Here is a 115,343-nt window from a genome sequence, read left to right as displayed (position 1 = left end):
GGGCGGTAGGCAAAACATAAGGATCGCTACATTCGTCCTTACATAAATCGCCGCCAGTAATTCGGTATTGGAGGGTAATGCGCCAAGTGACCGTACTTCCACTACCACAGGGGTCGCCGCTAGCGGTTGCCGTATAGGTATTGATTGTGGCAAAAGTAGTTTGGTTGAGGTTCAGGCTAGCAACGGGGATACTAATCGTTCTATAGCCGGTATTGGCATCAGAGCCAACGCCATCATCCTCAAAGCCTCGCCAAACAAAGGTAAAAGAGGGAATTTCGCAATCATAGACCTGGGAGAAAAAGGTATTATTGATTGTTCTCCAGCCTGGGCAGTTGGTTCCGCTAAACTCTCGGTTATCATTATCGCTAGTTCCGAAAGCGTCAGTAATTTCAAAATCCCATTGTGGGTCAGAGTCGCCAGAACCCCAGCCATCCATATCATCTACATTGGAGTAGACCTGCGAGATGCGAAACTGCACGGTTTTCTGGGCCATCAGCGGCGAAAAAAAGAGGCAAAAGGCCCCTAATAAAGACAATGTATTTGTCCAGTTCATAAGCTTGTTTATTTTTAAGTTAGGCGATACATTATATAGAGGAGGAAAGCCTAACTTTGGTAAATTATGGTTGATCTTGATAGCTCATTTTAGCTAAAAAACTATTCAAATCATTTAAACTAGTAGAACAAATTTAGTCTTTTCTTGAATAGTTCGTCTATTTTTTAACAAAAACTTAGACATAGCGCCCCCTATATACAACTGACATCCAGTATTATAGGCAAAAAAACAGTCAAATTCTAACAGCCATAAACAGCCTTCTTCTTTACAACAATTTTGCAAATGCAGCTAATTCTCCCGATCCATGAAAAACGTTCTCTCAATATTATTTTTATTTGTGACTATCTTTTTTGCAAAAGGACAGTTTTCTGCAGCAGATAGTCTGCGCGGTGGGCTCAGTCCGCTACGTTCTTGTTATGATGTAGAATTTTATGATCTCTATTTGCAGATAGATTTTAATCAAAAGTCGATTCGGGGCCTCAATAGCATTCGTTATAAGGTTTTGCAAGGCTTCAATATGATTCAGCTAGACCTTTTTGAGAACATGAAGATTGATAGCATTCTGCATGGGAGTCAAAAACTTGATTTTCACCGGAAGGGCAATGCCTTTTTTGTTGATTTTGGCAGCATGCAACCCGCAGGCATCACCGATGTCATCACGGTCTATTATCATGGTCACCCTATTGAGGCCCAAAATCCACCTTGGGATGGGGGGTTTATTTGGCGAAAAGACGAGACGGGCAATCCTTGGCTGGCCGTTTCTTGCGAGGGCATCGGAGCTAGCCTTTGGTGGCCCAATAAGGACCATTTATCCGATGAGCCCGATAGTATGCGAATTCGGACGATTGTGCCTCCCAACCTGATGTCGGTCTCTAATGGCCAACTCCGCTCGGTTTTCAAAAATCAATATGTGGCCAATTATACTTGGGTGGTCACTTACCCTATCAATAATTATAATGTGACACTCAATGTGGGCAATTATACCCATTTCGAGGACCGCTATACCTCCCCTACCGACAGCAGCCAGCTCGCCATGGATTATTATGTCTTGCCCGAACATCTGGAGCAGGCCAAAACCCAATTTAAGCAGGCCCATGAGGTCCTGACTACTTTTGAGAAGTACCTCGGCAAATATCCCTTCTGGAATGATGGCTATGCTTTGGTCGAAACCCCCTATTTGGGCATGGAACATCAGTCGGCTATTGCCTATGGCAACCAGTTTAAAGCGGGCTATCTTGGCCGCCACCCCGAGGGCATGCCCGAGGATTTTATTATCCTTCATGAAACAGGGCACGAATGGTGGGGCAATAGCGTCAGCTGCCGAGATCATGGCGAGATGTGGCTGCACGAAAGCTTTTGTACTTATATGGAAGCCGTTTTTATGGAGGAAAAATATGGTCCCCAAGCCGCCGAACGCTACCTAAAATTCCAATACAATTATATTGAGAACAAACAACCTCTGCTCGGCCCTCTAAATGTCAATTTCCTCGGCAATGATTCCGATATTTATTATAAGGGCGCCCAAATGCTCCACAGCCTCCGCCAATGTTTCCAAAATGATAGCCTTTGGTGGGCCAGCCTCAAGGGGTTTTACCAGAAATACAAAATCAATTCGGTCAATACCCAAGATTATATTCAGTTTGTGCAGGAGTTTACGGGCCAAGATTATGGCTATTTTTTTAAACAGTATTTGGAGGAAACCCAAATCCCTCAACTCGAATATGAGGTCTATAAAAAAGGCCGAAAACGCTTTATCCGCTACCGCTGGACCAACTGCCGCCCAGATTTTAAAATGCCTGTTTTCTTAATCGATCAACAAAAGGAACGCCTAGCCCTTTATCCAAAAACAGAGGAATGGCAGAGCCAAGCCATCAGCAAAAAGATGGCTAAAAATATCCAGTTTGTCTATGCCCTTTTCTTGGTCCAAGAACTTAGTGATCAAGATAACTAAGGTATTTTGGGGCCTCCGCCTCCCTTCGGTCGTCGGCGCTACGTTTCGCAGCTCGCTATTCGCTCGGCCCTGCGGCCTGACGGCCTTGGTCTGCGGCTGCGCCGCACTGCTGCACATCGCTAGGCCAAATGCAAGTCTTGCGCTTCGGCCATTTTGGACCAACTTCTTTGCGCTTATGCGCTGCCCCATAAAAAAGCGCCCTGTTTCCATAGAAACAGGGCGCTCACTTTATCGGCTAACTAATCACTATCGGCGATTATTTCGGCCACCGCGGTCTCCACCGCGACCGCCACGATCACCTCCACGGCCTCCGCCACGACGATCATCATTGCGATCACGCTTTTCGCGAGGAGGACGCTCTACATAGCCTTCGGGCTTTTCGAGCAATACCTTGCGAGACAAGCGGAATTTTCCAGTACGAGGATCAATTTCAAGTAGTTTTACTTGGATCTCCTCTCCTTCTGTCAATACTTCTTCTACATTTTCAATGCGCTCCCAAGCCAATTCAGAAACGTGAAGGAGTCCCTCACGACCAGGCAAAAACTCGATAAAGGCACCATAAGGCATCAATTTAACGATTTTTGCATCATAGATTTCTCCTACTTCGGGCTCGGTCGTAATTCCGTTAATGAAGGCAGCAGCTTTCTCTACATTGGGCTTATCGCCAGAAATGTGTACATAGCCTTTACCGTCTTCTTCGTTCACGGTCACTACAGTGTTGGTCTCTTTCTGTAGGCCTTGGATGACCTTACCACCAGAACCAATCACGGCACCAATATAATCGGCATCGATGATGATCAACTCCATACGAGGCGTTTGAGGCTTGAGGTCTTCACGAGCTTCAGACATAGTCTCATTCATTACGCCCAAGATGTGTAGTCGTCCCTCACGAGCTTGTAGCAAGGCCGTGCGAAGCAACTCATAATCCAGGCCGTCAATTTTGATATCCATCTGTACAGCACAGATACCATCTTCAGTACCCGTTACTTTAAAGTCCATATCCCCTAAGTGGTCCTCATCGCCAAGGATGTCGGTAAGAACAACAGAGCGGCCTTTACCGTCGGTAATCAAGCCCATAGCAATACCAGAAACAGGTTTGCGGATAGGTACACCAGCATCCATAAGGCCCAAAGAACCTGCGCAAACGGTCGCCATAGAAGAAGAACCGTTAGACTCTAGAATGTCTGATACAATACGTACAGTATAAGGATAATCTTTGGGCATTACACGGGCCAAAGAGCGGCGAGCCAAGTGACCGTGGCCTACTTCGCGGCGGCTAGTTCCTCTTGGACGTCCCACCTCATTTACAGAGAAAGGAGGAAAGTTGTAGTGCAACAAGAAGTTGTCATTATGCAAAGAAAGTGCAGTATCAATCAAGGCCTCATCCATTTTAGACCCCAAAGTTACGGTGGTCAATGATTGAGTTTCTCCACGAGTGAAAAGGGCAGAACCGTGAGGAGCGGGTAGATAATCTACTTCACACCAGATGTTACGCACCTCTGTGGGAGTACGGCCATCCAAGCGTTGTTGCTTGCTCAAGACCACCTCACGAGCGCATTCTTTCTTAAGGGCATCAAAGTAGCCACTGAAGAGATGAGACATTTCGCCCCAAGCCTCTTCGCCAAACTGTTCTGTTAGGGCGGCTTTGGTCTCGTCTTTTAGTGCTTTGAACGCATTTTTGCGGGCCTTCTTATCAGAAGGATTGCCAGCAATATCCATGAGTTTTTCACGGCAAGCGCTATCTACAGCAGCTTTAAGCTCTTCATTTTCTTCTTTTTCCGCTACTGGGCGGTTTTCGGTTACGCCTTTTAGCTGGCGAAGCTCGAGCTGCATTTTACATTGCTCTTTGATGGCTTCATGGGCCACTTTGATCGCCTCGATGAGGTCCTCTTCTTGGCATTCATCGGCTTCCCCTTCTACCATAACAATATTATCCATGCTACCCGCAATGATAAACTCCATATCGGCAGTTTCTAGCTCTGAGCGAGAAGGGTTCACGATAAACTCGCCATTGATGCGAGCAATGCGCACCTCTGAGATAGGTCCAGCAAAGGGAATATCAGAAACCATAAGGGCAGCAGAAGCAGCAAAGGCCGCAAAAGCGTCGGGTAGGGTTTCTCCATCGGCAGAGATGAGGAAGATAAAGATTTGCGTCTCGTTGAGGAAGTGGTCGGGGAAGAGCGGGCGAATAGCGCGGTCTACCAAACGAGAAGTAAGAATTTCATATTCTGAAGGGCGGGCCTCTCTACGGAAGAAGTTGCCAGGAATACGACCAGCAGAAGCGAATTTTTCGCGATAATCTACTGAAAGAGGAAAAAAGCTCTGATCAGGTCGGGCTTCTTCAGCAGCTACGGCTGTAGCCAAAAGCATAGTGTCACCATAGCGCAGTACAACTGAACCATCGGTAAGGGCGGCAAGTTTGCCAGTTTCTAGTGTGAACTCCTTGCCTGCAATAACTGCAGAGGTGCTCAAAGGGATTTGTTTACCCATTTCTAATAATTGTTTAAGATAACGTCTGACAGCAGACCTCCTTAGCCTGCTGCTAAAAATGCAATTTGTTGTATTGCGGACAAGAAGTGTGGCTAAAAACAGAAAGGCTTGCGGGTTTTCTGTTTTATTTATTTGCGTCTAGAAGGCGCGAAACGCCTGGCCTAGCGATGTGAAGCAGTGCGGCGAAGCCGCAGACCAAGGCCGTTAGGCCGAAGGGCCGAGCGAATAGCGAGCTGCGAAACGTAGCGCCTGCCGAAGGCAGGAGGCCCCTAAAAAACAAAAGGGCCTCTACTAAAAATAGCAGAAGCCCCAATGGTTTCTTATTGATTGCGGCCCAAAGTATCGCGGATACCTAGTTTAGCGATCAACTCACGATATTTGAGAATATCTTTCTTTGCCAAATACTTGAGCAAAGACTTACGGTGACCAACCATTTTGAGCAAAGAACGACGAGTTGCGTGATCTTTGTGGTTAGCTTTTAGGTGCTCAGACAAGTTTTTGATGCGGAAAGATAGCAATGCTACCTGGCCTTCTACAGAACCTGTGTTGCTGGCGCTGCCTGCGTAAGTTTCAAAAATTTCGTTTTTGGTCTCTTTAGAGAGGTAAGTTGCCATTGTTTAAAATTTTAAATGGTTTACTAATCAAGATTGCTGAGAATCATATCTTAGCTGGGGCAAAAATACGATAAATAGGGGGATAAGGAATTTTTTTTTAGGCCTTTTTCAATTTTTCAGGCATTTTCGACTATCTTCCTTTGTCTTTGGGCCAATATTGGCCGCTAAAGACCCTATCCCTGCACCAAAAAACGAAAATTAAAGCCAGTCATGGGCAAAAAAAAGTATCAAAACTCCGTAGATAAGACCTTGCTCGAGTGCGAAGCGATGATTGACCACGCTTTGGCCGAAGGTAAGAAGCTCCCCCCTGGTCTCTTGGCCAGCCTCAAAAAATTTAAGCTCTATCAAGATTATCTAGAAAATGGGCCTGTTTCGGATGGCAGCAGAAATGCCAATGGCAGCCACCCTTTTCTGGAGTATAGCCGCCGCCAAACTTTGGGCGGCATGGCCCATCGCTCGGCCCAAGCCGAGGAGCTGCATGTTCCCTCTCAGGAAGATATGATTAACCAGTTGAGCATGGTGCATGAGGATTTAACCGCTGCGGTTTATCCCGCTCAGCCGAGCTCTATTGTGTTATTGGAAGAACAAAAGAAGAGTGCTTTTCGCTTTTTAGGGCCTATTCCCCTCATTCAACGAATGACCTTTGTGGCCATTATTGCCTTACTGACTTTCTTGGGGCTCTTTATGTTTGAGGAGGTAGATGCTCGCTCTGTCAATGGGAATATCCTGGATTATGAGACCCCCATGAAGTTTCTGCTCAACCAGCTATTTATTTTGGCTATTGCAGCAGCTGGCGCCTCTTTTTATGCCCTCTTTGAGGCCTATAAGTATATTTCTAATGCCTCTTTTGATGCCAAATACGAATCTATGTATTGGATTCGCTTTATTCTCGGTATCGTTTCTGGAGTCATTTTGGCCCAGTTTATCTTTATTGATCCTACCGTTTATGGTGGCGATGCCTCTGAGGTGGCCAATCCCGCCCAAAGCCTAGGCGGCTTTATTACCTATAAGCCTATTTTGGCCTTTTTGGGTGGTTTTTCGGCTAGAGTGGTGCACAAAATCCTTACTTCTTTGATTGAAAGTTTGGAGACCTTTATTAGCGGCTCTGCCCGCGATATGGTCCGCGCCCGCGAAGAAGCCGCCAAGTTGCAAATGGAAGAGCGCCTAGCCAATGTCAAAAGAGAAAATTCGATCAATCAGGCTAGCCAACGCTTTGAGGCGGCCCTCAAGCTGCTAGAACTACAACGCAAACTAGAAAAAACTGGAGATGCCCAACAGGTCAATAGCCAACTGCAAGCCATGATTAACGATGAGCTGGCCAATGTGCAATCAGCTACTGGCGCCAATATTCCCAATAGCTTTGTGGCTCCTACAGAAAATGAATTTGCAAACACGCCCACAACCAATGAAGAGTATAGCTTCAATCCAGAAGATATGCCCGCCGATTTAGATGTAATGCCTGGCGATATTCCCGTTCCTGTGGAGATGGAGGAAAGTAGAGATGAGTTTCCGCCCATGCCCGAAGAATTGCCCGAGATTCCCGAATATCCCGAAGAACTGCCCGAGATTCCCGAATATCCCGAGAACTTTGGCGAGGAACTTCCTCCCCTAGATCTAGATCAAGATGAGGAATTTAAGGACCTAGATGATCCCGAGGGCCTCAATGAGATCGATCAGGATATTCCCCTCGATCCGCCTCCTTTTAAAGACTAATTTTATAGTACCTATACCCAAAGGCTGTTAGACAATTGAACTAACAGCCTTTTTCTTTTCTTGCACTATGAGCCGCAAAAATATACTCATTCTCATTCTGGCGATTCTGTTTTTTGCTATCTGGCTGTCTATGGCCCAGAAGTATTACTATTGTGTCATCTTAGAGCAATGTGGGCCCCCTCCACCCCCTGTCGATAGTAGCCAATTGGCCCATATTCCCAACGATCTTACGGTCTCGGCAGAAGGCTTTCCGCTCTGGGAAAATTATCCAGAATTTGAGTTTGATTATGGCAGTACCGCCCCACTCTACCTACCCAAACAACTGGCCCTGCTCGAAGAGATGGCCCTGCTGCTCAAAAGCCAGCCCCAAGCCAAACTGAAGATTATTGGCCGCTATAAGAAGGAGGAAACCCTGCCCGAACAAGCCAAACGCTACGGCAATTTGGGCCGAGCCCGCGCCCTGAGCATCGCCGATAAATTGATGGCCGAATACCAGTTGCCCAGCCAACAAATCTATATTCTAGGCGATACCATGCCCCTAGATAAAAAGGCTTTTTATATCGATTTAGAGATTATTGGCTATCTGCCTAGCGGCCCCGAACAAGAAAAAAAGGAGGCCGAACGCTTCCGCCAAGCTTATCTGCAAGATATTAAGCGCCTGACTTATGATGGCCGCATGGCTTTTTTCCGATCGCCCGATCAACGCTTTAAGTTAGCGCCCCCCGTTTTTGGCGACTATCTCGATAGCTTGCAAAATTATTTGGCCCAAAATCCCAATGCCCAGCTCATTATCATCGGCCATACGGATTCTAAGCTGCAGGGCCAAGCCGCCCAGGAGGAGGCCCTTAGCTTTGCCCTACAAACCAAGGCCTATCTGGAACATAAGGGGATCAACTGCCCTATCCAGACCCAAAGCCGCTCCAATCAAGAGCTCTTGCAAATAGATACCTTAGCCGATGGCAGCCGTGCTTTGTATAAGGCGGCCCAAAACCGCCGTGTAGAAATTTTAGTGGAAGAGGTTCCTTAGGAGGATGTTTTGGGGCCTCCGCCTCGCTGCGCTCGTCGGCGCTACGCTACAGGGCTCGCTATTCGCTCGGCCCTTCGCCGCTTTCAGCGGCTCGGTCTGGCCTTCGGCCCCCCTTTCGCATCGCTAGGCCAGCGATTGCGCTGATGAATAATAGAATAATAGCGCCTAGATCCAGTTTGGACCATTTACTTTCTAAACTCCATTCCTTTGCGCTCATACATCTGTTGCCAGAGCTTAATCCCATAGCGGTCGGTCTCTAGCCAATACTGAAACCAATTGAGCAAGGAGGGGCTATGCCACCAGCAGGCCGCCTCCCAATCTTCATCTGGCCCTAATAATTCAGGATCAAAGGCCCAGACAGGGGCCTCGGGCTTTCGGCTATCAAAGAGGGAGTAGACCCCAGTGCCCCAATGCAAAAAAGGAATAAGATGGGGGTAATGTCGCCAAAAGCCCCCTTGTTGGGGGTCCGTTTCTAGTTGTTGGCGAGCAGCCAACAAAGCGGGGCGGCCCAAATTGGGCAATAAGGCCAAGAGCCCACTATCTGGCCCCCAGCCCCCAGCCAAGCCATTATATAAATAGAGCTGTTGGAGCAAAGGGGGCAAGGCAAAGGGCAAGGCCTCTTCTGCCGCTTGAATATCCTGCCAATGCTGCTGCAACTCCCAAACCCCAAAATTGGGCCGTTGCGGAAGCAATTGGGCCAATTTGCGCCAATCGCTCCAGAGCTCGGTTTGGGGGCGCCAGCCCCCTGCTTGCCAAGCCAAGCGAAACTGCGGATAGAGCTGTCGCCAGCCCGATTTGAGGGCCAACTCCAAGGCGGCAGATAGGGCTTTGGGATCGAGTTTATCGCTGCCTTTGGCCTGTTCTACCCGCAACTGCTGTTCGGGCAGGAGAATGGGCCAGATGCGCCACTCGAAGCGCTGCGGCCGAAAAGCTTCTTGAAGTTCGTAAGCGTAGTTTTCGCCAAAGGCCCAAAGCATAATATAAAGGGATTAAAGTGGTCAAAGTCTTGGGTTGAAGATACAAAATTCCTATTTTGCCAATGCTTCTTCCATCTAAAAAAAGCCTTAATTTATGCCTGCTCCTATTCATAACTTGTCCTTAGAGAACTCTATTGCCAATCAATATGTAGCCGAATTGCGCTCTATTGATATTCAGCAAGATCCCATGCGCTTTCGCCAAAACCTACAACGTTTGGGCGAGGTGATGGCCTATGAGATTAGCAAGACCATGGCCTATCAGGCGAAAACCGTAGAAACGCCCTTGGGCGAAGCCGAAGTGGCCCTGCCTATTGAGCAGCCCGTTTTGGCCACCATTCTGCGGGCGGGTTTGCCCATGCACCAAGGCTTGTTACATATCTTTGATCGGGCAGATAATGCCTTTGTTTCGGCCTATCGTCGTCATCATAAGGATGGCAGTTTTGAGATTAACCTAGAGTACGTTTCTTGTCCAGAACTAGAAGACCGCACCCTTATTATTGCCGACCCCATGTTGGCCACCGGCGCCTCTATGGCCATGACCATAGAAGCCCTTTCGGTTTATGGGCAAGCTAGAGATATTCATGTGGTGGTGGCTATTGCTGCAGCGGATGGCATTGAGCATATCCAGCGGATGCACCCCAGAGTTCATATTTGGACCGGCGCCATTGATGATGAACTAACGGCCAAATCCTATATTGTTCCTGGTTTGGGCGATGCGGGAGACCTAGCCTACGGCTCTAAGATTCAAGATTAGGAGAAAGATTTTTTGCGTCTAGAAGCTGGCGAAGCCAGCTGGCCTAGCGATGTGCAGGGGTGGCTGTAGGCCAGACCGAGGCGGCAAAGCCGCCGAAGGGCCGAGCGAATAGCGAGCCCCGAAACGTAGCGCCGACGAGCGCAGCGAGGCGGAGGCCCCAAAAACAACAGCAGAACAACAAAAAACCATTTTATGGAAATTTCTAAGTTTCAGAAAACCAAGATTTTGGCCACTATTGGCCCTGCATCCAATGATTATCAGAGCCTATTGGCTTTGGTGAAAGCGGGTGTGGATGCCATTCGGCTAAATTTTTCGCATGGGCAGCATGAGGACCATAAAAAGGTCTTTGACTATGTGCAATATATTAACAAAAAATACGGAACCAACATTAGCATTTTGGCCGATTTGCAGGGGCCAAAACTGCGTGTGGGCCAGATGGAAAACGGTAAAATTCCCTTGACCAAGGGGCAGATTTTGACCTTTACGGCCGAGGAGTGCCTAGGCACTGCCGAAAAGGTGTATATGAGCTATACCGACTTTGCCAAGGATGTGAAAGTGGGCGAAAAAGTGCTGGTGGATGATGGAAAAGTGGAGCTGTTGGTGAAGAGCAGCAATGGCAAGGATGAGGTCCAATTGGAGGTTTTATATGGCGACTTTCTCTCTTCTCGCAAGGGGGTAAATTTGCCCGATACCAATATCTCGCAGCCCTCTTTGACCGAAAAAGACCTGCGTGATTTGGACTTTATTCTAGGCCTGCCCTTTAACTGGATTGCCCTTTCCTTTGTGCGTAAGGCCAAAGATATTGAGGACCTGCGCAAGCGGCTCAAAAAGGCCAATCATCCTGGGCGGATCATTGCCAAAATTGAAAAGCCCGAGGCGATTACCAATATTGACGAAATCATTGCGGCCTCGGATGGGGTCATGGTGGCTCGGGGCGATCTAGGCGTAGAAGTGCCCATGGAGCGCCTGCCCATGCTGCAAAAAATGATCATTCGCAAATGTATTGAGCAGGCTTGTCCCGTTATTGTGGCCACCCAGATGATGGACAGCATGATCAAGAGCCCCACTCCTACTCGGGCCGAAATCATTGATGTGGCCAATGCCGTTTTGGATGGGGCCGACACCGTGATGTTGAGTAATGAAACCGCCATGGGCCTGCATCCCGTCAAAGTAGTAGAGTCCATGAACAGCATTATTGCGGAGGCCGAACAAATGCCCACCGTTTATAACAGAGAACTCACCCCTTCTGATGATTCGGAGTCTTTTTTATCTGATGCAATTTGCTATAATGCTTGTAGAATTGCCAAGCAGGTCAAGGCCAAAATGATTATCGGGATGACCAAATCGGGTTATACGGGCTTTATGGTCTCTAGCTATCGGCCAGAAGCCGATGTAGTGGTTTTCTCTTCGGATGAGCATTTGATTAAGACCCTGAATTTGGTTTGGGGCACCCGCTGCTACTATTATGATAAGTTTACTAGCACCGATGATACCATTCGAGATGTGGTCAATATTCTCAAAGAAAAAGGCCTGCTCGAGGCGGGAGATGTGATTATCAATACGGGCTCTATGCCGCTGCATGAGCGGAAAAAGACCAATATGTTGAAAGTGACTTTGGTGCAGTAATTTCCCCGCCCAAGCGCTAACCAACACCAACGGCCAGCACGCAATTTGCGTGCTGGCCGTTTTCTCTTCCTGCTCTAAGCTTTCTTACAACACCTCAATCACTTCCACATCAAAAATGAGGACGCTATTGGCGGGAATGCTACTTGTGCCCGTAGCCCCATAGCCCAAAGCCGAGGGAATCAGCAATTTGCCGCTGCCCCCTTCCTTAAATTTGGGAATCCCCAACTGCCAGCCCTTAATTACATTGGCTAGGGGAAAAGTAGCGGGAGTACCCCGATCAATAGAAGAGTCAAATTTGTCTCCATTGAGCAAAAAGCCCTCATAATGCACCTTAACATCATCGGCAATGCTGGCGGTATCTCCAGTCCCCTCTACCTCAATGACATAAAAGAGGCCATCCTCCCCTTCTTGGGCATTCAGATTATTATCTTCAATGTAGTTGAGGATCTTCTCCCGGTCTTTTTCCGACTGCTTTTCACAGGAGGTCAAAAAAGGGAGGGCCAAAAGGCAGAGGATAAAAAATTTGTAGTTCATAAGTCATTCTATTTTTTAAAAAGATGCAAATTACTGCCAAGTGGTGGGCAAAACATAGCGGATGGTCAGGGCGCCACGCAATAAAGAGCTGCGGGGGCTCCCCAAAACGGGTTTCCAATCCAAGCCAATATTAACGGGCGTAAAATTAAAGGTATACTCGGCCCCCAAGGCAATGGCCAAACCCGCCCCAAAGCGTCGTTTTTCGCCCACGGGGGTATAGACCCCCATATGCAGGCCCGCGGCCCCATAAGCCGAGAAGTTGGTGTTAAAACCAATATCTCGATGGTAGTACCACATCCCTTCTACCACATAACCATTGGTAAAAGAGCGGCGACGCTCATCGATATGCACGCCCACTAAAACCTCCCAAGCCATTTGAGGGGAGGGATAATAAGAGAAGAATTCTTTATAAGAAAGCTGAAAAGAGGTCCCTCCACGCAAACCAATAGCCTGATCGTAATGCTGGGCCGACAAGCTAGAGAAGCCCATGAATAAACAAAAACAGATAGATAAAAATCGAGCAACTGACATAAGTAGAGTTTGATGGTGTTTCCCAAAAAAAGCAATAGTCGCAAAACGACAAAACGCTTGCGACTATTTTATACGGACTGCTTTTCTGCTAATCCTCACAAAGTTGCTTTCTATAAAAGCCCTTTTCATTATAGGGGCGGGCAAAATCCGATTCTTTACATTGGACCGAACAGGCTCCCGCCATTTCTTGGCTACAACTCTCGCACTGTACAAAGTGGTCATTGCAATGTGAGTTGCAGCAATTGACCATTCTCGTGGTCTTTTTGCCACAGTTGTAGCAGCGGCTAATGACCGAAGGATTTACCGTATTAACAGGCACATGCACTCGGCCATCAAAAACATAGCAATCGCCCTCAAAGTCTTCTCCGCCAACCTCTTTGCCATAGTTAATGATGCCCCCATGTAGCTGGTAAACATCCTGAAAGCCCTGTTGGATCAAATAAGCCGAGGCTTTTTCGCATTTGATGCCGCCCGTGCAATAGGTCAATACTTTTTTATCTTTCAGATGGTCCATTTCCTTGATTTTCTCTGGAAACTCCCGAAAGTTGTCAATGTCCATCGTAATAGCTCCCTTAAAGCGGCCCAGCTTATGCTCATAATTAGATCGCATATCAATCACCACCACATCTTCTTGGTCCTTTAAGGCCTTAAACTCTGCAGGCTGCAAGTGCTTGCCGGTCTCTTTTGTCGGGTCTACGCTATCATAAAGGCCAGAGTTTACAATTTCTGGCTTGTAGCGAACGTGCATCTTAACAAAAGAGAGCTCCTCCACCTCGTCAATTTTCCAATGAATGCCCTTTAGGCGAGGATCAGATTCTACATAATCCATATAAGCCTGGCATTGCTCGGGCGTTCCCGAGATCGTTCCATTCAATCCCTCATTGGCAATAATAATGCGGCCCAAAATGCCCAAATCCTTACAAAATTCCAGATGTTTAGGCGCCATTTCTTCCGCATCTTCTAGATGGGCGTACTTGTAGTACAACAAAGTTTGATACATGATAGTCAGTGTTATATTATGCAAAAATATAAGGCTGCAAAGATAAAGGATTTTTTTGTCTTTTTTTATTGCTGCTGTTTTTCTTCTGCTGTTTTTGGGGCTGCCCCTCCCTTTGGTCGGGTCGGGCTGTGTCAGGGCTCGCAGGTCTGCTCGGCCCTGCAGTTTTTTTCGCTTCGCTTCAAAAAACTTGGGTCTGGCCCTGCGGGCCACCCTTATCCATCCCTCAGCCGAGGCTATGGCCTGGCTGTAGTGCCAAGCCTTTTGCGCTTCTCAAGATGCAGACTGAGCAGCCAGAAAGACGTATAAATGCAGCAAAAGCAGGCTTGAAAATGGCCCATAAAGCAAGCGCAAAAAAAATTAAAAATAATTTACAACTCCCTGATAAACAAGCGAATAAAATGCAAGTAATTTAAGCAAAAAAGTAACAAAATGCAATTCTGTACGTATAATAATTATACATTGTTCACAACAAAACAGGCTAATCTTATGAAATCGAACAGCGCATTGCATCTCAATCTACACCATGCTATTTCTCAGCAACTTCTAGTGGCTTTTCGTTACAACGATCAGGACGATTGGCGGGTGGTCGAACCTTTTTGTTTGGGCCTTAGCTCGGCCAATAATTGGAGCCTAAGAGCTTTTCAGCGCTCGGGCCCCTCTGGCTCCAAAACCGACTGGAAACTTTTCAACTTGGATAAGGCTCATGATCTTCGGGTACTTAGCCAACAGTTCTCTGCCGATTTGCGCAAAAAATACCGCATTGGCGATAAGCATATGCAAACCATTTTCCGACAGCTTTACTAAGATTTTTTATAGATTATCCCAACTTGGCTAGGGCGCAAGAGCGCCCTGGCCTTTTTTGCAGCTTTCTCTCTGCAAGAATGGGCCAAATACTGCTGCGCCCTACTATTGGGCCCCAAAAGAAAGGAGCTAAAGCAACCTTTTTTAAGCATTTCTTTAGCACTATAGGTCCTTAAGAGTAGATAAGCAGCAGTCTGTTTTAAAAAACTGGGCCCTGCTACCGACAAGAAGCAGTCTGTTTTCAAGAACTGGGCTCTGCTACCGACAAGAAGCTATCCGTTTTAAAAAACTGGGCCCTGCTACCGACAAGAAGCAGTCTGTTTTCAAGAACTGGGCTCTGCTCATGACAAAGCCCTATTCTTCTAAAAATAGAGCTCCTTGACGGCAGCTTGGCCAGGGCGCTCTTGCGCCCTGGCCTTTTTTTGCGGCCTTGGGCCGCCTTTCTTGGCTGAGGGATGGATAGCAGTGGCCGAAGGCCAGACCCAGCTTTTGAGCGAAGCGAAAAAGCGCAGGGCCGAGCAGACCTGCGAGCTGCGGCACAGCCCGACCCGCCCGTAGGGCGGGGCAGCCCCAAAAAAGAAAAGCCCTTAAAGAAAGTATCCAGTAGATAGGAGCATTCAAGGCTTTTTTTGCTAGTTTGCCTATTCAATTCAGAAACTAGGCTATGATATATTATAAGAAAGATAGTGAGGGGATTGTTAGCCTCACCTTAGATAAAAGCGGCGAGCGAGTCAATACGATTAACCCACAGATTGCTAAGGCTTTTTTGCCTGTATTGGAGCATCTGGAAGCAGACAAAAGCTTGAAGGGGGTAATTATCTTATCGGCCAAACGCTCTTTTTTGGCGGGTGGCGACCTTGATTTTTTGCACCGAGCCGAGGAGCCCGCTAAGATTTTTGAACATACAGCCCTTTTAGGGGAGATTTACAGACGTTTTGAACGCTTGAAAGTGCCCGTAGTGGCCGCCATTAACGGCGCGGCTTTGGGCAGTGGTTTTGAATTGGTGCTGGCCTGTCATTATCGCATTGCGCTAGACCACCCCAGGACCTTATTGGGCTTACCAGAACTATCGCTGGGGATGATTCCGGGCGGCGGGGGCATTATTCGCCTAATGTGGATGCTGGGCCTAGAAGAAGCCTATAAATTTATTAGTAGCAGCCGCCAAATACACGTTAAAGAGGCCTTGCAAAAAGGCATTATTGATGAGGCCGTAGAGCGGCCCGAGGAGCTTATCCGCAACGCTAAGCGCTGGATCCTCTCTTCGCCTTGCATAGAAAAACCCTGGGATGCCGAAGACCGCATTGCCAAGGAAAGTAACCCCAAACATCCAAAAACGGCCCAGCGCATTGCTAAATTGAGCACAGAGCTAATTGCCAAAACCCGAAACAACTACCCTGCCCTGCTGTCTCTACTCAACTGCATGGCCGAAGGGGCCTCTGTTGACTTTGATGCGGCCACCCGAATCAATGCCCGCTACTTTACGGCCATGATTATGAGTAAAAATTGCCGTAACCAGACCAAAGCCTTTTGGTATGATTTGAATAAAATCAAGCAAGGGATGAGTCGCCCTAAGGGCTTTGGCCGCTTTAGAGCCCGAAAGATCGGCGTGATTGGGGCTGGGCAGATGGGATCGGGCATTGCCTATGTGGCCGCTATGCAAGGCATAGAAGTATTGCTTCGAGATGTGAGCAAACGCCTAGCCGAGCAAGGAAAAAACAACGCCAGAGAGAAGCTCAGCCACCTAGAGAAAAGTGGGAAAATGACGACAGAGCAGGCCCAGGAGATTCTGAACCGCATACAAACCACTAGTGATTTGCGGGAGATGGAAGATTGCGATTTGGTCATTGAAGCCGTCTTTGAAAATATGGCCTTAAAGCAGCGCATCATTAAAGAAGTGGAGCTAGAGATGCAGCAACACAGCTTTTTGGCCACCAATACGGCTTCCCTGCAGGTATCTGATTTGGCCCAAGCCAGCATACAGCCTGAAAACTATATTGGGATGCACTTTTTTTCGCCCCTCAATCGCATTCCCTTAGTAGAAATTATTGTGGGCAAGAAAACGGCAGATGAAACCGTAGCTCGGGCCTTCGACTTTGTATTGCAATTGCGTAAAACGCCTATTATTGTGCAGGACCGTCCCGCCTTTTTTGTCTCTAGAGTGGCCAGCACCTACTTTATGGAGGGCATTTTACTGCTCAAAGAGGGGCAGGGGCCTGCGGCCATAGAAAATGCGGGTTTGCAGGCGGGTATGCCCATGGGGCCTCTAGCCTTTGCCGATAATTTGGGCTTTAAGTACATTATTTCGGCCGAAGAGCAGGCGGCCCAGCAGCTAGATGGCCGCTATCAGGCCTCGCCCGCTATTGCTGTATTGCAAGAAATGTTGGCCCAAGAGCGCTATGGCAAAGCTCGGAATGGGGGCTTTTATAACTATAAGGAAGAGCCTGTCCGTTTGTGGGGGCAGCTCAAAGAGAACTTTCCCTTGGCCCAAGAGCAATTGTTGCCCAAAGATTTGCAAGACCGTCTGCTTTTTATTCAGTGCCTAGAGGCGGTTCGCTGTCTAGAGGAAGGAGTCATTCAAAATAGCTATGATGCCAACTTAGGGAGTATTTACGGCTGGGGCTTTGCTCCTTTTAAGGGGGGCGTGATTCAGTTTATCAATGATTATGGTTTGCGGGAATTTGTGGCTCGGGCAGAGGTGTTGGCCCAGCGTTTTGGTCCTCGCTTCAAGCCTTCTGCCAGCTTATTAGAGATGGCCGAACAGGATACTAATTTTCTCTAAGCTCTAGTTTTTAACAGCATGTTCTTATACACGATTAAGCGGCTCTTGCTGTTTATTCCCAGCTTTTTCTTGGTCTCTTTATTGGTCTTTGGCCTGAGTCGATTAGTGGAGGGAGACCCCGTAGATATGGTCCTCAATAAGGGCGGAGAAGAAAGTCCCTTTGCCTCGGCCCAAGCCTATCGGCAGAAAGCCCGGGAGCTGGGCTTAGATCGGCCCGCCTTTTATTTCAGATTGAGCTCGCAGGCTTATCCTAAAGATTTGTATCAGTTGCAACCGCAGCAGCACAGAACCTTATTGTCTCGCTTGATGGACCAATATGGGGCGGCAGAGCATTGTATGGCCTACTACCAACAATTAAAAAATTGGGAGCGCTTATATTATGAACAAAAGGCGGCCTTTAGTTATGAAGAAAAGGGCCAATTGGATCAGCTCAAGGAGGAGCTCTGGCAGCGTTATGAGGAAGAGCCTCTAGATATTTTGCTCGACAGCCTAGCGGCCAAAACGGCTAAAGTGGCGCCCTTGGCCTTGGGCCTAGATAGTATTCGCTATGCTTTGCAGCAGTTGCGCAAGGAGGCTCGGCCCTATGAAACCCTGATTCCCCAGCTCTATTTTTATGGACTCAACAATCAGTATCATGTCTGGATGTTTGGGGATTATCCTTACTTCTCGGCCCCCGATAGTAGCGTACACCATCGTTTGGATAGCTGTTATGCGCAGTTGGGGCAGCTCAATTTGGTCCAGGATAGTTTGGCGCGTTTAGGGCGAAGGCTAGCCTTTCAGTTGGAGCAGCTCGATAGTCAGGCGCAGGCGCCTTTATTGGCCCAAATGGGGCAGTTGGAGCAGCAGCAAGAGCAGTTTAACGAAAGTTACCGACAATTGGCGGCGGAGCGAGACCGTTTGTTGCCTTTGCGGGAGGTCTATGCGAGTCGGGGTTTGATTCGAGGAGATTTGGGCATTTCTTATCAGGACCAGCAGCCCGTTTTGCAGAAGATTTGGGCGGCCTTGCGCTGGACCCTGCTCATGAACTTATTGGCCATCTTGATCTCTTATGGGGTTTCGGTCCCTTTGGGGGTAGAAATGGCCAGTTGGCGCTATCGGCCCACGGCTTATTACTCCTTTTTATCGCCTTTGCAGCTCATTTTTGGGGCGCTTTTGGCCCTTTGCTTCTTCTTGCAATTGATGGAGCTGGTTTCGGGGGCAGTTTGGGCGGTAATTCCCTTGCAAATCATCTTTATTGGCTTCAATTATCGGGCATTTTTAAAGCAATGGGGCCGTTCTTTTGGTCCAGAAATTCGGCGTTTTGCCAAGGCCCTTCTTTCTGGGCGGATGTTAGATATTAGTGAATACAGTCTGCTCTTTCTGCAGATCGTCTACCTTTGGTTTTGGGTCCTTTTATTTTTGAGTTGGGGTCTACAGCCGCTTTGGCTAAAGCTTGGTTTTTTGGTTTTGCCCCTCTTCTTTTTCTTGGGGCCTTGGCGGGGACAATGGCGTTTGTCTAAACAAAAAGGGCTAGAGCTGGTTGGCGACCAGAGAGACAAACTGAGTAGTAATTTTCTCTTTTTGCTTTATTCTTTGCCTTCTTTTTGGCTGGCCAGCTTGCTGGTGGTCTTTCTGACCACCGCCACCTATGGCGCGCATTACGATTGGTTTCCCACCCAGGGCTTGCCCGATAGTCAGGCCTTTTCTTGGGGGCTAGTGGGCGACTACCTCTATCATTTATTCTTGCCCATTTTTGCCATCACCTACGGCTCCTTTGCCTACCTTTCTCGGCAGATGCGTTCGGCCATGTTGCAGGTATTGGCGCAGGATTACATTCGGACGGCCAGGGCCAAGGGCTTGCGTCGGCAGCAGGTCTATTGGGGGCATGCCTTCCGCAACGCTTTATTTCCCTTGATCACCTTATTCAGTGCGGTCTTTCCTAGGGCTTTGGCGGGGGCCATTGCCATAGAGTTAATTTTCGACATCAATGGGATGGGGCTGTTGGTCATTGAGGCCATTCGGGCCTATGATTGGCCTTTGGTATTTGGGGTCACCTTAATGGCGGCCTTGCTCACTATTTTGGGCAATTTGGTGGCCGACCTACTTTATGCTTGGGTAGATCCTCGGGTGAAGTATTAGTTTTTTTGGGGCTGCCCCTTCCGCTAGGTTGAAACCCAGCGCAAAGCGGTGTCGCTTTGCGAAGCTACACAAAATGAGGGTTGAAACCCTCATGAATTATCGGTCGGGTCGGGCTGTTTCGTGGCTCGCAGGTCTGCTCGGCCCTGCGCAGGCTTTGCCTGCTGGGTCTGCGGCTGCGCCGCACCACTGTCCATCCCTCAGCCGATGCGCTGGGCGGCGCCCAGCGCAAAGCGGTCTCGCTTCGCGAGCGTTGTTTTATTATTTTGGACCAAGAAGCGAGCGCAGCGAGCTGGCTGAGGGATAGTAGGGGGTGGCCGAAGGCCAGACCAAGCTTTTGAGCGCAGCGAAAAAGCGCAGGGCCGAGCGAACAGCGAGCCCCCGCATAGCCCGACCCGGCCAAAGGCCGGGGCAGCCCCAAAAAAGCAATCAGAAAGGAAAAGAGAACAACCTAAATCACGCTTTATTCTATTTGGAAAGCTTAATTTTGCCCCTCATCAAAATAGATTGCCATGAATATTAAATTATCAGAGCTCATTATCATTCCCATTGTAATTGCCCTCGTTTGGGTAGGCTTTCGTTGGTATCGTCAGCCGGGAGTGACCTCCGGAACGCCAGCCCCAGAGTTTGCGGGCCAATTGGCCAGCGGCGACAGCCTGCGTTTATCGGATTTGCGGGGACAATGGGTCTTATTAGACTTTTGGGGCAGCTGGTGCGCTCCTTGCCGCCAATCTAATCCGCAATTGCGCCGTCTTTATGACAGATACCATGGGGCCAAATTTACCAAAGGCGAAGACTTTACGATTTTGAGCGTGGGGATTGAGACCAGCAAAGAAGCTTGGTTGGCCGCCATAGAAAAAGATGGCTTAATTTGGCCCCATCATGTGTCGGACCTCAGTCGATTTAATGACCATGTGGCCGCCCTTTATGGCATTAAGGAAGTGCCCACCACCATTTTGGTCAATCCCGATGGCAACATCTTGGGGATCAATATGGACTACGACAATGTGAATGCCCAGCTCTCTCGTTTTTTGGTCAAAGAAGAGGCACAGTAGTGACCAAAATTACAAAATGGACTCTATAGGAAGAATAACGCTTTTAGTAGACCAATAAAAACAAGCATGAAAACTAAATTTTTGCTCCTCCTTGGGCTATTCGCCTTTGGGCCTCAGCTTTTTGCCCAAGATGACAAAAAACCGGAAGAAAAAAAAGAAGGCTGGACCTATGATGCGGGTATCGGTTTGGACTTTGCCCAACTGCTCTTGATTAACCCAAAGGTGGGGGCAGGAGAAAACAAAATAGCTTTTGGTGGAAGTACCACTATGGGCGCCGACTATAAAAAGGGCCGCCTAAAATGGGAAAACAACTTTAGTTTAAACTTTGGGGTACAGCGGCTAGGGGCCAGCTCCAACCCCTTTCAGAAAGCCATTGATGAGCTACGGCTTAGCTCTTTTGCCGATTATAAAATTGTGAAAGACAAACCCTGGGGCTATGCCCTAGACCTTACCTTTTTGAGCCAGCTCACCCCCAACTATGAGGGCAACACCTTGTCTTATCAGGAAGGCATGGCTAGTCGCAGCCCTCGTTCTAAGTTTTTCTCTCCGGCCACAGTAACCATCTCGCCGAGTATCTCTTATAAGCCCGACGACCATTTATCGGTTTTGATTTCTCCCGCCTCCTTAAAAAGCATTATCGTTGCCGATGACTCTATTGCGGCCATAGCCAATGCCGATGCTAGTGCGGGGGTGCATGGTACGCCTTATGGGGGAACCGATCGGGCGGCTTTTATTAGTCGCTGGGGTGTTCGGCCCACAGGCATGACCGCCGATAGTGTACTTTACGCCAACCACAGCATGCAATTGGGGGCCACCATGAAGATCTTGTATAAAAATAAGTTCTTCCTCAATGCCGAGAAAAAGCCTCGTTTGGGAGTGAAGACCTCCTTGACCTTATTCTCGGACTATCTGCACAATCCACAAAATATAGATGTAGAATGGTTGACCACCACCGACCTCTACATCTTCAAAGGACTATCCATTAGCCTGAATACAATTGTCTTTTATGACCATGACGTTCAAGTACAGCTAGATCGGGACAATGACCCCGATACAGGAGTAAACGGTTATGAAAGCACGGGCCGTCGTGTTTCTATTACAGAAAGTTTACTAATCAAGTATAACTTTTTATTCTAAATGTTTGCATCTTCTTAAAAAGCTGTATATATTTGGGCTTTAATTGGGGTGACTTTAAGGTCGCATTGCTATGGCAATGTGGCCTTTTTTTATGTCTAAGCCCATCTAAATCAGCTAGTTAAAAAGAAAGGTTGAGCCAAAGTAGAAGTTTACTAAAAATTACTATCTTAACTTAAAAGATGAAGCCCTACAGTCCCTGGCCTGCTCCCCTGCCCCTACCGCAATGGCCTTTTTCCTTAAAATACAGTCATCGTTTAATGGCTTTGGGCTCTTGTTTTGCCCAAGAAATGGGTTTGCGTTTGGCTCGTCTAGCCTACAACATTGACTTACAGCCCTTTGGTCAGATTTACAATCCATTGTCCCTAGCTCATAATTTGGAGCGTTTACTAAGCGGAGCTTGGCCCAAGGCCGAAGAACTATTTTTGCATCAGGGGCTCTATCGTCATTTTGCCTATCATACAGACTTTGCGCATCCTCAGAAAGAGGTAGCTTTGGGCTTGATGCGGCGGCGTTTTGAGGCAGCTAGGGCGCAGCTTTGGGGGGCGGACTATCTGTTTTTGACCTTAGGGACAGCCTACTACTATAAGCATGAGGGGCAGATTGTCAATAACTGCCATAAATTGCCCCAAAAGCAATTTGAGCGGCAGCAGATGAGTATAGCGGAGGGTTTGGCGGCTTTAAGGCGAGTTTTGGGGGTTTTATGGGAAATCAATCCTAGTTGCCGGATCATCCTCACGGTCAGTCCGATTCGGCATTTGAAAGATGGGGCCCAGGGCAACCAAAGGAGCAAAGCTCGTTTATTACTATTGGCTGAAGTTTTGGAGGAAGAATTTGCGCAGCTGCATTATTTTCCGGCCTATGAGATTTTATTGGATGAACTTCGGGACTATCGTTTTTATGCTAATGATGGGGCGCATCCTAATCAAGGGGCTGTAGATTACATCTATCAGGGCTTTGGGCAAAGTCTTTTGGCCCAAGAAGAGCGGGGGCTAAGAGAAAAAATTACTAAATTGTATGCTGCTTTTCGGCATCGGCCCAACTGGCCCGACAGTCAGGCACATCAAGATTTTTTGCAGCGGCAAGAAGCAAAGCTCGCTGCTTTGAAACAGGCTCATCCGGCAATTTCATGGTCCCAATGGGAGCAGCTATTGGGCCGTTAATCCCTCCAACAGTATGGCAAAAATACGCTCCTATATTGGTTTTGGTCTTGGCATTTTGGCTGTGGCCGCCATCTTCTATTACTTTAGTGATATCATCAGTTGGTTGGTGATTGCTTGGATTGTCTCCTTGCTGGGCTCGCCCGTTATGGATCTTTTGGGTCGTTTGCGGATAGGCAAGTTTCGTTTGCCGGCTTCGGCTAGGGCCTTAATTACGCTTTCCTTATTTCTGACTGTTTTGGGTTTATTTGTGGCCTTATTTGTTCCGGTGATTGTGCAGCAGGGCCGCAACTTGGCTAGTGTGGACTATAAGCAGTTATTAGAAAGCTTAGAAGACCCTATTAACCATAGTTTTGAGCAGTTGGAAGAATGGGGTTTAGTGGCTGAAAACGATTTTTTTGTTGAAGACAGCACCCAATTGCAGCAAGAGCAGGGGCCTTTCCCCCCTATTGTTTCTGTAGATTCTATGGTGCAGCAGCTTAGTGATAGTTTGAACGGCCCCAATATTGAGCTGCATATTACGGTACAGGGCGAGGGGCTAAAAGTGCCAGTTATTGGGGCCGACAGCCTAGTTACGGCGGCGCCTAGCAGTCGGTTGGTCCAATTGGAGCAGCAGGCCTTGCAGTACATCAATCCCGCCTCCTTGCTCAAAACCACCTTTTCGACCATGTTGGCTTGGCTGGGGAACATCTTTGTATTGATTACCTCGGTTAGTTTTATTGCCTTTTTCTTTTTGCAGGAAGAGGGATTATTTGCCAACTTGATCAAGGGGCCATTTCCAGAAAAGTATGATGCTCAGCTAGATAAGACCTTACAGCTCACTAAGAAAATGCTAATTCGCTATTTCGAGGGAATTTTGGGGCAGGTCACTGCGGTTTCGGTCTATGTTTGGCTTTTGCTTTGGCTAGTGGGGGCGCCCAATGCCTTTCTGATTGCCTTTTTTGCGGCCATTATCAATGTGGTGCCTTATTTGGGTCCTTTTCTGGGTTTAATTTTTGGCCTATTGGTTTGCATTTGCTCTAGCCTGAATGTTGATTTTTATGCAGAGACAGTGCCTTTGCTCATCAAGGTGGCCTTAGTGTTTGCCTCTATGCAGGCCCTAGACAATATGTTATTGCAGCCGCTTATTTTCTCTAAGAGTGTGAAAGCGCATCCGCTAGAGATCTTTTTGGTCATTATTGTGGGCTCTAAGCTGGGGGGAATACTGGGCATGGTCATCGCGATTCCGGCCTATACCGTGATTCGGGTGATTGCCTCGATTTTCTTATCGGAGTTTCGTTTGGTGCAGGGCCTTACGCAGCAGCTGGGCATTCGCAATACCTGGGGTGGCGAGCAAGAGGTAGCCCGGCCGGAGCAGGACGATCGGGAAAAGCATGATGACAGCATGGATGCCAATTGGGATTAGGATTTGGGGCCTGTAGGAGGAACCCTACAGCCATACAACAATGCTATTGCTTCGCAATCATATATGAATGAGGGTTAAAACCCTCATAAAAATTAACGGCCTGCGATTTGGGCCAGAGGGTCTAGAAGGAGCGAAGCGACTGGCCTAGCGATGGTAGGCAGTGCGGCAAAGCCGCAGAGCCAGCAAAAACTTGTTTTTTGCGCAGGGCCGAGCGAGTAGCGAGCTGCCGAACGTAGCGCCCGCAGCTTGCTGCGGGAGGCCCCAAAATATTCAATCAAAATAATAATAAACAAATAAAATGAAAGGACTTCGGATTCAGTACAATGCCCCGGTGGTGGTTACTTTTGCCATTTTGTGCACGGCTATTTATATGATCAACTACATTACGGGAGGGGATGCTGTGAGTCGATCGGGGGGGATAATTAACAACTACTTTGTGCTTAGAGGCTTTGATTTTGCGAACCCTCTAGATTATTTCCGTTTGTTTAGCTATACCATTGGGCATGCCAATCGGGGTCATTTGGTGGGGAATATGTCGATCTTTTTATTGATTGCTCCTATTATGGAAGAGAAATACGGCAGTCGGAACATTTTGATCATGATGTTGCTCACGGCCCTGATTACCGCTATATTTCAGGTCTTTTTGATTGGTGGAGGTTTATTGGGAGCCAGTGGGATTGTCTTTATGTTTATCATTCTAGTATCCTTTGCCAATACGGGGGGAAAGGGGATTCCCTTGACCTTTATTTTGGTGCTTATTTTCTTTTTGGGCAAAGAGGTGCTCAATAGTTTAGATAACAATAATATTTCGGAGTATGCTCATATTGCGGGGGGAATTATGGGGGCCTTTTTTGGCTTCAATCTGAATGGAAGCAAAGACCCGAGTCGGGAGCAAATTCTATAAAAACGGGGCCTAAAGCTTGTTTTGATTCAGTGGTTGTACAAACAAAAAAGCCAATTAAAAACTTTGTGAATCTGGATTAAATGAACATCTTTGCAGCGATCAAAGCCCTTTGTGCTATAAGGGACCCTTTTATTCAAATGCAAAATTGACCATTATGGCCACTGAAATCAAAGAGCGTGTAGTCGCCATCATCGCTGACAAGCTAGTTGTTGAACTAAATGACGTTACTGAAGATGCCAACTTCCAGAAAGATCTGGGTGCTGACTCAATTGACCTTGTAGAGTTGATTATGGAACTAGAGCGTGAATTTGACCTCTCTATTCCTGATGAGAAAGCAGAAGAAATCAAAACCGTAGGTGATGCGATCTCTTTCTTGAGTGAGAACCTAGGTTAGACTTATTTGTTTCGATCTATATTCGGAGCAGCCAAAAGGGCGTCGAGCTAATTTATTGGGCTTCGGCGCCATCTTTTTAATACGAACCATGGAAAGTGCTTAGGGGGCTTAGGCTAACTTGGGCATCTTTCTCTAAATAAATATTAGTTATGAGTCAAAGACGTGTTGTTGTTACTGGTCTTGGAACCTTAAACCCCTTAGGGCATAACACGGAAGAGAGCTGGGCCAACCTCCTTGCCGGAAAAAGTGGGGCCGCTACTATCCAACAATTTGATGCCAGCTTGTTTAAGACCCAATTTGCCTGCGAGATTAAAGACTTTAATGGCGCAGATGTATTTGGCCGAAAAGATGTTCGTCGCCTAGATCCCGTTATGCAGTATGCGCTAGTGGCTAGCGACGAGGCCATTGCTGATGCCAAACTGGAAGAGGTAGAAAACAAAAAGCGCATTGGCGTATTTTGGGCCTCTGGTATTGGGGGAATTACCACCCTACAGCAGGAGGTACAAAACTATGAGAGAGGCAGCGGGACGCCTCGCTTTAATCCTTTTTTGGTGCCCAAAATGATTGTAGACGCCTCTGCGGGTAATATTTCTATCCGCCATGGCTTCCGTGGCCCAACTGGAGCCTTTGTTACGGCCTGTGCTTCTTCTACGCACTGTATTGGCCTAGCCTACGACCAAATTCGCCTCAGCAGAGCCGATGTGATGGTTGTTGGTGGCGCCGAAGCAGCCATTAACGCCGTTGGGGTGGGTGCATTTAATGCTCTCAAGGCCCTTTCTACTCGCAATGAAGATCCTAGCGTTGCCTCTCGCCCATTTGATAAGGACCGGGATGGTTTTGTGATTGGAGAAGGCGCCGCCTCTCTTATTCTAGAAGATTATGAGCATGCAAAAGCTCGTGGCGCAAAAATCTATGCCGAGATTATTGGCGTGGCCCAAAATGCCGATGCCTACCATATTACGGCTCCAGATCCCGATGGCCATGGCGTTATCGATGTGATCCAGCTGGCCCTAGAAGATGCCAATATCAAAGCAGAAGATCTCGATTACCTCAACCCACATAGCACCTCTACCGACCTAGGTGATATTGCAGAATCTAATGCCATTATTAAGGCTTTAGGCGATGCGGCCTTTAAGGTGAAAATGAGCGCCACAAAATCCATGACCGGCCATATGATTTCTGCCGCCGGCGCTATGGAGTCGCTCATCTGTATCAAGACCCTCCAAACCGGAGAGATTGCCCCCACCATCAACTTTGAGGCGTTTGATCCCCAAATTGATAGCCGCCTACAAATTACCCCCAATGTCAAACAATCTGCTGATGTGCAAATTGCCATGAACATGAACTACGGCTTTGGTGGACATAATTCTGCCGTGATTTTCAAGAAAATAACAGAATAGTTAGTATATTTGAGCAGCAAAGGGCCTTCATTGGCCCTTTTTTTTTAGCTCATTTTTAATCTTCCTCAGGCCCTTATACCTCTTTACTGTGCTGAAGTCCTATTATAATCTCTATTTCTCTAAGCAAAAAGCATTTGCTCGCGAACTGAAAACTATCCTTGGTTTTCTGCCCAAGCATCTCCCTTTCTATGATAGAGCCTTTACACATAAATCTACGGCCAATAAAGACGAAAGCAAACACAGCTTTGATAACGAGCGCCTAGAATATCTGGGCGATGCCATCCTAGATGCGGTCATTGCCGAGTACCTCTTCCGAAAATACCCCACAGAAGATGAAGGCTTTCTAACCCAAATGCGCTCTAAAATTGTTAGCCGAAAAACACTCAATAGAGTCGGTGCCGAAATGGGCCTAGATGATTTTCTCAAGGCCCGAGGACTACAACGCATTAGCCCCACCGTGATGGGCAATTGCTTCGAGGCTTTTGTCGGTGCCATCTACCTAGATAAAGGCTATAAGGCCGCCCGAAAGTTTATTATCTACAAAATGCTGCAAAATCATGTGGATGTCCACCTGCTCGAACGCATCGATAATAACTTCAAAAGTATCTTGCTAGAGTTCTGCCAAAAGGACCAAAAAAGCCTCAGCTACGAACTCATCGAACAGCAAAAAAATGATGGCAAAAACAAGCATCACCGCCAACACCGCTTCAAAGTAGCCGTCCTGATTGATGAAAAAGCCCTAGCAGAAGCTACAGGCCCCAATAAAAAAACAGCCGAGCAAAATGCCTCCAAACAAGCCCTGATTAAATTAGGGGTGGTCGATAAAAATGGCCATAAAAAAGAATAGGATTTGGGGCTGCCCCGCCCTGCGGGCGGGTCGGGCTGTGCCGCAGCTCGCAGGTCTGCTCGGCCCTTCAGCGCTAAAGCGCTTTGGTCTGGCCCTTCGGGCCACTGCTATCCATCCTTCAGCCTGCGGGGGCTTCGCCCCCTGCAAAACGCAAAAGGAAAAAGTCCATATAGCTTATATATGGACTTTTTTATTTATTTTTGCCCGCTTAAGTTAAGCGTTTAAACCTCTCATTTTGATTAAATACATTCTTTCTGACATTGAAGGGACCACTACCTCTATTTCCTTTGTGGTCGATACGCTCTTTCCCTATTTTCTAGAGCAGCTCCCTCTTTGGCGCCAAAAAATGGACCTGCCAGAGGTCAAAGCACAAATTGAAGCCACTCAAGCCCTTGTCTTAGCCGAAGAAGGAAAGACAATCGATGCCGAACAGGCCTTTGATTATTTAGAAGCTTGGTGCAAAGCCGACCGTAAAGCAGGGCCCCTTAAGGCCCTACAGGGTATTGTCTGGAAAGCCGCCTACCTCAATGGCCAAATCAAAGGGCATCTCTACCCAGAAGTAGCCGATTGTCTAAAAAACTGGAAAGAAAAAGGCCTGGAGCTCGGCATCTATTCTTCTGGCTCTGTAGCCGCCCAAAAACTCCTTTTTGGCTATTCAGAAGCAGGCGATTTAACGCCTCTCTTCAGCCACTACTTCGATACCAAAGTGGGCCACAAAAGAGAAAGTCAGTCTTACCAGAATATCCAGCAAGCCATTGGCCTGCCCGCCCACGAAATTCTCTTCCTCTCTGATGTGCCCGAAGAGCTAGCCGCCGCTAGGGCCGCAGGCTTGCAAACAGGGCATTTGCTCCGGCCCGGAACTGCTTCTAGCCAATTTAAGGGCTATGCTAATTTTAACCAGATTCAAATCGACTAAACTATGTCTGTTTTACCTCAGCCCTTGCGCACGCTCTGGCTTAATGCTCAGGAGGAACTGCAAGTCATTAACCAAATCGTTCTGCCTCATAAAGTGCAGGTAGAAACCCTAAGCACTACCCAAGAAGTTTATTGGGCCATTAGAAATATGCTGGTCCGTGGGGCTCCCCTTATCGGGGCTACTGCGGCCTATGGCATTTGGCTAGCCGCCAAAGCCGCCCCCGAAAATGATTGGAAAAATAGCCTCGCACTCGCCCATGCTTACTTAAGAGATGCTAGACCTACAGCTGTCAATCTCTCTACTTGCCTAGATCGTATGAGAGCAGCCTGGCAAGCATGCTATAGCCGAGTCGAAGCCATACAAGCCTGCCGCTACCAAGCCGACGCCATTGTAGAGGAAGATATTGAGATCTGCTTTCAGATTGGCCAGCATGGGCTCAAGATTATCGAGGAAATTGCTGCTCGAAAAAATGGCCAGCCGGTCCAAATCCTAACGCATTGCAATGCGGGCATGATGGGCTGCATTCGCTGGGGCACCATTAGTTCGCCCATTTATCAGGCCCTAGCCAAAGGCATCAAATTGCATGTTTGGGTAGATGAAACCCGCCCCAGAAACCAAGGCTCTAAACTCACTGCCTGGGAATTTGAGCAACATGGGGTTCCGCATAGCCTCATTGTAGATAATGCTGGGGGGCACCTCATGCAACATCAGCTGGTCGATATGGTCCTTGTAGGCACCGACCGAACCACAAGAGAAGGCGATGTGGCCAATAAGATCGGGACCTACCTCAAGGCCCTAGCCGCCAAGGATAATAATATTCCCTTTTATGTGGCTCTGCCCTCTACCACTATAGACTGGAGCATCAATGATGGGCTGAAAGAAATTCCGATTGAAGAAAGAGATAGCGAAGAGGTCCGTTTTGTAGACGGCCTAACAGAAAATGGACAGTATGAAAAAGTACGCATCTGCCCAGAAAACACCCCCGCTCGCAACTATGGCTTTGATGTAACCCCCGCCCGCCTAGTGACTGGACTAATTACCGAAAGAGGATTTTGTGCAGCTAGCCGAGAAGGACTAGAAGGCCTTTTTCCCGAAAAGAAATAACCAACCCTCCCCTCCCCCAGAATAGCAAAATTATACCACCGGGCCTTGGCCCTACAAAGCATTGACATTATGATTTTTGAATTGAGCCATAAGGGCCCTTTTGAATTTAATCCGGAGACGGTAAAAAATGAGGTAGAGGCTGGGCAAATGGGCAATTTTGCCCTTGGAAAACTGGATGCTGCAGACCGCTTTCATCCGCTCAAAGTTGGCCGCTCCGATACAGATTTGCAAGCAGAGTTATTGCGCTGGGCGCACTTTCCGCAATACACTCACTTTTCTTATCAGTATGCCTACAGCTTACAACAGGCCTACGAGCTAGAATGTAAAAACTTTCATACGGCCGTTAGCCAACTCAATAAACGGGCAGTACATCCAGAGCCCCCAGCGGGCCATGATTTCCGCTGCCCCAACCCCTGGTGCAACCGCTAAACAAAAAGCCTTCTCTAAGCATAGAGAAGGCTTTTTTTGCTAATAAAAATAAGTAGATGTTCCATAACTATAGCGCTGCTCATCTTCATAATAATGTAGCTTCGTCTGAAAGATAATCCGGCTAATTCCATGCTTCTCCAGTAACTTGAGCTCCGAAAAAGTTAAGAAATAAAGTGTTGAGGTCACTTGTACCCCATCCCTATTTTGATTACTTCTAATCTTTCTGTCCCGGCAGTTAATTCGCTGCCCAGCATTAGTCATAATCATAATATCACCCGTAATTACTTCTTCAGAGCCCGCATTTTGAATTGTCAGTAAAAAATAGCCCCGACTGCTGTTTTTTCCCAAACGAGCTACAATTGTTTTATCTCCAAAAGGGCTCTTTAAAGTGCCAATATCTTGGGCCTCCGTAATATCATATTCATGGGTTCCAAAATAACCGCTATAACTATAGCTCTGCGCCTGCCCTTGCAATACAAAAAAGAACATGGCCAAAAAGGTAGGTAGAATAAGCTGCATCTTCATAACTAATTTGCTTTAAAATTATTGAATAAAACAAAGGAAGCTAGCAACTGTCTACTCTAGCTGGATAACTATTTTTTATTTTTTGGGGCTGCCTTACTCTTTGGGTGGGTTGGGTGCTTAAAAGGAGCGAAGCGACTGTGGCCTAGCGATGTGCAGCAGTGGCCTGAAGGGCCAGACCAAGGCGGCTTTGCCGCCGCAGGGCCGAGCGAATAGCGAGCTGCGGAACGTAGCGCCGACGACCGAAGGGAGGCGGAGGCCCCAAAAACAACAAAAAAAGCCACTCCTCTCCGAAGAGAGAAGCAGCTCGATCATCAAAAGCGTCAGTTAGGTAGTTACTTTTTTATTTTTTCACAAAAGGAAGACGTTGGCCGCCTTCTAGCTGCAAAAAGTAAGTGCCTGCGGGCAAATTGGTCAATTCAATGCGCTCAATACGGTCATTGAGTTGAGCGCTCTTGAGTAGGCGTCCATCTAGGCTATAGAGTTGGTATTGGCTATTGCCAGCCACTTTGCGTTCTAGCTGAATATAATCGGCGGCGGGATTGGGATAAGCCTTAATTTGGCTCATTGCCTCTACAAGCTGATTGCTCAAAACCTCAGAAGATTCAAAGGCACCAATATCTCGGCGGCCAATAATCATCATTCCTCTTTGGTCGAGCATATTGCTCATGGGGTCGCCTGCATCTACAGCGGGAGAGCTTGTTCCGGCCAAAATAGCGTGCGTCATTGTGGGACCGCCATTGTTGGCTAGGGGCTGCAAGAAAGGATCTTGGCCAAGCAGGTCGCCCATGCCAGCCATCCAGCTCATGCCGGTAGTATCTTGGACCAGATTATAGCCCATAGAATTTAGCATGCCTGTTTGTAGATAAACATCTTGGCCCATCATGGTTGCTGTATTATTGGCGACAATGCTTGATTTTAGGCTCAAGGGGCGCATACTATTTTGTGCAATTCCACCTGCATTTCCGCTAGCCATATTAAAGGCAACGGTTAGGGCTTCGGCATGAAGCGAGTCGGCATTATAGATACCGGCACCGTCCATAGCGGCCATATTGCCAGAAACTGTAGAGCGGCTGATTTTAGTCATTCCCGTCTGGTTCTGAATGGCTCCTCCATTGGCATTAGCGGCATTATTTCCAGAGAAGGTAGATCCTTCAATCCAAGTATCGCCACCATTATTGTAGAATCCTCCTCCACCATCATCGGCGGCAGTACCAAAGGCGCTATTGTTGGCAATAGTAGAGTTGTAGATATACATCTGGCTATTGCTTTGGTTCCAAAGGGCTCCACCTTCTCTAGCGGCTTCATTATCATAGAACTCCGACTCTTCAATATACATCATCGTTGATCCTGTGATATGAATGGCTCCACCATTACCGGGGGCGGCTGTACCTGCGGTACCGTTTACATCATTGGCATCAAAGGCGCTGTTCATGATCCAGCAGTTGCCATCAATTAGCTCGATAGCTCCACCTGCTCGATTAGCGGCATTGTTGTCAAAGTCGGTATCCATAATTTCAATATCGCCTGCTACAGAAAGTAGTCCACCACCACTAGCTGATGCACCTGTAGCCATATTTCCGTTAATAGAACAATCTTCAATGCGCATATCGCCTCCATTATTAAAGAGACCTGCACCTCCATTATCGGCGGCGGCACCTAGAGCAGTATTATTGCTGATGTTGAGGTCTTGAAGCTGCATATAGCCGCCTCCGTTCCAAAGTCCACCACCTTCGCTGCCTGCTTGGTTGTTGGCTACGGTACCATTTTCCAAAACAGCATTACCGGGTCCTGTAATATGTAGACCACCACCATTTCCGGGGGCTGTACCTACGGTATTATTAGAAAGGATAAAGTTGGTCATCATTAGATTTCCAACCATACCGGCAGTAGAATTATCTTCAATTCCACCACCTGCACGCATAGCCGCATTATTTTCAATACGGACATTTTCGATACGGAGAGTTCCACCCATATCATTGAGGATTCCTCCACCGCTACCGGCAGTACCATCCGCAAGGTTGTTAATGATTTCGGCCATATTGATGATTTCTAGGGTTCCGCCTTGGTTGTAGATTCCTCCACCACCATTATCGGCAGCGTCACCGCTAGCGGTATTGCCATCAATAGAAGTTCCATTGACGAGCATATAGCCTGTTCCGTTCCAAAGTCCACCGCCTTCGGCTGCAGCAGTATTACCCGCAACCATACCGCCAGTAATTTGGGCCATACCTGGGCCAGTGATATGCAAACCACCACCATTTCCGGGGGCTGTACCAGTGCTATTGTTCATCAATTGCACCATATTGAGGCTAATCATGCCGGGATTCGTTGTAGAATTATCTTCAATTCCACCACCTGCACGCATGGCCATATTCCCCATAATAGTCGAGTTGCTGACATTTAGGGTTCCGCCTAAGTCGTTGAGGATTCCTCCACCACTACCAGCGGTTCCATCGGCGCTATTGTTTGTAATTTGCGTATTGTTCGTGATATCTACAGTTCCGCCGAGGTTGTAGATTCCTCCACCCCCATTATCTAGGGCATCTCCAGAAGCGACATTATTGTCAATGACCGTTCCGCTGATGTTCATTTGGCCCGTTCCGTTCCAAAGTCCACCGCCTTCGGCTGCAGCAGTATTGTTGCTTACGGTACCGCCAGTAATGCTCGCCATACCAAAGCCCGTAATATGTAGTCCACCACCATTACCAGGGGCAGAACCTGTGCTGTTGTTATTCAACATACTATTGATAAGGACCACTCCACTAGAGTCGGTACACTCAATACCACCACCAGCGCGCATAGCGCTATTGCCCATAATCATGGCGTTGCTGATATTGATCATTCCTCCCATGTCATTGAGGATTCCCCCACCGCTACCTGCAGTTCCTGCAGCTTGGTTGTTATTGATCTGCGTGCCGTTGATGATGTCAATCTGACCGCCAAGGTTATAGAGTCCACCACCACCATTATCGGCCAAAGGACCGTTGGCTGTATTGTTATTGATATTAACATTAGAGAGGGTCATCTGGGCCGTTCCGTTCCAAAGTCCACCGCCTTCAGCTGCGGCTGTATTGCCAGAAACGGTTCCTCCATCAAAAAGAAGGTTTCCTGCTCCTGTAATATGCAAACCGCCACCATTACCTGGCGCCGAGCCAGTCGTATTATTAGAAAGGGTCACATTTTGTAGCAACATATTAGAAGAAGATGAGCTAGAATTATCTTCAATTCCTCCTCCAGCACGCATAGCGCTGTTGCCTGTGATTGTGGTGTTCTGAACATGTAGCATCCCCCCCAAATCATTGAGGATCGCTCCACCAGAACCAGCCGTACCATTGGCCGAGTTATTCGAAAGGATAGAGTTCATGACGGTCAAGTCGCCCCCTAAGTTATAGATAGCTCCTCCACCACTGTCGCCTGCGGCTCCACTAGCGGTATTTCCATCAATAAAAAGGTTGTTGGCGGTCATGCTGCCGCTACCGTTCCAAAGGGCGCCCCCTTCATTGCCTGCGCTGTTGTTCGTAAAGTCGCTATCGCTAATCATCATTTGGCCGGCGCCAGTAATATGAATAGCGCCCCCATTACCGGGACTAGTAGCGGTACTGTTGCTGGCAAAGTCGGCATCACTAATCTGCACCATACTATTGGCGCCAGAGTTATCTTCAAGGGCTCCACCTGCACGGTTCGAGCTGTTGCCCGTAAATGTACAGCCCATAGAAATCATTAGGATACTGCTGCCATCATTGAGAATCGCTCCCCCAGAGCCAGCCGCCCCAGATGCTTGGTTGTTGCTAAAGACCGTATTCATGATATGTAGCTCCGAGCTTGCGGTATTCCAAATGGCTCCGCCACCCATTACGGCCATGCCGCCCTGAGCTTCATTGTTGGCAAAAGTACAGGCATCAATCCAAAGTTCTGCCCCTTGCACCATAATGGCTCCACCGCTCATGCTAGACAAGCCGTTCATAATGGATAGGCCTTCTAGTTTGACCATAGCGCCAGAGCTCACTGATAGGATCTGGCTGCTACTGCCGCCGCTCAACATACTGTTGCTGGCCCCATTTCCCATAATGACCAAGTCCTTGTTCAGGGCCACGGCAGAGTTAAGTACAATCGCTTGCCCATTTGTCCCTGTGGCAAAACTGATGGTGTCACCCGCCGAGGCATTTAGGACCTGTTGGCGGAAGCTTCCAGCTCCACTATCGGAGTTGTTGGAGACCAAAAAGTTGGCTCCCCAAGCACTATTGAAGCTAAACATGGCGGCAAATACCGCCGCTGAAATAGATAAGGGTTTTTTCATAAATCGTTTTTTATGATTTGTTATTCCCCTTATTTACGGCCTCACGATTCAGTCGGATTTTTTAAAAGTTGTATAAACATCTTTTTTTTCAAAATATTTTATTTTGACTTATGTAGGGTGAGGATTTGGGGCTGCCCCGCCCTTCCTGGCGGGTCGGGCTGTGTCGCAGCTCGCAGGTCTGCTCGGCCCTGCGCCGCCAAAGGCGGCTGGGTCTGGCCCTTCGGGCCACTGCTTTCCATCCCTCAGCCGACGGCCCTTCGGGCCTTTTTGGACCAATTTATAGCCCTTACTGTTTTATCAACTTTTGGCTTTCTAGGAGTTTGCTCCCCTGCCAAAACTGCAAAATATAGTGGCCAGCGGGCAATCCTTCTAGCGATAGTTGGGGGCTAAACTCCTTTTGCCAAACCAACTGGCCCAAGGCATTATATAGCTGCAGCCGATCCACCGAAAGGCTGGCCTCCTTCTCAATTTGCAATTGTTCTTTTACAGGGTTGGGATAAAGCGCAAACTGCTGTTGGGCCAAATTGGCCAGCCCATGCGGCCCACCACTATAGACATTACAGTAGCCATGAGTTTTATTTAGGTAGCTTTGCTGACCATCCTGATAGGCACAGAGCAGATACTGAAACATCATTACCCCTGATTGCTTATAGAGAATGCCCAAATTTGGCCCAACACCTTCTATAAATGTAAAGTTTTCGACACCTGTCGCATCGGCCTTAAAGCGAATATGCTTGCGGCCCAATTCGGTATAAATGCTATCTACAATCTGTAGGCTATCGGGAATGGCACCCCAGGCCGGAGAAATATCAAAGGTATCACCAACTTGCAGGCTGAGGTCCATAATGAGGCGGCTGGCGGTATCATTAGGGTATTGGGGGCTGGCTATAGGGCGATACCAAAGCTGGCCCGTACTACTATCTTCGGATAGCCAGCCGCCATTGTAATTCAAGTTATTGGGGATCTCAATTTTGGTCCATTGACGGCCCGCAAAGCTACTATCGTAGCGACTGTAGAGCGTGTCTTGCTGCGTACCGGGCAAATTGCTCCATTCAAAAATCCATTGGGTAGAATCTTGGCCAAAAACAGAGGCATACTGTGCCTGCAGGGCCGAAAAAGAGAGAAATAGGCCAAAAAAAAGGAGGGAAAATCGATTCATTTGCATCATGCTTTTATTTAAAATAATGAGGAATTTGGGCGCTAAGGCCCTATTTATAGGCATTGAAAGCTAATTATAGCTAGAGGAAAAAAGATTTTTGTATTTCAACCACTAGCTATCAATTTGCATCTTTGTAATGTGCTCAGAGCGAGTACAGAGAAAGTTCTTAAGTTAAGTGAAGAAAATCTTCAAGGTTCGGTTCGGAAAAGTTGATCAGGCAAAGCGCAGGGTCAACCTTTCCGTATTTGTAGTTGGGCCAAGCGCTATTTGGCCCAGCGCTGCGCAGCCGTGGCCCGCAGGGCCAGACCAAAGCCCGCAGGGCTGCAGGGCCGAGCAGACCTGCGAGCGGCGCAGCATAGCGGCGGCCGACCTAGGCGAAGCCGAGCCGGCCGCGGGCCCCAAAATAAAAACAAGCCCTTCCTTGATCTAAAACCACCCCCAATATGAAATATATCCAGCCCTTAATTATTGCCTTTTTAAGTTTTCCGCTTCTTTTATGGGCGCAAGATCCGCCTTCTGCGCAAGTTTGGATGCAGGCCAACCGCCTTTCTGCCCTTATAAAAAACGGAGGCGATTTATTTAACGACGGTCAAAATGCCGCTTTTTTAACCCCCAAAAAGGCGGATAGCAGTGAACATCTTGCCGCTATTGGGCTTTTGGGCCTGAGTTTGGGCGGCCAAAATGCGGCTGGCGATTTATATCTGGCTGCCCAAACCTATGGGCAGGGCGCTCCTGACTTTTGGCCAGGCCCAATCGATAGCCTCAGCCAGCAGGCCGATTCCCTGCTCGCTAGGCGCTTCAATTATATTTGGACCGTTGAGCTCTTGGATATTTGGACGGCCCTGGAGGATTATCGGGATAATGGGCAGATAGATGGGCCCTTGCCCAGTAGTTTATTGATTTGGCCCGCTAGGGGAAATGCTTATTATCCGCAAAATTTGGGTTTTGCCCTGCCCGAGCAATCGCTTGCGCCCTTTTTTGATCGGGATGGAGATGGGCGTTATGAGCCCTATGAGGGGGATTTCCCGACCTATCGCATGGGAGATTCTACCGCCTTGGCCGATCAGATATTTTGGACCGTATTGAATGATCTTTCTGGCGGACATCAGTTTACGCAGGGCGATGCTATGGGCCTAGAAGTGCAGCTAACGGCCTATGCTTTTGGTTGCTTGGCCTTGGAGCAAAGTCTGCGAGAAAGCCTCTTTTTGAATTATAAAATCATCAACCGCTCGAACCAGGATTATCAGCAATTTTGGGCGGGTTTTTATACGGATTTTGACTTGGGCTGTCCGGCCGATGACTATATAGGGACCGACAGTAGTTTGCAGACCGTCTATACCTATAATGCAGATTATCTGGACCAGACCCAGCTTTGTCAGAGCGACAACTACGGGAGTCAGCCGCCAGTGGTGGCCCTTAGCTTTCTGAATTGCTCTTTGGACCGCAGCATTTATAATCTGAATAGCAATTTGCCGCCTTTTGGGCATCCTTCGGGGCCCAATATGGACCAAGAATTTTATCATTTATTAGCAGGACGTTGGAGCAATGGGCAGCCTATTCGGCCCTATGCCAGTGGTTATGACAGTCTGGGGCAGGGGCAATCTGCCTATGTTTTTCCCCATTATCCCTTTGATAGTTCGGCTGGGGCTTGGTGGGCTGGAGATGGCTATAGTTGGGCGCAGGGACAAGACTTTAGGGTCATGGCCTCGCATTTTAAGGGAGATTTATTGGTTGGAGAAAGTTTGGAGATCGACTTAATGCTCAGTTATCATTATGCCGATAGCTTGACGGGCCTCTATCAGATGTTGCGGCTATTGCCTCAGAATATCCCCAGTTTGCAGCAAGCTTGGGCGCAGGGAATTGGGCGTGGCGCTTGTTATCAGCCGCAAGACTTTAGCGCTTCGATTTCCGGTTATTTGTATGAGGACCAAAATGCAAATTGCCAAAAAGACAGCCATGAACGTCTTTTTGTTCAGCAATTTATTTGTGCCGAAAGGCAAGGCCAGCGCTACTATGCCACAACAGATAGCCTTGGTTTTTATCAGTTCAATGCGCTACCCTTTGGAGAATACCAGCTTTGGGCGGTACGGCCTAGCCACTATTGGCAGGACGCCTGTCAGTTGCAGGGCCAATATACGGTCCAATTGCAGCATCCACAGGGGCAGCAGCAAAATATAGCCTTGCAGGCCCTAGATCATTGTCCCTTTCTGCAAATCCAATTGGATGGGGCCAATCTGGATGCTTGCAGTGAGCAGCAGCAATGGCTAAACTATGAAAACAGAGGAAGCGATACGGCTTATCAGGCCTATGTAGAATTATTTTGGCCCAGTCGGCTGCATTTAGATTCGGCCAGCTTGCCATTTATCCAAATCGATAGCCAGAGCTATCGGATAGATTTGGGCGATTTAGCCCCTCAGGCGTCGGGACAGCTAGATATTTGGAGCTCCTTGACTTGCGATTCGGTCTTGGCGGGGCAGGCGTTCTGCCTAGAGGCCCATGTTTATCCCGATAGTCTTTGCCGTCCTATTTATCAGGAGACTGTTTTGGCGGTATCTGCTGAATGCGAGGGGGATTCCATTGTTTTTTATCTGCAAAATATAGGCTTGGCCAGTTTGGTCCCTGTACGGACGCAATTAATTGTTATTGAAGATGATTTGATGCAGCCCCCTTTTCCTGTCACCATTTATGGAGCAGGAGTAACGGAGGTCCGTATTCCGGTACAGCCGGGTTTAAGTTATCGGGCGCTATTAGAGCAGGCCAGTGGAAATTGGTCCGCTCCGGTCATTTCTGATGCCATAGAAGGCTGTGGTTTGGATAGTTTGGGGCAGATGCACTTGGGTTATATTCAGCAACTGGCCAATTTGCCGGCTACAGTTTTTGGGGCCGAGCATTGTATTGTTTTGCAAGACTCCTTTAAATCGCTGGGGCATCCACAGGCGCAGGTTTTGCCTTTGGGCTATGCTGCCCCGGCCTATATATTCCCTTCTGACCCCTTGCATGTTCAGTTTTTATTGCGGGGGCCATTTAAGGGGCAACTCAGGCTAAGAGATAGTCTATCTCCTTATCTATTGCCTAGTAGTTTACGGCAGCAAGCCAGCAGTCACTCGGCCAATTGGGCCTTGGAGGAGCAGGGTATACTGAAGGTTGATTTTGGTTTTATTGATTTGGCCGCAGAAGAGGAGCTCCTCTTTAGTTATGCCATTGAGCAGCAGAAGAACAATCGGCCCAGCAGCCTAATTCGTCAGCAATGGAGCTATCAGAAAGATAGTTTGCCCTGGGCCTTTACGGCTCTAAATTCTAGGGTAGTGGGACATAATTTCTTTAGCGTATTGAGCAGTGCTCCAGCTTCAACTGCTAGGCCTTTGGCCTATCGTTTTTGGCCTTTGCCCGCCCAAGAGCGCTTAAACTACTCGGCCCTGCAAGGCTGGGAGCAGGGGCAAGAGATCCGCATATATAATATGTTAGGCCAAGAGTTGGGCCGTTATCCTTTATTAGGTCCTCAGGGGCAAATTCAGTTAGGCGATTGGCCCAATGGGGTCTATTTATTACAGCTTTTTTCTGCCGATCGGCAATTGTTAGGGCAGCAGCAATTTAGTATCAGTCCATAATTTGGTGGCTGTAAAAAAGGGCGAAACCAAGTATTGGTCTCGCCCTTTTTCATTTAGGACTGAATATCGTGCAATTTGATTTTGCGGTAAAGTGTCCGCTCAGAAATGCCCAATTCTTGGGCCGCATCCTTGCGTTTTCCTCGGTGTTTTTTGAGTGCTCTTTCGATGAGCTCCCTTTCCATTTGTTCCATAGAGAGCGATTCTTCTAGTTCCTCCACCTCATTATAGCGTTCTCTATCTTGCTCTTGATTATGATAATCTTTATTTAGAATAATGGGCCCTTCCTCGGAGCTGGGCTCCTCATTAAAGGTATTTTCAGAATAAGACGAGCTATAATTATCGCTATTTGGGCTAGGCAAAGGCAGGTAGCCCTGCATACTATGGCCCTTAGGCATGGGGCGGGGCATTTGGAGGTTATTGGTTTGGACCAATTCGGCAATGAGTTGCTTTACATCATTGAGGTCCTGCTTCATTTCATAGAGAAACTTAAACAATATCTCCCTTTCGTAAAATCCTTGGCTGCTGTCATTGGCCTCCTTATGGGGCAAAGGCAAATGCCTTTGTTTTTGGCCCAACTGCGGGAGAAACTCTAGTAATTGCTCTGCCGTAATCGTTTTATCCTCTGAAAAAAGGGCCGCTCTTTTGGCCACATTGCGCAGCTCTCGGATATTGCCGGGCCAGGGGTAGCGCAACAAAATATCCTCGGCCTCTTCCGTAAGGCGGACCATAGGCGTATGGTATTGATCGGCAAAATCAGAAACGAACTTGCGGAAAAGCAAAAGCACATCATCGCCTCTTTTGTGGAGCTCAGGCACCTGAATAACCACCGTGCTCAGGCGATAATAGAGGTCCTCTCTAAATTTCCCCTGCTCTATGCGCTCCAATAAATTGACATTAGTAGCCGCCACAATGCGCACATCGGTCTTTTCTACCTGAGAAGAACCCACTTTAACAAATTCGCCCTGCTCGAGTACCCTTAACAGGTAGGTTTGAGTATCCAAAGGCATTTCCCCAATTTCATCGAGGAAAATGGTGCCGCCATTTACGGTTTCAAAATAGCCTTTTCGCTCATTGACCGCTCCCGTAAAGGCCCCTTTAGTATGGCCAAAGAGCTCCGAGTTAATAGTACTTTCGGGCAGGGCGCCACAGTTAATCGCAATAAAGTTATTATGCTTGCGGTTAGACAGTTGATGGATAATTTTGGAAAAAGACTCCTTGCCCACCCCACTTTGGCCCAAAACCAAAACAGAGAGGTCCGTTGCGGCCACCTGAATAGCTGTCTTTAGGGCATGTTGCAATTGAGGGGAATGGCCAATGATTCCGAAACGTTGCTTAATCGCTTGAATATTATCCATACTGTTCTTTAACATTTAATAATGGCTGAGGTAGACCTTATAGGTGTAGGTAATCTTCTTTTGTTCGCCTTTTTTGATTTTCATCTCCCAGCAAACATCAGTATAAGGGTTGTAAGTAGTATAGCTACTACGAGGCTGTAGGCGGGGCGACTTTAGCCATTTTTCAGAGCTTTCCATCAACTCGCCATAAATGGCTCTTTTTATATCTAGGCGAATATCCTTTCCTTTAAAATTCTGAATTTCAATTTCTGCTTCTACAGTCACTAAGTCGTAGTAGCGAATGCGGTTGGTGTTGGTTTCACGGATTTGCTTGGTATTGTTAGTCCGCTTGATTTCTTTTTCAGAAAACTTGAGGGCCACATCTGGGGCCTCGGTCAATTTTACGCTTACCTCATCTTGCTTAGAGGTATAGTAAAGCACATCTTGACTGATGGGCAAAATCTTATTGTCCTTGTTTTGGACCACCATCACGGGGGCGGCTGTCCAGACATAATCCGTTTTGTTTTCTAGCTTAATGGTATGCAAAACCGGAATCGTCTGCTTTTCAAAGCTATAGGCTGTACTATAAGAGTAAGAATTGGCGCCAATGATCGACTCGTAAATATGTTCTACGGGAACCTTATCCGAGAATACATCTAGCAATGCCCGTTCTCCCTTCTTAATTTCTACATCCTTAAGCGTATAATAAAAGAGGTCCTCCACGCTTTCGCCTACTGCAGGAGCGGGGCCAGGCATGCCATTTCCGCCATTGGTTGGTGCCGAAGCAATCGTGGGCATCATATCATAGCTGGCCACATTTTCTACCATGGCATTGCTCAAGGTATGCACATAACGCTGAGGCTGAACAGGCTGCACATAGCCAAAGCTCAAAAGGTCCGAAATGCGATTGGCATACTTAAAGTTAGGGACGCCAGCCACCAAATTGAGCGACTTTGTCTTTACATCTTCCGCTTCATTGACCACCGTAGTGCGCAATGAGATGCGAGCTTCCTTATCATTGAGCAGCTCCACCAAATAGTCAGGTTTCCAGCTCAGGTTTTGACGCAAATACATCATCTGTAGCTTTTGGCTACTATTGGCCGTACCGCCAAAGTCGGCCTGAAGCACAGGCAATCTTTGGATGCTGCTATTGGTAAAATTGGGCGAATCTAAGATCTCAAATTTGCGCAATGATTCGATTTGCGCTTGCTTGAGAATCAGGCTGCGGCCCGTTTTCATCTGAATAGCGAAAAGCGCCCCCGTTTTGATATTGGGTTTGCTGGGGTCGGGGTTGGGCACTTGTAGGACCTTGATTTTTCCTTCGGTCCAAGTCGTATCTCCAGACAATAAGAGACGTACGTTTTTGCCATCATTGGCCAAAAACATACTACTATAATTACTCACTAGGCCCTCGACCTCCTTCTCTTGCTGAAAAGAACGAACAATTTGCAAACTAGGAGCAGAAAACCAAAGGGTCCCATTTAAGGCCTGCGGAATCGTGTCTCCCACTAGCTCCCATTTGCCTTTTTTGGTCTTTACCTGACCTTCTTTTACAAAGAATGCCGTTTGGTTCTTAAAAATAGAAACCGCCTCGGTTTCTAGGCCTTTTTGGGCCCAACTACTAGCCGAAAAGCAGAGCAAAAGGGCTAAAGCAAAATAGCGATAAGTAAACATAAATAAGTGATGTTAAGTGAGGAAGTTGTTATCGCTCTATTAGATGAGAACGGCCGCCAAATTGGTGGGCTTTTCGGCAGGCCAAGGCCTGCCGAAAAGCTGCGCCTAAGCTTCTTCTGGAGCAGGCACCAAATGCCCACGAAGCGTAGCCTGCGTACAATCAGTCACTTTTACATAGACATATTGTCCAATTTCTGTATTTTCTCTAGGGAAAACAATCATCTTGTTCTGTGAATTTCGGCCCGCAAAATCATCTTCGCTGCGCTTAGAAACCTTCTCAATCAAGACCTTAAAGGTTTTGCCAATGTCTTTTTTATTATGCGCAAAAGAGATTTGGTTTTGCAAACGGATGATTTCTTGTAAACGGCGTTTTTTCACTTCCAAAGGCACATCATCCTCATATTTTCGGGCGGCTAGGGTACCTGGACGCTCCGAATAGAAGAACATATAAGACATGCTGTATTGGCTATGCTCAATAATAGAAAGAGTGTCCTGATGGTCCTCTTCCGTTTCCGTACAAAAACCAGCAATCACATCTGAGGAAACAGCGCAATTGGGCAAAAGCTCATAAATGCGGTCAATCTTATTCATGTACCACTCTCGGTCATAAGTGCGGTTCATTTTCTTAAGAATCCGGCTGCTCCCCGATTGTACAGGAAAGTGAATATACTCGCAGATGTTTTCATATTTGCCCATATTGATCAGGACCTTATCGGTAATGTCTTTAGGGTGAGAGGTAGAAAAACGAATGCGCAAATCGGGATGAATCAAGGCCGTTTTTTCCAATAAGTCGGCAAAATCGACTTGCTCGAGGCCTTCCGGATGCTCCCAATGATAACTATCTACATTCTGGCCCAAAAGGGTCACTTCTCTAAAACCACGGTCAAATAGGTCTTGGCATTCGGCCAAAATACTATAGGGATCACGGCTGCGCTCTCGACCACGGGTAAAGGGCACCACGCAAAAAGAACACATATTATCGCAACCTCGCATGATGGTCACAAAAGCCGTCACGCCGCTATCACTCAGGCGAACGGGGCTAATATCGGCATAGGTTTCTTCTCTAGACAAAAAGACGTTGATCCCCTTATCGCCATCTTCTGCCGTGGCAATGAGGTTGGGCAAATCGCGGTAGGCATCGGGGCCCAAAACCAAATCAACCAGTTTTTCCTCATCCAAAAGTTTGGCCTTGAGGCGCTCGGCCATACAGCCCAAAACCCCAACCAATAGGCCCGGACGCTCCTTTTTGAGCTTATCAAAAATACGCAAACGCTTGCGGACAGTATCCTCGGCCTTTTCGCGAATAGAACAAGTATTGACCAAAATCAAATCGGCCGCATCCATATATTTGGTAGAGGCATATCCCGCCTCTTGCAAAATAGACGCAACAATTTCGCTATCGCTAAAATTCATCTGGCAACCATAGCTCTCAATATAAAAGCGCTTTTGGCCATCTTGCTGTTGAGCTTGCAATTGCTCCTTGAAAAAGACATCGCCCTGCTTATCTTCGGGCAACATTTTTTTGTCCAGGGTTGGATTATCGTTGTACAGTTTCATATCAGTATAGGTGCTATTCTTTTTTTTGGGGGCCTCCCCTCCCTGCGGTCGGGGCGCTATGCTGCGGGGCTCGCAGGTCTGCTCGGCCCTGCACAAAACATCGCCAAGGCTCGTTTTGTTGGGTCTGCCCCTTCGGGGCACCCGCTCCGCAGCGCTAGGCCAAAAAGGCCTGGCTTTACGGCTTTAGCGCTTGGCTAGGGCACAAAGATAATTCATATTTTGGACAAAGGTGACAAAATGTCAGTCTTCTTTTTTATCCTGGGCGCCCCAAAGGGGCGCTTTTCTTGGCCTAGCGATGGTAGGCAGTGCGGCAAAGCCGCAGACCAAGGCCGTCAGGCCGCAGGGCCGAGCGAGCAGCGAGCTGCCGGACGTAGCGCCCGCAGCTTGCTGCGGGAGGCCCCAAAACCTCCTCCAATTTACTAATCTTGCAGTTCTGCTTTGCGACCAACTGCGGGGCGCTCCGCTCTTGGAGAAAGGGGCTTTTTTTGGCTCTCTTTAGCCTGAAAATACTGATGAAAAAAGTGAAAACTTTGGAGCAGCAAGATCACCAAAAAGTGCAGGGCGATGCTCCGATAGCGGACAATTGTGCCCAAATTGACCACCAAAAGGCCAATCAGCAAGAGGTTGCTCAGGGCATAAAAGAACATAAAATAGAAGAGTGGCGAGCGCTTTTGAGGGTTTCTGCCTTTGTTGAGGCCCAGAAAAAAAAGCAGCCAAAAAGAAAGGATTTCTAGGGCAGCCGCCAGCTGCAAACTGTCTTTGACATTCCATATTAAGGGGCGAAAACAGACATTAAAAAGTGCTTTGGGCAGATAGGCAAAAAAGCTAAAAAAATTGGGCTCCCAAGCTGTTGCATTAGCGATAACAGAGCCTCCTTTTTCGGCCAAAAAAGCCCCTTGGCGGTTGGCCAGCAATTGGAGCGGAGAAAAATAGCCCGTCATTTCGAGGGCAAAAAGACCCAGGCCCAAAAAGGCATAAACGGAAAGGTAGGCCTGAATTGGGCGATTTTTGAAGAAAAAAGGCAGCAAACTAGCGGCTGTCAGCGCCGGAAAAACCAGGCCCAATAGATAGGTCCGAAAAACGGCCAAGCCCAAAAGCCCTAGGCCCAAAAAGCAAAACGCCCTCTTCCAAGCCTGCCGATAATAGGCATCTAGGCCCAAAAACAGCCCACTAATTGATAAATATACCCATACATCCTTATGAAACCCCGAGGTCCAGAACAAAACAGAAGGCATAAAAAAGCAAGCAAACTGAAGCAGTTTGCGGGGCAATTGCAGATGCCGCTCTAAGACCCAATAAAAATTGAGACTGGCAAAAAGGCCCAGAAAAGCCACAAAAAAGCCATGCAAAAAATAAGAACCCGCCGAAAAAAACTGCGGAATAGCATGAATATGCACCAAGGCATAAGTGCCAAAATCTCGCTGTATAAATGACCAATCGGGATACAAATAGAGCTCGGCATCGGCTGGGGGAATAGGCGCTTGGCCCGTCCAGCTCCCCCAATAATAATCCCAATAAGGCCAAATCGTCTGCGCAATAAGCTGGCTTTCCTCAAAGTATAAAAAGGTGTCTCCAGCATCAAAATACTCTAAATGCAACTGCCCATAAATAGCCCCCAGCCCTAAGCGCAAAAAAAAGAGCATAAGGATTATTTTGGGAGAAATTCCCCACTGCTTAAAACTACGCCCCTTCATAATCCAAAGGGTCGCCAAGCAAGAATAAACAATAAATAAGAGGGCTAAAAGCATAGCCATTTTGTTTAGGGATGATAAACTTGAGCAAAGCAAGCTTAATACAAATAGGATTTTGGGAAGAGGTCGTTTTGCTTTTACGTAAAAAAAACGGAACTAGATGTCGGCACTAATTTCTTTGCACAGGCAGGGCTCCCGGCAAAAAAGGAACAAAACGGCAGGGACCACAATCCTCATACTCAAAGGTTTTTTCTCCCTTTCGCTCTACAACAAACATCCGCTGCTGCTCCTGATAAAGCAAGGGCAAGACCATCCGTCCCCCAATTTTCAAGCGGGCCAATAGCTGCTTGGGAATCTGTTCGGCCGCACAGCTCATCAAAATGCCGTCATAGGGTGGCTCTGCCAAAGGCAGCTCGCTTGCATCGCCAAAATAAGAACGCAAATTTTCTAGCTTTAGCGCATCAAAGCGCTTTTTTGCCGCCAACTGCAAGGCCTCTTGCCGCTCATAGGTATCTAGCTCGGCTCCCATTCTTTGCAATATGGCCGCCTGATAACCCGAACCCGTTCCAATTTCTAAAATACGCTGCCCAGCGCTTAGCTCCAACAAGCTACATTGCCAAGCCACCGTAGAGGGCTGCGAAAGCGTTTGCCCCCCACCAATAGGTAGCGCCTGATCCTTATAGGCCAATTCCTCAAAAGCAGAGTCCACAAAAAAATGCCTCGGCACAGTCCCTATTGCTGCCAAAACCTCTGGACGAAAAGCCGCGTTTTTTTGCAATTGCTGCAAAAGCTTCCGCCTCATCCCCTTATGTCTGTAGGTATCTTGCATAGAGGGCCATGCTTTTAAATAAAAATTAGATATATTAAATACTGACAATCTGCTTTTTAACTAGTTTCATTTGCTTGCTACAAGTTCAAATTTAGACCTTTTTTTAAGCTTGGCCAAGCAATGCCAAACAAAAAAGCCGAAGCTCCTTACTGCCTCGGCTTTCACCCTTGTTCATACACTAAATAAATCTAACTCTTTTTTGCGTCTAAAGCGCTGATTTATCTATTGTTTGTAGCTTCATCCCCTTGGGGAGCTGTACTTTTATCTTGAGCTGCTCGTCCAGAATTTGTCCGCGCAAAATTACCTGATGTTCCATCTTAGGCATGTACAATACCAAGCCTTTAGGAGTCTCTTTTTGTACAATATTATAACGGCCAATCATCACTAGCTTTTTCAAAATGGCCTCGCTCACATTCTCCGCAATCACTTCGGTGGTAATCCGAACTTGCTCCTCTTCCCAATACTCAATTTCTACCTCTGCCGCAATTTCTAAACTAGCCGTGGCCGCAGCCAAAGGCAAGGTTTGTACGAGGGTCTTTGTAGATTGCGCCCAAGAAACTTGTAGGGCAAAAAAACAACAGCAAATTAAGGTAATTATATGTTTCATCTTATATATCGTCTTGAAGTAACTTTAAATTTTAATGCAGGGGGCTTCCCCTTTGCTGATGCAAATCTAAGGTCATTTTTTTAGTTAGACAAACTTTAAACAAAATAAAATTTTATCGACCCCCCAAATTTTAGCTTTTTTAGCTTTTTATATTTTACACTTTTAAATTTTAGTAGAATTTTATTTCAAGCGTTATATTTTTAATAGAATTTAGCTATCCCCCTTTTTCGGCCCTCAAAAAGAAATATTTTCTTTAAAAAAACACTGCCTAAACATTGGGTTTACAATCAGTTGCTTTTTTCTGCTGTTTTTTTGGGGCTGCCCACTCGCTGCGCTCGGGTCGGGCCGTTTCGCAGCTCGCTCTCTGCTCGGCCCTGCAGCGGCTGCGCCGCTTTGGTCTGCCGCCTGCGGCGGCCCTGCTACAGCCCCTCAGCCGAGGCGCTGCGCGCCTTTGCGGCGGCTTCGCCGCCTGCTAGACCAAAAAAGGCGATATATAGCCTAACTTCTGTATCTTGTGGCCCTTAGGCGCCCATTTTGCGCCCCTTTACTGAAGTCCTTTTCTTATGAGTAGTTTGCATTTTCCCGATTTACAGCAGTTTATCGATTGTCCCAGAGAGTTTTGGCTGGCCCAACAGGCCGAAACGCCCCGCCCCCGCCTGCCCTACCCCCTCGCCCCCGAGCTCCGCCAACTGGCCGCTCAACGCATTGAGCTGCAAGACCAAGATCCTATCTGGGCGAGCTTTGGCCCCTGGCGAGCTGCCGTAGATTTTATTAAGGCCAGTCCCAATCATCCCGATCAAGTTCGCCTCTATTTTGTGCGGGCCTCGGGCTCAGTCTATTCGCCCAAACATGGCTTTAAGGAAAAATACCTGAAGGAATGGGCCTTTAGTTATCATCTCTTTTGTCTGGCGGGCTATGAAGTGGAACAATGCTATGCCATCTGGATCGATAAGGATTATCGCTACCCCGGCGGAGAAATTCCCCCCAAACGCCTGCTTAAAATCCACCCCCTAGGCCAAGAACTTGCCGAGCTCAGAGCAGAAACCGCTCTGCTCATGCAAAAGGCCGAGGCGCTCCGCCTCCAAAAAACAACCCCAAAATGGGATGGCCAAAGTTTTTGCAAAAAGAAGCTGGCCTGCCCCTTTATTCAAAAATATCACGGCCAAGAGATTCCAGCCTTTAGCATTTTTCAATTGCCCCGCCACCGCCTAGATCGGCCACCTTTGGACCAAGCCCTGGCCCAAAAAAAATGGGACCTCACAGAATTGGATCCCAAACTTCTGCCCGAACGCTGGCTGCTCCAACAACAATCGGCCAAAACGGGCCAAGCTCAGGTAGATGTTCCCGCCCTAAAAGAATGGTTGGCCCAACTCCAGTTTCCCTTGCAGGCCCTAGATTATGAGGCGGTCAATCCAGCCGTTCCCTTTATTCCCCATAGCCGCCCCTTCCAACATATTCCCTTTCAGTTTAGCTGGCAAGTTTGGCCCAATAAAGAAACAGAGGATATTGTTTCTACCAACTTTTTGGCCCAAGACAAAAAAGAACCCACCGCTGGCCTGATGCAAGCCCTCTTAGATGCGGCCCAGCCCCAAGGCAGCATTTTGGTCTGGCACAAAACCTTTGAAAGAGAACGCAACAGAGAACTCGCCAAACGCTATCCCGAACATCGAGATTTTTTATACCGCCTCAATGAGCGCTTAGTGGACCTAGAAGAAATTGTGACCAAAGGACTCTATATAGACGCTAAATTTGAGGGCCGCAGCTCCCTCAAAAAGGTATTGCCCGTTTTACTTCCCCAAATGAGCTATGATGAGCTCCCCATTGCCGAGGGCCTAGCCGCTGCCGATGCTTGGTGGCAGTTGGACCAACAGCCGCCTCAAGAGCAAGCCCAAACCCGCCAAGCCCTAATCGATTATTGCCAACTCGATACCTTCTCTTTGATTAAGATGGTCCAGCTCCTTATGCGGAAATTTGGGGAGTAGTTGTGTTTTTTGAGACTATTTAAAATTTTGTGTTTCTCCTTTTTGCTGCCTAGGGACAAGCCCCTAGGCGATGATTGACATTTTATAGTACCTGTGGGTTGAAACCCACAGCAACAAAAGAGGCCATGCTAGGCGCAATAAAATGAGCCGATGGTTAAAACCATCGGCCCATAACGAGTACTAATTTTATTCTAATACACAAAATTCTGAACAGTCCCGAATAGTCCCCCTACCCAGCTAGCAACCAGACCTACTCTGCTAGCAACCAGACCTACCCAGCTAGCAACCAGACCGAACTTTTGCCCTTTTTCATTTTGTTACATTATTTCCACATTTAACAAATCCCTAACAATTGGGGGCCAAAATCCTGTTCCTGCAGTCTAAAGGCCACAGCCAATCTTGTTGGGCCATCATTTTGTTCGCCGCAGCGGCTTAAAAGCCCCTGCTTCATTGGAGATAGGCGAAAGCATTCAGTTTTCAGGTCTTGCGACTTTTAAGCTGCAAGCCATGGGACCGCTAAAAGCTTGCTAATTGGGACCTAATCTGGCTGCGGGTTTCAACCCGCAGGTCTATACATCCATCCTACAGGCCCGAAGGGCCGCAGGCCTAGCGATGTGCAGCAGTGGCCGTCAGGCCAGACCAAGGCGGCAAAGCCGCCGCAGGGCCGAGCGAACAGCGAGCTGCGAAACGTAGCGCCGACGACCGAAGGGAGGCGGAGGCCCCAAAAAATCAGCGAGCTGCGACAACAAGAACTTTAGTTCGCAGTTCGACGACCATAGGGAGTAAACGTAGCGCCGCAAGGCGAAGCCGCAGCGGAGGCCCCAAACCCTTCATCTTATCGCCATGAACGGCCTTTCCATTGGTAATTTTGTGGAAAAAGCGAGGCCGTGCCGACCAGCACAATATAGAGTAGGTGAGCCAGCAGGGCGGGCCAGAAAATGCGGAGGAGTTGGCGGCGCTGAAAAAAGCGGCTAGCGCTCGACAGCAGGCAGTAATCGGCTAGGGCTTTGAGGGCCCATTGGCCGAGGACCCAATAGGGCGAAAAGCCGAAAAACAGGGCAATACTGCTGATAAAAAGGGAGCAAGAGAAGGCCCAAACGAGGCCCAATTGTAGTTCGGTTCGGCGGTCTTTGTAGGCCCCAGATTTGGAGGACCAGCGGAGGCGTTGTCGCCAAAAGGCGGCATAAGTTTGCACGGCGGGAGTTTGCACGGCGGCCTCTAGGCTTTTGACAAAAGCGATTTGTTGGGGGTATTTTTCGGCTACTTTTTGCAAAAAGAGCATATCGTCGCCAGAGGCGAGCTGATCCATGCCAGCAAAGCCGTTGAGTTCGATATATCGGGCTTTGGGGTAAGCCATATTGGCCCCATTGCACATCCGCATATATTGGCCATTAATGCCAGCGCCCGTGATGGCCATCATGCCCATAAAATCGAGGGCTTGGGCTTTTTCCAAAAAGCGATTTCGATAAGAAAAGAGGACGGGAGCAGCCACAAACTGCATATTTTCTTGCTCCATCGGGAAGCAAAGTTGTTTGGCCCAAAAGGAGGGCAATTGGCAATCGGCATCGGTAAAAAGCAGGTATTCGCCTTGGGCGGCGGCAATAGCTTGGGCCAGAGCGGCCTTTTTGCCCAGGCCCTTTTGCAGGGCGATAATCTGCAGGCGGTCGTCTTGGAAACCTTGGGCAATGCTGCGGGTCGCATCTTCAGAATGGTCATCCACCAAAACAATCTCCATCAATTCGGGGGGATAATTTTGGGCCAAGAGAGAGCGGAGGCAGCTTTCGATATGTTCCTCCTCATTTCGGGCGGCCAAGACAATGCTAATCTTCTTTTTCGGCTGATAATTGGGGGCTAAAAAAGAAGGGGCCAGCCTTGCCCAAAAAAAGCAATAGCTGGCCATTAATGCGCCGTAGCCGAGGCTAAGGAAAAGGATTAAGCCGTAGATATAGAGCATATTATTGCAATTTAGAAAACTGCAACCAACGGTCTAGCTGCCCATTTTGGTCCAGACTAAAAATGAGTCCAGCCAAAGGATAATAAAGCAACTTCCCCTTGCCCGTACTTAGGCTATTGGCGGCAAAGCCGTATAATTTTTCGATTTCGCTTTGGCGGCTACCGATTTTAACTCCGCGGGCGGTTTCTCCCTGATAATCGGCATTAAACTGCAAAAAGCCCCAGATTTCCTCTTCATTGGCTTGGCCGTAGCTCGCCAAAAGCAGGGCCTCTTTTTGCTCCAATCGACTAGCAATTAATAGCAACTCGGGACTATCCTCTTGTTGGCGTTCCATCATTTGGATGATGTCGGGTTGATTATTTTCAAAATAGCTAGGGAGTTCGGCCAGGGGAAGTTCATCATAGCTCTCGGCTTCTCCGCTAATTTCTTGGCGTTTAGCGGCTTGTCGAGCTTGCCAGCGTTTAGATTTGAGGGCAGAGAGGTTGGCCTCGGCCAAATCGGGCAGCGACTTTCGCAATTGTTTAAACTGTTTTTTGGCGGCTTTTTCCTCTCCATTTTGGGCCAAAATGATTCCGATCAGGAGATGGGCTTTATCTTGAATATGAGCGGGCATCTCTTCATTTTTGGCCAGGCGTTTGGCCTTAAAGAAGGCTAAATCTAGATCTTCTTTGAGCAGGGCCCAGATAATTTCATTGAGCAAAGCGGGTCCATAATTGGGCGAAACCTGTAGGGATTTATCTAGCATTTGGCGGGCTTGGGCCAGAAAGCGTTCTTTTTTGGGTTGGCGGTTGCCCTTACTATTTTGCTCCAATCGGCTTTGGAGTTCTAGCTGCAAAGGCAACTGAAAGGGTAAATCTTCGGCCTTATATTCTTTGAGGGCGGCCAGCAGAAAATTCACGGCTGCATTATTATAAATCGCTCGACCTGGAAACTGTTGGGCCAATTGGGCGTAGGCTCTGGCGGCCCGTTCTTCTTGTCCCATTAATGCCAGATAATTGGCCATTTGAAAAAGGGGCAAAAGGTCTTGCAGCATCTTTTGAGAATTATCGCAAATGGCGATGCGGTCTTTTCGGCTGGGGTAGCCCTTGGTCGAATCGGGCAGGCCGATCGTCTCATACAAGCGGCTATAAAACTCCCCTCCTACCTCTAGAGTATTATAGCCCGCCAGATAGCCAAAAAGGCCCCCAAAATAATCGGCTTCGGCTTCCATGCGGGCGCGTTGGGTTTCGTCCAGCTCCATTTCATAAATCTTATCGGCGATTTCGCTGTCTTCATTGGCCGTGCCAAAAGACATTCCCCAACCGTGGTCCTTATAATAATGGGCCAGTTCATGGCCCAGCACCATGGCTAGGGCATTTAGGGAGTCGGCGCCAAACTCTAGGGCCAGGTCATAAATCCCTTCTCCGAAATTAATGGAGTTATTTTGCGGATTATAGTAAGCATTATAATAGGGCTTGCTGCCTTTTTGGTAAATAAAATTAAAGGCGGGCAGGGGTCTAGGGTCATTAATGGCCTGTGCAATTTCCTGATAGACCTTTTCGCAAGTTTCGGCTTTTGCTTCTTGCGCCTTGCTTTGCGCATAGCTATTGGAGTAGCCCAAAAGGAAGAGGGCCAAAAGTAGATAATACTGCATAAGTTGTTGGAATGATGAGTGGGCAAAATTGCAGAATTTAAGCCAAAGCTGCAACTGATTTATTTTTTTGGGGCCTCCGCCTCCCTTCGGTCGTCGGCGCTACGCTTTGGGGCTCGCAGGTCTGCTCGGCCCTTCGCCAGCAAGCTGGCTCGGTCTGGCCTAACGGCCACCCCGCCGCATCGCTAGGCCAGTCGCTTCGCTCCTTTGCGGCGGCTTTGCCGCCTGCTGTTCATCGCCTAGGGACAAGCCCCTAGGCTAATCCAATGGAGCCAGCCCTAAAGGGCCTCCACTGTTCATATAGCTGGCCTTGCGCTCTAAAGTATGGAATTAACTTCATGAGGGTTTCCACCCTCATTTATAAGCATTGCGAAGCAATACCACTGTTGCTGTAGGTTTCAACCTACAGGTATATATATCCATCCTACAGGCGGCAAGCCCCAGAAAAATAAAAAATGAATAAACGTTAAGACATAACTTGCATTTGCGAAAAAAAGCCACTACTTTAGTCGTATCTAATAACCGTAAAAACTTTAGCGTATGGCTTTTAAATCTAAAATTAAGTTAGATGAGCTAAAAGACTTGACCGAAGTGCAGTACATCAAGTTGATTGAGCGAGAGGTGAAACGGGCTGCTGCCTTTGGGCAAACTGGCGTAGTCGTTTTATCTGATTATACTTTTAGTTGTGGTTCGCTAGGGACGTTAATTTTGCTGGGCAAATTATCTGGTTCCCTAATGAAATATTATAAGAGGCTAAAAACTGACCGAAAGGCAGAAAAAGACTTTGCCAAGGGAGTCTGTTATTTTCAGGAAGTAGAGGGGCAGCCGCCCATTATGCGTATTGCCTTAAATGACGGCAAGGGCAAGCCTGCAAAGATGAAGAAAAACGGCAAAAAGCTATTTAAGAAATTGGGCTTTGCGGTAGACATCTTTAAGGGAGATTTGGGGCTAGAAGAAGTAGGTCTAGAAGCAAAAGAAATTGACCAAATAGAGGCCGAAGTAGACCAAGAAAATGATGATCAAAAGATGATTAGCATTATCCGGGCCTACAAGAAAACCTTTGCCTTGGTCGCCAAAAATGTCATTCCCATACTTAAGGCCAAAACGCCAGAAAAAATTGAAGAGCGACATTATCAACTATCACTTCGATTACTAAAACTCTCTAAATCCCTGCAAGACAAATTGGAGGAAATCAGTGAAAAAAAACAGAGGAAATACAGCGCTTTTGTAGCAGCGGTAAAGGCCAAAGAGCCTCGACTCATTAAGATTGTGGCTAAGCTAAAACAGCATTTAAAAAACCGAACGGTAGAGGGGAATTTGGATGAAGTTCGGGGGAGCTCCACACTTTATTAAATGACTTAAACCAAAGTTCGAATAAATTACAATCACTTAAAAATGAACTTAAAACTAAATTCAAAGACTATGGAATATCTATCTAAAATGAGCTTGCTTCTACTAAGCATGAGTGGCTTTTTATTTTTCAGTAGCTGTGGAGAGGAACCCCCTCAAAAAACTATAGAGAAGGATAGTCTAGCCGAACCTATTGTTATACGCGACACAACTTGGACCGATGGGAAGATTACAAGGCTATCTAGCAGCAAAAGGGAAAATGATGTAATAGAAATGGAGCTAATACAATATACCCCAAATAAAGACTCTAGCAGTGCGACTATCAAATTAAGACGAAGCAGTTCTACTACTAATAGTAAGGAAAAATCCTACAACTCTACTCATATCACAGCATTTTACCCTATTTCAATAGACTCCTTTCAAGGACTTCATCTTTTTGACAAAAAGAATAGTCTTTTGCAAAGATATCAAATAATGTATCATTCCATTGATACTAAACACCAAGAAACAATAAAAACAATAGCTCTCTATGGAAATAGAAAAAACTTCAAAGATTTCATCAATTTTAGTTCTAAAGTCATATCCAAAATATTAGAGCATGAATTAGCTCACCCTCTAGTGACGAGTTCCCCAAATATACAAAGAAGATCTTTTTTTGACATGAATGGAAATTTTCTTTTGTCATTTAAGCATGATATGACAATAAACCTTGGATTAGATATGGCGGACAGCCTAAATGCTAAAAAATCATTCTTACCAGATTTTTTTATCCAATCAATCTACAATGAGTAACATATAAAAACTAGTTCTATGGATAAAATACTAATAGAAATCAACAGACTTTTAGTTGCCTTAAAAGAAGAACAAGAAAATTATAAAAAACTTGTATATAAGCTTCGTAAACAACAAATTAACAACCCTTTAGATCAAGAATTATCTGACCAATTAAGTTTTTACGTACAACAAAAAGAAGAACTCACAACTTTTATTTCAACTACAACCAAGGCTAAACATATTCTTGAGAAATTAGATCTCAACGAGATAACTGATTTATCACTAACCCAACTACTTATAAACGTTCAAAATCAAGTCACATCATATACTAATAGACTGAATATTATACTAATTAACATTTTCCAGATAAGTCAAGCCTCTCTTGAGTACGCTAAAGTCATTGTAGAAAGTCTAGACTTATCTAAAAAAATTTCTTCTTATAATGAAGGCATTAAAGGTTATATCTGTGAAAAAATTACTACTAAAGTAATAGAGTTAACTCAAACCCACTTACCCTTCTTGGATGACTTTATAGACATCTTAAGCCTATTGAGTCCAACTCAACCAATAATTAACAAAGCCAAATTAAGTGTTGCCTTAGAATTAGATATTCGAAAAAAAATTATGGTTGGTGTTATTACTCAATGTGAATCAGTAGCTATACTAGCCGAAAAGCTTGATCTATGGGCTGAATACATAAATGACAATAATAATCTAAGCTTAGAAAAAAAATACATTCAGCTTTTTACTTTTTCAAGGCTTTTAAGATCTGCATCCAATGAAGCTAATAAATCAAATATAGATTTGAGCAAAAATGTCGATCGTTTAATGAAAGCCTCATTACAAGAACTTTTTGAAAAATCCAATACCTCAGTTGTTCAAATTTGTGAATATACCGCTTTTCCGCTGGATGGAAATATGGTTGATCCATCAAAAGTTATTAAGACAAAGTTTACAAATGATGAAGATATCAATAAAGAGATTTTTAGAATAGCATTCCCTGAGAAAACGACTCAAGTTGCATCTCTTCTTGAGTTAAAAAAAGTATTTCCCAATACAACTATTAGCTACAAAGGTCAAGGCGCAGCAAGTACGGGGATGGACCAATATGATGTATCCCAGAATTATGAATCATTGATGACAAAACCTAAAGAAGAAAGTAGAGGTAAAGACAAAAAAGCTAATTTTAATCAAACTAAAGATGGTTACCCCTCTACAGCTTCTCAATATGCCAACTCCTTAGCCAAAAGACGGAGACAAGAGGCCCAAGATCGAGAAGAGCAAAAAGAAAGAATAGCTCTTCAAGCCAAAGCCAGAACTTTTGGAATTGACCCAACAACAGTAAAATATGGCTCTCTTAAGGAGTTAAAAGAAATTATTGCGGAGCATGAGCTATTAGGTAAAATAAAGGGCTTTGCCAATAATGCAAGACGGTATGGAGTGGATGAAGAGATAGTTCTTACGCTCATTGCAGCTAGAGCGGATGCTGCTGATTTTCATGAGGAAATTGCCAAGACTGATAAGTCCAAGAAAGAAATTCAGACAAAAAAAGAGTTGAGTGATAAAAATGTTGCTTTTGGTCAGGACCTTCAACTGAATAAGACCTATCTACTCAGTAATACCTTTGGTATTTACAGTAAAGAGGAGAGCAGATATGAAAAGGAGTTTGGTGGAATTTTTCTCGATAGCTTTCAGGCTAAAATCAAGGAGATGGCAAGACGAATAGCAACTACCAAGGCTACACAATTGATTTTCAGAGCTACTTTTAGACATTCATACAATGAAGGTACAGTTAAGGAGGTCTGCCAAAAATTGACAGAACGCTTAAATAACCACCTCAAAGAACTGAAAGGCAAAGATTTTCATCCTCTCCGCTATAAGCTGAACGAAGTTAAACGCACAGCATCAAAAGATATGGCAGGTTACTTTGTTTTGCTTAAAGAGTAAAATCAACTCTCATTCTGGTAGCATTGCGGAGCAATGCCGCTGTTGCATAGCTGCTGGTTTCAAGCAGCAGCCACAGCTAGCAGGCGGCGAAGCCGCCGCAGGCTTAGGGATGGAAAAGGGGGCGGCGTAGCCGCAGACCCAGCAAAATGAGCGTAGCGAATTTTGCGCAGGGCCGAGCAGACTTGCGAGCCCTGACACAGCCCGGCCGCCGAAGGCGGCAAGCCCAAAAACAGCCTCAATTAGAAAGAAAAAGACCTACTCCAGAGCAGGAGCAGGTCTTTCAACATTTAAGTATTCCTTAATCTAGAGTAGCTCGTAGATACCCGCAATACCTTGTCCACCACCAACACAGGCCGTCACCATACCGTATTTTTGGTTACGGCGACGCATTTCGTTGAGGAGTTGGATAGACAACTTCGCGCCGGTACATCCCAAGGGGTGGCCAAGAGCGATAGCGCCTCCATTAACGTTCACGATATTGGGATCTAGGCCCGCCTCGCGGATAACGGCCAAAGATTGAGCGGCAAAAGCCTCATTCAATTCAATTTGGTCGATATCGCCCAACTGCAAACCAGCTTGCTTGAGCGCTTTGGGGATGGCCACGCAGGGACCAATCCCCATATACAAGGGCTCTACACCACCTACGGCGCAAGCGGCTAGGCGAGCGATAGGTTGTAGATTGAGTTGCTTGACCATTTCTTCAGAAACCACCAAAACGAAGGCAGCGCCATCAGAAGTTTGAGAAGAATTACCTGCGGTAACGCTACCTCCTTGGGCAAAAACGGGACGCAATTTAGCCAAAGCCTCGGGAGTAGTGCTACGGCGCACCCCTTCATCCTGGGCAACGGTCCAGTTGCGCTCTTTGCGCTGGCCATTTTCTACATAAACCTCCTGAACATCTACAGGGACAATCTGATCATTGAAATAGCCTTCATCCAAAGCTTTGGCGGCCTTCACATGAGAAAGATAAGCGAACTCATCTTGGTCCTCTCTAGAAATGTTGTATTTATTGCTCACCGCCTCGGCAGTAAGTCCCATACCCACCAAATAATCGGGAGTAGTAGAAGCTACATTATAGTTGGGGGCCAACTTATAGCCCGTCATGGGAATCATACTCATGCTCTCGGCACCACCGGCCACAAAGATATGGCCCATACCGGCCTTAATCTTAGCTGTAGCCATAGCAATTGTTTCGAGGCCAGAAGCACAATAGCGGTTTACGGTTACCCCAGCTACTGATTTGCTCAGGGCGCGCATAGAGATTTGGCGACCGATTTGGAGGCCCTGCTCCCCTTCGGGGTTGGCACAACCTACCAAAACATCATCTACCATATCGGCTTCTACGCCTTCTACTTTTTTGAGGAGGTGTTGGATTACCTCTACGGCCAAATCATCAGAGCGCATAAAGCGAAAACCTCCTTTCTTGGCACGTCCTACAGCGGTACGATAGCCCGCTACGATATATGCATCCATATTTATATTAGCATCTTTAAAGTCTGAAATAATAATGAGTCGCTCGGCTTAGTTACGCAAAGGTCTGCCGGTGGTGAGCATGGCTTGGATACGCTCGAGGGTCTTTTGCTCGCCACAAAGCTGCAAGAAGGCCTCTCTTTCGATATCGAGTAGATATTGCTCCGATACTTTTTGCTGGGCAGAAAGATCTCCACCGCAAAGCACATAAGCTACTTTTTTAGCAATCTTGATATCGTGATCGCTAGCATAGCGACCTAGGCGGAGGCTTTCGGCAGCTACATAAAGTGCGCCTAGACCACCACGGCCCAATACTTCGATATCATGGCGGCTAGCTGGCTGTACATAACCCGCATTGGCCAAAGCAATCACCTTTTGCTTCGCTTTTTGAAGCGTGAGGCTCGTATTTACAGATACTTGATCGATTCCATGACGGAGGTATCCTTCATTGAAGGCTTTGGGGGCCGAGGTAGCCACAGAAGCCATAGCGATCGTTTTGAAACGGTCGATCAATTTGGGAACATATACATCCTCTTTGTGGAAGCTATCTGAGGCACGGAGAGCAAACTCTTTGGTTCCAGCACCACCGGGGATCAAACCAACACCTACCTCAACCAAACCAATATAAGATTCGGCAGAAGCAATGACAGCATCGGCATGCATGGCCATTTCGCAACCTCCACCAAAGGTGAATCCTTGAGTAGCAACTACAACGGGAATGCTAGAGTAGCGTACGCGCATATTCATTTGCTGGAAAGCGTGGATAGCCATATTGAGCTCATCAAAATCTTGCTCATAAGCCATCTGGGCAATCAACATCAAGTTGGCCCCAACAGAGAAGTTCGTGGCATTGTTACCAATCACCAAACCTCTCCAGTCTCCTTGCTCAGCAATTTCAATAGCTTGCATGACACCACGAACGACCCCCTCTCCCAAAGTGTTTTGGTAAGAACGGAACTCCAAGCAAAGCACTTGGTCTCCAATATCGTGTAGCTGAACATCGCTGTTTTCCCAAACTACAGACTTATCCCGGATATTGTCCAAGATAATAGACTGCTCGGCACCGGGTACGGGCTGATAAGATTTGCTGTCTACATTATAGTAGTTGGTTACGCCATTGATCACCTTATAGAAGCTAGTATGACCTGCAGCAATCATTTCTTTTACCCAAGCGGCAACTGTTTGTCCATCGGCCTCAGCCAATTCAACAGCTTTTTCTAGGCCAATCATGTCCCAGTATTGGAAAGGACCAACTTTCCATGCAAAACCAGCACGCAAAGCATCATCAATGCTAAACAACTGATCAGAGATTTCGGGAATGCGATTAGACACATAAGCAAAAAGGCCCAACAATGAGCGGCGAACCAACTCGGCCCCTTTGTCCTCTTGATATTTATCTTTGAAGAAGGTTTTCACCTTGCCCGCTAGACCAGAAACATTTTTGAGATCGCCCAAAAGTGCAGTCTTCACACGCTGAGCAGGAGCATACTCCTGACTGGCTAGATTGAGGGCCAACTTAATTTTGCGGCCATTCTCATCTTTTTGTTTAGTGCGCTCATAGAACCCTTTTTTGGTTTTGTTCCCCAAAAATTTGTTCTCTAGCAAAAACTGTAGATAAGCAGGTACTTCAAAAGCGGCAGCTTGCTCATCAGTTGGGCAGTTATCCTTAATGCCCTTGATTACTTTTTCGGCAGTATCTAGACCCACCAAATCAGCCAAGGCAAAAGTTCCCGTTTTAGGGCGGCCAAGCGCTGGGCCAGTCAACTGATCTACCTCTTCAATAGAAAGACCAAGCTCTTCCGTCAATTGGAAAATCTTGGCCATAGCATATACCCCTACGCGGTTAGCGATAAAGGCGGGAGTATCTTTACAAAGTACCGTTTGCTTCCCAAGGAAACGGCTACCATAATCCATAAAAAAGTCGATCAATGCAGGATCGGTCTTTTTTGTGGGAATAATTTCGAGAAGTTGGAGGTAACGAGGGGGGTTGAAAAAGTGCGTCCCACAGAAGTTCTTCTGAAAATCTTCGCTACGTCCTTCTAGCATCATAGAAATGGGAATACCCGAGGTGTTTGAGCTCACAATAGCCCCAGCCTTACGATATTTTTCTACCTGTGCAAATACCTTTTGCTTAATATCGAGGCGCTCTACAACAACCTCAATAATCCAATCGCAATCAGCAATTTTATGGAAATCATCCTCAAAGTTGCCCGTGCTTACACGGCTAGCAAAAGCAGGATCATAAAAGGGCTCAATTTTCTTGGCCTTAACAGCGGCTTTAAGGGCCTGATCGGCCAATCGATTGCGCGCTGCAGGGTTTTGCTTTTCCTCTTCAGAAAGGTCAAAAGGAACAATGTCCAATAGCAATACCTCTAGTCCAATGTTTGCACAATGGGCAGCAATACCCATTCCCATAACACCAGATCCGAGTACAGCGACTTTACTAATCCGTCTGCTCATCTTGTGATTCTAATTAATTTAATGAAGGAATTATTTTTTTTCGGCTTTTGGCCAACGCTTGAGCCGCTCTAGGGCCCAATTGCAGGCCGAGCCTAACAATTTAATATCTTGAAAAACACGCATCATCATTAATGCGCCTTCTATCTGCATAACCGTCTGCCGAGCCGCCTTGACCGCCTCCTCTTCAGAGGCTCCGGCCCGCAGAAATAAATGGGCAAAAGCGGCTATCCAATCTTCAAAAAAAGCTTGCAATACCCGCCTAAATTCAGGCTCTACAGAAATGGTTTCTAAGGTAATATTACCAAACAGACAACCCGCCAAATCTTGCGTAAATATGGGCGCTTGTTGGTCAAAAAAAGCTTGTAAACGCGCCAAGGGACTCCTCTCCTCCTCATAGGCAATGGCAAAAATCTTTTTGCGATAATACTCCAATAAGGTAGTCAAGACCTCCAACATTAAGGCCTCTTTAGAAGAAAAATAATGATAAAAACTCCCCTTTTGCAAGCCGCAAGCCTGGGCCAAATCACGCATAGAGGTTTTGTTGTATCCTTGCTTTCGAAAAACAATAATCGCTTTTCGCACAATTTCCTCTTTCGTAATCTTTTGTACGGGCATTTTTATTTGGTTTGTTGCTTTGGCAAATTTACCAAACGTTTGTTCGATTCCAAATTTTTTTTGCCTTTTTCTTTGGGGCCTTACTCCTTTTAGTCGTCGAACTGCGGCCTAAAGGCCTTGTTGTCGTTTACTTCGTCGAACTGGCGCCTCTTTGAGGCTGGTTGTCGCAGCTCGCTGTTGTTTTGGGGCCTCCCGCCTGCGGCGGGCGCTACGTTCCACAGCTCGCTGTTCGCTCGGCCCTTCGCCGCTTTCAGCGGCTCGGTCTGGCCCTGCGGGCCACTGCTGCACATCGCTAGGCCGTTTGGCCTTCGGCCATGGCGGCTTTGCCGCCTGCTGTTCATCGCCTAGGGACAAGCCCCTAGGCTAATCCAATGGAGTCAGCCCTAAAGGGCCTCCACTGTTCATATAGCTGGCCTTGCGCTCTAAAGGATGGCGTTAACTTCATGAGGGTTTCAACCCTCATTTATAAGCATTGCGAAGCAATACCATTGTTGCTGTAGGTTTCAACCTACAGTAAAAAGGCCCGCAGGGCCGCAGGCTTAGGGGCCTGAAAGGGTGCCGCGCAGCGGCAGACCCAGCCGCTGAAAGCGGCGCAGGGCCGAGCAAACATGCGAGCCCTGAAAGGGCCCGGCCGCCGAAGGCGGCAAGCCCCAGAAAATGACCTAATTCCATAAAAAAGACCATCTCAACTACTACTTGTAAATAAAAAACAACTATCTTAAAGTATTTTATAATTTCACAAGAAAACACAATAAAACACTTACTTTTATCCCTCTGCCTATTCTGCAGTTCTTTTCTTTTTGCCCAACATTATGAGATAGGTAAAACCTATAACTTTGATGGCAAAAAAGTACAGCTTTCGGTCCGTTACGATGACAAAGGACAAGCCCATATTAGCCAGAAAGCACAAACCAAAGACGTAGAGGACCAAGCCTACTTTTTTATGGACCAAAACTACTGGACCAATATTTCTGCCGATGAAAATGTTGTAGAGATGGGCCTAGTAGAAGATGCTCCAGTTCATCACTTCTGGGTGATCGACCTCAATGGCGAGCCCACAAAAGCCCCCCCTATAGCGAATATAAAGGCGGGGAAGGATCTCAGCTCGTCTTAGAAGCCAATAGCGTCATTTTTGAATAAGTACAAGCTATTCTTAGAAAGAAAGCCCTCGCCCAATTTCAGGCGAGGGCTTTTGCTTTTCCCTATGGCTTAAAGTTGTTCAGCAAATCAACGAGATGTTGCACCGATGCCAAATCCATGGCATTGTACATAGAGGCCCGAAAGCCCCCCACCGATCGGTGACCCTTCAAACCACTAATGCCATTGGCCTCGCAATAGGCCAAAAAGGCCGCCTCATGCGCTGCCGTATCCGCCACAAAACAGGCGTTCATGATAGAACGATCCGCCTTGGCTACGGTGGGCCGGAAATGAGGATGCGCCTCTACCGCCTGATACAATAAATCGGCCTTTTCTTTATTCCGACGCTGCATGGCCTTTAAGCCCCCCTGCCCCTGAATCCAACGCAAGGTCAACATAGATACATAAATGGGATATACCGGCGGCGTGTTAAACATCGAGCCCTTTTTGACATGCGTCTGATAATCGAGCATGGTCGGAATCTGACGCTGGATGTTACCCAAAATAGATTTGCGCACAATCACTAAGGTCACTCCCGCTGGCCCCAAGTTCTTCTGCGCCCCAGCATAAATTAAGTCGTATTGGTTGGCGTCAATCGGACAGCTAAAAATGTCTGATGACATATCCGCAACCAATAAACAACCCTCGGGACGCTCTGGCAAATGATGAAACTGACTCCCCCGAACGGTGTTGTTGGTCGTTATATGCAGGTATTTGCAATGGGCCGGAATCTGACAAGCTTTGGGAATATACGTATAGTCTTTATCCGCAGAACTACCCACAACGACTACCTCTCCAAAGTTTTTGGCCTCCTTGATGGCTTTGGTCGACCATGTCCCCGTATCAATATAGGCCGCCGTTTCGCCTTCTCCCAATAAGTTCATCGGGACCATAAAAAACTGCGAGGAAGCCCCCCCCGTTAGGAAAAGTACCTCAAAGTCATCTTCTAGCTCCAAGAGCTCCCGCACCAAATCCCTAGCCTCATCCACTACAGCCGTAATCGGCTTAGAACGATGCGACATCTCTAAAATAGATAGCCCTTCTTGTCCAAATTCTTTTACCGCCTCGGCCGCTTCGGCCAAAACTGTGGCAGGTAAAATGGCTGGTCCAGCCGAAAAATTATGCTTCTTCATAAGGTTCTTTTTGTCAGCCAACTAGGGCCTATGATTTCAATTTGGGGTTGTTGGCATGCCGCTCGGCATCCCGAATTTTGCGCTTTTCCATAATATCCTCCAAGGCTTGGCCCAAATCTACCCCGGTCTGATTGGCCAAACAGAGCAATACAAATAAAATATCGCCCATCTCACTGCCCAAGTTCTCCTGAGCATTCGCCTCATCTTCTGCCCGTTTGAAGGATTGCTCCCCATAAATTCGAGCCATCAAACGAGCCAACTCCCCCACCTCTTCCATCAAGATGGCCGTATTGGTCAACTCATTATAATAACGAACGCCTACCGTCTTGATCCAATGGTCTACGGCGGCCTGTGCTTCTTTTATTTCCATATTCTAATTTGCATTCTTTATCTTCGTCCAGAACTTGTTCAAAATAAGCTTTTATGCAAGAAAATAAAAATTCTAAGGCGATTCCAGCTACCCAAGCTTGGCTAAAATCAGTGGTGCTCGACCTCCAACTTTGCCCTTTTGCCTATGCCCCACACCGCCAAAATCGCATTGCCTACCACAGCTCTAAGGCCCAAACCGTAGAAGCGGCCCTGCTGGACCTTGAACAGGCTTTGCAAGAACTACAAGCTCATCCAGAAATTAGTACGAGCTTGCTCATTTTTGAAAGCGGCTTTGCCAACTTTTTTGATTATCTAGACCTGCTCGATCTGGCCGATCTGCTCATTGACCAACTCAATTTGCGCGGCCATTATCAACTCGCCAGTTTTCATCCCGAATACCTTTTTGCTGGCGAAGATGAACAGGCCAGCAGCCATTATAGCAACCGCTCGCCCTTTCCCATGCTCCACCTCATCAGAGAGGCAGAAATGGAACTGGCCCTAGCCCATTATCCCCAGCCCGAAAATATTCCTATCCGAAATCAAGCCCTACTCAATGAACAGCCCCCTAGCTATTGGGCCCAAAAACTACAGGCTTGCTATCTCACTGAGGATTAATTTTTTTTGGGGCTGCCCCGCCCTGCGGGCGGGTCGGGCTGTGTCAGGGCTCGCAGGTCTGCTCGGCCCTGCGCAAAAATGCTTCGCATTTTTGCTGGGTCTGGCCCTTCGGGCCACCCTTTTCCATCCCTCAGCCAGTCGCTTCGCTCCTCTACATCCAAAAAATACGCTTATGTCTACTCCTGCCCTACTGAGTATTTTGGCCAAAGATTTCCCCGCTTTACAGGCCCAAGAAGAGGCCCAATTAGAAGAAGCTTTGGCCCAAGCGCTGCTCTCCTATCTAGATCCCTTACAAGAGGCTTTTTTTCAGCTTTGTTACCGCTGGGACATTGCTGAGCATAAGGTCCGACAGATTTTGGAGCAGCCCCAAAATGAAGCCATCAATGTTTTACTGGCCCAATTGTTTATTGCTCGGGCCAAAGAAAAATGGACCTACCGCCAAGCTTATCCCCAAAAAGAAGCCGATGAAGAGGATGGGGTCTCTCCTTGGTAGAAAGGAAGGCCCAACCCAAGCCCCGCGCTTCGGCCTAGGGGCCTGAAAGGGGGCCGCGAAGCGGCAGACCAAGCTTTTTGAGCGTAGCGAAAAAAGCGAAGGGCCGAGCAGACCTGCGAGCCCTGAAAGGGCCCGGCCGCCGAAGGCGGCAGGCCCCAAAACAAAAAAAAAGGCCCGCCAAAGCAGACCTTCTTTTCCAAAGCATGACTGAGATTAACCCTAATCTCTAGGGGGCGGAGGAGGACCATCGCCACGCTCTCCGCGATGATGCTTGCCCCCTCTACGGTGCTTGCCGCCATGATGTTTTCCACCTCTACGATGGCCTTTCATGGCCTTGAGCACCTCTCTTTTAAAGCCTCTTTCAGCCTTTTGAAGCATGAGTACTTTTCTTAGGGGAAGTACCTTCTTAAACTCTTTATGGTATTTGCGCTCTAGGGCAATATGCTTTTCTTTGAGCTTCATCTGCTCCTCAAAAATGCCCTCTACCTCTTTGTCTGACATCAGGGCCAAGTCTTTTTGATGTAGGGCTTTGCCTGCTTTGCGCAAAGCTTTTTTCTCTTCTTTAAAGGCCTCATATACAGGCCAAAACTTTTTAGCCTCATCGCTAGATAGATCTAGCTCTTTGGTCAAGTACGCAATGCGAAGGGCTTCCATACGCTCCTTGCGGGGACCGTCTTCTCTGGGGCCATCTACCGGGGGTTGTGCATTGAGGCCCAAGCCACCCAAAAAGAGCAGCATCATGAATGATAGATACTTCATAGTCATCAGAATTTAGATTGTTGTTTAGGAACTGCCTGTTGAAGCAGTTTAATTGAGCAAATCATCTTCAAGTTCATCTAGCTCGTCCAGCTCTAGATATTCTTGAAGCTCATCGTTGTTTGTTTCTTCTAGTAGTTCGTTTTCTAGACTAATGCCATTGGCTGGGGGAAGCAAATTGGCTTCTAGTTGGTCCAAGGTCTGATCATCGACATAAGCCATGAGGTCATCCATAGGCAAATCATCGAGTTCAGCCAAGAGGTAAGTTTCGGCCATTTCGCTATTGATGGCCATGCTGTTGTTGTTGAGCCGAGGATTGGAGAATAGCCAAAAGCTAAGGGCTCCCGCCAATAGGGCCACAGAGGCAGCTAGGCCTAATTTTGGCCAAAGGCGGTTCTTCTTTTTCCGAGCTCTATTCTTCTTGAGGTCCAAGAGGTTTTGCTCAAAGTAGCCAATTGGGGGGGCGCTGCGCTCTTCCGCTAAGGGCTTTTTATGTTGGGCCAAAAAGGGACTGATTTCAGTCAGTTCGTCTTCGGCCTGCAGGCGCTCTTCTAGGCGCTGGGGCAATTTTCGAAAATAATCCTTGGGGGGAGCAGTTCGACTTTGGGGCAAGGGCTGCCGATGCTTGGCCAAGAGCGGACTCATATCCGCTAGTTCGGCCCAAACTTCTGCTCCTTTTTTGGGGTCCTTCATCTTATTGCTGTTTAATGTAGTTTTCAATTTTTTTCACGGCATGATGATAACTAGCCTTCAGGCTACCGACCGAAAGTTCTAGGACCTCGGCCATATCTTGATAGGGCATTTCATCATAGTAGCGAAGCAAAAATACTTGTCGCTGTCTATCGGGCAAAAGAGCGATGGCCTCTTGCAATAGGTTTTCAATATCTTCTGCGGGCAAATAGCTATCGGCCTGGGCGGGCGCCTGATGGTCCAAAAGCTCCAGACTTTCGGTCCGATGCCGCTTGCGCTTGCGCAAGTGGCTCAGGGCCTCATTGGTGGCAATTCGGTAGAGCCAGGTATAGAGTTTAGACTGTCCTCTAAACTTATCTATCCCCTTATAGACCTTAATAAAGGTATTTTGCAAGACCTCATCGGCTTCTTCATGAGGGCCTAGCATTCCTCTCAAATGCCAGTATAGGCGCTCTTGATATTGTTGCACCAACTGACTAAAAGCACGCTCGAAGCTTAGCGGCATTTGGAGTTGCTGTAGCAACTCTTGCTCTTCTGGCTGTAGATAACTACTTTCTTCTAGGGCCATTTTCATTTTGTTCATAGACCATCTTCCTTGTTTTGCTTCTAGGATACCCAAAAAGGGCCGAGGTTTAATAGCAGTTTATTTTTCCTGACTTATTATACAAAAAAAGGGCTGCGAAAGATCTTCCGCAGCCCCTTAGTAATTAGCTATTTAGCTTAGAAATCAAATTTGATTCCCTGCGCCAAAGGTACATCTGCACCATAGTTAATCGTATTGGTTTGGCGACGCATATAGGCCTTCCAAGCGTCAGAGCCCGACTCACGTCCTCCACCAGTTTCTTTTTCTCCACCAAAAGCACCTCCAATTTCAGCTCCAGAAGTACCAATATTTACGTTGGCAATTCCGCAATCAGAACCCTGAGAAGAAAGGAAGAGCTCGGCCTCGCGGATAGAGTCGGTCATAATGGCCGAAGACAATCCCTGAGGAACATCATTTTGCATGGCGATAGCCTCTTCCAAATCGCTGTACTTGAGCAAGTAAAGAATAGGGGCAAAAGTTTCTGTTTTTACGATATCAAATTGCTCGCTTACCTCAATCAAACAAGGCTTCACATAGCAACCGCTTTCGTAACCTTCACCTTCCAATACACCCCCTTCAACCAAGACGTTTCCGCCAGCGGCTTTAGCGGCTTCAATAGCGGCTAGATAAGTGTTTACAGAATCTTGGTCGATCAATGGACCAACATGGTTATTCTGGTCCAAAGGATTACCAATGCGAAGTTGGGGGTAAGCATTCACCAACAACTCTTTTACTTTATCATAAACAGAATCGTGAACGATGAGGCGACGAGTAGACGTACAACGCTGTCCGCAAGTACCTACGGCACCAAAGATGGTAGCGGTTAGGGTCACTTTTAGGTCAGCCTGAGGCGTAACGATAATGGCGTTGTTTCCGCCCAATTCCAAAAGGGTTTTACCAAAGCGGCCAGCTACTGTTTGGCCCACAATGCGGCCCATACGGCTAGAACCTGTAGCAGAAATCAATGGAATGCGCTCGTCATTGGTCATCCATTCCCCTACATGATAATCGCCAGTAACGATTGCCGAAAGTCCTTCGGGCAATTTATTCTCTTGCAAAACCTCTTTCAAGATATTCTGGCAAGCGATGGCGCAAAGAGGCGCTTTCTCAGAGCCTTTCCAGATACAAACATCGCCACAAACAAGGGCAATCATGGCATTCCAAGACCAAACGGCCACGGGGAAATTAAAGGCAGAGATAATCCCTACGATCCCTAGCGGATGCCATTGTTCATACATTCTGTGGTTGGGGCGCTCCGATTTCATGCTGAGGCCATAAAGTTGGCGCGAAAGTCCAACAGCAAAGTCACAGATATCAATCATTTCCTGTACTTCACCCCAGCCTTCTTGCAGGCTTTTTCCCATTTCATAAGACACTAGGCGGCCCAAAGCGTCTTTGTGGCGGCGCAATGCTTCTCCATATTGGCGAACGATTTCGCCACGTTGAGGGGCAGGCGTAGTTCTCCAGCTCTTAAAAGCGGCCTGTCCAGCCGATACGATACGCTCATATTCGGCCTGGCTAGTGGCATATACCTTAGCGATCAAGGCGCCATCTACTGGAGAGTAGGAAGAAATCAGGGGCGCATTGGCCTCATGAAAATCCTCTAAGCCTGTGCTGCTACCGGCATTGACCTCGGCCAATCCTAGTTCTTTGAGCACTTGGCTCATGTCAATTTGCTCTGCTGTTTGCATGTTGCTGTAATTTTGTGTTCAAAAATCTTTTCAAAGATAACAGAAACCGAAAGTTCTGCCAAATAGGGAGGAACTAAAGGCTTGTTTTTATTCTATTCTTATTGTTTTGGGGCTGCCCCTCCCTGCGGTCAGGTCGGGCTGTGTCGTGGCTCGCAGGTCTGCTCGGCCCTGCGCAAAATTCGCTACGCTCATTTTGCTTGGTCTGCGGCTGCGCCGCACCACTTTCCATCCCTCAGCCGCGGGCCTTCGGCCCTTTTTAAGCCGCCTTTGGGCCTACTATAATATCGCTTTTTATGGGCTGTTCTTTAGTGCTTAGGTATACAGAAGGAGAATTTATTTTGTCTCGGCCAGCTAGAAAACTAGGGGCAAAAAGGCTAAAAACCTATAATATACGTCCCCATACTCCATTGGATACGTCCCTAAACCCCATTGACGACGTCCTAAACCCCATAAGGTATGTCCCTAAACTCCATTGGATAGGTCCCTAAACCCCATTGACGACGTCCTGAACTCCATAAGGTACGTCCCCATACTCCATTGGATACGTCCCTGGACTGCATAAGATAGGTCCCTAAACCCTATTGACGACGTCCTGAACCCCATGAGGTAGGTCCCTATACTCCATTAGATACGTCCCTATACTCCATTGGATAGGTCCCTAAACCCTATTGACGACGTCCTGAACCCCATGAGGTAGGTTCCTAAACCCCTAATTATACGTCTAGGGACCTCAAAATAGACGTCCTGGGACGTCTATTTGGGGTCCTACAACCTATATCATGGACTTCCACAACCTATATCGTACACTTCCATAACGTATATTAGACACTTTCGCAACCTATACCATGAAGTTCAGGACGTCTATTAAGCAGTAAAGGGACCTATAACGAACAGTTTAGTAAGTGTATTCAATGACTTTGACAACATATAACCTAGAGTTTAGGACGACTAAGAAGGAGTTTTCCCCTTTATCGCCTAGGGACAAGCCCCTAGGCGCAGGAAAGGGCAAACACAAAATTTTAAATAGAGCCCAAAAGGAATAAATAAACTGTATATTGGGGGGGTAGTGACCTATAAACAAAAAATCAAAATAACATGAAAGCATTCGCCACTATCCTTATCTTCTTTATTAGTTTACTTAATCCCAGTAAAATGCAAAGCAAAAAGGAAATTATTGCGGCAAAAAACAGTTACCAACAAGAGCAAGCTCTTTTGAACGAAAGCTATTTGCAGTATAAAAGCCTGAGCGAACTGCTCGCTCAACTCAGCCCTGAAGACCCCGAATATCAATCCTTTAAAGCGGCCCAAATAAAGGCCAAAAAAGTTTTGGGACTGTATAAAAAACAGCTGGCCAAGGAAAAAACAGCCTTAGAGACTATTATTGCCAGTTTTCTAGGCGCTCAGCAAGAGGATATTCCGAAAACTGATTTTTGGGTAAAATTTGCCCAAAACGCTCGAAAAGTTGCTTTAAAAGCACGAAAGCTACAAGCCAATATTCAAAAAGACGAATGGGAGGAAACCTTATACCTCAATGATCTTTACATCAGCTTTTCTGAAGGTAAAAAGCTCAAAGTTTGCCGTCTAATTGCGGCAGATATTAAGGCTTTAGTAGAGCAGGCAGACAACAAGCCGCCCAGTATATTTTTAGAAGAGTTGGCCCAAATTTTTGAGCGTTATGATGCAGTAGAAAAGATTAAGAAGTATAGAGCTAAATCGCGTTTTATTGAGTCTAGCATTGCGCCTTATGTCCTTTCCCCAAACCAACTAGAAAGCATTTTGGACCAAGCCCTAGCCAAGGATGACTTTTTGACGGAGGAGGAGAAGGCCAAAGAGATAGAGGATACCCAAAAAGAAGTAAGGGCCCTTAAGGAAAAATTATTGTTGAAGATTCAAGAGGAAAAAAATAGCATCAATAGATGGAAGAATGAGGAATATTTAACATGGGATGACAGCATTAACCTTGCAGATTGTTTAGCCCCCAGCTATTTTCCTCAAGTAGTGGCCAATGATTATTATACAGACAAATATGTGAAAGTAGCGACCATCAAAAATTCTTTACTTCAGTCTTTGGAACGCTTAGAGCAGGAAGGAAGCCTAGAGGAACATAAGGCATTTATGAATTGTGGCTTTCGCTTCTCCAACTACAGAGTACAGTCCCTTAGAGAAATTTTTGAAGCAGTAGAAACTGAGCGACTAGTTCAGTTAAGGTCACAACTTGCCTATCTTGAAAAAAATCCCAATGTAAAAGTGGACTCCCAACAATTGAAGTCTCTTTTAAATAGAATGAGCGCAGATCCCAATGACTTTATTGGACAAATTATGCTGCTAGATATCTCTAAATTAAAGGCTGTTACCTTAAGCCAAATATACACTGCATTAGGCGATGCCATGACTAATTACAGTGCATTAGAAGGCTTAATAGCTAACGAATTTCCTAAAAGAAGTATCCAAGGTTGGACTTCTTTTGATGGTAAATTTGTCTCCGTTATAGTTTTAGCAACAGTTAAGCCTAGTCCTCTTCAAAAAATCATACAAGCATGGAGCGAGGAGTATAGAGATCTTTTTTCTAATAAGTTAGCCAAATACAAGTATCGCTATTTTTCTAGAAAAACCTTGGAGCGAAACGCCCAAAACAACCTGAAGATATCGGACTTTCCAGAATTGGAGACGCTCTTTCAGCAAACCTTTAAGGAGACTTTAGTAGAAGGGGAAAAACTAAGTTATTCAGAGGTTGCTAGCAGTTGGCAGGCCTTCTTATTAGAACTAGTGATACACAAAGGCATTAACAACTTAGAGCAGCATCAAGCTGCAGTTCAGGCCTTAGAAAAAGCGGGTATTCATGCTTTGGCAGACAGTACTAAGCTAGAGGCTATTTTTCAGCCTATTCCTCTGCCGAAGAAAGAAAAGGATCCCATCCTTCTTCTTGCTGAAAATCAATTTGATGTTAGCTGGCTTATTACTTATCCTAAAGTTGACAGCCAAGTTGCAGAATTGGTCAGTACGATAGAAAAAATGATGACTCAGCCTGAAGAGAAAATTGAAGAGGAGATAAAAAAGGCCGCTAAAGAAAGTTCACTTTGGGAAGATTATGTAAAAAAGTTTATAAAAAAGGGTATAAAAAAGGGTAAAGACTTCGCCGACAATGTAAACCCTTTTTCTCATAAGAAAACATTAAAGCTCATAAAGAAAAATCTTGAAACTTTCTACCAGCAAAAAGCTGGTACTGATACCTTAAGCTTAAAATTCCGCTTTCAGCATGACAGCTTAGATCAAAAACGACTCTTCCCTGTTTTTGTAGGGGATAAAGGGATTGATCAAATTACTAGTTTGAGTAACACGACTAGTCCTTACCATGAGGCAGCTATCACAGGATCAACTTATGAAGGAAAAACTGATGGCTCTTTCATTTTAACAGTTAAATTGAACGTAACTGAAAAACCTACCGATATCACCATTGATGTGGGCGCAAGTCTTGCAACATTTGTGAGTGTTAACCTCAGTTCCAGCCGAGCAACTTCGGGTGATTCGAAGACCTTTGACTTCATTATAAAAGGAAAAATCACTGCTAACAGCTCTGAGCAAAAGACGGAAAGCTACAACATAAAAATAACAGAGCATTTAATCTCACCAAGTATTAAAAATGATCCATTTATTAAGGAGGTAAAAACGAGCTTTAATAAAAAAGAGCTTACACTAAGTCTCCTTCCGAAGGAATAAAAACCAGCTATTCAGAGCCCCAAACTTCCATTTGGGGCTTTGGTCTTTTTGGCCAATCCCTGCAGCTTTTGTTTAATTTTAGTAGCTGTTCAATCCATGAGGGTTTTAACCCTCATTCATATATCATTGCGAAGCAATACCAGCTGTCTGTAGGTTTTAACCTACAGACAAAAGGGCCGAAGGCCCGCAGGCCCAGCGCTGCGCAGCCGTGGCCGCAGGCCAGACCAAGGAGCGAAGCGACGCAGGGCCGAGCAGACCTGCGAGCGGCGCAGCATAGCGGCGGCCGCCTTGGCAAAGCCAAGGCGGCCGCGGGCCCCAAAATAAAAAGAGAAAGAGATTATTCAGCTTCTTTGAGCGGGACAATCTTTCGGCCCAAGAAAATGGCCAAGAACGTCAAGCCCACCGCTAAATAGCCCAAATAATTATAATTGCCGATAGCGACGACATCGGTATTTTTCTGGGCAATTTCGACCACAATATTGCCGCTAATGAGGGCGGCCATGCCGGCGGCCAATTGTTGCATAGCCGTATTTAGGCTCATAAATCCGGCCCGGTACTTTCGTTCTACGCTAGAGACCACCATCGTAGTAGAGGGAATAATTCGGCCACTAATGAGGATAAAAAAGAGGGAGCTCGCCAAAAGGGCGAAAGGGATCCCATAATCGGGTAAATGCGTGATCAGCAGCAGGGGGAGAATGGATAAAATGGCAAAAGTGACAAAGATATTCTTATGTCCTTTTTTATCGGCTAGGCGGCCAATAGCGGGGCCAGTAAAGAGCGTGAGCAGGCCCCCACAGAGATAAATATAGACCAATTGAATCTCGCTAAAGCCGATATTGCCCACCATAAAAGGGCTGATATAGGGAATAATCATAAACTGTCCGAGGACCAGCAAGAGCGTCATGCCCAAAGCACGGAGTTGATTGGGATTGCTAAAGGTACGCTGAATAATGCTGAGCGCAGGCGCCTTGGGTCCCTCCTCCTTACTTTCTAAATTGGGGATAAAATACCAAAGGCCGATCAAAACGGGCAAAGAAGCCAGGGCCAAAATCAGGAAAGGCCAGCGCCAATTGCCCATACTGGCCATATAAATACCAAAAGGCACCCCAAAGGCAGCGGCAGCAGAAAAGGCAGCCATAACCACGCCCATAGCAGAGGCGCGTTTTTCTAGGCTAAAGACATCGCCAATCAGTGAAAGCACCAGGGCATTGAGCAAGCCACCAAAAAGGCCCGTTAGGATACGGGCAAGGACCAGAGTTTCGTAGCTATTGACCAAGCCACAGGCAAGAGTTCCCAGCCAAAAGCCCGCATAGGTCCATAAAAGCGCCTTTTTTCGATCCAATCGATCAATAAAAAAAGCACTAGCCAAAACGGTAGCGCCTGCACTGAAGGTATAAGAAGAAACGAGGACCCCAAACTCCTTAGCCGAGATATCGAGTACTCGCATAAGTTGTGGGCCAAGTGGCATGAGGACCATAAAGTCCATAATGTGCGTAAACTTTGCCCCGGCCAAACTAAAAAGTAAGAGTTTTTCGCTGGAGCTAAATTTTATTTTCATAATGTTGAGATTTGAATGCAGTAGGCAAAACAAAATAAGGCCCTAAAGGTTGCTTACTTTTTTTTGCTTTTGTTTTCGGAATGTCGCAAATATGGCTATTTTTAGGCGCAAACAAAGGCCCTTAACAGACTTTAGTAGGGCTTTAAAAGAAGCCTAAAGTCTGTGGGGCTAGCTCAAAAAAGCTAGCTTTTTTTGGGATAAATATTGAATTATCTATATATTGACTTTTGTGCAAAAGTCAGAGAACAAAGCCATAAAATCATGAAAGGAATTATTCTAGCCGGTGGGCAAGGAACGCGTTTGTATCCATTGACATTAGCGGTAAGTAAGCAGCTCATGCCGGTTTATGATAAGCCTATGATTTACTATCCTTTATCGACCTTAATGTCGGCGGGGATTAGAGAAATTTTGATTATTTCTACGCCTCACGACCTGCCCAACTTCCAGAAACTATTGGGTGATGGCAGTCAGATTGGTTGCCAGTTTAGTTATATCGAGCAGCCTGAGCCGGAGGGCATTGCCCAGGCCTTTATTTTGGCGGAGGACTTTATTGGGGGAGATTCGGTAGCCCTTATTTTGGGCGACAATATTTTTTACGGGGATCGTTTAGACGAGCAGCTTCAGGCGGCCACAAAAGTGGAGGGCGGTTTAGTATTTGCCTATCCAGTTTCTGATCCGGAGCGTTATGGAGTAGTTGAATTTGATAAAGATCGTCAGGCGATTTCTATTGAGGAGAAGCCCCAAACGCCCAAATCTAATTATGCGGTACCGGGCATTTACTTTTATGACAATGACGTAATAGAAATTGCTCGCAACTTGGAGCCTTCTGCTAGAGGGGAGTTAGAGATTACCGATGTCAACTTGCACTATCTCAAGGCGGGTCGTTTGAAGGTCAGCCCGATGGGTAGAGGAATTGCTTGGTTAGATACGGGCACGCATGCCTCCTTGATGCAGGCGGGTCAGTTTATTGAGGTCATTGAGCAACGTCAGGGCCTTAAGATTGGCTGTATTGAAGAAGTAGCCTATCAGATGGGCTTTATTGATGCGGAACAACTAGCCCAATTGGGCGAGAAATATAAAAAGAGTGGGTATGGCGAGTACTTGTTGCACCTACTCAAAATGGGACTGTAAACTTTGGGAGTAAGCCATTGGCCGAACAAACAACCTTTTTAACTTATAGTTGTTGCTACATTGGTTTTATTCCCCATCCATATTATCACCAAAATTATCAAGCTCATTGCTGATAATGACATATTAAATATAAAATTCAAATGGACGCCTTAAAACAAAAATTTGCGGAGAAAGCCGCTGCGCTCTTTCAGGAAAACCGAGCAATGCTCAAAGAACATGGAGATAAGATTATCGACCAAGTTGCTATTCGCCAGTTATATGGTGGTATGCGCGGCATGAAAAGTATGATTTGGGAGACTTCTGAGCTAGATGCCTATGAAGGGATCCGTTTCCGGGGCTACTCGATCCGTGAGCTACGCAAGTTGTTGCCCAAGGCGCCCAACTGCAAGGAGCCTCTACCCGAGGGATTGTTCTGGCTCATGCTAGTCGGTGAAATTCCTAGCCAAGAGGAGGTAAACTGGCTAACAGCAGAATGGAAGAAGAGAGGAGAACTTCCTGCTCGCACCACTGCTATGCTAGACGCTATGCCTGCAGATACTCACCCCATGACTCAATTGAGTATGGGAATTCTATCGCTACAAAACGATAGCGTTTTTGCCAAGCGCTATGAGGAAGGCATGCCTAAGAATGAATATTGGGATGCTTACTATGAAGATAGCATGAACCTCATTGCTAAGCTTCCTCGCTTGGCGGCTTATATCTACCGCCGTACTTTCCACAATAATGAGCATATTGCTGCTGATCCTAGCCTAGACTGGGGAGCTAACTTTGCTCATATGCTTGGTATTTCTGAGCATGACGACTTTAAGTCATTGATGCGTTTGTACCTCACTATTCATGCAGATCATGAAGGTGGAAATGCCTCTGCACACAGCACGCATTTGGTGGGTTCTACGCTTAGCGACCCTTACTACTCACTCTCTGGCGGTATGAACGCCTTGGCTGGTCCCCTTCACGGTTTGGCCAACCAAGAGGTGATCAAATGGATCTTGGAAATGGTAGAAGAACTAGGTACCGATACGCCTACCAACGAGCAAATTACAGAATATATCAACCAAACTTTGGAAGCGGGTAAGGTGATTCCTGGCTACGGTCATGCGGTTCTTCGCCAGCCCGATCCTCGTTATATTGCTCAACGCCACTTTGCCGAGGAGTATATCAAGGATGACGCTATTGTCAGCATCGTTTGGAAGCTCTTCACTATTGTTCCTCCCATCCTTCAGGATTTGGGCAAAGTGAAAAACCCTTGGCCCAATGTAGATGCTCACTCTGGTGCGCTACTCATGCACTACGGCCTCAAAGAGTTTAGCTTCTACACCGTACTTTTTGGTGTGTCTCGCGCCATGGGTGTTTTGGCCGCCGGCGTTTGGTCTCGTGCCCTCGGTATGCCACTAGAGCGTCCTAAGTCAATGACTTCTAAAGCCATCAAAGAGTTTTTGAAGAAAAGCACTGTAGAAGGATAATTTCCTGCCTAACAGCATAAACTAAAGCCCATAGCAACGCAAGTTGTTATGGGCTTTTTTATAATTCGGTCGTCAAAGACAAACTAAGGTTCTTCTTATCTATTTTGGGGCCTCCGCTGCGGCTACGCCTTGCGGCGCTACCTTTACTCCCTTTGGTCGTCGAACGGCGAACTAAAGTTCTTGTTGTCGCAGCTCGATGTTTTTTTGGGGCCTCCCGCCTGCGGCGGGCGCTACGTTTCGCAGCTCGCTATTCGCTCGGCCCTTCGCCGCCTTCAGCGGCTCGGTCTGGCCCTGCGGGCCCCTGCTGCACATCGCTAGGCCTGCGGCCCTTCGGGCCTGCAAAACCGCAAAAGGGCCAAGTATGGGCATAAAAAAAGGGCAGCAGAACAAACTGCTACCCTTTATACATTTCAGACGACAGGAGATTACTGACGCTTGATAGTTACTTTGCGGTTAAGCTCAGCACCAGACTCATCAGTGATCTGGAACATGTAAGTTCCGTCATCGAGAGTTTCTACATTAAGTGCATTGTAGTTGCTACCTTCATTAAGGTCCATCACACGGTGGGCAGCCAACTCATAACCTTCTTCATCGAACATTTTCATGGTTACGTCCTTCTGCTCTTCAGATTTTAGAGAGAAAACGAAAACATCATTTTCAACGGGATCATCAGAAGCGATCATCTCGATGTTCATTACTTTGGCTACTTTTTCAGCGGCCATAAGGCTAGTGTAGATAGTAGCTACAACTTCTTTGTCGTCACCATTGTCCATAAGTAGAACAACAGCTACCATTTTGTCCTCATTTTGAGGTGCAGCAAATGCGAAGCTATTAAAAGCGAGCACAAATGCAAGTACAGCGGTTAGGATTCTCATAATGCATTAGTTTAAGAATGATAAAAATAGAATTCTAGATTAAAAGTAGGGGGCAAAAGTCAGATTTCCAAATATTTAGGTCACCTTAACCCATAATTAATTTCTATTTGTCTATCAATAACGGTATTTGGCCTAATATATTGGCCTTTCTGACGTAATTCTACTTAAAAGAATGCAACTCTAGCTATTTAGCTATATAAAATTTTGAATTTTAACCTTCCGACGAATAGCTAGGTAAATTGCGCAGGGCAAAATTTCGTCCATTTTCGTACATAAATTTGCGTATAATTTCTTCTGGGCTAAGGTCAAACATCAGGGCCTCTACTTCCTCTTTAGTGAACAGATCAAAGATAGCTTCTGGTTCCTGCAAAAAGGCATAAAGGTCTTTGGCCAAAAGAGGCATATCGGCAGAGCTAGCATAGCATTCAAAGGGGGCAATCATGCCGTCAAAGTCAGAGCCCAGCGCCAATATATCCCAGGCAGAGGGTTCGTTTACAGCCTTTACGGTAGCAAAAACATTGGCCATAATGACCTGAACATAGAGTTTTCTTCTTTGAGCTGAGCCTTCTACGGTTTGTTCTACAGCCTTTTTGGCCTTATTGCCCATCAGGCGGTATTTATCCAGCATAATGCCGACAATGCCTTTAGATTGATGTATTTGGCGAATATCCTCATCGGCCAGGCTGATGGTCCAGCGATTGAGGTAAGCATGTTTATTTTTGGCCTTATTGTCTTTGCGCTTAAAGGCCTTGTCATGAATAGAGCAGCCCGCTACTGTAGAATGCGAACTAATGATGCCTACGGTATCTCCTTGGGCGCGGAGTTCTTCTAGATAGCTATAGTACCAAAGGCGAGCATCTAGACTCATATGTTTTACATCGACTAAAATGCGGCGACCATTTTCTTGGTCTAGCATTTTCTTAATCACTTTTTTGCCCAAGGGGGTCAGCCCCTCTCCTACTCCTTTTTTGCCTCCAAACACAAAAGTTTGTAGTCCGCTAAAGGTTCTTGCATGTCCAGAAAGGCCATTCCAGAAAAAGTGGTTGATGTTCATGCTCAAAATGGGCTGCTCCAAATAATCCTCCTTACCTTCGGTCAGGGGCAAAACCCCTTTCATGCGGTCTACGTTCTTTAAGTAGAACTGGGCATACTCTTCTGTTTGAGAAATGTCATTTTCTTCTAAGGAAAGCCCCAAACTATGCCCGCCCTCTATATTTAATACAATGGCCAGTTTATGCTCATCGGCCAAGAGCTCTTGCAGATGCTCTCGACTTTTGGCCACCTCATACTGCTTGGGCATGGCGTTCATATAATAATTTTGGCCCTCTGCCGCCAATACATATTCTATATTGGCCCGCAAATCTTCATAGTAGTTAATCTGGGCCTTACGGCAGGGCATATCCTCAAGCTCTACTCCAGAGACACAGGCCATGGTCCCCTTCCCCTTTTTCTTTTCATTCAATAAACGCACATGCATCATTCCCTTTTCTAAAGGCGTAAGCGATAAAAAGCCTAGGCCCACATTTCCCTGCATTAAGCCCTCAAAATGACATTGCGAATAGCGAGGGACCTCCTTAGAGCTACTCACAAATAATTTAGATAACTTGCCCTCACAATTATGATTGATGGGCTCCCAAATACTATAACTACAAACATCCAAAGAATTGAAAGGCTTGAGCGCAGAATGTAAATGCACATCCGTATAAGGAAAATCTAAAAGGCTAAAAGATGTCGCCTTTTGGGCCGATAAAGAAAGCCCGAGCAGTAAAAAAAAGGGGAGGAAGGAGACTTTTTTCATTTTTTTTGATTGTACGTTTATTTAATTTATAAAATTGTATAAAAAAAAGTAGTGCTTTTGGCCCTACTAGTTGTTTCTAATATAGGCATTTTTATTGGGTAATCAACTAATTGTCAAAATTTTGTTATCGTATACTGACCAATTTTGGCGCTACAAAGGGCCGAAGGCCCGCGGCTGAGGGATGGAAAGGGTGGCCACAGGCCAGACCGAGCTTTTTGAGCGAAGCGAAAAAAGCGATGGGCCGAGCAGACCTGCGAGCCCGGCACAGCCCGACCCGCCCGCAGGGCGGGGCAGCCCCAAATAAAAATAAGGAATAAACAGGCTTTATCGAACCTAGAGCCCCCTGTTTTCGTCTATACTGAAAGACTTTGTATGATCGTTTAATTTACTAAAGAAAACTTAACTTTTGGTAAGATATTTGGTCTAAATAGAGACAGCACTGGCCCCTTATTGGGCCTTATTTTTTAGCTAAAAAGCAGTTTTACGCCCTAATTTTATGTTTAACCTCAACTATCAAGCGCCCAGGCCTATTCATGTTCCGCTAACGGTTAACCGACAGCGGGCGGTTTTGGAGCATTATATTCAACCCGAAACCAAGCTAGAGCAGATTCTCTTGATGGATCCGGCTTGGCTGCGTGGTGCCTTTTGGGGTAAGCCTCGACCTGGCCATCCCGAGGGGCAAATTCTTTTTCATATCCAAGATGTTTTGGCCAATATCAATGCCGTGAATTTTTCGGCCGATGTGCGCCAAGATCTTCGTTTGGTCGCTATTATTCACGATACCTTTAAGTATTTGGAGGAAAGCCAGCGCCTTAGAAGAGATTGGTCTAAGCATCATGCGGCAATTGCTAAGCGCTTTGCCAAAAACTACTTGAGCGATGAGCGGCTTTTGCAACTGATTGCCCTGCATGATGAAGCCTATTATGCTTGGAAATTTTGGCAAAAAGGCCGCAAGGAGGAGGCAGAAAATAAACTGGCCCAAACTTTTAAGCAGCTTGGACCAGAAAATAAACAGCTCTTCTACAACTTCTTTAAATGTGATACTTGGACGGGCAATAAGACCCAACAGCCCATTGCCTGGTTCGAAAATAAAGTGAAGGATATTGATACTTTTCAGTTCTAAAAATCAAAATCTTGACGCAAGGCCTGCAGTAGCGATTTTCCCCGCTCTTGCAGGCTTTCTTTTTGGCTAGCCCCCAATTTCATCCAGCGCAGTTTGGCCAAAAATAAAAGGGCCGCATCTCGCATCCGAACATAAAATAAGCTTAGGCAAAGGACCAATACAGGCAAAAGCAAACCCAAGCCACCAAAGTAGATCAAGCCCAAAACACTCCAAATTAAGCTGTAGGGCAGCCAACAAACTAGGGCAAAGGCCATGGCCATAGGGCCCCAAAAATGCTGACTTTTAGGCGAGCGAATAAAGTGCGCCCTCAAGGCCCGAATAGCCGTAAATAAGGGCCAAGAAAGTAGCCAACCCGCCAAATAAAGCGGCAAAAACAGAATAAATAAAACAGGCGAAATTGGGTTTTGCTGAAAAATGGCCAAGGGCAATTTATGCTCGGCCAAAGCCCCAAAATAATCTCGACAAGCGGCCAAATGCTGCGCTTTTTTCTCTTCCTCCAAGGCATTGAGCTGCTCGGTTAAGCGCTGATCTTCGCCTAAGGCACCCGCATCAGCCTGTAGGAAGCCGCTGGCTTGGCCCTGGCCCTGACGGGCAAAACTGTAGAGGTATTCGGCCAGTTCTTCATCCTCTTCTCGCTCTATCCAAATGACTTCTTTGGCCAAGGCTTCTCGCATGGCGTAGGTCAATAACTTGGCCCCTCTTTGTGGGTCTTTTTCGTAATCTTCTTCAAAATCTCGGACCGAAAAGCGCTCGCCAATGCTAATTTTGACCTCGGCCCGCCAATTTTTATGATGGCTAAAGTTGACCCCAATGGGCAAAACTTGCAAATCTTGGCCCGCTGGCAATTGCTCCAAAGTAGAAAGCGCCAAACGAGCCGTTCCCGTCCGAAAATGCCGCAAACGCTTTTCCATCACGCAATTTCCCTCTGGCGCAATGAGTAACGCCAAGCCCTCTTTTAAATAAGCCTGAGATTGCTGTATGGTCGGGACATTTTGGTCCAGCTTCCGCAGGCCTTCCTCGGCCCGCATGATGGGCAAAATGTGAATTTGCCGATAAAACCAACGGGCCCAAGGATTGCTAAAAACCGACGCCCTGGCCCAATAATAAATAGAGCGGGGCAGAAATGCCCCCAAAATGAGCATTTCCGTAAAAGCAGTCGAATGATTGACAATAATCAATAAAGGCCCATTTTTGGGCAAACTCTGCTTTTGACGCCAATACATACGGCGAAAAAACCCAAAGAGCAATAAGCGAACAAACTGGCGCAATACGGTATAAATCATAAACTAGATATTGGAGGGCAAAACTAGCAGTTTTTAAGCTAAAAGCGGTATTTTCAAGCCAAACTCCAAGCTTCATCTTAGATTTGCCTATGCTACTCTCTGCCAAAAAAATCCGCCTCAATCAACTGCTATCCCTAGCCATTGTGCTTATTATTAGCGCGACCTTTCATCTATTTACTTATGCTAGTGCAGTTAGTACAGAACTATTTTATATCCTAATTGCAACCAATCTGGTCGTCAGCTATAATATATATAGCATTCTGACCAAAAAATACCGAGAGCGGCAAAAGCTAGAAAACACACCTTTCCCCGAAAAATGGCGGGAGATTCTGGAGGAATATGTGGCCTTTTATCGCGCTCTTTCTGAAGTAGATAAAAGACGCTTTGAAACCGAAATCCAAATCTTTTTGCATGAAACCCGAGTCACGGGCGTCAAAACTGAGGTGGATGACCTCACTTTGGTCCTAGCTGCCGCCAGCGCCGAAATTCCCGTTTTTAGCTTTCCCGATTGGGAGTATGAAAACTTAGGCGAAATCCTCATTTATCCCGGCGCTTTTGATAAAAATTTTCGCACCGAAGGCCATGGCCGCTCCGTTTGGGGCATGGTGGGCACGGGCGTGATGCAGGGCATGATGATTCTCTCTAAACCGGCCCTAATTTCTGGCTTCCAAAATTCTGGCGATAAGCTCAATGTGGGCATTCATGAGTTTGCTCATTTGCTAGATGCCGCCGATGGCAACTACGATGGCGTGCCCGAGGTCTTTTTGCAAAACCAATATTTGGAGCCTTGGCTAGAGGTCATGCACAAAGAAATTGAGAACATCAAGGCGGGCAAATCGAATATGAATCCCTATGGGGCCACTAATAAGGTGGAATTTTTTGCCGTGGCCAGCGAATACTTCTTTGAGCGGCCCGAAGTCATGCAAAAAAGAGAGCCCGAGCTTTACGAGCTGATGCAAAAGATTTTCCAACAAGATACCAAACAGCATTTTCGCCTAGCGGCCCAAGCCATGATTGGCTATAATGGGCGCAAACTGGGCCGCAATGCCCCTTGTCCCTGCGGCAGTGGCAAAAAGTATAAGCAATGCTGCCTTAAAAATGCTCGTCAGTATTAAGGAAATTTGGGGCTTTAAGCTTCTGAACGATAAAATTAAAAAAGCTGCCCGCTCTTTTTTACCTTTGCGTTTGGCCCATTGGCTAGGCGTTTATTGGCCTAGCGCTGTGTAGGGGTGGCCGTTAGGCCAGACCCAGCGGGCGCAGCCCGCGCAGGGCCGAGCAGACCTGCGAGCCCCGAAACATAGCGGCGGCCAAGGGCGGCCAAAGGCCGAACTGGCCGCAGGCCCCAAAACCAGCATAAAATAATAATAGAAATGGAACAGCAAACGATAAAACAGCGGCAAGTAGCTGCTATGATTCAAAGAGAATTTTCTGTGGTCCTCCAAAATGAAGGCCGCCTCATTTATGGCGATGCTTTGGTGACCGTTACCCGAGTGCGCATGAGCTCTGATATGGGGATTGCTTATATTTACCTCAGCGTCTATAATAGCGTATACAAGCAGGAAGTGATTAAGGAAATGTGGGAAAATTTGGTGCGTTTGCGGACCGAATTGGGCAAGCGCATTCGCAAACAGGTGCGTCGCATTCCTCGCCTCAAGTTTTTTATTGATGACACCTTGGACCAGGTGGAAGAGATCGATAAGCTCTTTCAGAAAATCAATGGAGAAAAGAATACGATGCGCTCGATGAAAGAGGCGCAGCAGGACCGTGAAGAGGACTAAATTCCCCAACTTATGCGTTTAGCCTTTTGGATTGCCCTGCGCTATATTTTTTCTAAGAAATCGACCAATGCCATTCATTTGATCTCTGCCATCTCGGTTTTCGGGATTGGCCTAGGGAGTATGGCCCTATTGGTCATTATGTCGGTCTTTAATGGCTTTGAGGAATTGCTCCAAAGCCTGATGAATAGCTTCAAACCGGAGCTTTTGGTCTCGCCTATAGAGGGCAAAGTTTTTTCTCCAGAAGAAGAGCAAATTTTGCATTTGCAAGATCATCCCGATATTTTGGCCCTTAGCCAAACCTTAGAAGAAATTGCCCTTTTTGAGTATGAGGGCCGGCAAAATTTGGGCAGTCTAAAAGGGGTAGACCCTAGTTTTTGGGAGGTCTTGAGCTTGGATACCTGCATTGAGCGGGGCAAGCGGCCTTTGCCCAAAGACTTTGCCGATGATAGCCAGCCGGTGGGCTTGCTCGGCGCTACTTTGGAGCATACCTTAGGGCTGCGGGCCCTACGCGATCGTCCGGTAAAGATTTTTATGCCCAAAAGAGAGCTCAAAAAGTATACGGCCACCACGGGAGAGCCTTTTCGCAAGCGGAACTTTTATCCGGGGGCCATTTATGCGGTTCGGCAAATTGACTATGATAATATGGCCATTTTGCCCCTGGCTTTTGTCCAAGATGTATTGGCTTATCGGGCGGGGGAAATCTCGGCTTTGGAGCTGCGCCTGCGGCCTGGCGCCAATGAGCAGAGCGTTCAAGCTGCCGTTCAGGAGATTATGGGCCCAAAATTTAAGGTCCAAAACCGCTACCAACAAGATGAGGCCTTTTATAAAATTACCAATATGGAAAAATGGGTGGGCTTTCTAATCTTTGCCTTCACCCTGCTTTTGGTGGCCTTCAATATGGTGGGCGCGCTCTGGATGCTGGTCCTTGAAAAAAAGGCCGATATTGCCCATTTGCAAGCCATGGGCGCCCAAAAATCGCTTTTGCGCAATATCTTTTTGGCCGAGGGCTTTTTACTCTCTGCCTTTGGCCTCTTTGGCGGCTGCCTGATGGCCGTTTTGCTTTGCCTTTTGCAGCAAGAGTTTGGCTTGGTGGCCCTAGAAGGGGCCGGCAGCAACTTTGTGGTGCAATCTTATCCCGTGAGCATGCGCCTAAGCGACTTTCTGATTGTCATTATTACCGTTTTAACTATAGGAACTGGGGCCGCTTATTTGCCCGCCTTACGAGCAAGTCGCATTAGTTCTGGACCAAATCAAGCCGATTAAGATGCAACGATTAGACTTTATCTATTTTAAGGATAGCCCCAAGGGGGGCCGCGGCGTTTTTACCGCCGATTATATTCCCAAAGACACCCTGATCGAGATCTGCCCCGTCCTGCTCCTCTCTAATGAAGATCGAGAAAAAATTCATCAAACCTTTTTGCACGATTACTATTTTCTCTGGGATGATCAGGGCAAACAGGCCGCTATTGCCCTGGGCTACGGCTCTTTGTACAACCACTCCTATCAGCCCAATGCCTATTATCAGATGAATAAAGATGGCCAATCTATTGATGTTTATGCGGGCGAGGATATTGAACCTGGCCAAGAGATTTGCTTCAATTATAACGGCCAACGCTTTGATGATAGCCCCCTTTGGTTCGAGGCAAAGTAATTTATTAAAGATTTGGGGCCTCAGCAGCTAAAGCTGCTGCGCTATGTTGCGCAGCTCGCAGGTCTGCTCGGCCCTGCAGCCCTTCGGGCTTTGGTCTGCGGCTGCGCCGCACTGCTCCACAGCGCTAGGCCAACAAAAAAGCGAGCTCAGCCAAATGGCTGAGCTCGCTTTGCGTTAATGCGGCTAGGCGTTTAAATTGGACCAGCGGGTAATTCATTGGCTGGGCGCAACTGTAGGCGAATCAAAGTATTCACTTTTTCGTCTAGCTTCATCTCTTCTTGATAAGGCTCAATGAGCGCTTGAGTGCGAATGCGGCCCAAGGGGTAATTTTTTCCATCTTGGCGATAAAAACCCACAATTTGTTGCAGCAAATCACCCATCAACAACGCCTGCTGATGCGACTTTTCGCCGAGTAGCTCGGCCGACTCAATACCTCGGTCCAAAGCCACCGCACTAAGATCGATCCGCAATTCGCCTTGTTGGATTTTATGTTGTATATCTTCGGGCAAGTTCATCCACCATTGCTGCATCGTTTGCAAATTAGCTTGGCGAATGCTGGCCGTAGTCAAATGCACCTCTTGGTCAAAACTCTTCAAATCAGTGGATACCTTTTTCAGGATATGGATAGAAGTAGAGCCCTCTGTACTGGCCAGTTCTGCTGTCTTATTGAGTAAAGTGGTATTCACTCTAAACGTCATTTCTGGGCTACTGCCAATAATTTCTTCTAGGGCCTCACCAGTTTGCTCAATTTGAGGGTCTGTTTGTTCGGGCTGCATTTTGGCCTCATCGGTAGAGCTAAGCTGCGTGACCAGCTCGAGCTCCACCTCTTTTCTTTGGATTTGCTGCTGCACATTTTCGGGCAACTGCTCCCACCAAGCCCGCAAAGCGGCCAAGCGCTCTGCCGATAATTCCTTTTGGCCCAACTCTTCCTCCTTCATGGCAATTTCAATAGAGTGCTCCTTCATTTCTAAACGAAGAGAGATACTATCGGCCATAGGAGCAGGCGATAAAACTGGGCGTTCTGCCAACTCCTTTTCTGTAGGAATTTGGCTAAGTGCTGCTGCATCTTTCATTTCTGGCTGGCAGCTATACAGACAGAACAAGAGGAGGACAAAAGGTCCATATATGTACTTCATAGGTGTAGGGCGTTGAGCAGCTAAGGTATAAAAAATAAAGCCTCTAGTTATAGGTATATTACTAGAACGTAGAATTATTCTTAATTGCTTAGTAGATAGGCAATTTCCTTAACATTTTCTTCAAAAATATTGCCATGGCCTTAAGCTTTCCCTTTACTCAACAGATAATTCCTTTATATTCGACAAAAAGGTGATTTTCTACTATTTAATTGTTTTTTTGGCCAATAATGCCAAGAGGTTGAGCATCGCTTTGGCCCATTTCAGGTCCTCTGCATCTAGCAAAATGGCAGAGGCTTCAAATCGGAGAGTATTGGCCTCCCATTCAAAATGTCCTTTCCATTGCCGCTCTAAGCGCAGGAGTTGGTGGATCAGTTCTTCATTGAGTAGCTGATGGACAAAAGCCTCATTTTCTGAGCGGAGCAAGAAGTTATCATCGAGTTTGGCCTCTCCTATTTGGATATCTATCCAGCCTAATTCTGCTTGAATTTGGCTAAGCAGAGTTTCTTGGCCCAAATAAGTTTTCGGACTATTTTTGGGGAGACTCAGCTCGGCAAAAAACTGATAGCTATCGGCTTTATTGCTGCTGCGGCTATACTGCTCCATATAGAGCGGAAAGCCGGCTAGTTCGCCTTTGGCGGCTAGGCGAAAAAAGGCCTCGTCTTCTTCTGCGCTTAAGCTTTGGAGGGCATATTCGTCGAGCAGAAACTGCCATTGTATTTGCATGGCCTTTTCTTGTCTTTTGTTCCAGTGGGCCAGCAAAAAGTAGCTCCCCAAACCAACCAAAAGCAAACTGGCTAATAAGGCAAATAACAACATTATTGATTCATTTTTTTAGCAGAGCAGGCATACTCCAGCTGATTGTAGCGAATTTTAGCTCGGCCGAGGGTATTGGCATCTCTAAGGTCTGCCGAAATATAGACCAGTTCCTTGCCCGTAAAGGCAGAAAGTCTAATTTGGTCCTTTTGGATCGTGCCTTCTAAGTGGATGGGGCTTTTGCTAATGCCTGATTTGAGCTCGGCATAGACTGTATTTTTATCTGTCCGCAACTTAAGTTGTCCAGGGATCAAGTTTTCTTCTTGGTCCAAAATATCTAAGGCCCAATTTCCATTGATATCATGTGCGGGTTCCATATGCAAATCCTTAAAGCGATGTGGGCGGCTAAACTTAGCATAGAGCTTAATGGGAAGGTCCTCGCCTTTGGCGGCGGCGCCCTTCACCATATAATTGCCTTCCATCAGGTCTACTTCTCGAATGAGGCGGAGGTAGTTTTCGGTTTCTTTGAAGTGCACAAAGAGGGTATCGCCCCAAAAACGGAGGCTATCGGCATAGACGCTATCGTCTCCATTATAGAAAAGCAGGCGGGGTTTATCGACTTCTTGGCTGCTAATGGCCTTAAAGAGGACGGGCACTCGCTCGGCATCTTCTCCTTCTCCAAACATAAAGACCGCCCGCCAGCCGCCGGGGGCAATTTTCTGAAAGCCTTGGCCATTTTCGATAGCAAAGCAGGCCGTTAATAAAAAGCTGAGCGACAGGCTCCCAAAGGCCCATATTTTAGACATATTTTTCATCGGATAGTTTATTTTTTGATTTTAACATCAAACTGCCCGCAAAGTTAAAGAACTAGCGCATAGTTTAGGGAGTTTATGCGGCTATTTTATGCCTTTTTGGTCCAGGAAGGCGGCGAAGCCGCCTGCGAGCGCAGCGAGCCATGGCCCAGCGCTGCGGAGCGGGTGGCCGAAGGCCAGACCCAGCGGGCAAAGCCCGCGCAGGGCCGAGCAGACCTGCGAGCCCCGCAGCATAGCGGCGGCCGCCCGCCCTATTTTGGGCGGCCGCGGGCCCCAAAAAAAAGAGAAGCACTTGTTGAAGCACTTCTCTTTGCGTTATCTATTGATTACAGCTTTTGCAGCATTTTTTGTAGTATTTATTAGAGCTATAAAGGCTCACAATGGGAATATCAACGGCGATGAATGCGCCCCAGCGCCAGCCGCTAGTTTTATCGATATTCAGGCTCGCATTGGTCACCTCTCTGAGGTTGGGACCCAACTGTGCGCCCACCCCAATAGAAAGTGGATATTTGGGCACCCCATAAATGAGGTAAGCGCCGGGAGCAAAGACATTTTCCATTTTTAGCTCGGGCAATTCGCTCACATTATCTTCGCCTTCGCCCTCAAAGCGGAAGGTAGTCAGGGCGCCAAGATCGATAGCCGAGGCCAAAATACTGATAGAACCTGCGCCTTTGAAGCCCCAGTTGAAGGTCACGCCAACGGGAGTGGCCAAAGAATAAAAGCTGCTCGTTCCAACACCATTTAGGTGCTCTTGGCCAGCAGAAAGGCCCACATAGGCATTGATGGCCACACTAAAGCGAGAGTATTTCTTAATGGCAGAGCCGCCAGGAGGCAAGGCAAAGGCCGAAATCGCCTGGCTCACTTCCTTAGAGGATTTGGCTTGTACCGCCGTAGCGATAAAGCTACCGTACTTCATCAAATTCTTGCGCTCACAAGCATATTCGTCTTGGGGCAAGAGCTTTTCGATAATGACCAAAGTATTGATCACTGCAGAAGTATAATGCTTCTTGCGGATATTGAGGCCCAGGGTGTTGAGGTCGCCCACAATGCCCAAATAACGGTCTACAATACTATCTTGCTCGGTCGTAGCGCCCACCAACTGCTTCTTAAAGTTATAGCCTTCGAGCAGCATGTTCGAGACTCCCTGAGTAAAATGGTAGTAGTCGTCAAACTCCAATTCCTTCTCGCTTTCGTCTAGGGTAGCACCTCCTTTGGCTCGGCGGCGGGCATTTTTTCTGGCGCGAATATCCTTGGCAATGCGTTGTACATTTTTGCCCTCATCGGCAAAGCGCTTAAGGTTATTGACCAATGAGCGCATCTTGAGGTTATCGCCACGGAGGTCCAAAAGACTTTCGCCCAAGGTTTTCTCCTCATCAATTTGATAATCTTTTCCTTTTTGGTAGAGTAGGCCAAAGAAAATATCATTAAAAGTGGTGTCGCGAACAAGGTCCACCACCTCATTGGGCGTCACCCAATAGCCAGACTGATCTTTTTGCTCCAAAGCCTTAGAGAACAAGCCCAATAGCTTGAGGTTGCGTTGCATCACGGGCACAAAAGCGGCGCTATCATCCTCGGGCGTAAGCACGTGCAAATAGGCATCTTCAGCCATATAGCTCACAATTTGAGCGGGAGGAGTTTGCTCTTGTAAGAGCTCGCCCACCTTGAAAAAGTCGCTCATCATATGGCGCTGCATGGGGCTCTTGATGCGAGAAGAATTTTGTACAAAATCATCGAGGTGGTAGCCCAAATCATTGAGGTCGGTCAAAAAGCTTTCTCTCAAAACCTCCCAAAAGGCATTAAAGCGGTAAATATCCTTATCAATTTGGAGCAAAACGGCCGAAGTGGTAGGAAAGAGATAGCGCATCTCCTCAGATTCCTCCACTTTTTTCTGAAAATCCTTAAAAAAGGCGATCGTCAATTCCTGTTTGGTCCGATTGACCAGAAAGTCGGTTAGGCCCATAATAAAGGTAGAGCCGGGCATACCCAAACCACTAGCGGCTCCGGCCAAACCACCAAGGGCCCGCTGTCCGTCACCCTCTACGCCTCGGTCTTCTTCGGCCATCACCAGAGCCAAATAGGGCGCAATAAAGGGGTTATCTTCATAGGCTTCTAGGACATCGGCCTGGCTAGCCGACTTGGCTAGGGGGCGGTCCAAGTTATAGGCCAACAACTTAATCAATTCTGATTGTGTCGATTTTGTCGTCATCAGCATCCCATCTTCATCAATCATTTCCCGAATTTTTCGGGCGTCATGAATCATCTGGGCTTCTAGGGAAGGGCTTAGGGTAAACAGCAGCAAAAGGGCTGCAAAATAATGGAGATAGGTTTTCATACAATTGCAATTAAATATGATGAATGTTTGTTTTGGATGTACTTTTGGGGCCTGCGGCCGGCTAGGCTTTGCCTAGCTCGGCCGCCGCTATGCTACGGGGCTCGCAGGTCTGCTCGGCCCTTCAGGCTTCACTTCGTTTCGCCTTTGGTCTGGCCTTCGGCCACCCGCTCCGCAGCGCTAGGCCAGGCGGGGCCGCTTACTCGAGCAGAATAAAGGCCGCCCAATAATAGGGGTTGCGATACTGCGCCCGCATTTCGTCTTGGGCCAAGCGGAAAGCCTTATGATAATTGCCCAAAGATAAGTAGTGGCGATAAAAACGCTGCATCAGCTCAGAGGTCTGGGCATCGGGCACCTTCCAAAGACTAATGATCAGGCGTTGGGCACCGGCCATCTTAAATGCCCTTTGCAAGCCCATAATTCCTTCATTATTATCAATATCGCCTCGGCCTGTTTCACAGGCCGAAAGGACCACCAATTCCGTTTGGAAAAGATTGAGGTTAGACACCTCATAGGCACTAAAGATCCCATCGGCTAGGCCCTCGATGGGGGCTCGGCCTTTCCAGACATAGTTAATATTGGTCAGGGCCAAGCCCGAGCGGAAGAGCGGATTTTCGATTTCGGCCAAGCGCTCTTCAAAGGTTTTTTCTTGCTCCTTTTGGGCCAGGGCCTTGCGCAGGTCCGTTTCTACTTTTGGCGCAGGGAAAAAATAGCCATGTGTGGCTACATGCAAAATATTGGGCTCCTCTCGGTTGATATGCTCTACTACGGTTTCTTCTAGCGCATTGAGGCCCATAATTTTATTTACGCCCCAGCTTTCGGCCTGAAACTGCTGGGCAATTTGGTTGACCTCTTTTTCTGTTCCTTGCAAATAAAGGAAGTCTTCGCCACGGCTAGCGCCAGCTTTGGGGCTGGGTAAATTGGCGGCTAGGGCCTCCTCATTAAAGGTTCCAAAATCAGGAATACCCAGTTCGCCCTCTTTGATTTTCTCAAAGGGGAGTTCTACATTTTGTGCTTGGGCCACAAGTTCTAGTTCTGTTTGGCTAAGGTCAAATTTTACCCCACCAATCAAAGAGATTTTGGCCTTTTGGCTAGCGGTCTGCTCTCGGAGGAGGTCTCGCATGGCGCTATGATAAATAATATCGTGGCGGTCCATCAGACGAAGGCGAGAAAAATCATCTACTCGCAGGGTGGCAAAGGCAATTTTGGCCAATAATCCGGTGGGACAGAGATGGATAGTTTTGGCGCCTTCCAGCTCTTTTTCCATGGGTTCCCAAAGCATAAAATAGAGATTATTGCTCTCTAGGTCATCTGTAATATAGTTGAGTCCAGCAGGAGAAACCTCATTTTGCAGGCTCATCGCCAATTCGCTTTCCAGGCAAAGGGGGATCATTTTGGGTCCTTCCCATTCGGGGCGCATGAGCATTCCATAATACTGGGCGCTAATATTTCCGTAATCATCGCTTCGCTCTAGGCGCAAGAAATCGACAGCGGCCTCATTTTCGCCTAACTTTTCTTTGAGTTGGGCCAAATTGAGCTGTTGATTTTCTTGTTCAAAGACCTCTCTTAGGGGTTTAGAGTCTCGGCTAATTCGTTCTTCTAGGTCCTTAATTTCTTTTTCTAGGACCGTCAGTTGTACGCCTTCGGCCTTTCGTTCTTTGGGGCTAAGGCTAAGCAGGCGGGCCACCTCCTTTTTGAGATTTTGCATTTTCTCAAAGTTATTTTGCAGCACCACATTATCGGAGGCATAAATAACTTGGCGGATATTGCTACTAGTTTCTAGGGCTAGGCCCTTTACTCTAAAGTGAGCGTTTAGGGCTGTTTGGACCAAATTGGGCTGAGGGTTTTGGGCCACAAACAAGAAAAAGGCATTGAGTCGTTTGGCTAAGGGGCGCAAAAACTCTAGGCGTTCCTCTTCGGGCAAATCATTATAGCTATCCTCTAGGCGTTTTAGGTCAATATCCAAAGCCTTTAGATAGTGGACCTCTGCTTTTTCTAGCTGTTCTCTTTTTTGGTAAAAGCTAGCTATTTGCAGCTGAAGGTCGGCCAATTCGGTGGGGTCTTTTAAGCCCTTTAGGGCCATTTCCTGATATTTTTTGGCTTTTTCATCCTCATACATGAGGTCATAGTAAAGGGCCAACAATTGTTGTAGAGAGGCATCATATTTAAAGTCGAGCAAGCTAGACTGCTCCTCATAGGCCATAATTCGCTTAAAGATATCGTAGGCCTGTTCGTACTCTCCTTCTTCGAGCATGGCGCCCCCTTGGTGGCGAAGGATTTTGATATAATTCAGGGCATCCTTAAACTTTGTACTGCGGTTAACCTGGCCTTGGCTTTCGAGTTCTAGGAGCAGGACAAGAGCTTGGTCAAAGTAATCTTTAGCCTCTTGGTATTCGCCTAGGGCTTGTAGTGTTTGGCCAAAATCATCTAGAATTTGGACCAAAAGGCCGCTGGGCTCGGCCACCTTTTGTTGGGCTGTTTGTAGGGCTTCATAGGCGGCAACATAGCGGCCTGTTTTGCGATAAATACGGCCTAGGCGGTAGTAGACTTCCGCCTCATCCACCACTTCACGGTCAAATTCATCGGCATCGGGCAGGCGGAGCAGCATTTTTTTATAGAGTCCCTCGGCCTTTACATAGCGATCGTTCTCATAATGCCAATTGGCAAAATCCTGATAGGCTCGTAAATAGCGGCCCATATAAACCTCTATATCTTGCAGCTCAAACCCCTTGAGGCGGCGCTCAAAAAGTTGTTGGCTACTAGCGGTCTCCCAGCGATCATCCTTAAGGAGCTTAGCGGTAATTTTTTCTAGTAGTTCTACATAAAAGATAGAGATCCCCTCTGTTTTCTCATAAATCATGAGGGCTTGTTCGTAGGTGGCCAGGGCTTCTTGGGCCAGACCATTCTTTTCGCTATCCTCCTGATCATAAAGGTAGCGGGCCTTCATGGCCAAAACATCGGCATACTCATCATTGTAGATGCTGCCCTCTGCTTTGCGGATAAACTCTAGGGTGGCGGCAGTTAATGCTCTATTGCTGGCCAAAGATAAATGGGCCACAGCAGCCTTATAAATATCGTCATAGAACATTAGTGGGCGTTCTTTTAGAATAGGAATAATGGCCTGAACCAGCGCCTCTTCATCCTGGGGGGTTACCTCTCGGATGGCCTCCTTTATATACTTAAAGCCCTTATCATAGACCAGAATCCCGGCTTTAACCAATTGGGCTCCTGCGGCTACCTTATAAAAGGGAAGTTTTTGATCTTCATTATAGTCAGCAATGAGAATTTTGGTCTCTTCTTCCATAATATCCCGCCAAGGTTGTGGAATTTTGGCCAAGTAAATCTCTTCCGTATCGGGGCTATCATCTGGAACATAATCATCGGCCATTATGGCATCAAGGTCGAGGTCGTCTAGATCTTTACTTAGTGCGGCAGATAATAGGTCTTGAAAAGACTGAAAAGCCAGTTCATCATCTAGGTCCTTAACTGCTAGCAGGGCCATTTTGAGGCGGACATCTAGTTCCTCCTCACTAATATCTCCACCATTTTCTTTCTGAATAGCTTCTAGCTCCTCGGCTAGGCTACGGCGTTCTATTTCCTCATCGCTATAGCGCTGGCTATCTTTGATATACTTAAACTGATAATAGAAAGTAGCTTTGCGGCCGCCATGATATTTTTTCAGATCTGCTAATACGGCATTTACTTCCTCTGTAATATTTACATCGGTAAACTCATAGGCATAGCCTTGATCACTATCATCAATAAAGGCCTTAAACTTTTTATAGAAGGTTTCGCTATTGGTTTCATGCTTAGCGAGCAGAGCACGGACCTCCATTTCTTGGGCAAAAAAGCGTTGCATTTCGGCGGGCATTTTTTGCTTAATGCGTCTAGCTTCGGCCTCTAGTCCTTCTGCTTGCAGGCTAAGTATTTGTTCCCTTAGCTGCATATAAGACTGAAACTTACTTCCGTAATAGAGAGAAGACTCACTTTCGACCAAAAGGGCCTTATACAGCAAGAGGCTAATATCTTGTAGGATAAGTCGTTCGGTTTTATTTTGAGCTTCTGTTTCAATCAGGTCTGATAAATCCTGAAAGTTTTCGCCTCTTTGGCGTTCAAAGGAGCGTTGAAGCAGGACCAGCTGATTTAAGTTTTTGGGCAGAAAGGCCATAAAGTCGGCGAGATCCTCTTCGGGATGATTTTCTTCTAATTTTTGGGCGATTAAGACGGCTAGATCATGGCCGGCATAATCTACGGTAATGAGGTAACATTTTACCAGTTCTCGTAGTGCTTTGAGGTGGGCCAGACTATTTTCGCCATCGGCATATTTGGCCTTTTCGATTTGGTAGTTGCTATAGAGGAAGCAAGCTTTTTCATCGTCTAATTTGGCCAATTGGCTTTGAAACTTGTCGGAGGCTTCGCCATATTCTCGGCCCAAGACTCTTAGGGCTTGGGCGACCAAGCTATCGGGTTCCTCGCTTAGCTCTTGGCGATAATAGAGCATGGCCAGATCCATGGCCTTTTCGGCATAATTGGGATGTTCTTTAGAATTGAGCAATTCGACTTCGGCCAGGGCTTTTCTGGCTTGCAGCACAGAGTCGCCCAAATTCTTTTGGCCCAAGAGGCTCAGGCTGAAGAGCAAAAAGGAAGAAAAGAGGAGTATCCGATAAATCATAAGGGGGAAGTTTTATTTAGGGAGATAAATTTGTTGGGGGGCCGAAGAGGGGGGCCCTGAGCTAGGCCGACTGTTGAGCGGCCTAGGGATGGGCAGCAGGGCCGCCGCAGGCGGCAGACCAAAGCGGCGGAGCCGCTGCAGGGCCGAGCGAACAGCGAGCTGCGAGACAGCCCGCAGCAGCTTGCTGCTGAGGCCCCAAAAAATTACATATTATAATAGAAGCCCAAATTGAAGCTACGGCCCCAATTGAACTGCCGATAAGCGTACTCCCTCGCCTTGAAGGTTTGGGTTTGCAAAAATGGGCTATCTAAGAGGTTTTGGACCGAAAAGCGGAGCTCAAAATGTCGGCCTAGAGGTTTATTCAGATGAAAATCTAGGTTGGGGCGAGGCTGCTCTATTATATCGGGGGTATTGCCATAAATGACATAAGCTAGGCGTTCGCCTTGGACCTGAAGGCCCAAGTTAGCCTCAAAATTTAACTTTTTATTTTGATATTGCAAGAGAATGCTCAAATTATAGGGAGATTGGCCAAAAAGCGGGCGAAAACTAGGGGCATCGGCTCGTTCTAGGCGCATAAAATCTAGTTCTTCCTCGGCAATTTTGGCTCGGGCATAGATATAGCTAAAATTGAACTGCATCCACCAAGCATCGCCCCATTCGCCCAGCATGCCTAGCTCTTGCCGCAGCTCGATTTCCATGCCCAGCAGATAGCCCCAAGGAGCGGCTCGAAACTGCATTTGGTCGCTAAAGCCAGGTTCTAGGGTAGCCAGCTCGATAGGGTTTCGGAGGTATTTGGCAAAAAAGCCCCCAGCTAGAAGGCTGCGTTGGCCCTCATAATTCTCCCAGCGAATATCGAGATGCTGTAAATGTGTAGGCTGTTTGGCCAGCTCCAAATTGCCCGTAATTTGGTAGTCGCCCATATAATCAAAAGAGGTAAAGGCCGAAAGTTCTCGCAAAGAAGGGCGGGCAATTGTGGCCGAATAGGCCAGGCGGAAAAGCATATCTTTATCCAGTTCATGCCGAAGCGAAAAGGCGGGTAAAAGGACGGGATACATATTGACCCCATCTACCGAAATGCTATCTTGATCGAAGCCCGTATAGGCATTGATGACGCCTTCTAGGCGGAAGCCTGCCTCTAGCTGCGTTTTTGGCCCGAGGGTCCAGAGACTAGAAGTATAGCCGCCCAAAAGGAGCTCTAGGGCCACATAATTATTGGTAGAATCATAGGCATTTTCGATGAAGATGCCTGGGACAAGGCTGTTTGTACTATCGGACCAATTGATGTAGTTGCTGCTTTGAATATAATTGGCTGCGCCCCCGCCCGTATAGGGCAAATAGCTCGTAGAATAGCGCAATTGGCGTTCATCAAAGTATTGATATTTGGCGGTGCCTCTAAAGCCCCAGCTCAGGCTTTTGAGTCGTTTTTGCTTATACTTTCGCTTAAAATTGAGTTGTCCTTCTCCGCTAAAGGCCTGAATTTGTCGGTAAAAACGGCGAGGTTCTCCTCCTGCCCCCTCAATAATGCGGTGGCTTTGTTCTTCGCCGCTAAAGGTATTCACGCTATAGACCTCATTAAAATAGCGGAGGTCGGGTTGGTTATTATTAGAGAGGCTAGCCGAGAGGGTCCAATCAATTTCTAGGGCTTCATTTTGGCGGAGGTGCCGGCCCAAAAGCTGCAAGGCGGCAATATTCTTCTGCTCAAAATCCCAACTCTTTGTGCGGTAGCGAGTATCTGGCCCTAGGCCCGATACAAACTGATATCTGCCGCCTAGGCCTTCTAGCTCTCGATAGCTTTTTTCGGTCCCTAGATTATCCATAATGACCAAAGAGATGCGGTTGCGACGGCTCTTATAGGATAGGGTAAAAAAGAGATTGACTCGGGTTTGTTCCTGATAAAATTGGTCGCTAAGCTCCAACTGATTTTCAAGCTCATAATTGGCTTCATAGTCGCCAATGAGATGGTGCATAGCCGCATAACCGCCCTCATACATCATAGAAAATCGCTTAAAGAGGGCCACAAAAGCGTAGCTAATCGAGCGGCCTTTTTTAAGGTCTTTTCGGCGGCTGATGGAGAAATTGAGGCCCAGATTGGGGCCAGGCATATTCATTTGCGTGCTAAAGTTGGCTGGAAAAGCCAGACTTCTATTGCGCAAGGCTAGGGTCAGGTCTCTAGAAGAGGGATTATCGGGTAGGTTCAGGGCATCGGAGGGTAGGCTTCGGCTGCCATCATCTAGGCCGATAAGGTCCAGACTCCCCCCCTCATAGCTCATAAAGTTGGGGTTGAAGCTAGCACTTTGGTGCATCCCAATATGCAATTGATGCTGCAACTGCTGTTTTTCTGGAAAGCGGCGGGTTTCTATATTGATAATGCCCGTGCCCGAGCTCGCCAACTGCTCTGCCGAATAGCCTTTTTCCAAAATGATATGGTCGATGATTGTGCTGGGAAAAAGGTCAAGTTGAATCAGGCTATTGTTGAGATCCAAGCTGGGCAGTTCGGCCCCATTGAGCAGGGTTTTTAGATAGCGCCCGCCTAGTCCTCGGATAAATAGTTGGTTGTTGTTTTCTACATTAACTTGGGGCAATTGACGCAAGGCCTTACTCAGGTCCTCATCGCCAGAGTGGAAAACAGATTCGGCAGCTAGGGTTTCTATAATTTGCTGGCTACTTTTTCTGCGCAAGAGCATACTTTGGGCCGAATAGCGGTTGAGGTTTTGGCTCTGGTGATTTTCTTCGGCCTTACCGCCCAAATCTATATCGGGGTTCCCCAAGCGGAAATAGGCCAAGCGAATGCCGCCCTCCCGAATTGTCATGCCCTTTATTTCTTGTTTGGGCGCCTCTGGATGCGTACAAATTAAACTATATACGCCCGCAGCTACCGACAAAATGACAAAGTTGCCATCTAAATCAGTTTGTACTTCTTTGAGTTGTTGCCCATTTTGCTCCAAAAGCAGTAAAGCCCCAACCAAAGGCTTGCCCGCCTCGGCATCACTGACCTTACCCCGAATAGAGCCCGTTTGGGCCAATAAACAAAAACTCAAAAACTGAAAAAGAAAGAGGAGAGGGTATTTCATCGCAGTTGTAGTTTCCACAAAGGTACATAAGCAATTATAGAGTATCCTATTCTAGTTCTATTTTTTTGGGGCCTCCGCTGCGGCTTCGCCTTGCGGCGCTACGTTTCGCAGCTCGCAGGTCTGCTCGGCCCTGCGGCCTGACGGCCTGGGTCTGCGGCTGCGCCGCACTGCTGCACATCGCTAGGCCGTTTGGCCTTTGGCCATAGCTGCAGGTTGAAACCCGCAGCCAATTTCGGAACCACTAAGCTAGATTTTGGCCACCCCTTGGCCTGCAGCTTAAAAGCCGCAGGTCCTGAAAATCGAATACCTTCGCCTTTCTTCAATGAAGCAGGGACTTTTAAGCCGCCATGACTAAAGGCAAAACAGCCCATAAAAACCTTTTTGCCCTATTTGACAGAGATCAAACACCCCATCAAAACCTTTTTGCCCTATTTGACAGAGATCAAACACCTCATCAAAACCTTTACGCCCTATTCGCAATTTGTGAAACGGCATTTGTAAACTGCGCTAAGGGACTGTTCAGGATTTTGTGTGTATTAGAATAAAATTTTGGCCTTTAGCTTAGTGCTCAAAAGCAGGATTCAGCCATTCATCGCCTAGGGACAAGCCCCTAGGCTAATCCAATGAAGTCAGCCCTCTGCGAGGGCCTCAACTGCTGATATATAAGGCCTTGCTAAGTAGTTATTTCAAAGAAGGACCTCATCCAAAGGCCCTCTTTAGAGGGCTCTCAAAAGCTAGCCTAGGGGCTTGTCCCTAGGCAGCAAAAAGGAGAAACACAAAATTTTAAACAGTCTCCCCAAAACGGCCAAGCCGCCGAAGAAGACCGCCAAAAGAAGAAAGACCGATGAGCGGCCCAGCGCTGCGCAGCCGTGGCCCGCAGGGCCAGACCCAAGCCGCCGAAGGCGGCTGCAGGGCCGAGCAGACCTGCGAGCGGCGAAGCATAGCGGCGGCCGAGCTTGCCGGCCGCGGGCCCCAAAAAAATAGCAAGCAGAACTAACATCCACTTGCTATTTATATGATCCCTTAAAAAAGGCGGTTAATACCAAAAGTTCTTTTTGTGCGGGTAGCGCTCTATATAGAGCTCGCCGATATGTTGGGCCAGGCTTTCTCTAAACTCCTCGATGCCCTCCTCTTCGGTAACGGCCATAAAGGTCGCCTTATTTTGGGTTTTCTCCTGCCATTGTTTTCTGAGTTCGCTTTCTAGCTGCTCTCTTTCTTCAGCGGTCAAGAAATCGTCAAAAACCTCCGAGCGGTAGCGGTCCATTTTATTGAAGACATAGAGGCAGGGAATGCTGCCCGCGCCCAGCTCCTTGAGGGTTTGCTCCACCACCTGAATATGGTCGCGATATTGGGGGTGTGAGATATCGACCACATGGATGAGCAGGTCACTTTCTCGGACCTCATCGAGGGTAGACTTAAAGCTTTCGACCAAATGGTGGGGCAGTTTTCGGATAAAGCCGACCGTATCGGAGAGCAAGAAAGGCATATTGCCCACCACCACCTTTCGGACCGTAGTATCGAGGGTGGCAAAGAGTTTATTTTCGACCAAAACCTCTGATTTGCCGAGGCGATTCATCAGGGTAGATTTTCCAACATTGGTGTAGCCCACCAAAGCGGCCCGGATCATGCCCTGACGGCTTTTTCTTTGGGTGCTGGCTTGCAGGTCGATTTTTTCTAGCTTCTTTTTGAGCAAAGAAATGCGGTCGCGGACAATCCGTCTATCCGTTTCAATTTCCTTTTCCCCAGGTCCACGCATACCGATACCCCCTCTTTGGCGTTCGAGGTGGGTCCAGAGCCCTCGCAAACAGGGCAAAAGGTATTGCATTTGGGCCAATTCTACCTGTGCTTTGGCTTGGGCGGTTTGGGCATTAGAGGCAAAAATATCGAGGATCAGGCTAGAGCGATCGACAATTTTGCACTTAATTTCCTCTTCCAGAAAGCTAGTTTGCTTACCCGTCAAATCGTCATCAAAGATGACCAGATTGATCTCTTTATCTTCTACATAATCTCGGATCTCCTCCATTTTCCCTTTGCGCACAAAGGTTCTGCGATCGGGATGATCTAGGCGTTGAGTAAATCGTTTGACCGTTTTTGCCCCGGCGGTTTCGGCCAAAAACTCTAGTTCATCCAAATGCTCATGCACCAATTCTTCGGGCTGATCGGGTAAAATAACGGCCACCAAAACGGCCTTTTCGATGCCCAATTTGGGCTGAAAATTCTTTTCTCCTAAGTTCCACTTCTCTGACATACTATATAACTTCGAGTTCGTTCAAAATCTAAGGGCGCAACCACTGTTGTGGGTTCAGTTTTTTCTTGCCCTCCCATAATTCAAAATGCAGGATATAGGTTCCTGATTGCGGGTCTTTGCTCACTTCGGCCAATTGCTGGCCCGCACTTACTTTTTGTCCAGCTTTTACTTTGGCGTTTTGGATATGGGCGTAAGAGCTATAATAATTGGCATGTTGGACCAATATTGCTTTTCCGCTGCCAGGTATCTCAAAAAGGCTGACCACTCGTCCGTCGGCAATGCTTCGGACGCTGGCCTTGGCCGCTGTTCGATAATCTACTCCATTGTTTTCTAAATATACTTCTTCAAAAAGAGGGTGTCTTCTTCGGCCAAAGGCGGCAATGATGCTACCGCTCACGGGGGCGGGAAGTTTCCCTTTTTTAGATTTAAATTGTTGATTACTACTTGTTTTGTAGCTATTGCTACTACCTCCGTCTTCATAGACTCGGGCTTTCTTTTTTGCGGCGAGCATTTGGGCCTGAATAGCGGCTTCAATGTTTCGGTTGAGCTGCTTTTTCTGCCGTTCTTTGGCTTTTAGGGCCTGCCGCAGGCTGCCTTCTTTGCGCTTAAGCGATTTGAGTAATTGGTCCTTATCGCTCAGTTCTTCTTCTAGTTGTAGCTGCTGTTCTTTGGTGGCTATTAGTAATTGTTCTTGCTCGATGCGCTTTTTTTCTAGTTGGGCCAATTCCTCGGCTTCTTTATCGGCTGTTTTTTGCAAGAGCAGGGCTTGTCGCCGCCGTTTTTCCTCTAGTTCTTTGAGGTAAATGCTTTGGCGGTAAGAGCGGCTCCAGCCACTAAAGCTCAACCAATTGCCCCAATAGGAGCTAGTCTTTTTGGTTTTGTAAAGCTCCACCAACACCTTTTTATAACTGGCCTTAAAAGCGGATAATTGGCCTTGTAGTTCGGCCAGTTTAAGCTCTCTTTCCTTGGTTTCGGCGGCCAATTGGGCCTGTTCTTTTTCCAAAACCTCCAAAAGCTCTTGTCGTTGCTCCAATTGCTTTTGCAAAGAAGCCAATTCCTCTACGGTTTGGCTTTTATTGCTGGCGGTTTGGTCCAGTAAAGAGGCCGTTTGCGCAATTTGCTGGCTCAGGCGCTTGCGTTTGGCCAATAGCTCGGCCCGACTCTGCCCGAGCAAGGGCAGGGTCCACAAACATATCAATAAACAAATGCTACTGCTTATAGCCGTTAATCCATTGCTCATAATGATCGGGCACCTTAAAACGCATGCGCTGCGGCTCGTTTAATTCTATTTTCTTCAAATCAATCTTCAAATATACGGATTTTCCCGCTGCATTTTGGGCCTCCAAGATCTTTGTAAAAGCCAAATATTTCCCATTTACCTCCTGATAATCCTCAAAAGTAACGGTCATATATTCCGCTTCCGTCCGCTGAATACGGCTTTTCCGAATCCGATAATCGGCATCCAACCAAAGCTGCAGTTGCCCCTCCTTTGGCAGGGGGCTCGTCAAATGATAATACTGACTATCCTGCTTTAATTTGAAATCTAAACGCTCCAATAAAATCGGATTCCCCAAGAGCAAATCTTGCAGTTCTCGCAGGCTCAAATTTACGCCCAATTGCTCTTCCAATTTGCCATAAGGCTCTGCCCGATATTCATTGGCCTGCCGATTTAAGGTCTCCAAACGGTCTTTAGAAATCTGCAAGCGCAGGCCCTCCACACTCACTTTTTTAAAGGTCATCCAAATCAGGCTATCTCGCCGCATCCTCATTTTCAGACTAAAAGAAAGGTTTTCTTCTTCGGTTTTCAGTTTACCCTTGCCCTTGGCCTCCAACCACTCAAAGTCCAGATATTGGGCTTTTAAGCGATTGAGCAGCTCTTTTTTCGTCCGCTCTTCGGTCTTTTTGGCCAAGCGCTCGCCAGATTTACAAGCGCCCAAGCTGAACACTAAAAAGAGGAGGATTAGGAATTCTAAGTACTTTTTTTGGGGGCCTCCGCAGCAAGCTGCGGCGCTACGCTGCGGGGCTCGCTGCTCGCTCGGCCCTTCGGCGGCTTGGCCGCCTCGGTCTGCCCCTGCGGGGCACCCGCTCCGCATCGCTAGGCCGCTGCCGCCTAGGGCGGCTAGGGCCGTTTTTCTTCGCACAGATTTACTCATATAAGCTCTTGCTTTCAATTTTCCGCTCTAATATAGTCGAAACGCTCCCCAGTTCTTTGGCTTTTTTCCAAGCCGTAAGGGCGCCTTCCAAATCTCCCATTTTAAACAACAGATCGCCATATTGTTCTTGCAAAAGCGGATTTCGTTCACCCCCATTGTCAAAGGCTTTTCCAAACTCTTTTTTGGCCCCTCTAAAGTCGTTTTTCAAATAGGCCAAACGGGCGGCAATTCCCAAATAAAGGGGATTGTAAGCATCTTCTTTTAGTAGGGTTTTGCTCATTTTTTCTACCTCATCCAAGGACTTATTTTGGGCCAATAAGCTTTGGCAATAGCTGGCCATAGGCGCAGGCGCCTTGGGTAAAATAGCCCGAGCTTGCTCAAATTGCTTTTCGGCTTCTGTATATTTTTTTTGCCCAGCCAAGGCCTGCCCCAAGGCCGCCTGCGCATGCGCCTTGAGCTGCTGCTGGTCAAAGGCCCGCTCAATGGCTCTTTTTAGGCTTTTGCCTGCTGCGGTATAATCTTCTAGCTGGTTTTGGGCCAATCCCTGATAGTAATAGCCTAGGGCTTGGGCAGGAAACAAACTCACACATTCCTGGGCCGTTTTCAGTAAAGCTTGGCTATTCTGTAGGCGGTTGTAGCTCGCCATCAATTGCCCCCAAATGGGCAGTTGGTTTTTGTTTTGGGCCAGGGCTTCCTCATAAGCTTGGGCGGCTAGGCCATATTTTCTATCCTGGCTGAGCAAATCGCCATAGAGCAGGCTCGCCTGCGCATAGCCCGGATGCTGCTGAAGAATATTTTTGGCCAAACGCTGCAAACTTGCTCCATCAATTTGGCTATTGCCCGATAAGTAGGCATTGACCAAGGGTTCTAAGACTTTTATCTTGGCCAAAGGCGGTTGTCCCCCATCGGCAAAGACCTGTTCTAGGGCCTTTAAGTAGCGGGGATAATCCCCTTCGGCCCGAAAAACCTCGGCCATGGCAATGTTCGCATCGGCTTGTTTGGGATCTAGGGCCAATACTTCTTTATAGCTGGCTCTGGCTTCTTTTTCTAAACCCAAGCGTTCTTGGTATTGGGCCAAAAGCAAATAATGCTCTGCAGAGGGGGGCAGCTGCTCTTGTAGCTCTTCCAACTCTTTGAGCGCCTTTTTGTCCTTCCCCATTTGAGCATAAATCTTATGCCGCTTGAGGTAGTAATCTGCTTTAGGGCCCTTCTCTTTTTCTAGGCGGTCATAGACCTTAATGGCCATTTTTTGGTCCTTATCTCGGAGCAAATAGAAAATCCAATCATGAAAGTAGCGTTCTTCTTTATTCTCTTTGACCAGATCCTCATAAAGTTTGGCTGCCTCCTTATGTTTGCCCTGTTTACTTAGCGCTTTGGCATAGGCCGTCAAATAAATGGGTTCTTTTGGGGCAAGCTCATGGCAACGGGCCAAGGCCTTCAGCGCTTCTTCGGGCTGCTTAAGCTCCTCATAGATTTCGGCCATTTGGTAGTAGGACGCAGTCAATTTGGGCGCCTTTTCTACAATTTCCTTATAGCGGGCTAATGCCTCGCTGCTATTGCCCAAAATCTTTTCTCTAGACGCCTCAATAAATTGTTTTTGCAAGAGTATTTCGGCTTCTTCGGGCCGCTGCTCCTCTGCCTTTTGTGCTTGGCCCAATTGGCTAGCCAAAAGTGCAGAAGACAACAACATGTATTTGAGTATAGACATAAGTATAAAGATTTTTAAAGGGAGGACTCCTTAATCCAACTGCTTCAACAAGGCCTTGGCAATGGGAATATCGGCCTGAGAAAGTGCGTAATTTAATAGCTCTTGGGGCAAAACCCAAGCCAGTTGAGCATGCTCCAAAGCCTGGGGTTCGCCCTGAACCGAAGCGAGCCAATAGGCCCGCAAACGAATTATTTTTTGGGGCTTATAGGGGTGTAGACTTTCCATAAAGAAGGGACCAATTTTGGCCCGAACGCCAAACTCCTCCTCCATTTCTCGGGCCAAAGCCTGGGGCTCTGTTTCTTGGGCCTCTAGCTTTCCGCCTGGAAACTCCCATTGGCCAGCAAATGATTGGCCCGCAGCTCGTTGGGCTAAAAAAAAGCGGCCATCTGCTCTTTGCCAGATGGCCGCCACAACTGTGATGATTTTCATAAACTTAGGCTTAATCTCCTAATTTGAGGACGTCGAGGAAGGCCTTTTGTGGAACCTGAACATTCCCCACCTCTCTCATGCGCTTTTTACCCGCCTTCTGCTTTTCGAGGAGTTTACGCTTACGGCTAATATCTCCACCATAACATTTTGCGGTTACATCCTTACGGAGGGCCGAAATAGTTTCTCGAGCGACAATTTTGGCCCCAATAGCTGCCTGAATGGCAATCTGGAACTGCTGTCTGGGCAAAATCTCTTTGAGGCGCTTACAAAGGCGGCGACCAAAAGCAGCAGCCTTATCTCGGTGAATTAAGCTAGAGAAGGCATCTACGGCCTCGCTGTTGAGTTCGATATCGAGTTTGACCAAATCAGAAGCTCGATAATCAATGGGCGTATAATCAAAAGAGGCATATCCTCTAGAAATTGTTTTTAGCTTATCGTAGAAATCAAAAACGATTTCTGCCAAGGGCAATTCAAAGGTGAGTTCTACGCGGTTGGTGGTAAGATAGACCTGATTTTTAACCATACCTCGCTTCTCCATACAAAGGCCCATGATTGGTCCAATATAATCTGGAGAAGTAATAATTTGAGCTTGGATATAAGGCTCTTCTACTCGGTCCAAAATTGTGGGATCAGGTAATTCGGAAGGGTTATTCACGATAATCTCCTCCCCTTTTTTGTTGTAGGCAAAATAACCTACGTTGGGTACGGTGGTAATAACGTTTTGGTCAAACTCTCGCTCCAAGCGCTCTTGGATAATCTCCAAATGCAGCATACCTAAGAAACCACAGCGGAAACCAAAGCCCAATGCGGCTGAAGTTTCGGGAGCAAAGATGAGAGAAGCATCATTGAGCTGTAGTTTTTCGAGGGCATCGCGGAGGTCCTCAAAATCGTCATTATCAATAGGGAAAATACCCGCAAAAACCATAGGTTTTACTTCCTCAAACCCCTTTACAGGAGTGGGGGTGGGATTTTCTCGCAAAGTGAGCGTATCCCCCACTTTGATATCACTAGAATCTTTAGTTCCTGTAATTACATAGCCTACCGCCCCTGCAGATAGCTCTTTTTCGGGCTGTTGGATCATTTTGAGTACGCCGATTTCATTGGCTTGCAAGTTCTTTTTATTGCTAAAGAACTGCACCATATCATTTTTGCGAATCTTGCCATTGAAAATGCGGAAATACGCAATAACGCCTCGGTACTTATCAAAGACAGAATCGAAAATCATGGCTTGTAGTGGAGCTTCGGTATCGCCTTCGGGGGCGGGAATCCGATTGATAATTGCCTCGAAGATTTTGTCTACGCCTTCTCCAGTTTTACCACTGGCGGTCAAAATATCATCGGGATCGCAGCCAAGCAAATCAATGACCTCTTCTGATACTTCTTCGACCATAGCCGAGGGCATATCAATTTTGTTGAGGACCGGAATAATTTCTAGGTCGTGCTCAATGGCCAAATAGAGGTTAGAAATAGTTTGGGCCTGTACGCCCTGGGTAGCATCGACCAAAAGGAGAGCTCCTTCACAGGCGGCAATAGAGCGAGAAACCTCATAAGAGAAATCTACGTGGCCGGGGGTATCGATGAGGTTGAAGATATAGGTTTCTCCCTCATGTTCATGTTGAATTTGGATAGCGTGCGCCTTAATGGTAATCCCTCTTTCTCTTTCGAGGTCCATATCATCTAGGGCTTGGCTTGGCTTTGCATTTCACGTTCAGAGATGGCGTTGGTCATCTCGAGCATACGGTCGGCCAAGGTACTTTTTCCGTGGTCGATATGGGCAATAATGCAGAAATTGCGAATATTTTTCATGTAATCTACTTAGTCTCAAAATGGAAAAAACGGGCAAATAGGGCCGTTTTTTTAATGAAAATCATCAAAAGGTGTTGGTCTACAAAAATAGGGGAAAACTATGGCATTGAAGAATTTTAGTCTTGAAATTGCTAGAATTCGGCTATTCTGGCCCTTCTGCGCTTTGCAGGCCCGAAGGGCCGCAGGCCTAGCGATGCGGCGGGGTGGCCGAAGGCCAGACCGAGCCAGCTTGCTGGCGAAGGGCCGAGCGAATAGCGAGCCCCAAAGCGTAGCGCCGCAAGGCGAAGCCGCAGCGGAGGCCCCAAAAACTACTAAATTTATACCTTTAGAGCTGCTTTTTTTGCTTGCGATTGATCAGATAAAAGGAAAAGCTAGTGAGTAAAACGGCAATCAATAGCAAGACTAAAAGGAGCTCTAGGCTGCCCAAAAACTGCAATTGAAAGGCAATGCCAATAAAAAGCAGGTTGATGAAGGCCAAAATGGCGGTGGCTTGCATATGGCTACAGCCCAGATCGATGAGAATATGATGAATATGCGTGCGATCGGGTTGGAAGGGCGATTTGCCGCGCATGGCTCTAAGGCTAAAGACCCTGAGGGTATCAAAGAGGGGGATAATCAGGATGGCGATAGCTACGGCTGGCACCGATTCTACATAATAATGCTCATGCGGCAACTTATTGCTTTCGATAAAAGAAATGGCCAAAACAGAGAGGGTGAGGCCCAGCAAAAGCGAGCCCGTATCGCCCATAAAAATCTCGGCGGGACTAGCATTATAATAAAGGAAAGCGGCCAATGAGCCCAGCATAGCAAAGGCCAAAATGGCCAAATCGAGTCGGCCAAACTGATAGAACCAAAGGCCCAGGGCTCCGCAGCAAATGATGCCAATCGTGGCGGCCAAACCATTGATGCCATCAATGAGATTGAGGGCATTGATAATGACCAGCATACTGAAGACCGAAAGCGGGGCCGCCAAGGCATAGGGAATATCATTGATCCCAAAAATACCATAAAGACTGCTGAGATAAATGCCTGCCTTGAAAACCAAAATACAGGCGGCCACAATTTGGCCCAAAAACTTTTTGACGGGGCTGAGCGGGATAATATCATCCTTGGCCCCAATCAGGAAAATGATGATATAGGCGCAAAGGACATATTGTACGTAGCGGTGGGCCGGATAAGCGGCACTATCAAAGGGGATCCAGAAAGTAATTGAAAAAATGAGGCCTGCAAAAATGCCCAAGCCCCCAAGGGTAGGAATGCTTCGGCTGTGCGAACGGCGTTCGCCAGGTTCATCGCAAAGATTCTTTTCTATGGCCACTTTAATAATAGAAGGGATGGCAAAAAAGGTAATAATAAAGGCCGTAATGAAGCTCGGGATGAGGTCAAACATAAGTCGTTGGTTGGTCCAAAAAAAAGCAGAAGCGCCCGCAAGGGAGATGCTTCTGCTTTGTTCTTTTATCTATAGAAGGCCATTTTAGTAGGCTCTCTGTACGCGAATTTCTGCGCGGCGGTTTTTAGATTTGCTGCCCTCTACATTGGGGGCAATGGGGTAGCGCTCTCCATAAGCATTGAACTTGAGGCGGCGATCATCTACCCCTGCACCACTAATGTAGCGGAGGATAGATTTTGCCCGGCGTTCAGAAAGCTCTAGGTTATAGACCTCTGAACCATCGGCATCGGCATGGCCAGCCACCTGTAGTTCCAAAATGGCGCAGCGGCGCATGGCTTCTACAATGCGGTTGAGGGCGCGAAGTGAGTTGGCATCGGCTTGGCCAGCATCATAATCAAAATAGATAGCGGCCCGAAGCTCGCTGAGGTCCAATTGCTGGCAGTAGGCCGCTTCTTGAGGGCTTAGTTGCTTGACTGGCGCATAACCCGTAAGGTTGCTATTGGCAAACTTATCAGAAACGGGATTACCCAGGCTGATACCTCCTGTGCGTGCACCAGAAGGGTCGGGATTAGAGCCCCAAGCCCAAAGGTTATTTTCGGTATCTACTTTTTGTCCATTGGCATAAAGGAAGCCATCATCGCCAATGTTCATGACTTCATCATTCTCATTGAGGATTTGGCCTTTTTCTAGGCGGTAGCCGCCTGTAGTGGTCAATTTTTCTTCTGTTTTGGCATTCATGATGTTTCCATCTACATCAATTTCTAGAACATTGCCAAACTTATCTTGGATGGTTTTACCGCCATTGGTGGTGGTATAGCCTTTCTCATTGAAGTCGCTTTGCGTGCGTACTGCATCCACCAAAGCCTTGAGGCTATCCAATTGGTCCTTGGGCATGGGGCAACCTGCATACTCATCGGTGCCATAATAATCGGGGCACATATCTAGGGCATCTTGTACGCCATCGCCATCGGCATCGGGGCAGCCATTGGCTGTAAATGAGCCGGCCTCATTGGGGCAAAGATCATCCGCATCAGCAATGCCATCGGCATCGGCATCCTCGCCGCCGCCCATACCATCGGGGCAACCATTTTCATTTTCAGAATAGATATCTGGGCAATCATCTTCTGGGTCAATAATGCCATCATAATCACTATCTGCACAACCTTCTAGGTTAGCAAAACCTGCTTGTTGTGGACATTTATCATCAATATCCTTGATGCCATCGCCATCGCTATCGGGGCAGCCCATTGTTTTTTGAGAGCCATAAATATCGGGGCAAAGGTCATTTTCATCGGGCACGCCATCATAATCGCGGTCGGGTGCTTTGGGTCCCTCCTGCTTGGCTAGCTCAATAAATTCTGTATTATCCGTTTTCTTTTGGGTTTTGCCCAACTGCACGGTCAAACCAATAGAATGGTGCAAAACACCAATCATTTCTTGGCCATCAGGCAAGAGAAAATGCGGATTGTAATTCGATTGGGCCGTAATCGTTAGGGGTGTTTTGGGCAAATGATAATGAAAGCCCAGACCAACCGGCACGTACAGGCTCCAATTGGCAAAATCACCATAGCTGCTTCCGCCAACACCCACTTTAAAGAAGGGCACAAAAGCCGAGTTTTTATCCATAATGCCTCCGCCATCTAAACGGAAACGCAAGGCCATTTGGCCCGACAAAAAGTTGCTGCGGTTGCCATAATTTCCCTGATCTGCGGCCAAAGCCGAGGCAGAATCTAGCGGATGAGCCAAACGAGCAAAATTAGTCTCTACGCCTAGGTCAAAGTAACTACCAATACGGCGCATCAAAGAGAGCTCTACGCCCGTCCCATACTTTTCGGGGGCAAAAAGATCGGTTCCTTCTAGGGCATAAAAACTATAGGCCCCCGGATAAATACCAAGGCCCCAAGGATTTCGAGCAGACTGTGCTTGCAAGTTGCTGCCATTGTAGACCAACAGGGCCAACAACAACAAATAAGAAAACTGTTTCATAAGAATAGGTATAGCTATACTTTTTAAGGTTTGAAGAGGCGTCCCTCTCCCAAGGTTCGAAGATACAAAGCTTTTTGCGGATTTGCGGACTCGCAGCTCCTTTTTTACATTTTCCAAAGCGCTGAAGGACTCCTTTTCAAGGCCCTAAGTCCTTTGTCTTTTCTTGTTTTTTTGGGGCCCGCGGCCGCCTAGGGCGGCCGCCGCTATGCTGCGGGGCTCACAGGTCTGTTCGGCCCTGCAGCCGCCTGCGGCGGCTTTGGTCTGGCCTTCGGCCACCCCTCCGCAGCGCTGGGCCTGCTCATCTTTTGTTTTTCAGCTTAAGTTCATTCTTCGGCCCTCCTTTTATGCTGTTCTGAAGAGCTAAAATGGCTTTTCCAGTTAGATTATCCTCATGCCGCCAAGCTAATCTGGCCTAGCGATGCGGCGGGGTGGCCGCAGGCCAGACCGAGCTTTTGAGCAAAGCGAAAAAGCGAAGGGCCGAGCAGACCTGCGAGCCCCAAAGCGTAGCGCCCGCCGAAGGTGGGAGGCCCCTTCTCATCCAATAAAATCTATAATTGATCTAATAAAAGAACAAGGACCTAAAGAGCCTTAGAGATATTTGTATCTTTAGCTAGTAGAAAAGTGAATACTATTATTTTACCCATAGAATTAGACTAGCCTATGTCCTCAAAAATTAGCATCTTTAGCTGCCTACTCAGTTTATGTTGTCTGAGTTGGAGTTGTAGTCCATCAGAAAAAAAGACAGAAGAAAAAGAAATGACAAAGTATCAATACGAAACGGTAGAGAATGACCCTTTGGGGACCAAAATCTATACCCTCAAAAATGGCCTGAAGGTCTATATGAGCGTCAATAAAGACGAGCCACGTATCCAAACTTATATTGCCACTCGTGCAGGTTCTAAAAATGACCCTGCCGATGCAACGGGTTTGGCCCACTACCTAGAGCATATGCTCTTTAAGGGCAGCTCTAAAATTGGAGCCTTAAATTGGGAGAAAGAAAAACCCATGTTGGACCAAATTTCGGCCCTTTATGAAGAGCATTTCAAGGCCGATCCAGAAGCCCGCAAAGCCATCTATAAAAAGATTGATAGCATCTCATTTGAGGCCGCCAAATTGGTTGCCGCCAATGAGTATGACAAAATGATTTCGCAGTTGGGCGCCAAAGGGACCAATGCCTACACCTCTTTGGACCAAACCGTTTATGTGAATGATATTCCATCTAACGAACTAGAGCGTTGGATGAAAGTAGAGTCAGAGCGCTTTGGCGAATTGGTTCTTCGTCTATTTCATACCGAGCTAGAAGCCGTTTATGAAGAGTTTAATATTGGGCAGAGCAATGATGGCCGCAAGGTTTTCCAGGCCTTTATGTCGGGCCTACTCCCCAACCACCCTTATGGCACACAAACGACTATTGGGACCAGCGAGCACCTCAAGCGTCCCTCTATGGTTAAGATCCATGAGTTCTTTAACACCTACTATGTGCCTAACAATATGGCCATCGTTTTGGCTGGAGACTTTGATCCCGACCAAACCGTAGAACTGATTGAAAAATACTTTGGGGGCTATGAAAGCAAAGAGGTTCCCCAATTTGAGAAAAAGCCTTTGCCCGAGCGCAAAGAAATGATCGTTAAAGAGGTAGTTGGCCAAGAAGCCGCTGTTCTCGATATGGGTTGGGTGGCTCCTGGCGCAGGTACAGATGAGGCCCTAATCGCAGATATTGCTATGGGCATTTTGTCAAATGGCAAAGCCGGTTTGATTGACCTTAACTTGGTCCAAAAACAAGCCGTAGGAAGCAATAGCATGGCCTTTTGCTGGACCGCCAACGATTATTCTTTCTTGGGTATTTATGCCTACCCCAAACCTGGCCAAAGCCTAGAAGAAGCTAAGGAGTTGGTCTTGGAACAGGTTCGCAAGCTCAAAGCTGGCGAATTTGAAGACTGGATGATTGAAGCGGTAATCAATGATATGGAGTATCGCTACCAAAAGTCATTGGAAAGCAACCGTGGCCGTGCTGGCCAAATGCTCGATGCCTTTATTAGCAATCAGGATTGGGCCAAAGTAAGCAAAAAGTTTGCTCGCATGCGCAAATTTAGCAAGCAGCAAATTACCGACTTTGCCAAAACCTATATGGGCGAAGATAATGGGGTAGTGGTTTTCAAAAGAGAAGGCAAAGACAACAATATTGCTAAGGTAGACAAGCCCAGCATTACCGCCGTAGAGCCCGCTAAAGATACGCTTTCTACTTTCCGCCAAGCTTTTGAGGAAATGCCTAGCCAAAACCTCAGCCCTCAGTTTGTCGATTTCAAAGAAGCGATTCAACAGAGCCAACTCAAAGGCAAGCTTCCTTTTGACTATGTACAGAACAAGACCAACGAGACCTTTAGCCTTTACTACATCCTTGAAATGGGCTCACAAAATGATAAGGTCTTGCCTATTGCCGTTCGTTATCTTCCCTTCTTGGGCACCGATAAGTACAGCCCAGAGCAACTGCAACAAGAGTTCTTCAAGTTGGGCCTCAGCTTCGATGTATACACCAGTGGAGATGTTAGCTATGTGACCCTTCGCGGCCTCGATCGCTCTTTCCAAGAAGGTGTAGCCCTCTTTGAGCACATTTTGGCCCATGCCAACCCCAATGAGGAAGCCCTTAAGAATCTAGTGGCCCAAATTAAAAAGGACCGCCTAGATGCCAAAAAGGACAAGCGTCAGATCCTCAACAATGCCATGTTTAACTATGCTCGCTATGGCGAAAAATCGCCCTTTAGAGACATCTTGAGCTTTGAGGAAATGGATGCCTTGACTGCCGAGCAATTGGTGGACAAAATCAAGAGCTTGACCCAATACGAGCATTCTGTATTTTATTATGGTAGCCAGGAGCAGGCAGATATTGCCAAAGTTTTGGAAATGGAGCATAAAATTGCCGATCAATTGCTTCCTTGTCCCAAACGTCCCGACTTTAAGGAGCTAGCCACCGAAAAAGACCAGGTGGTTTTCGTTCCTTTTGCGGGCATGCCTCAGGCCGAAATCATGATGGTTTCTAAGGGAACCGAAGGCTTCAATCTAGAAGAAAACATCATGTCGCAGCTCTACAATGAGTACTTTGGTGCAGGTTTGTCTTCTATTGTTTTCCAAGAAATCCGTGAAAAGCGCGCTTTGGCCTATTCTGCTTATGCCTTCAACAGCTCGCCCGTTCGTGCCGATGATTCGCATTATTTCCGTGCCTTTGTAGGTACTCAATCAGATAAGATCAAGCAGGCGATTCCGGCCATGAAAGGCATTATCGAGGAAGTGCCTCTGGTAGAGGACCAGCTCAACAATGCGATTGGGGCCATCCTCAAAAAGCTAGAAGCTGACCGCCTCAAGGGTTCTGATGTTTATTGGACCTACCGCAGCAACAAAAAGCGCGGCTACACCCAAGATCTCCGCAAAGACCGCTATGAGTTCTTCTCTGGCCTCAATGTAGAGGGCAAAGGCGGTGTAGAGGCCTTCAATAAATTCCATGAAAACAAGATCAAAGACCGCAAATACACAATTTTGGTCCTTGGCGATAAGAGCCGTATGGATACCGATTACCTCAAATCTTTGGGCGATTATAAAGAGCTCTCTGTAGATCAGGTATTTGGTTATTAAGCTGTTTTGGGGCCTCCGCTGCGGCTTCGCCTTGCGGCGGTTACTCCCTTTGGTCGTCGAACTGCGGACTAAAGTCCTTGTTGTCGCTTTGGGGCTCGCAGGTCTGCTCGGCCCTGCGCCAGCAAGCTGGCTCGGTCTGGCCTGACGGCCAGCCCGCCGCATCGGTTACTCCCTTTGGTCGTCGAACTGCGCCCTAAAGGGCTTGTTGTGGCCGACGGCCCTTCGGGCCTATTCTAGCCTAGGTCTGGCCCCAAAAGCTAGCCCCCAGTTTTGCAAATGCAAAACTGGGGGCTTTTTTTATCCCTTAAAGATATCTCTTCGGTGTATAGCTAAAAAATCAGGATTGGGCAAAAAGCGATTGGGTAAGATTAGACGCTTTTCTTTATAAGGTAGGAAAAATTGTTTGGCCCATAAACTGCCTTGTTCCCGCTCCAGTTCTTCAGATAACAACAAGCAATAATTTTCATCAAAGCTAATCAAGCCACGATCAAAAGCTTTATCATGCAAGCTATTCAAACATAATCCATTTTGTGGATTGAGTCGCTCTTTTTTGGCCCTAGCCCAAGGAACAATATGACTAGCGACCAATAATTCTAATTGAGATAGACCCGTCAAACAACAACGGTAATTATAATTGCTCAGTACCATCTTTCGGAATATCCCCTGTTTTCGCCTTTGCTTTTGTCGCCCCCAAACATCCTCCCCAAACTCAGAAGAAAGGTCTTGCTGAAGTGGCCTAGTTACAACAGTCTGCTGACTTAAAAGCTCATCGGTCTGGGCCATCATCTCCTCCCAGTTTTCCTGAAAGGCATTCCAAATCTCTAGCTCCAATTTAGCCCCATTCTTCAACCCACTAATTCCCTGCGCTTTTAGGGCAGGATCTAAACGACCAAAGTTGCCCAGCTTCATTTTTACCGCAGAAGGTTTACGGCCAATTAAGCTTGCACACTCTTGGACCAAAGGATGCTTATCTACAATCTTAGCAAAAGGAATTTGGCAATAATAATAGAAAGCAATTATAGTTTCTTCTCTACTCCATTTACGTCTTTTCTCTTGCATACTAAAACTCAAATTTAGAGCTCAAGCGCCCCCAACGCAGCCCTACCCGAGCTGGCAAATGGGCCAAATTAGCAGGTAGTTGGTAGGCAAAGACGCTGGGGTCTAAGGCCAAGGTTTTTAAATTGGGGAGCTCGGCTAGCCAAGTGGGTAGTTCTAGGAGATAGGGGTTTTCCGCTAGGTCTAGGGTTTGTAGCGCTGACATATAACGCATGCTCTCTGGTAGCTCCCGCAATTGATTGTTGGGCAACAAAAGCGTTTTTAATCCCTTGAGCTCTCCCATACTTTGGGGCAGCTGCTGCAACTGATTGTTTTTTAGGCCCAAACTGCGCAAGGCCTGAAGCTGGCCCAGACTTTCGGGCAAAGTTTGCAAGCCCAAAGCATGCAACTCCAAAATCCCCAAACGCTGAAAAATGGCAATGACCGCAGGCAATGCTAGCAATTCCTCTTCTTCTATACTCATGGCATATATTTGCCGACAAGCTGGAAGCAGTTGCTCAAAACTAGCTCCCTCCCATTGCTGTAGGTTGGGACGGCTCTCGCCTAGGGCCAATAACTGCTTAATTCCCTGGGCCAAGGGCTCCAAAGAAATCGCATTGGCCTGCGCCAATTGCAGGCCCAAGTCCCAGTTGCTGGGCAAAGGACTA

The 115,343-nt window shown here is 47.1% G+C and carries 82 protein-coding genes and 1 pseudogene (2 of these 83 running past the window's edge); 36 read left to right on the top strand and 47 right to left on the bottom strand.

Annotated features, from left to right (window positions below; translation table 11 throughout):
- Window positions 1-553: the start of a T9SS type A sorting domain-containing protein gene (locus OP864_RS10120; protein WP_270098086.1), read on the bottom strand. The gene continues 1,502 nt to the left of window position 1, outside the view; the window shows 553 of its 2,055 coding nt (coding positions 1-553); the start codon lies at window positions 551-553; its stop codon lies beyond the left edge, outside the window.
- A gap of 304 nt (window positions 554-857) precedes the next feature.
- Here OP864_RS10120 and OP864_RS10115 point away from each other — a divergent pair, with 304 nt between their 5' ends.
- Window positions 858-2,504, top strand: a complete 1,647-nt coding sequence (locus tag OP864_RS10115) for a M1 family metallopeptidase (RefSeq protein WP_270098085.1) — start codon at window positions 858-860, stop codon at window positions 2,502-2,504.
- Between the two features lie 246 nt (window positions 2,505-2,750).
- Here OP864_RS10115 and pnp read toward each other — a convergent pair whose 3' ends face one another.
- Together pnp and rpsO are read right to left on the bottom strand one after the other, a co-directional pair.
- Window positions 2,751-4,994: a polyribonucleotide nucleotidyltransferase gene (gene pnp / locus OP864_RS10110; protein WP_270098084.1), complete on the bottom strand. Its 2,244-nt coding sequence runs from the start codon at window positions 4,992-4,994 to the stop codon at window positions 2,751-2,753.
- Between the two features lie 320 nt (window positions 4,995-5,314).
- Entirely contained in the window at window positions 5,315-5,608 is a 294-nt protein-coding gene (gene rpsO / locus OP864_RS10105; RefSeq protein ID WP_002658042.1) for a 30S ribosomal protein S15, read from the bottom strand.
- A gap of 210 nt (window positions 5,609-5,818) precedes the next feature.
- Here rpsO and OP864_RS10100 point away from each other — a divergent pair, with 210 nt between their 5' ends.
- Both OP864_RS10100 and OP864_RS10095 read left to right on the top strand, forming a co-directional pair.
- Window positions 5,819-7,321, top strand: coding sequence for a hypothetical protein (locus tag OP864_RS10100; RefSeq protein ID WP_270098083.1), 1,503 nt, complete (start codon window positions 5,819-5,821; stop codon window positions 7,319-7,321).
- 130 nt (window positions 7,322-7,451) lie between these two features.
- Window positions 7,452-8,348, top strand: a complete 897-nt coding sequence (locus tag OP864_RS10095) for an OmpA family protein (protein ID WP_270098082.1) — start codon at window positions 7,452-7,454, stop codon at window positions 8,346-8,348.
- 185 nt (window positions 8,349-8,533) lie between these two features.
- Here the strand turns inward: OP864_RS10095 and OP864_RS10090 are convergent, their stop codons facing one another.
- Window positions 8,534-9,325, bottom strand: a complete 792-nt coding sequence (locus OP864_RS10090; protein ID WP_270098081.1) for an SMI1/KNR4 family protein — start codon at window positions 9,323-9,325, stop codon at window positions 8,534-8,536.
- A gap of 94 nt (window positions 9,326-9,419) precedes the next feature.
- Between OP864_RS10090 and upp the strand changes: the two genes are divergently transcribed.
- On the top strand, window positions 9,420-10,079 hold the full coding sequence (gene upp / locus OP864_RS10085; protein ID WP_270098079.1) for a uracil phosphoribosyltransferase: 660 nt from the start codon (window positions 9,420-9,422) through the stop codon (window positions 10,077-10,079).
- A 192-nt stretch (window positions 10,080-10,271) separates the two neighbouring features.
- Complete coding sequence (gene pyk, locus OP864_RS10080) at window positions 10,272-11,705, top strand: pyruvate kinase (protein WP_270098078.1); 1,434 nt, start codon at window positions 10,272-10,274, stop codon at window positions 11,703-11,705.
- An 84-nt stretch (window positions 11,706-11,789) separates the two neighbouring features.
- On the opposite strand, the gene OP864_RS10075 is transcribed toward pyk, so the two are convergent.
- The 3 genes from OP864_RS10075 to trhO form a co-directional block, all read right to left on the bottom strand.
- On the bottom strand, window positions 11,790-12,239 hold the full coding sequence (locus OP864_RS10075; RefSeq protein ID WP_270098077.1) for an FKBP-type peptidyl-prolyl cis-trans isomerase: 450 nt from the start codon (window positions 12,237-12,239) through the stop codon (window positions 11,790-11,792).
- A gap of 30 nt (window positions 12,240-12,269) precedes the next feature.
- On the bottom strand, window positions 12,270-12,770 hold the full coding sequence (locus OP864_RS10070) for a hypothetical protein (protein ID WP_015692864.1): 501 nt from the start codon (window positions 12,768-12,770) through the stop codon (window positions 12,270-12,272).
- A gap of 88 nt (window positions 12,771-12,858) precedes the next feature.
- Window positions 12,859-13,770, bottom strand: coding sequence for an oxygen-dependent tRNA uridine(34) hydroxylase TrhO (gene trhO, locus OP864_RS10065; RefSeq protein ID WP_270098076.1), 912 nt, complete (start codon window positions 13,768-13,770; stop codon window positions 12,859-12,861).
- A gap of 486 nt (window positions 13,771-14,256) precedes the next feature.
- Here trhO and OP864_RS10060 point away from each other — a divergent pair, with 486 nt between their 5' ends.
- From OP864_RS10060 to OP864_RS09995, 14 genes are all read left to right on the top strand, one after another.
- Window positions 14,257-14,574, top strand: a complete 318-nt coding sequence (locus OP864_RS10060) for a WYL domain-containing protein (RefSeq protein ID WP_270098075.1) — start codon at window positions 14,257-14,259, stop codon at window positions 14,572-14,574.
- Between the two features lie 661 nt (window positions 14,575-15,235).
- On the top strand, window positions 15,236-17,350 hold the full coding sequence (locus OP864_RS10055) for a 3-hydroxyacyl-CoA dehydrogenase NAD-binding domain-containing protein (protein WP_270098074.1): 2,115 nt from the start codon (window positions 15,236-15,238) through the stop codon (window positions 17,348-17,350).
- Between the two features lie 18 nt (window positions 17,351-17,368).
- Complete coding sequence (locus tag OP864_RS10050) at window positions 17,369-19,468, top strand: ABC transporter permease subunit (protein ID WP_270098073.1); 2,100 nt, start codon at window positions 17,369-17,371, stop codon at window positions 19,466-19,468.
- 509 nt (window positions 19,469-19,977) lie between these two features.
- The gene (locus tag OP864_RS10045) at window positions 19,978-20,520 is read left to right on the top strand and encodes a TlpA family protein disulfide reductase (RefSeq protein ID WP_270098072.1); all 543 of its coding nucleotides are present in this window, start codon (window positions 19,978-19,980) and stop codon (window positions 20,518-20,520) included.
- A 66-nt stretch (window positions 20,521-20,586) separates the two neighbouring features.
- Window positions 20,587-21,657, top strand: a complete 1,071-nt coding sequence (locus tag OP864_RS10040) for a DUF3078 domain-containing protein (RefSeq protein ID WP_270098071.1) — start codon at window positions 20,587-20,589, stop codon at window positions 21,655-21,657.
- Between the two features lie 179 nt (window positions 21,658-21,836).
- Window positions 21,837-22,817 (top strand): GSCFA domain-containing protein, encoded by a 981-nt coding sequence (locus OP864_RS10035; protein WP_270098070.1) that lies wholly within the window; start codon window positions 21,837-21,839, stop codon window positions 22,815-22,817.
- Between the two features lie 13 nt (window positions 22,818-22,830).
- Window positions 22,831-24,219, top strand: a complete 1,389-nt coding sequence (locus OP864_RS10030) for an AI-2E family transporter (RefSeq protein ID WP_270098069.1) — start codon at window positions 22,831-22,833, stop codon at window positions 24,217-24,219.
- A gap of 298 nt (window positions 24,220-24,517) precedes the next feature.
- Window positions 24,518-25,123: a rhomboid family intramembrane serine protease gene (locus OP864_RS10025; RefSeq protein ID WP_015692852.1), complete on the top strand. Its 606-nt coding sequence runs from the start codon at window positions 24,518-24,520 to the stop codon at window positions 25,121-25,123.
- 154 nt (window positions 25,124-25,277) lie between these two features.
- Window positions 25,278-25,517, top strand: coding sequence for an acyl carrier protein (locus tag OP864_RS10020; protein WP_015692851.1), 240 nt, complete (start codon window positions 25,278-25,280; stop codon window positions 25,515-25,517).
- A 149-nt stretch (window positions 25,518-25,666) separates the two neighbouring features.
- Complete coding sequence (fabF, locus tag OP864_RS10015; protein WP_270098067.1) at window positions 25,667-26,917, top strand: beta-ketoacyl-ACP synthase II; 1,251 nt, start codon at window positions 25,667-25,669, stop codon at window positions 26,915-26,917.
- A gap of 88 nt (window positions 26,918-27,005) precedes the next feature.
- Window positions 27,006-27,764, top strand: a complete 759-nt coding sequence (gene rnc / locus OP864_RS10010; protein WP_015692849.1) for a ribonuclease III — start codon at window positions 27,006-27,008, stop codon at window positions 27,762-27,764.
- A 235-nt stretch (window positions 27,765-27,999) separates the two neighbouring features.
- The gene (mtnC, locus tag OP864_RS10005) at window positions 28,000-28,680 is read left to right on the top strand and encodes an acireductone synthase (RefSeq protein WP_270098066.1); all 681 of its coding nucleotides are present in this window, start codon (window positions 28,000-28,002) and stop codon (window positions 28,678-28,680) included.
- Between the two features lie 3 nt (window positions 28,681-28,683).
- The gene (mtnA, locus tag OP864_RS10000; protein WP_270098065.1) at window positions 28,684-29,784 is read left to right on the top strand and encodes an S-methyl-5-thioribose-1-phosphate isomerase; all 1,101 of its coding nucleotides are present in this window, start codon (window positions 28,684-28,686) and stop codon (window positions 29,782-29,784) included.
- Window positions 29,785-29,853: 69 nt separating this feature from the next.
- On the top strand, window positions 29,854-30,213 hold the full coding sequence (locus tag OP864_RS09995; RefSeq protein WP_270098064.1) for a hypothetical protein: 360 nt from the start codon (window positions 29,854-29,856) through the stop codon (window positions 30,211-30,213).
- A 39-nt stretch (window positions 30,214-30,252) separates the two neighbouring features.
- Here OP864_RS09995 and OP864_RS09990 read toward each other — a convergent pair whose 3' ends face one another.
- The 3 genes from OP864_RS09990 to OP864_RS09980 all read right to left on the bottom strand — a co-directional run bounded on the left by OP864_RS09990 (window position 30,253) and on the right by OP864_RS09980 (window position 36,194).
- Window positions 30,253-30,738 (bottom strand): hypothetical protein, encoded by a 486-nt coding sequence (locus OP864_RS09990; protein WP_270098063.1) that lies wholly within the window; start codon window positions 30,736-30,738, stop codon window positions 30,253-30,255.
- Window positions 30,739-31,078: 340 nt separating this feature from the next.
- On the bottom strand, window positions 31,079-35,035 hold the full coding sequence (locus tag OP864_RS09985; protein WP_270098062.1) for a choice-of-anchor Q domain-containing protein: 3,957 nt from the start codon (window positions 35,033-35,035) through the stop codon (window positions 31,079-31,081).
- A gap of 286 nt (window positions 35,036-35,321) precedes the next feature.
- Window positions 35,322-36,194, bottom strand: a complete 873-nt coding sequence (locus OP864_RS09980) for a T9SS type A sorting domain-containing protein (protein ID WP_270098061.1) — start codon at window positions 36,192-36,194, stop codon at window positions 35,322-35,324.
- A 443-nt stretch (window positions 36,195-36,637) separates the two neighbouring features.
- On the opposite strand from OP864_RS09980, the gene OP864_RS09975 reads away from it, so the two are divergent.
- Complete coding sequence (locus OP864_RS09975; RefSeq protein WP_270098060.1) at window positions 36,638-39,802, top strand: T9SS type A sorting domain-containing protein; 3,165 nt, start codon at window positions 36,638-36,640, stop codon at window positions 39,800-39,802.
- 53 nt (window positions 39,803-39,855) lie between these two features.
- Here the strand turns inward: OP864_RS09975 and OP864_RS09970 are convergent, their stop codons facing one another.
- The 6 genes from OP864_RS09970 to OP864_RS09945 form a co-directional block, all read right to left on the bottom strand.
- Window positions 39,856-41,157, bottom strand: a complete 1,302-nt coding sequence (locus OP864_RS09970; RefSeq protein ID WP_270098059.1) for a sigma-54 interaction domain-containing protein — start codon at window positions 41,155-41,157, stop codon at window positions 39,856-39,858.
- Between the two features lie 15 nt (window positions 41,158-41,172).
- Window positions 41,173-42,810, bottom strand: coding sequence for a hypothetical protein (locus tag OP864_RS09965; RefSeq protein WP_270098058.1), 1,638 nt, complete (start codon window positions 42,808-42,810; stop codon window positions 41,173-41,175).
- Window positions 42,811-42,915: 105 nt separating this feature from the next.
- Window positions 42,916-44,367: a tRNA (N6-isopentenyl adenosine(37)-C2)-methylthiotransferase MiaB gene (gene miaB / locus OP864_RS09960; protein ID WP_270098057.1), complete on the bottom strand. Its 1,452-nt coding sequence runs from the start codon at window positions 44,365-44,367 to the stop codon at window positions 42,916-42,918.
- Between the two features lie 419 nt (window positions 44,368-44,786).
- A complete protein-coding gene (locus OP864_RS09955; protein ID WP_270098056.1) occupies window positions 44,787-46,115 on the bottom strand; it encodes a hypothetical protein in 1,329 nt (442 codons plus the stop codon).
- Between the two features lie 112 nt (window positions 46,116-46,227).
- Complete coding sequence (locus tag OP864_RS09950) at window positions 46,228-46,887, bottom strand: protein-L-isoaspartate(D-aspartate) O-methyltransferase (protein WP_270098055.1); 660 nt, start codon at window positions 46,885-46,887, stop codon at window positions 46,228-46,230.
- A gap of 205 nt (window positions 46,888-47,092) precedes the next feature.
- Window positions 47,093-47,494: a hypothetical protein gene (locus OP864_RS09945; RefSeq protein ID WP_270098054.1), complete on the bottom strand. Its 402-nt coding sequence runs from the start codon at window positions 47,492-47,494 to the stop codon at window positions 47,093-47,095.
- A gap of 563 nt (window positions 47,495-48,057) precedes the next feature.
- Between OP864_RS09945 and OP864_RS09940 the strand changes: the two genes are divergently transcribed.
- Window positions 48,058-49,476, top strand: a complete 1,419-nt coding sequence (locus OP864_RS09940; RefSeq protein ID WP_270098053.1) for a DUF2779 domain-containing protein — start codon at window positions 48,058-48,060, stop codon at window positions 49,474-49,476.
- Between the two features lie 835 nt (window positions 49,477-50,311).
- Here the strand turns inward: OP864_RS09940 and OP864_RS09935 are convergent.
- Both OP864_RS09935 and OP864_RS09930 read right to left on the bottom strand, forming a co-directional pair.
- The gene (locus tag OP864_RS09935) at window positions 50,312-51,430 is read right to left on the bottom strand and encodes a glycosyltransferase (protein ID WP_270098052.1); all 1,119 of its coding nucleotides are present in this window, start codon (window positions 51,428-51,430) and stop codon (window positions 50,312-50,314) included.
- 1 nt (window position 51,431) lies between these two features.
- The gene (locus OP864_RS09930; RefSeq protein WP_270098051.1) at window positions 51,432-53,063 is read right to left on the bottom strand and encodes a M48 family metalloprotease; all 1,632 of its coding nucleotides are present in this window, start codon (window positions 53,061-53,063) and stop codon (window positions 51,432-51,434) included.
- A 537-nt stretch (window positions 53,064-53,600) separates the two neighbouring features.
- Here OP864_RS09930 and OP864_RS09925 point away from each other — a divergent pair.
- From OP864_RS09925 to OP864_RS09915, 3 genes are all read left to right on the top strand, one after another.
- Window positions 53,601-54,413 (top strand): hypothetical protein, encoded by an 813-nt coding sequence (locus tag OP864_RS09925; RefSeq protein WP_270098050.1) that lies wholly within the window; start codon window positions 53,601-53,603, stop codon window positions 54,411-54,413.
- 69 nt (window positions 54,414-54,482) lie between these two features.
- Entirely contained in the window at window positions 54,483-55,202 is a 720-nt protein-coding gene (locus tag OP864_RS09920) for a hypothetical protein (RefSeq protein WP_270098049.1), read from the top strand.
- 18 nt (window positions 55,203-55,220) lie between these two features.
- Window positions 55,221-57,131 (top strand): hypothetical protein, encoded by a 1,911-nt coding sequence (locus tag OP864_RS09915; protein ID WP_270098047.1) that lies wholly within the window; start codon window positions 55,221-55,223, stop codon window positions 57,129-57,131.
- Between the two features lie 303 nt (window positions 57,132-57,434).
- Here the strand turns inward: OP864_RS09915 and OP864_RS09910 are convergent, their stop codons facing one another.
- From OP864_RS09910 to OP864_RS09900, 3 genes are read right to left on the bottom strand one after another with little or no spacing between them, the layout of a single operon-like run.
- On the bottom strand, window positions 57,435-58,604 hold the full coding sequence (locus tag OP864_RS09910; protein ID WP_270098046.1) for a thiolase family protein: 1,170 nt from the start codon (window positions 58,602-58,604) through the stop codon (window positions 57,435-57,437).
- 48 nt (window positions 58,605-58,652) lie between these two features.
- A complete protein-coding gene (locus tag OP864_RS09905; protein WP_270098045.1) occupies window positions 58,653-61,061 on the bottom strand; it encodes a 3-hydroxyacyl-CoA dehydrogenase/enoyl-CoA hydratase family protein in 2,409 nt (802 codons plus the stop codon).
- A 30-nt stretch (window positions 61,062-61,091) separates the two neighbouring features.
- Window positions 61,092-61,676, bottom strand: coding sequence for a TetR/AcrR family transcriptional regulator (locus OP864_RS09900; protein ID WP_270098044.1), 585 nt, complete (start codon window positions 61,674-61,676; stop codon window positions 61,092-61,094).
- Between the two features lie 943 nt (window positions 61,677-62,619).
- Between OP864_RS09900 and OP864_RS09895 the strand changes: the two genes are divergently transcribed.
- Complete coding sequence (locus OP864_RS09895; protein WP_270098043.1) at window positions 62,620-62,790, top strand: hypothetical protein; 171 nt, start codon at window positions 62,620-62,622, stop codon at window positions 62,788-62,790.
- Between the two features lie 88 nt (window positions 62,791-62,878).
- On the opposite strand, the gene serC is transcribed toward OP864_RS09895, so the two are convergent.
- Window positions 62,879-63,946, bottom strand: coding sequence for a 3-phosphoserine/phosphohydroxythreonine transaminase (gene serC, locus OP864_RS09890; protein WP_270098042.1), 1,068 nt, complete (start codon window positions 63,944-63,946; stop codon window positions 62,879-62,881).
- Window positions 63,947-63,974: 28 nt separating this feature from the next.
- Window positions 63,975-64,316: a nucleotide pyrophosphohydrolase gene (locus OP864_RS09885; protein ID WP_002658138.1), complete on the bottom strand. Its 342-nt coding sequence runs from the start codon at window positions 64,314-64,316 to the stop codon at window positions 63,975-63,977.
- Between the two features lie 53 nt (window positions 64,317-64,369).
- On the opposite strand from OP864_RS09885, the gene OP864_RS09880 reads away from it, so the two are divergent.
- Together OP864_RS09880 and OP864_RS09875 are read left to right on the top strand one after the other, a co-directional pair.
- Window positions 64,370-64,930, top strand: coding sequence for a DUF1415 domain-containing protein (locus OP864_RS09880; RefSeq protein WP_270098040.1), 561 nt, complete (start codon window positions 64,370-64,372; stop codon window positions 64,928-64,930).
- A gap of 172 nt (window positions 64,931-65,102) precedes the next feature.
- Window positions 65,103-65,423 (top strand): hypothetical protein, encoded by a 321-nt coding sequence (locus OP864_RS09875; protein WP_270098039.1) that lies wholly within the window; start codon window positions 65,103-65,105, stop codon window positions 65,421-65,423.
- Window positions 65,424-65,642: 219 nt separating this feature from the next.
- On the opposite strand, the gene OP864_RS09870 is transcribed toward OP864_RS09875, so the two are convergent.
- The 4 genes from OP864_RS09870 to amaB all read right to left on the bottom strand — a co-directional run bounded on the left by OP864_RS09870 (window position 65,643) and on the right by amaB (window position 69,143).
- The gene (locus OP864_RS09870) at window positions 65,643-66,182 is read right to left on the bottom strand and encodes a hypothetical protein (protein ID WP_270098038.1); all 540 of its coding nucleotides are present in this window, start codon (window positions 66,180-66,182) and stop codon (window positions 65,643-65,645) included.
- Window positions 66,183-66,230: 48 nt separating this feature from the next.
- The gene (locus tag OP864_RS09865) at window positions 66,231-66,899 is read right to left on the bottom strand and encodes a hypothetical protein (RefSeq protein WP_270098037.1); all 669 of its coding nucleotides are present in this window, start codon (window positions 66,897-66,899) and stop codon (window positions 66,231-66,233) included.
- On the bottom strand, window positions 66,874-67,452 hold the full coding sequence (locus tag OP864_RS09860) for an RNA polymerase sigma factor (RefSeq protein WP_270098036.1): 579 nt from the start codon (window positions 67,450-67,452) through the stop codon (window positions 66,874-66,876). The genes OP864_RS09865 and OP864_RS09860 overlap by 26 nt, the downstream gene beginning before the upstream one ends.
- 137 nt (window positions 67,453-67,589) lie before the next feature.
- Complete coding sequence (amaB, locus tag OP864_RS09855) at window positions 67,590-69,143, bottom strand: L-piperidine-6-carboxylate dehydrogenase (protein WP_270098035.1); 1,554 nt, start codon at window positions 69,141-69,143, stop codon at window positions 67,590-67,592.
- A 1,095-nt stretch (window positions 69,144-70,238) separates the two neighbouring features.
- Here amaB and OP864_RS09850 point away from each other — a divergent pair.
- Window positions 70,239-72,860, top strand: a complete 2,622-nt coding sequence (locus tag OP864_RS09850) for a hypothetical protein (protein ID WP_270098034.1) — start codon at window positions 70,239-70,241, stop codon at window positions 72,858-72,860.
- Window positions 72,861-73,197: 337 nt separating this feature from the next.
- Here OP864_RS09850 and OP864_RS09845 read toward each other — a convergent pair whose 3' ends face one another.
- Window positions 73,198-74,418, bottom strand: a complete 1,221-nt coding sequence (locus OP864_RS09845; protein ID WP_015692807.1) for an MFS transporter — start codon at window positions 74,416-74,418, stop codon at window positions 73,198-73,200.
- A gap of 261 nt (window positions 74,419-74,679) precedes the next feature.
- On the opposite strand from OP864_RS09845, the gene rfbA reads away from it, so the two are divergent.
- Both rfbA and OP864_RS09835 read left to right on the top strand, forming a co-directional pair.
- Window positions 74,680-75,549 (top strand): glucose-1-phosphate thymidylyltransferase RfbA, encoded by an 870-nt coding sequence (gene rfbA, locus OP864_RS09840; RefSeq protein WP_270098033.1) that lies wholly within the window; start codon window positions 74,680-74,682, stop codon window positions 75,547-75,549.
- Window positions 75,550-75,689: 140 nt separating this feature from the next.
- Window positions 75,690-77,012 carry a citrate (Si)-synthase gene (locus OP864_RS09835; protein ID WP_270098032.1) on the top strand — a complete coding sequence of 441 codons (1,323 nt, stop codon included), beginning with the start codon at window positions 75,690-75,692 and terminating at the stop codon, window positions 77,010-77,012.
- Window positions 77,013-77,437: 425 nt separating this feature from the next.
- Here the strand turns inward: OP864_RS09835 and OP864_RS09830 are convergent, their stop codons facing one another.
- Window positions 77,438-77,887, bottom strand: coding sequence for a T9SS type A sorting domain-containing protein (locus tag OP864_RS09830; protein WP_002658154.1), 450 nt, complete (start codon window positions 77,885-77,887; stop codon window positions 77,438-77,440).
- 211 nt (window positions 77,888-78,098) lie between these two features.
- Window positions 78,099-79,685, bottom strand: a complete 1,587-nt coding sequence (locus tag OP864_RS09825) for an amidohydrolase family protein (protein WP_270098031.1) — start codon at window positions 79,683-79,685, stop codon at window positions 78,099-78,101.
- A gap of 496 nt (window positions 79,686-80,181) precedes the next feature.
- Here OP864_RS09825 and OP864_RS09820 point away from each other — a divergent pair, with 496 nt between their 5' ends.
- Complete coding sequence (locus tag OP864_RS09820) at window positions 80,182-80,808, top strand: hypothetical protein (RefSeq protein ID WP_270098030.1); 627 nt, start codon at window positions 80,182-80,184, stop codon at window positions 80,806-80,808.
- Here OP864_RS09820 and OP864_RS09815 read toward each other — a convergent pair.
- Window positions 80,805-82,091 (bottom strand): 1-acyl-sn-glycerol-3-phosphate acyltransferase, encoded by a 1,287-nt coding sequence (locus tag OP864_RS09815; protein WP_270098029.1) that lies wholly within the window; start codon window positions 82,089-82,091, stop codon window positions 80,805-80,807. The genes OP864_RS09820 and OP864_RS09815 overlap by 4 nt on opposite strands.
- Window positions 82,092-82,180: 89 nt before the next feature.
- On the opposite strand from OP864_RS09815, the gene OP864_RS09810 reads away from it, so the two are divergent.
- The 4 genes from OP864_RS09810 to OP864_RS09795 all read left to right on the top strand — a co-directional run bounded on the left by OP864_RS09810 (window position 82,181) and on the right by OP864_RS09795 (window position 85,520).
- A complete protein-coding gene (locus OP864_RS09810) occupies window positions 82,181-83,206 on the top strand; it encodes a zinc-dependent peptidase (RefSeq protein ID WP_270098028.1) in 1,026 nt (341 codons plus the stop codon).
- Window positions 83,207-83,461: 255 nt separating this feature from the next.
- The gene (gene rbfA, locus OP864_RS09805) at window positions 83,462-83,869 is read left to right on the top strand and encodes a 30S ribosome-binding factor RbfA (RefSeq protein WP_015692796.1); all 408 of its coding nucleotides are present in this window, start codon (window positions 83,462-83,464) and stop codon (window positions 83,867-83,869) included.
- A 12-nt stretch (window positions 83,870-83,881) separates the two neighbouring features.
- Window positions 83,882-85,132 (top strand): ABC transporter permease, encoded by a 1,251-nt coding sequence (locus OP864_RS09800; RefSeq protein WP_270098027.1) that lies wholly within the window; start codon window positions 83,882-83,884, stop codon window positions 85,130-85,132.
- 1 nt (window position 85,133) lies between these two features.
- Window positions 85,134-85,520 (top strand): SET domain-containing protein, encoded by a 387-nt coding sequence (locus tag OP864_RS09795; protein WP_270098025.1) that lies wholly within the window; start codon window positions 85,134-85,136, stop codon window positions 85,518-85,520.
- Between the two features lie 191 nt (window positions 85,521-85,711).
- Here OP864_RS09795 and OP864_RS09790 read toward each other — a convergent pair whose 3' ends face one another.
- The 14 genes and pseudogenes from OP864_RS09790 to OP864_RS09720 form a co-directional block, all read right to left on the bottom strand.
- The gene (locus OP864_RS09790; RefSeq protein ID WP_270098024.1) at window positions 85,712-86,656 is read right to left on the bottom strand and encodes a hypothetical protein; all 945 of its coding nucleotides are present in this window, start codon (window positions 86,654-86,656) and stop codon (window positions 85,712-85,714) included.
- Between the two features lie 201 nt (window positions 86,657-86,857).
- Window positions 86,858-87,472 carry a hypothetical protein gene (locus OP864_RS09785; protein WP_270098022.1) on the bottom strand — a complete coding sequence of 205 codons (615 nt, stop codon included), beginning with the start codon at window positions 87,470-87,472 and terminating at the stop codon, window positions 86,858-86,860.
- A complete protein-coding gene (locus OP864_RS09780; protein ID WP_270098021.1) occupies window positions 87,472-88,215 on the bottom strand; it encodes a redoxin in 744 nt (247 codons plus the stop codon). Before OP864_RS09780 ends, OP864_RS09785 begins: the two co-directional genes overlap by 1 nt.
- 325 nt (window positions 88,216-88,540) lie before the next feature.
- On the bottom strand, window positions 88,541-90,553 hold the full coding sequence (locus OP864_RS09775; protein ID WP_270098020.1) for a hypothetical protein: 2,013 nt from the start codon (window positions 90,551-90,553) through the stop codon (window positions 88,541-88,543).
- Window positions 90,554-90,749: 196 nt separating this feature from the next.
- A complete protein-coding gene (locus OP864_RS09770; RefSeq protein WP_270098019.1) occupies window positions 90,750-95,222 on the bottom strand; it encodes a CHAT domain-containing protein in 4,473 nt (1,490 codons plus the stop codon).
- 203 nt (window positions 95,223-95,425) lie between these two features.
- Window positions 95,426-98,293 carry a TonB-dependent receptor gene (locus OP864_RS09765; protein WP_270098018.1) on the bottom strand — a complete coding sequence of 956 codons (2,868 nt, stop codon included), beginning with the start codon at window positions 98,291-98,293 and terminating at the stop codon, window positions 95,426-95,428.
- Between the two features lie 1,036 nt (window positions 98,294-99,329).
- Entirely contained in the window at window positions 99,330-100,541 is a 1,212-nt protein-coding gene (hflX, locus tag OP864_RS09760; RefSeq protein ID WP_270098017.1) for a GTPase HflX, read from the bottom strand.
- A 28-nt stretch (window positions 100,542-100,569) separates the two neighbouring features.
- Window positions 100,570-101,781 (bottom strand): murein hydrolase activator EnvC family protein, encoded by a 1,212-nt coding sequence (locus OP864_RS09755; RefSeq protein ID WP_270098016.1) that lies wholly within the window; start codon window positions 101,779-101,781, stop codon window positions 100,570-100,572.
- A complete protein-coding gene (lolB1, locus tag OP864_RS09750; protein ID WP_270098015.1) occupies window positions 101,750-102,694 on the bottom strand; it encodes a lipoprotein insertase outer membrane protein LolB1 in 945 nt (314 codons plus the stop codon). Before lolB1 ends, OP864_RS09755 begins: the two co-directional genes overlap by 32 nt.
- A complete protein-coding gene (locus OP864_RS09745; RefSeq protein ID WP_270098014.1) occupies window positions 102,687-104,402 on the bottom strand; it encodes a tetratricopeptide repeat protein in 1,716 nt (571 codons plus the stop codon). The genes lolB1 and OP864_RS09745 overlap by 8 nt, the downstream gene beginning before the upstream one ends.
- A 30-nt stretch (window positions 104,403-104,432) precedes the next feature.
- Complete coding sequence (locus tag OP864_RS09740; RefSeq protein WP_270098013.1) at window positions 104,433-104,831, bottom strand: (deoxy)nucleoside triphosphate pyrophosphohydrolase; 399 nt, start codon at window positions 104,829-104,831, stop codon at window positions 104,433-104,435.
- 10 nt (window positions 104,832-104,841) lie between these two features.
- Window positions 104,842-106,637 (bottom strand): annotated as a pseudogene (gene lepA, locus OP864_RS09735) (translation elongation factor 4).
- A gap of 325 nt (window positions 106,638-106,962) precedes the next feature.
- Complete coding sequence (locus OP864_RS09725) at window positions 106,963-108,027, bottom strand: glycosyltransferase family 4 protein (RefSeq protein ID WP_270098010.1); 1,065 nt, start codon at window positions 108,025-108,027, stop codon at window positions 106,963-106,965.
- An 84-nt stretch (window positions 108,028-108,111) separates the two neighbouring features.
- Entirely contained in the window at window positions 108,112-110,013 is a 1,902-nt protein-coding gene (locus tag OP864_RS09720) for an OmpA family protein (RefSeq protein ID WP_270098009.1), read from the bottom strand.
- Between the two features lie 660 nt (window positions 110,014-110,673).
- Here OP864_RS09720 and OP864_RS09715 point away from each other — a divergent pair.
- Window positions 110,674-113,640: a M16 family metallopeptidase gene (locus OP864_RS09715; RefSeq protein WP_270098008.1), complete on the top strand. Its 2,967-nt coding sequence runs from the start codon at window positions 110,674-110,676 to the stop codon at window positions 113,638-113,640.
- A 297-nt stretch (window positions 113,641-113,937) separates the two neighbouring features.
- Here the strand turns inward: OP864_RS09715 and OP864_RS09710 are convergent, their stop codons facing one another.
- Both OP864_RS09710 and OP864_RS09705 read right to left on the bottom strand, forming a co-directional pair.
- A complete protein-coding gene (locus OP864_RS09710) occupies window positions 113,938-114,699 on the bottom strand; it encodes an HNH endonuclease (RefSeq protein WP_270098007.1) in 762 nt (253 codons plus the stop codon).
- A gap of 1 nt (window position 114,700) precedes the next feature.
- A protein-coding gene (locus tag OP864_RS09705; protein WP_270098006.1) for a leucine-rich repeat domain-containing protein crosses the window boundary here: on the bottom strand, window positions 114,701-115,343 show its 3' portion. It continues 35 nt past the right edge of the window; the window shows 643 of its 678 coding nt (coding positions 36-678); its start codon lies beyond the right edge, outside the window; the stop codon is at window positions 114,701-114,703.

It is taken from the genome of Saprospira grandis (genome assembly GCF_027594745.1).
Lineage (GTDB): Bacteria > Bacteroidota > Bacteroidia > Chitinophagales > Saprospiraceae > Saprospira > Saprospira grandis.
The sequence above is the reverse complement of the archived record's forward strand: the minus strand, read 5'-3'. Positions and strand labels throughout refer to the sequence as shown.

What these genes read in the sequence shown, in the direction of transcription:
- OP864_RS10115 (WP_270098085.1), top strand. Translation starts at nt 858, where the DNA reads ATGAAAAACGTTCTCTCAATATTATTTTTATTTGTGACTATCTTTTTT.
- pnp (WP_270098084.1), bottom strand. Translation starts at nt 4,994, where the DNA reads ATGGGTAAACAAATCCCTTTGAGCACCTCTGCAGTTATTGCAGGCAAG.
- rpsO (WP_002658042.1), bottom strand. Translation starts at nt 5,608, where the DNA reads ATGGCAACTTACCTCTCTAAAGAGACCAAAAACGAAATTTTTGAAACT.
- OP864_RS10100 (WP_270098083.1), top strand. Translation starts at nt 5,819, where the DNA reads ATGGGCAAAAAAAAGTATCAAAACTCCGTAGATAAGACCTTGCTCGAG.
- OP864_RS10095 (WP_270098082.1), top strand. Translation starts at nt 7,452, where the DNA reads ATGGCCCAGAAGTATTACTATTGTGTCATCTTAGAGCAATGTGGGCCC.
- OP864_RS10090 (WP_270098081.1), bottom strand. Translation starts at nt 9,325, where the DNA reads ATGCTTTGGGCCTTTGGCGAAAACTACGCTTACGAACTTCAAGAAGCT.
- upp (WP_270098079.1), top strand. Translation starts at nt 9,420, where the DNA reads ATGCCTGCTCCTATTCATAACTTGTCCTTAGAGAACTCTATTGCCAAT.
- pyk (WP_270098078.1), top strand. Translation starts at nt 10,272, where the DNA reads ATGGAAATTTCTAAGTTTCAGAAAACCAAGATTTTGGCCACTATTGGC.
- OP864_RS10075 (WP_270098077.1), bottom strand. Translation starts at nt 12,239, where the DNA reads ATGAACTACAAATTTTTTATCCTCTGCCTTTTGGCCCTCCCTTTTTTG.
- OP864_RS10070 (WP_015692864.1), bottom strand. Translation starts at nt 12,770, where the DNA reads ATGTCAGTTGCTCGATTTTTATCTATCTGTTTTTGTTTATTCATGGGC.
- trhO (WP_270098076.1), bottom strand. Translation starts at nt 13,770, where the DNA reads ATGTATCAAACTTTGTTGTACTACAAGTACGCCCATCTAGAAGATGCG.
- OP864_RS10060 (WP_270098075.1), top strand. Translation starts at nt 14,257, where the DNA reads ATGAAATCGAACAGCGCATTGCATCTCAATCTACACCATGCTATTTCT.
- OP864_RS10055 (WP_270098074.1), top strand. Translation starts at nt 15,236, where the DNA reads ATGATATATTATAAGAAAGATAGTGAGGGGATTGTTAGCCTCACCTTA.
- OP864_RS10050 (WP_270098073.1), top strand. Translation starts at nt 17,369, where the DNA reads ATGTTCTTATACACGATTAAGCGGCTCTTGCTGTTTATTCCCAGCTTT.
- OP864_RS10045 (WP_270098072.1), top strand. Translation starts at nt 19,978, where the DNA reads ATGAATATTAAATTATCAGAGCTCATTATCATTCCCATTGTAATTGCC.
- OP864_RS10040 (WP_270098071.1), top strand. Translation starts at nt 20,587, where the DNA reads ATGAAAACTAAATTTTTGCTCCTCCTTGGGCTATTCGCCTTTGGGCCT.
- OP864_RS10035 (WP_270098070.1), top strand. Translation starts at nt 21,837, where the DNA reads ATGAAGCCCTACAGTCCCTGGCCTGCTCCCCTGCCCCTACCGCAATGG.
- OP864_RS10030 (WP_270098069.1), top strand. Translation starts at nt 22,831, where the DNA reads ATGGCAAAAATACGCTCCTATATTGGTTTTGGTCTTGGCATTTTGGCT.
- OP864_RS10025 (WP_015692852.1), top strand. Translation starts at nt 24,518, where the DNA reads ATGAAAGGACTTCGGATTCAGTACAATGCCCCGGTGGTGGTTACTTTT.
- OP864_RS10020 (WP_015692851.1), top strand. Translation starts at nt 25,278, where the DNA reads ATGGCCACTGAAATCAAAGAGCGTGTAGTCGCCATCATCGCTGACAAG.
- fabF (WP_270098067.1), top strand. Translation starts at nt 25,667, where the DNA reads ATGAGTCAAAGACGTGTTGTTGTTACTGGTCTTGGAACCTTAAACCCC.
- mtnA (WP_270098065.1), top strand. Translation starts at nt 28,684, where the DNA reads ATGTCTGTTTTACCTCAGCCCTTGCGCACGCTCTGGCTTAATGCTCAG.
- OP864_RS09995 (WP_270098064.1), top strand. Translation starts at nt 29,854, where the DNA reads ATGATTTTTGAATTGAGCCATAAGGGCCCTTTTGAATTTAATCCGGAG.
- OP864_RS09990 (WP_270098063.1), bottom strand. Translation starts at nt 30,738, where the DNA reads ATGAAGATGCAGCTTATTCTACCTACCTTTTTGGCCATGTTCTTTTTT.
- OP864_RS09985 (WP_270098062.1), bottom strand. Translation starts at nt 35,035, where the DNA reads ATGAAAAAACCCTTATCTATTTCAGCGGCGGTATTTGCCGCCATGTTT.
- OP864_RS09980 (WP_270098061.1), bottom strand. Translation starts at nt 36,194, where the DNA reads ATGAATCGATTTTCCCTCCTTTTTTTTGGCCTATTTCTCTCTTTTTCG.
- OP864_RS09975 (WP_270098060.1), top strand. Translation starts at nt 36,638, where the DNA reads ATGAAATATATCCAGCCCTTAATTATTGCCTTTTTAAGTTTTCCGCTT.
- OP864_RS09970 (WP_270098059.1), bottom strand. Translation starts at nt 41,157, where the DNA reads ATGGATAATATTCAAGCGATTAAGCAACGTTTCGGAATCATTGGCCAT.
- OP864_RS09965 (WP_270098058.1), bottom strand. Translation starts at nt 42,810, where the DNA reads ATGTTTACTTATCGCTATTTTGCTTTAGCCCTTTTGCTCTGCTTTTCG.
- miaB (WP_270098057.1), bottom strand. Translation starts at nt 44,367, where the DNA reads ATGAAACTGTACAACGATAATCCAACCCTGGACAAAAAAATGTTGCCC.
- OP864_RS09955 (WP_270098056.1), bottom strand. Translation starts at nt 46,115, where the DNA reads ATGCTTTTAGCCCTCTTATTTATTGTTTATTCTTGCTTGGCGACCCTT.
- OP864_RS09950 (WP_270098055.1), bottom strand. Translation starts at nt 46,887, where the DNA reads ATGCAAGATACCTACAGACATAAGGGGATGAGGCGGAAGCTTTTGCAG.
- OP864_RS09945 (WP_270098054.1), bottom strand. Translation starts at nt 47,494, where the DNA reads ATGAAACATATAATTACCTTAATTTGCTGTTGTTTTTTTGCCCTACAA.
- OP864_RS09940 (WP_270098053.1), top strand. Translation starts at nt 48,058, where the DNA reads ATGAGTAGTTTGCATTTTCCCGATTTACAGCAGTTTATCGATTGTCCC.
- OP864_RS09935 (WP_270098052.1), bottom strand. Translation starts at nt 51,430, where the DNA reads ATGCTCTATATCTACGGCTTAATCCTTTTCCTTAGCCTCGGCTACGGC.
- OP864_RS09930 (WP_270098051.1), bottom strand. Translation starts at nt 53,063, where the DNA reads ATGCAGTATTATCTACTTTTGGCCCTCTTCCTTTTGGGCTACTCCAAT.
- OP864_RS09925 (WP_270098050.1), top strand. Translation starts at nt 53,601, where the DNA reads ATGGCTTTTAAATCTAAAATTAAGTTAGATGAGCTAAAAGACTTGACC.
- OP864_RS09920 (WP_270098049.1), top strand. Translation starts at nt 54,483, where the DNA reads ATGGAATATCTATCTAAAATGAGCTTGCTTCTACTAAGCATGAGTGGC.
- OP864_RS09915 (WP_270098047.1), top strand. Translation starts at nt 55,221, where the DNA reads ATGGATAAAATACTAATAGAAATCAACAGACTTTTAGTTGCCTTAAAA.
- OP864_RS09910 (WP_270098046.1), bottom strand. Translation starts at nt 58,604, where the DNA reads ATGGATGCATATATCGTAGCGGGCTATCGTACCGCTGTAGGACGTGCC.
- OP864_RS09905 (WP_270098045.1), bottom strand. Translation starts at nt 61,061, where the DNA reads ATGAGCAGACGGATTAGTAAAGTCGCTGTACTCGGATCTGGTGTTATG.
- OP864_RS09900 (WP_270098044.1), bottom strand. Translation starts at nt 61,676, where the DNA reads ATGCCCGTACAAAAGATTACGAAAGAGGAAATTGTGCGAAAAGCGATT.
- OP864_RS09895 (WP_270098043.1), top strand. Translation starts at nt 62,620, where the DNA reads ATGGACCAAAACTACTGGACCAATATTTCTGCCGATGAAAATGTTGTA.
- serC (WP_270098042.1), bottom strand. Translation starts at nt 63,946, where the DNA reads ATGAAGAAGCATAATTTTTCGGCTGGACCAGCCATTTTACCTGCCACA.
- OP864_RS09885 (WP_002658138.1), bottom strand. Translation starts at nt 64,316, where the DNA reads ATGGAAATAAAAGAAGCACAGGCCGCCGTAGACCATTGGATCAAGACG.
- OP864_RS09880 (WP_270098040.1), top strand. Translation starts at nt 64,370, where the DNA reads ATGCAAGAAAATAAAAATTCTAAGGCGATTCCAGCTACCCAAGCTTGG.
- OP864_RS09875 (WP_270098039.1), top strand. Translation starts at nt 65,103, where the DNA reads ATGTCTACTCCTGCCCTACTGAGTATTTTGGCCAAAGATTTCCCCGCT.
- OP864_RS09870 (WP_270098038.1), bottom strand. Translation starts at nt 66,182, where the DNA reads ATGAAGTATCTATCATTCATGATGCTGCTCTTTTTGGGTGGCTTGGGC.
- OP864_RS09860 (WP_270098036.1), bottom strand. Translation starts at nt 67,452, where the DNA reads ATGAACAAAATGAAAATGGCCCTAGAAGAAAGTAGTTATCTACAGCCA.
- amaB (WP_270098035.1), bottom strand. Translation starts at nt 69,143, where the DNA reads ATGCAAACAGCAGAGCAAATTGACATGAGCCAAGTGCTCAAAGAACTA.
- OP864_RS09850 (WP_270098034.1), top strand. Translation starts at nt 70,239, where the DNA reads ATGAAAGCATTCGCCACTATCCTTATCTTCTTTATTAGTTTACTTAAT.
- OP864_RS09845 (WP_015692807.1), bottom strand. Translation starts at nt 74,418, where the DNA reads ATGAAAATAAAATTTAGCTCCAGCGAAAAACTCTTACTTTTTAGTTTG.
- rfbA (WP_270098033.1), top strand. Translation starts at nt 74,680, where the DNA reads ATGAAAGGAATTATTCTAGCCGGTGGGCAAGGAACGCGTTTGTATCCA.
- OP864_RS09835 (WP_270098032.1), top strand. Translation starts at nt 75,690, where the DNA reads ATGGACGCCTTAAAACAAAAATTTGCGGAGAAAGCCGCTGCGCTCTTT.
- OP864_RS09830 (WP_002658154.1), bottom strand. Translation starts at nt 77,887, where the DNA reads ATGAGAATCCTAACCGCTGTACTTGCATTTGTGCTCGCTTTTAATAGC.
- OP864_RS09825 (WP_270098031.1), bottom strand. Translation starts at nt 79,685, where the DNA reads ATGAAAAAAGTCTCCTTCCTCCCCTTTTTTTTACTGCTCGGGCTTTCT.
- OP864_RS09820 (WP_270098030.1), top strand. Translation starts at nt 80,182, where the DNA reads ATGTTTAACCTCAACTATCAAGCGCCCAGGCCTATTCATGTTCCGCTA.
- OP864_RS09815 (WP_270098029.1), bottom strand. Translation starts at nt 82,091, where the DNA reads ATGATTTATACCGTATTGCGCCAGTTTGTTCGCTTATTGCTCTTTGGG.
- OP864_RS09810 (WP_270098028.1), top strand. Translation starts at nt 82,181, where the DNA reads ATGCTACTCTCTGCCAAAAAAATCCGCCTCAATCAACTGCTATCCCTA.
- rbfA (WP_015692796.1), top strand. Translation starts at nt 83,462, where the DNA reads ATGGAACAGCAAACGATAAAACAGCGGCAAGTAGCTGCTATGATTCAA.
- OP864_RS09800 (WP_270098027.1), top strand. Translation starts at nt 83,882, where the DNA reads ATGCGTTTAGCCTTTTGGATTGCCCTGCGCTATATTTTTTCTAAGAAA.
- OP864_RS09795 (WP_270098025.1), top strand. Translation starts at nt 85,134, where the DNA reads ATGCAACGATTAGACTTTATCTATTTTAAGGATAGCCCCAAGGGGGGC.
- OP864_RS09790 (WP_270098024.1), bottom strand. Translation starts at nt 86,656, where the DNA reads ATGAAGTACATATATGGACCTTTTGTCCTCCTCTTGTTCTGTCTGTAT.
- OP864_RS09785 (WP_270098022.1), bottom strand. Translation starts at nt 87,472, where the DNA reads ATGTTGTTATTTGCCTTATTAGCCAGTTTGCTTTTGGTTGGTTTGGGG.
- OP864_RS09780 (WP_270098021.1), bottom strand. Translation starts at nt 88,215, where the DNA reads ATGTCTAAAATATGGGCCTTTGGGAGCCTGTCGCTCAGCTTTTTATTA.
- OP864_RS09775 (WP_270098020.1), bottom strand. Translation starts at nt 90,553, where the DNA reads ATGAAAACCTATCTCCATTATTTTGCAGCCCTTTTGCTGCTGTTTACC.
- OP864_RS09770 (WP_270098019.1), bottom strand. Translation starts at nt 95,222, where the DNA reads ATGATTTATCGGATACTCCTCTTTTCTTCCTTTTTGCTCTTCAGCCTG.
- OP864_RS09765 (WP_270098018.1), bottom strand. Translation starts at nt 98,293, where the DNA reads ATGAAATACCCTCTCCTCTTTCTTTTTCAGTTTTTGAGTTTTTGTTTA.
- hflX (WP_270098017.1), bottom strand. Translation starts at nt 100,541, where the DNA reads ATGTCAGAGAAGTGGAACTTAGGAGAAAAGAATTTTCAGCCCAAATTG.
- OP864_RS09755 (WP_270098016.1), bottom strand. Translation starts at nt 101,781, where the DNA reads ATGAGCAATGGATTAACGGCTATAAGCAGTAGCATTTGTTTATTGATA.
- lolB1 (WP_270098015.1), bottom strand. Translation starts at nt 102,694, where the DNA reads ATGAGTAAATCTGTGCGAAGAAAAACGGCCCTAGCCGCCCTAGGCGGC.
- OP864_RS09745 (WP_270098014.1), bottom strand. Translation starts at nt 104,402, where the DNA reads ATGTCTATACTCAAATACATGTTGTTGTCTTCTGCACTTTTGGCTAGC.
- OP864_RS09740 (WP_270098013.1), bottom strand. Translation starts at nt 104,831, where the DNA reads ATGAAAATCATCACAGTTGTGGCGGCCATCTGGCAAAGAGCAGATGGC.
- OP864_RS09725 (WP_270098010.1), bottom strand. Translation starts at nt 108,027, where the DNA reads ATGTTTGACCTCATCCCGAGCTTCATTACGGCCTTTATTATTACCTTT.
- OP864_RS09720 (WP_270098009.1), bottom strand. Translation starts at nt 110,013, where the DNA reads ATGAAACAGTTTTCTTATTTGTTGTTGTTGGCCCTGTTGGTCTACAAT.
- OP864_RS09715 (WP_270098008.1), top strand. Translation starts at nt 110,674, where the DNA reads ATGTCCTCAAAAATTAGCATCTTTAGCTGCCTACTCAGTTTATGTTGT.
- OP864_RS09710 (WP_270098007.1), bottom strand. Translation starts at nt 114,699, where the DNA reads ATGCAAGAGAAAAGACGTAAATGGAGTAGAGAAGAAACTATAATTGCT.